Raw genomic sequence first — 115,343 nt, 5'->3', positions numbered from 1 at the left:
AAATTTGATAACACGAACACTTGTTTTTATGTTACTATAAATTTTCAAAATATGTTTGTAGGGTAGTGGATTATATTGGGACAGCTTCACACAAGATTATTAGTTATTTCTCTTCTTTTAGCACTTACTGAATTTCTTATCGGGCGTTATTTTTCACGTAATACATTAGTAGATACAGAGTCATTATTCATTGCTATAGCAGTTATTCAAGGTTTATTTCTTCTTTATTTTATCCTTTCCTTTCTATTACTGATCTACTTAAACTGGCATTCTAAAAAATAGGAAAATCTAGAAAAACGAACAGGACTGAAACGTAACTCTTCGAGTTATATCTCAGTCCTCTATAAATGCGAACATATACCAAAATTGCTGCAAAACAGAACTTGCTACACTTCATTTCACTCACAACAATCTTCAAGTATCAAAAACACTAAGATTTGAAGAGCTTGCTTCTCGGAGCTAAACAGTTTTATTCCAACCTTATTCTAAAAAACTATAAAATCATCGTTTCCAAATCAGAGCGAATCTCACATTGTAATTGTTGAATTTTTTCGATCTCCGCTTGATTTTCTTCTGTATAATACTTCTCAGCAATCACATGATTATACGAGAAGATATAGCTGACTGCCCACAATTTGGGGCTTTTAATTATTTGATCTGCTAAAGGATACAATAATGCAAAGTGAAGACGAACCTCTTCTGTAATATCTATCAACAAAATAGGAGCGACATTGATCAATTCTTTTTCTAAAAAAAGTAATATCCGCTGATAGGCCGCACAATCCAATGGTGTTCCAACCGTTGCAGGAACGACTGTATATGTCTTATGATCTCTCCAAAGAAACTTAACTTCTTCTTTGACATGCAAACTAACAAATTCTTCTAAAATCCACGAACGAACTAAAATATGTACCCGCTCATCAAGTAATAGATTTTTTCCAACCCTAATAAAATCATCTTGTGGCAAATTCAATGATTTCTTGACGACAGACAACTGTTCGTAATAATTACACAAGTTTAAACGATTCAGTTCATTCTTTACTTCTGATATTTTTACAGATTCAAACTGCTGATACAGCAACTCAAAATGCCGAATCTTCTTTTTTAAAGAAATCAGTTTCCTCATTTCACCGCTTTGCTCCATTAAAATCCGCTCGTTGATGATGCTGTGTGCTTGAAGAAACAAATGATTCTTGATCAAAATCAGAATATAAATCTCCAGATAATCTAAATATTCAAGATAGCATTCTTTCATCTCTGAAGCTACGCACAATGCTTGTTCGTAATTTTTTGTATCTAAATAGGTATTCACTAAAACCAGATTCAACGGAAAATCCTGCTTGATTGCATACGCTTTTTCAAAGTAATCTACTGCTGTCTTCAACTCTCCGAATCTAACCGCTTCTTGCCCTAATTCAATAAATCGTTCATAATTTTTGGGAAATGGAATTTTATTTGTCAAAAACAACACCACCTTCCTACTAATTACCTCTATCTCCCATGTATTGATTTCTTTATAGTTAAATAATATCAAAAAAGAAATAGTGTGTACACTTTAAACTAAATATCTTACCCTAAGATATTTATATTCGGAAAAATAGTGATTTAGTATAAATTTCTGATGATCACAGCTGTTTCTGCTTGACCTTGAGCATTTGTCCGTTCTGCTTTTTCAGTTAATGAAAAACCAACATAAAATTCTTTTGTCAGCTCATCTTGCACTTTGAATTCTACAACTTCTTCGACATGAAAGGCATTTGGATCGACTTCTTGAACACTATCCCAGCCAGTATCAATAAATACTTTTGTATCATCAGTGACAGCCTCGTTTGCTTCTAGTTCTTCCATTATTTTTTTCAATTGCGAAAAAGTCATTACGTCTACTTTATTATCCACCACTCTGCCTCACTTTCAATATTTGATTGATTATTATGCCAAACAACAACGAGTTTATCTCTCCTATTCATCATAACCTAAAATCAAATTTTATTATACTGAAAATTAAAAAGAAGGAAAATAAACTTTTTTGTTTATCTCCTTCTCTTTCTTTCTGGTCTAAATTCGTAGGTTCACCACTCGATAGCAATAAGAAATTAGTTTTTCATTTTATTCTTTTGATAATTCACCATCTTCAATTCGATAAACATGATCACTCCAGGCAATCATTCTAGGATCATGTGTAACCATAATTGTCGCTTTTTGCTTTTCATGTGCTTCTCTAGCTAATAATTTTACTACTTCGTAAGCATGCTCTGTGTCCAAACTAGCAGTAGGCTCATCCGCTAAAATCAAACTAGGTTCATTGAACAGTGCACGAGCAATGGCTACACGCTGGCGCTCACCACCAGATAGATCGCGAGGAAACTTATGGATCAAGTCACCGATATCCAAAGAGTTCAATAATGCGTCTATCCGATTTGCTTCTGTCTTTTTCTTTTCTATTTTATCAACTAAAGTAAATTGTTTTTCGACGGTCAAAAATGGAATCAAATTTGAGGCTTGTAAAATAAAGCCAATTTCTTCAAAGCGTAGACGTGAACGTTTTTTTTCACTTAAATGAGTAAAGTCTTTGCCATTGATTTGGATCATTCCTGAACTGGGTGTTTGTAGTCCACCTGCAATTGTCAAAAAAGTACTTTTACCAGAACCAGACGGACCGATAATACTGACAAATTCGCCCTCTTTTACTTTTAAATCAATTCCCTTCAAAGCTTCTACTTTGGCGTGACCTTTGCCAAAATTTTTCCGAATATCTGTCATCACTAGAATATCTGTCATTTTTTATCCTCCTATCGCTTTCATCGGATCTACATGAGTGACTGTCCGAATAGAGAAGACTCCTCCAAATACGGCTACGATGACTAACACGATGCTATAAAGGAATAAATTCATCGTATCAAGTTCAAAAGGCATTGCTGCCGGTAATACCAGATTGGTCAATACCGTCAAAACCATACCGATTGCTACGCCGATCACACCTAAAATAAAGGTTTGCGCAATAATAGATTTTATAATATAAGCATTTGAAATCCCCTGCGCTTTCATCACGCCGAACAGACTGGTCTTTTGAAGTGTCATAACATAAATAAAAATCCCGATGATTGCTGCTGTAATAACAAAAAGAAAATAGATCATCGCATTCAATGTCAAATTCTGTTCACTGTAGCCTGGCAGCTTTTGAATAAATTCTTCTATTTTGTATTTAGCTAAGTGATCCTCTTTTTCTTCTAGCTGAATGTTATCTATCGCCGTAGAGCGAACAACAATCCCATTGATCGGAGACTGATCGCCTTCAATGATCTTGCCAAACTTGATTTCCTGCCACTGATCGATAGATGTATAAATCAAAGGCACGATACTAAATGTATTTTGTTCAGTTACGCCTACCACCGTCAATGCCTTATCCAGTTTTCCAATTTTGACTTTATCACCTAGCTTGATGCCTTTATCCACTAGGTTTTTCGGAATGATGATTTCTCCCTGGTTCTCAAAATAACGACCTTCAATTAATTTAGGTCTGATTGCACTATCCTTTACAACGCCAAACAAAGAAATATTGATTTTATCCGCTTCTTTGTCTTTTCCTATTTTATTTAACGCACCTGCATATTGTCCTAAAGGCTCTTTTATTTTTGCTTTTACATCATCCAGATCATTCATCACTAAACTAGATGCAGTCAAACTTTTATTCGCATCTTCAGACAAAATAATACCCGTTGCCTTCCAATTATCCACCCCTTGTCTGACTCCTTGTGCTAAGCCATTAGCCAATCCCGAGAGCATGAATGCAACATATGCCACTAAAACAATCACACCTACAACCAATGTGTAGCGAAGTTTAAAGTACTTCATTTCTTCTAATCCTAAAAACATGATCTTCACCTCTTTTTTATCACTTGATAAAAAACGATCCAAAAAGAAAACCGTTTTTTTATCGGTTGATAAAAATAGTAACATAAAAAAAAGAATCGCACAACTTTTTTATCGATTGATAAAAAATAAGCTATTCTTTAAGAAATCACACCATGGAGCACCATATTCATCAATTCGGCAATTTGGTCTGAACGTTCTTTTCCCGTTGATAGTTGATGCACTGTCGAAAATAATAAAGACAAGCTCATAAGATAAAATTGAGCAGCTTTTTGAGAAGAAACCTTTTTATTCAGTACTTCTTCACTTGATTCAAAAACTTTTTGCAACGGCTCCAAATAGTATTCATTTAAAATAAAAAACAGCTGCTGTTTGTTTTCCGGCTCCATTTCTACCGCACTTTGATGAATAAACGAGAAAATATCCCGGTGATATACGTTTAATAATGCCTCTGTACATTGGATTAATTGCGTTTCAAGTGACTCTGGCTTTTTGACGATTTTTTCTATTTCTGATTTTAGTTGACTGCCGATTTGTTTATTGATTTCCAGAAATAATATTTCTTTATTGGAAAAATGATAATAAAGTGCCGGCTGTGTGATATTCGCAGCCTTGGCAATGTCACGAGTGGAGGTATTTTTATAGCCGTTTGTTAAAAACAGCTCTTTTGCCGTCTCTAAAATCGACTGATGTGTCACTTCAAAGACTGTCTCCTTTTTCATTCTTATCCCCTCCGTTTTAGATTGGTCGCTCTTTTACTTCATGGACTATTTTAAAACAAATTCAGAAAAAAAGATAGTAAGCAAAGATTTAAAGTGATCGTCAGCAATTCTTTTAATTAGCATTGACTTTTTTTTTAAGTGACAATTCGATATCAATCCATTCAAGTTGTTCTGTTTTTGTAATGTAACAACGGTTACATTACACATTTTAGAAAAAAAGACATAAATGATTGGCTTTTGTAAAAACGGAAACGAACATTTAACCTCCCTTTTACAGACAATTTTTCTCGGTTGTGTTTAAATACTAGTGGCTTGAATAGGTGATAACTACCTACATATAAAAACAAAACACATCAAAGGAGAATCTTTTTGAAAAAAACTACTATCTTGACTACATTACTGATTACAAGTGTGACACTTTCCTCCAGCTTATTGTTAAGTACCCCTGTATTTGCGGCTACTACCGAGGAAAACCAAGCTGCACAGGAAAAAATCATAAGTGATTCTTCAAGGAAATTGGCATCAATAAAAGAAGCCACACAAAAAGCGAGTGAATCGACCAACGAAACAACTGAGCAATTAACCTATATTGGCATCAAAATTCAAAAAACGCAAACAGCAATCCAACAGCTAGAAGATATTCACTCACTAGGTAACGTTCATACATCAGAAAACTCAGAGGAAAATGTTCCCTTAACAATCGAAATGTCGTCTGTCACGCTTGATGAGGACAATAATGATCCATTAAAAGAGAAAAAGGAACGGCTAGCTGAATTGTCCCAACAGCAACAGGAGCTACAAACCGACATAAAATCACTCAAAGAAGAACAAGCCAACTTACATAAACAAGAAAAACAGCTGTCTGAAAAAATCGACCAAGCAAAAAAACAAACAACTGAACAGGCGAAACAAGTCGATACACGTACAGCTGTTGTGGCAGCTGCTAAAACGCATTTGGGTAAACCATATGTTTATGGTGCTGCTGGTCCTGATGCATTTGATTGCTCTGGACTTGTTCAAGTTGCGTTTGCTTCGATCGGTCATTCATTGGGACGAACTACTGTTGATCAAGAAACCGCAGGAACCACCATTGCTGTTTCCGAAGCCCAAGCAGGCGATTTAGTCTTTTGGGGTAGTCATGGCGGCACTTATCATGTAGGCATTTCAACAGGAGATGGCTCTTATATCCACGCACCTGTTCCTGGGGATGTTGTTCAAATTGCAACGGTCGCTTCATATGCACCAGACTTTGCTGTGCGCGTACTATCATAAAAATAGATAGCAATGAATGAAGGTATCCGAAGCATAACTTTACAAGTTATGTCTCGGATACCTTTATGTTAGATTATTAGAGGGCAAAAGAATTGCCCTTCTTTGTTTATTTCTAGAAAATACCTCTTAGTAAACCTTTACTTTTTAATACTCACCTGGAGCAATTACATGAATTCCTGGATTACCTTCGGTAAAATAGTTTTCTTCTGTTAGGAAAACATTATCGCTCAAATCCAGTACACATAAGTTATTAGAGCGCACATCTAGAGAAATCAAGTCACGATTCGCGCTTACATCTAAATACCTTAATTGATTGTGATTTAAGCTTAATCGTTTAATCGCTGGATTTTTGCTTAATTTAATCAGACTTAATTGATTGTAGCCAGCATACAAATTTATTAGATTGACATTTTTGCTTACATTTAATGATGATAATTTATTTTTCGTTAGAAAAAGTAACTCTAATTGCCCATTACTTGATAAATCCAATTGTTCTAATTGATTATTCGTCAAACCTAACTCTTTTAGTTTTGTATTTTTGGAAACATCTACAGCGTTTAACCCCAATTGATCCAATTTTAAGCTCTGTAGTTCTGTATTTTGAGTCACATCTATCTCTGAAAAAGTAGAATTTTGGCTTAGATCCAATTCCCACAATTTAGTATTTTGTGAAACATTCGCTGATATCAAATGATTTTGCCCTAGAAGCAAATAAACCAACTCTGGATTGTTAGTTGTATCAATCTCTATTAGCTTGTTCCAGTAAATACTCAACCATTTCAATTTAGGATTCTTGCTAATATCTATCGTTTTTAACTGATTATTATTTAGGTGTAATGTCTCTAGCTCAAAGCAATTGGTCACATTGATCTTCGTCAGCTTATTACCAGCAGAGGTTACCTCAGTTAACTTGGTATTGTGTGTAAGATCAAGACTTGTCACATCTGTATCTGATACGTCAAGCTCTGTAAGCTCTGTATTCTGACTAAGATCGATTGTTGCTATGCTACCGCCTTGAATAATCAATCTCTTTAAGTTAACGAGCTGTTCAACACCTACAGCATTTTCAATCGCCTGATCGTCATAAACACTTAGTTGCAGATTAGTCACTTTTCCAGCATCTTGCTTAGTCAACATATCGTCAACAGACTTTTCAACTTGTTTTGCAACTTCTGCAGCAAAAACCGGGTCGGGAAATACTTCCTTGATTATGCCAATATTTGTTTCTTCTGCAAGTACAACACTATTCTCAACCTCTGAAACATTTTCCGCTAGTACTTGCTGAGCCTCAAACAACATTCCAACAGAACTTACTAATAAAGCTACAACCAATTGTTTCATTTTTCTTTTCTTATTCATTTTTCTACCTCCATCTTTTCCCTAATAATACACCTCTCTTTTCCTGATGTCAAATATAATTTCCTTAAGATAAAATTATAAACACTTTTTATCTTAATAAAACGATATTACATTTAATTAAAATGAAGCCTTGCCTTTAAAATATACTCTAATTGATACTAATCGTTATGCAGATAATTATTTTTCTTTTCTGATTGTTCATTAAAAAGTGCATATTCACAAAATTTAAAACGACCAAAACGACACAAATACATAATAAAATTCTCTATTTTTTAAATAAACAGCTAAATTGTTGAGAATTATGAGAAAATATGATATTTTATTCTTGTGTGTAATTTGATTTGTGTTCCCTCCATCGAAAACGGTGGAGGAATATTTTTTTTATTCTGCAGACCAACAAGGATGAGTCGTATTTTCACGATAATTGTTCATCATTCCATTGTTTCGATAAACTCTTTTCATCCCACGATTTTCCGAATGTTGTTTCCGTCGGCTCTCTCTCCAATTTTCATCCATTTTTTCTCGATTCCAGCCGTGCATTTCATTCATTTCAACAGAATCCATGTGGCGATTACCAAAACCTCCAACTGCTTCAGCCCTAGGCGCAAAGCTTACCAAGCCTAAAATCGCAATTCCAAATAATACTTTACTAGTGTGTTTCTTCATTGTTTAATTCCTCCTCTTTTTCCCTAGTTTATCGTCTAATTGTGACGAATATGTGTCAAAAAAAATTTCCCTAAACGCTGAATTATTGACTATAATAGGAGGTAGAAACAGGAGGATATATCATGAAAAAGATTTTGATCGTAGATGATCATCAACAAATTACTGAAGTCTTAAAAGATTATGTTTTAAAAGAAGGCTTCACGCCCATTGTCGTTTCTAACGGACAAGACGCATTGACAGCCTTTAATACTCATACGATCGAATTGGTTTTACTGGATGTGATGCTTCCTATACTTGACGGCTTTGAAGTCTGTAAAAAAATCAGAGAGACCTCAAATGTTCCAATCATTATGATCACAGCCAAAGGGGAAGATTATCATCGCATCATGGGGTTGGATATCGGTGCAGATGATTATATCGTCAAACCATTTTCTCCCAGTGAAGTTATGGCTAGAATTCGGGCAATTTTACGACGAATCGAACGAACAGAAGAAAATCAGCAATCAATGGTTTATTTAACTTACGATAACTTGGCAATTTACTTAGAAGAAAAGAATGTAACAATTGATCAACAGGAAATTCTTTTAACTAAAAGAGAATTAGAACTGCTTTGGCTGCTGTTATCTCATAGGGAAAAAGTTTTCTCACGAGATAACTTATTAGATAGTCTTTGGGGCATCGATTATTTTGGTGACGCTAGAACAGTTGATACTCATATCAAACGTTTACGGGCAAAACTAGATGAATTTCCTCATCCTAATTGGGAAATTGCCACCGTTTGGGGACAAGGATATAAATTCGAGGGTAAAAAATGAAGAGTAAATTGACCAAAAAACTAATTTTATATTTTTCACTGACTTTACTTCTATTCTCAGTGGTTATCGGTTTAGCCTTTCGATTCCTTTTTTCTAAGCAGACCGTTACGATCCATACAGAAGAAATGACTCGAAGAGCATCAGTGATCGCAGAGAATCTCGGGGAATATTTTTCTGAGCAAGACACAACTGAAGAGGACGATAGCTCTTCCATGCACGGCATGATGGGATCAAATTCTTCAATGAGGATGGGAATGCACTATTCCTCCTTCATTCAGTTTATGGATCAATTAGCGATGGATGATCTATGGATCGTGGATGAACATGCCCAAACGATCACAGTTGGACATGGCATGCATGAAAAACAATACAATGAACTTCCTGACGATGCCCAAGAAGTAATCAAACAAGTCTACACTGGCAAAACAACTACTAGTAATGCTTTTAGTCATTTTATTGGCGAACCAACTGTCACAGTCGGCGAACCGATCAAAAATGAACAGGGCGACGTTTTAGGCGTTGTTTTGATTCATTCAGCGGTTTCCAGTGTACATAAAGAGGAGAAGAACGGCTACGTTCTACTCTGGATCAGTATTTTGATTGCTTGGATCATCGGCTTACTGCTGTCCGTTATTCTATCAAGAAAGTTCATCGCTCCAATCAACAGGATGCGTTCATTCACAGACGAGCTTGTAGTAGAAAACTATGAAGATTCGTTAACACTTTTAGAAAATGATGAAATTGGTCAGCTTGGGGAAAAATTGAACGTCTTAAAGGAGCGACTTTCAGCAGCTAAAAACCAGCGCGAAAATAGAGAGCAAGCACAAAAAGACTTCTTGTCCACCGTTTCTCATGAACTACGCACACCTGTAACCGTAATTCGTGGTTCGCTAGAATCATTAGCTGATGGTTTAGTTTCACAGCCTGAAAAGGTCACTGAGTATCATCAGCAACTATTGAGTGAAGCAATCGTATTGGAACGTTTGATCAATGATTTATTAGAATTGTCACGTTTAGAAAATCCTGAATTTTCGATCACCATCGAATCTGTAACAATCAATGATGTTCTTTCCGATAGTTTACGCAGTTTGCGATTGAAGGCAGCGGAAAAAGAACAAGTTTTAACGATCGAAACACCTTTGAATGAGCCTGTAATCATTCAAGGAGACTATGGACGAATCCGTCAACTGTTTGTTATTTTGATCGAAAATGCACTTAAATTCGCACCTCATCAAACAGCTGTTGCTATCAATACTACAATAAAGAATGGCTCACTGATAGTCAGTGTCCATAATTCAGGTACAGCGATTCCACCAAAAGAACAAGCGCAAATTTTTGCTCGTTTTCATCGTTCTCCTTCAAAAGACCAACTGGATGGAACCGGCTTAGGTCTTGCGATTGCTAAAGAAATTGCAGATCGTCATCACTTTGATTTAAGGGTTGAAAGTACGAAAGAAGCAGGAACAACCTTTTTTGTGATTATCCCATTAGAATAAAAAAAGAGCCTAAAGCAAAAATGAAAAAATCGTTTTTACTTTGGGCTCTTTATCTAAATACACACAATTCTGCTCATATCAACTTCTAAGAGGCTCTGAAGTTACTTTTTGGACCTCTTTACTCTACTGTCACGCTTTTCGCTAAATTACGTGGTTTATCTACATCGTAGCCTCTTTGTAAGGTTGCAAAATAAGCGATCAATTGCGTTGGGACAATACTGACTAACGCTGTCAATAATGGATGGACATCCGGTAAAATGATTTGGTCTGTTTCTTTGGATAATGCGGCTATCGAGATGACAAAGTTATGCGCACCCCGGCTTTCTACTTCTTTCAAATTTCCTCTTGTGTGAGCCGCAGTTTTTTTATCAGTGATTACACCAAAAACAGGCGTTCCTTCTTCGATCAAGGCAATTGTTCCATGCTTTAATTCTCCTGCTGCAAAACCTTCTGCTTGAATATAAGAGATTTCTTTCAGTTTTAACGATGCTTCCATCGATACATAGTAATCAACACCGCGGCCAATGTAAAAAGCATTTCTTGTTACAGCCAAATACTCTTCTACCAGCTGACTGATTTCCATTTTTTCATCAATGATCGTTTCCATTACTGAAGCAATCACACTCAATTCATGAGCGATATCAAATGCAAGAGAAGCTGATCGGTTTTTCTTATCACCGATTGCTTTCGCTAATACAGCTAACACAGCGATTTGAGCTGTATAAGCCTTCGTTGAGGCTACTGCGATTTCAGGTCCCGCATGAAGCAATAGTGTGTACTTCGCTTCTCTAGATAACGTTGAGCCAGGAACATTGGTCAATGTTAATGAAGGCAAGCCAAGCTCGTTGATTTGCACTAACACTTGACGACTGTCTGCCGTTTCCCCACTTTGGCTTAAGAAAATAAAGAAAGGTTTTTCTGAAAGTAGCGGCATATTATAGCCAAATTCACTGGAAAGATGGACTTCTACTGGTATACCTGCAAGGCTTTCAATCATTGTTTTACCGATCCAGCCAGCATTGTAGCTGGTTCCGCAGGCAACGATGTAAATACGGTCACTTGCTGTAATTTCTTTAATGACGTTGGGATCGATCATCGTTTCACCAGTCTGATTGGTGTATTCTTGAATGATTCGACGCATCACGGTCGGTTGATCATCGATTTCTTTTAACATGTAATAAGGATAGGTTCCTTTTTCAATATCACTTAAATCCAGCTGTGCTTCATAAGATTCGCGGTAAACAACGTTTCCCTTCTCATCTTCAATATCGATCTTGTCTGCCTTTACTGTCACCATTTCTCCATCATTTATTTCTACAAAATGATTGGTTTGAGTAAGCATCGCCATTGCATCACTACAAATCACATTAAAATCCTCGCCTAAACCGATCAATAAAGGACTTTTGTTTTTCGCAACGTAAATCGTCTCTGGTTCATTCTTATCAATCAAAGCAAATGCGTACGAACCTTTGATCACACTCAAAGCTTTTTTAAAGGCTTCTTTTGTATTCGCAGTTTCTTTTGAAAAATAAGCAATCAAATGAACGGCAATTTCAGTATCTGTTTCACCTGTTAGCTGTTCTCCTCGAAGAAAGTCCTGTTTGATTTCTTCAAAGTTTTCAATCACACCATTATGCACCAAAATGAACTGGTCATTACCTGATGTATGAGGATGAGCATTACGTTCACTTGGTTTTCCATGTGTTGCCCAGCGTGTATGCCCAATTCCTACAGTCCCTTGCACTTCCGGGCTAAGTTGAGCTTGAAGATCAGCGATCCTACCTAGAGATTTAACCAAATAATCTTTTTTGTCTGTTCCTGTTACGAAAATCCCAGCTGAATCATATCCTCTATATTCTAATTTTTCCAATCCTTGGACTAAAATATCTGTTGCGTTTTCTTTTCCCACGATTCCTACAATTCCACACATAATGTCTCTTTCCTACTTTCTCATTTGTCTTAGGTTACAATCAAATAAGTGAGTTCACTGTCAATGATTTCCTGTTTGTTTCATTTTCAGTGCGTCCCGTACTTATTGTTGATCGATCATTATATGTTTCTATTCTGCGTAGCTGGATTTTTGTTATAATCTCGCAATTATTTTTTCTTTCCGGCTTGTAGAGTGCAGCCCCTAGAGCTATCCGCCGAATGTTTCGATAAGCTCTTTCCTCGTCACCTGAATCAACAGGCCTGGCGCTATCCTTTTATTGGTCTAACTATCCTCCTTTTCTGTTTTCTAAATAGAAACTGCATTAATAATATAACTAAACTCATTATTCTGTCAACTTTTTATCTAAAAATAAAAATTGGTATACATAAAAACCTTAATTAAAAAGGAATCTATGTATACCAATCCTAAGTGAAAAAAATGAACTAATTGTTAACACTCAATACATCTTTTATCGGCATCGGTTCTGTTATTTTTTCCTGATAGTAATGATAAGCATCAGTATGTGTCATCGTTAACCAATCTGAGGGCATTTTTCCATAATCTTCAGCTGTCCAATATTGTACACCTAAAAATTTATCTGCTGTATCATCTCGTGTGTTTCGAATATACGTACTTTCAGCAGGAAAGCCGTCTCCCATTACCTTCGTAAAACCGATACGACGGTTCGCAGGTATATTTTCAAAATTAATATACGCATTATCAATAAATACCAAATCATGCATCAGTGGATTTTCTACATTTTCACTATGGTATTCAACACCGTAAGAATAGTAGCCATCCCATTTTTTCCAGTCAAAAATATTATTCGCTACAAATAGATGAGAAAGCTCAGAGATTTTTCCATCGGCAAGCGTTGTCCCTAATCCATATTCAGCTGTCGCGTAAAAAATCATTCCTGTATTACGCAGGTAATTGTTGACGATCGTAATATTTCGTCCGGATTTGAATTTAATTCCTCCAGCTGGACCATTATGCCACCCACGAAGATGATTATTCGCAAAATAAATATCTTGTGATCCTCTTAAATAAATCGCATGGTCCTGTGCAATAACATCTAAACCATAATCATCATGACAAGAATAAAATAGATTATGTTCGATCCTTGCCTGTTTTAAGTTGTTATAAGAATTTATGCCCGTGACAATAAAATACTGTTCGTTTGCTAAAGAAACTTTTGCTTCACTTACAGCATTTTGTAAGCGTTGAATCGTATGATTCGTTGTCGCTGGACTAAATTCTTTGATGGCATCAAGCTCAGCCAATTTTACCCCAAATAGATTATTGTTGATTTCAATATTTTCCGTCCATTGATAACGGCTAGGGGTAGCGTAGCCGCCAATATAAATCGTACGTCCCCAATCTCTAGCTGCGCCGACGTGCGCTTGGTCTCTTAAAAAAATATTATTATTGATCTTAGCATCGTTGGTTTTATTAACATTGACTACAAACTTACTTGTAGGATGATAAAAAATATTATTTTCAATTCTTAAATGATCGACCAGTTGTGTATAAATAAAAATATCATCTAAAAATAGATTTGTGATGGCAATATTTTTTCGATCTGGATATTGGTTTTTCGGACATTCAAAGCCAACTTCTGTACCCGTTTCATTTTTTAAAATGGTTGTTCCATCAGGAGCTCCACTAATTTTGACATTCGTATACAGCGGAATCGTTTGATTAACAATATACTCTCCTTCTGGTATATACAGCCAGCGGTTCATCGCTGTCGCCTGTTCCAAACACTTGATCAAATTGTCCGACTGATCCTTTGTATTATTTGGGATCAAGGCGTATTCACCAAAAATTGCAGCATCTGCTGCATCTAAACTTTCTTCCTTAACAAAAGTCAATCCAGACTCTTCTGCCCAGCCATTCTGTTGCTCTCCAAAAATAAATCCAATCGCTAAAAATAAACTCCCAACTAAAATCCAACCCAACAGTTGACCTCTCATTTTCACTTTATTAAACACTAAAACTACTCCCTTCAAATTAATAATGACAAATAAAAAAGAGTGCGGACAAAACGAAAATTAGTTTTGTTTCACACTCTAAAACGCAATAAACGGTGGCTAAAAGTCAGATTTTTCGGCAATTGGAATAAAAATCGACTTTTATTTCAACCTATTTTTATTGAAACGGATTATAAAATCTACCTCCATTTACGTTAAACAGAGCAAAACTGATTATTGTCAAAACAACTGCCAACCCAATCACTGCAAAATCACCCAAATGAAACGGCTGCTGTGCGTACCATGTCCGTTTTTTCTTTTCACCAAAGCGACGCAGCTCCATTGCTGTACTGATCGTTTCGATTCGATCCAAACTAGAAAGAATCAGCGGAAAGACAATTTGAGCAGTCCCTTTTACTCGTTGTGTCAATTTCCCTTTTTTGGACATTTCAAATCCACGTGCTTGCTGCGCTAAGGAAATATTGATAAAATCCTCTTGAATATCTGGAATATAGCGAATCGCCAATGCTACAGCGTAACTGATTTTATAGCTAACACCGATTCGATTTAAACTAGAGGCAAACTCACTCGGATTTGTCGTCAATAGAAAAATCAGAACTAGTGGAATCGTACAAAAATATTTTAATACTAAATTAAATTCATAGAATAATTGCTCCTGCGTCAACGTGAAGCGTCCAATGCCTTGCCAAATCAGAGTTCTTGAACCATAAAGCTCTACACCGTATTCCGGAGAGAACAAATAAACAGCAATAATATTCATCAAAGAAAACACAAAAATAAATTTCACCACAAACGAAATTTGATGCCATTTGATATTAGAAATTTTGAATAAAATCAGAGAAAATACGGTCATACCGATCAAAAAACGCGTATCATACGTCGTCATACATGCAACAGACAATAGAATCAAAAAAATCAATTTCGCTGTACCATTCAGCTTATGGATAGCAGTATTATCGGGAATATAGCCTAACATTTGATGTTCATTCATAAGAAACGCACCTCCTGATCATACGCCATAAAGTTTTTGGTAAATAAAAATGGATCAGACAAGCCTATCTGCTTAGCAAAGGTAAACAGACTCGTCTCTTTCAGCGATGCTTGCTCAACTAGCTGAACATTTGTCAGCACATTGATCGGCGTTGTGTCTGCAAGAATTTTTCCTTCTGACAGTACCAACGTACGTTCTGTATATTCCAGCATCAAATGCATATCATGAGTAATCATGGCAATCGTAACGCCCAGATTGTTCAGCTCTTTCAAAAAGCCCATCATTTCTGTATAATGCTTAAAATCTTGTCCTGCAGTTGGCTCGTCTAAAATGATCATTTCAGGTTCTAGGACTAAAATCGAAGCAATCGTGACCCGTTTTTTCTGACCAAAGCTTAGTGCTGAAATCGGCCACTTTCGAAAAGAATGTAGACCACAAATCTTCAACACTTTTTCGACTTGCTGATTGATTTTATCTTCTGGCAATCCTTTCAAGGTTAAGCCCAGTGCCACTTCTTCAAAAACCATTTTCTTTGAAATCATCTGATTGGGATTTTGCATAACAAACCCAATTTTATCTGCTCGTTCTTTGATCGAAAGCTGTGTAAAATCTTTTCCTTGCCACGTCATTTTTCCTGCTTGTGGTGTGATAAACCCACAGACTGCTTTACTTAACGTAGATTTCCCAGCACCGTTTTTCCCAACGATACTAAGCATTTCTCCTTTATTTAGTGTGACTGAAACATCATTCAACACATAGCGACCATTTTTTTGATATTGATAAGTGACGTTTTCTAGTGCTAATAAAGGTTCTGTTTCCCTTTGTTTGGGTTCTTGAGATTGCTCCTGCATCCAATTTTCCATTTGTTCTTTCAACCGAGGAGCTTGGATTTTTTCGCTATCTGATAAGCATTCAACTTGGGCTAGATCCACACCTGCATATTTCATAGCAGTAACATAAAGAGGTTCTCGGATCCCTTTTTCTATCAGTATATTCGTTTTCAACAGTTCATCAGCTGGCAAATCTGCCACAATCCGTCCTTCATCAAAAACAATCACACGATCGACAGAACGATACAACACATCTTCCAAACGATGTTCAATAATAACAATTGTCGTCTGCACACGCTGATGGAGCTCATCGATCAACGCAATCGTTTCTTTTCCTGCCTTTGGATCAAGATTAGCTAGAGGTTCATCAAATAATAAAATCGGTGCTTCGTTGATCAACACACCCGCCATAGAAACTCGCTGTTTTTGTCCACCCGATAAGTCTTGTGGTCGATGATGTAAAAAGTCACTAATTTCAACGACTTCTGTCCATTTTTTTACTTCTTGCTTCATTGTTTCTTGTGCTACGGCATCATTTTCAAGGGCAAAAGCAACATCTTCTCCCACTGTCAATCCAATAAATTGACCATCCGTATCTTGGAGCACCGTTCCCACTTCAAATGATAAATCAAATAAGCTTGTTTTAGTTAAGTCCTTTTCACCGATTTTTACCTGGCCTGTTATTTCTCCTTCATAGCTGTATGGAATCAGACCATTGATACATTGAGCAAACGTTGATTTTCCGCTGCCGCTTGGTCCTAAAATCAGGATTTTTTCTCCTTCGTAAATGGTCAAATCAATGTTATGTAATGTAGGTTCAGCCTGACTATGGTACTGAAAGCTGAAATGATCAAAAGTTATCAGTGGTTTTTTCATTGATGCCGCTCCTTTTTTCTATGTAAAAAGGACAAGAAAAGACAGTTGCACTTGGAGAGCCAAGCTGTTTTTTTCTCGTCCTTCATGTCTATTTTACTACATAACTAATCTTTTGTTAAACTCCCTTTTTTCGTACGCGTCGCAGCGTAGGCCGCCATCAATAATGTTCCAATGACTCCAACCGCAATAATATTCAAGACAACAGCGATCACGCCTTGTGTATACACTTTACTAGCAGGTTCGCTGTAGATCAAAACATCTAGTGTTGGTGCAATCAATCCCCAAACAACAGCATTTCCGAGAACTTGATAAATATTAAAATGAATAATGTCTTTTTTAGTAAACTCACCATGCTGAAGATCGATTTTTCTACCGGCAAAGCCATAGATAACGCCAATGATCCCTGAACAAACGATCCAACTCCACCATGCACTGCCATAAGTTGTAAAGTCTTTTAACGTATGACCGATCAAGCCAATCAAACCACCTGCAACAGGACCAAAAATAGCTGAAATCAATGCTAAGAAAGGATACGCTGTTTCTAAGTTTGTGTTAGGAAACCCTGTTGGAATCACCACAAAACGGCCTAATATAACAAAAACAGCAGAGCCGATCCCGATTGCCACAATCGTTTTTACTGAAAAATCTTTTTTCATTTCGTTCACTCCTATTCAAAAATTATCTTTGGTGCTTTTCTTAATTGAATCGTCCAATCTGTTCCTGTCCCAATGTGATACAGTTTAGAAAAGGAATCTTGATTGACAGCTACACCGATATTTACTAGCGAATTAACATACACCAAAGGCTCCCCAATATTGACATCTGCAAAAGATTTCGCAAATTTCATGATATTTTGATACACTTTTTTCCCTTGATGATAAATCGTCACTTGCAGCTGATCGCCATGATTGATATCTAAATCTTTCATAAACGTCAGCGGAATGTTTGTCCATAGAGAACCAAAACGAATATCTAAAACATCGATGCTTCCTTCTAAAATGTGCTCGTTTTTTGTCGCTTCGATCAGCGGCAGCGTTGTCACAGATGATGTAGCAACAACACTTCCTAGTTCTTCGAATGAAACCTCTCCACTTGCTAAACGTGCGCCATTATAAGCATAAATGTCTCTGCCATGAAATGTATGACTTTCTTCTGAATGCGGCAAACGACTGGTCACTTCATCAATCGTACGTATTTCTTCGATTCCTTGATAATGTGCAATATGTGTCAATGAGCCATTATCTGGCGTAATGATATAATGTCCCGAAGTTGTTTTTGCAACAATACTTCTGCGTGCACTCCCTACCCCTGGATCGACGACTGAAACGAAAACTGTTTCCTTCGGCCAATATTTGACTGTTTGGTATAAACGATACGATGCCGCCCAAATATCATAAGGAGGAATCTCGTGGGTCAAATCTTCAATAGTGATGTCATCGCTGACCATATGAGCAACACCATACATCGCGCTAACAGCTCCATCACCAAGACCAAAATCTGTTTGTAAAACTAAATATTTCCCCATCTCATTACTCCTTTCTCAATCACTATTCTTAAGAAAAAACAGGGCAAAATAATCTCTACAAGCCCGATCAATTCTCAAATAATAGTACCTTTTTCTCTCGGTTCTGTCAACGACATTATCGAACGATTCGCTGATAAAATGAATGATCATTCGTTTTTGACCAAATAAAAAAGATTAAGTGATAACTTGATTCGTTATCACCTAATCTCTGTTTTAATCCTGTTTTTAAAACGTTATGCTACACCAATCTCTGCTTTCACTACATCAGCAATTTTATCCACATAATAATCAACTTTTTCCTGTGTCGGTGCTTCTGCCATTACACGTAGCAATGGTTCTGTTCCAGACGGACGAACGAGAATACGTCCATCACCATTCATTTCTTGTTCCATTTGTTCAACGATTGCTTTGATTGCTGGTACATCCATGGCACCATTTTTATCCGTCACACGAATATTTACTAATTTTTGCGGATAAACAGTCACTTCAGCAGCAAGCTCAGATAATTTTTTACCAGTTTGCTTCATAACGTTCAACAATTGAATCCCTGATAGCATACCGTCACCTGTTGTATTGTAATCCAAAAAGATCATATGACCAGATTGTTCCCCGCCAAAATTATAATCATTTTTACGCATTTCTTCTACAACATAACGGTCGCCAACTTGAGTGATCACATCTTTCATTCCAGCAGCTTCTACTGCTTTGCGGAAGCCTAGATTACTCATTACAGTGGTTACGATCGTATCTTTTTTCAGACGATTTTTTTCTGCTAAATATTTAGCACAGATGAACATGATTTTATCGCCATCTACAATGTTGCCAAGCTCATCAACCGCAATGATCCGATCGCCATCACCATCAAACGCTAAACCTGCATCTGCACCCTTTTCGACAACCATTTCAGCAAGTTTTTCAGGATGTGTAGAACCGACTCCATCATTGATATTTAAGCCATTCGGACTGGTTCCCATTGTAAAGAAATCCGTTTCTAAATCAGCAAACAAACGATTGACCGAGGTAGCAGTTGCACCATTGGCCGCATCGATACACACAGTTAAATCAGATAAATCACCTGGAATCGTTTGAACTAAAAACTGTGAATACTTCAATAATCCTTCTGGAAACTCATCTAATGTACCTAATCCTTCTGCTGAAGGGCGCGGTAACGTATCTTCTGGCGCATCCAGTAGTGCTTCGATTTCAAGTTCTTGCTCATCCACTAATTTAAACCCATCTGAACCGAAAAATTTAATTCCATTGTCTTCAGCTGGATTATGAGAGGCAGAAATCATGACACCTGCGGAAGCTTTTTGTAGTCTTGTTAAATAAGCTACTCCTGGTGTTGAAATGACACCTAGCTGAAATACTTCGATTCCCACTGATAACAAACCAGCAATCAATGCTTGTTCCAATAATTGTCCTGAAATACGTGTATCACGTCCAACCAAAACTCTTGGACGACGAGAAGAGTCTTCATGCTGACTCAATACATACCCGCCAAAGCGGCCCAATTTAAATGCTAATTCCGGTGTTAATTCCTTATTTGCAATCCCTCTAACACCGTCTGTTCCAAAATATTTACCCATCTTAATTCTCCTTCTACATGTAAGGCTCTGTTCACTTATTTTTACTCAAGCCAAACAAATCCCTTAATCACTCAATTTAATTTGCTGGTTTAGAAGCGCCGCTATCTTCCTCTTGGTTATCCGTCGTACTGTCAACTTTTGGCACACTAGATGAAGTCGACGTACTAGAAGAACTAGATGTAACTTCACTTGAAGAGGAAGGGTCAGGGGTTTCTTGGCTAAAAAAAGTTCCTGTTGTATTTTGTCCCCCGCTAACATCTGAATAGCTAGTACTCGTTTCTGCAAAAATTGGATTGATTGTCACTTCTACTTCCTCAGGTGTAATAATATAATCTGAACTCGTTGGTAACTTAACTTTTTTCTTTACAGATGACTTGACGTTATTGATGTCTATAGGTACTTCGATCGTATCAATACCATCTAAAATAGATTTAGAACCTTTGATTTCTGCTTTTTGCTTCGAAAGGCTAAATGTATAATTAGATACTCCTGACGGCGGCGAACCTGTCGCAGTTGCAGTTAAGCTAACCTCTTTTGACGGAAGAGACAATTCGACCACTACCTTGACTTGCGGTGCAGGATTTTCGATACTTAAAACCTGTCCTTTGTTGTCCAGTGCTTGAACATTCACTGTTTGTTTGATCGTGTCAACAGATTGTTTAACATTCGATAATGGGGCAATGACTCGTTCAATTGCTTTTGCCGTTTCTTCACCCGTTGTAATATCTACTTTTTTAGGGCTGAGCTCTGTTTTCTTAACAGTATATCCTTCTGCTTCTATAGTGTCTGGTAATTGTGCCTGCACCTCAAATGATTGAGTGACCTTGTTCTCTAAAGTAACAGTGATCGTTTTTGGTTCAATTTCAGCCGTCACAGCTGTACTTAATCCTTTAACTCTCAATTGGATTTCAGACGTACCAAGCGGTGTTTTGGTCAAATCAGCAACTACTTGAAAATTTCGAGTATCTTCATTTGATTCTCGATTCAACTGAATTCGATTGGCACTGCTTAGATGGACATTGACTGTTTCTTCATAGCCGGAAACGAAATACTTGTCTTGGTCATATTCCAGCTGGACTGGAATATTGTAAAGCATCTCGTCATATACTTGATTGGTATTGACTAGAACAGAAGAATTGCTCGATGAATTTGCATTAAAAAATAGTAATAGCGCAAATAACAACGCGAGTAATGCAGAAAACCAATTGCTTTGAGAGGGTCTATTCATCGCTTTTTCGCCCCCTTTGACACACCATCGATAAAGTGTTGCAAAAGATTCTTTTTATCTTTATTTTCTTCTTTTGGTACTAATTCTGCTCGAAGAATTTTAAGATATTCTTCTTGTGTTAAACGTGGAATCAAATCATTGTTTAGTGTTAAGCTGACATCGCCAGTTTCTTCTGATACGATAATCGTCACTGCATCACTAACTTCGCTGATTCCAACAGCAGCCCTGTGGCGCGTACCAAATTCTTTTGGTATTAAATTGCTCTCTGATAATGGTAAATAGGCACTTGCTACAGCAATTTTACCTTGTTTTACGATTACGGCACCATCATGTAATGGTGTATTTGGAATAAAAATATTGATCAGTAATTCACCAGATATATCTGCATCCAGATCGATCCCAGTTTCGATATACTCATCCAGACCGGTATTTCGCTCTACAGTAATCAAGGCACCGATTTTTCGTTTCGACATGTACTGGATCGCTTTATCGAAAGCCAAAATCATCTTCTCATCTTCCTGCTGCTCAGATCGAGATGTACGGAAAAACGAGCTTCGCCCTAAATGCTCTAAGCCGCGCCGGACTTCTGGTTGAAAAATAACAACTGCCGCAATCACACCATACATAATGACTTGATTCATCAGCCATGACAATGTGTGTAGTCCAATAATTTCACTCAAAATACGAATAATAATAAAAACTGCGACTCCCTTGAGCAGTTGAACAGCTTTTGTCCCTCTAACAAGCATGATCAACTTGTAGACAAGATACCATACGACCAGAATATCTATAATATTGATAATATAATCACGGGATAAGAAATCTGATGATATCAATTGCTGCCAATAATTTAAGTCGAGTAATCGACTAAGTTGAAAAGACATCATAAACCTCACTTCTCTCTGAAGATTTCTTTATTAGTATACCATACTCTTTTATTTGGTTACAGAAAGGAGAATAAAAGATAGAAAAAAATTATGAAATGAGTCGTAAAATAACAAGTTACGTTACGCTCTTAACCTAAAATATAAACGGATCAAAGGGCGAGTAACGCTTAATAAATTTACTCGGCAATCTGTTAAACACTAAGACTTCTATAGCGTATGCTTATAAGCACTAACTGATAAATTGAGTACAACTAAAAGTGTAAATAGAGCCGCTACTACAATCTTTCCCATGTTGACAAGACAACAGGCTACTAGAATAAAAATAAATGCCTTCAACAAAAATAATCGGAGCCCTTTTAACCGATAACGAGATTTAGGAGCACACCAGATTGCCCAAATCCCCATCATCAAAACCGGAGCGGTAATTCCTAGAAAGATCCTTATCCATGAATCAGTTTTAACTGTAAAGCCCCAATAGCCTAAAACTAAAACTGCCCCTATTTCAATAAAAAAAGCGAGTAAAAGATTAATTGTTTTGAGTCGCTCCATACTAGTATGCCTCCAATCACTCTTAATAAAAAACAATGACTGGATATCATTTATAACATCGCATCCAGCCATTGATTATTTACTATTCTTCTGTGTTAGCTCGTTTAGCTGCTCGTTCTGCTCGTCTGGCAGCACGTCTTGCTTCTGCTTCTGGATCAACGACTCGTTCTTTTTTCACGCGAGGTTCCTTTTCGCTAACAACTTCTGTTGTTTTTTCCAGTTTTGCACGGATTTTTTCTTCTTGACCAGCCATTCGTGCATAATTATAGAAACGATTTTTGGCATCCTCAACTGTTTTGTCGAACAGTTTACCAGCAAATGCCGTTTGTGTTGATTCTAATGAAGAGAAACGGACTTGCTTACGCATAAAGTCTTTCATTTCATCAAAGTTCGGCTTTTTGTAATCCAAGGTCATTGGATTTTTGCCTGCTTCTCTTAGCTCAGGGTTATAACGGTACAATGACCAATAGCCCGAATTGACTGCTTCTTTTGCTTCTTCCAGCGTTTTACTCATACCGCCTGCCAAGCCATGTGTGATACATGGTGTATAGGCGATAATGATTGAAGGTCCAGGGAACCGTTCGGCTTCTTCAAAAGCCTTGATCGTCTGCATTTGATTTGCGCCTGATGCGATTTGCGCGACATAGACATTACCATAAGTCATCGCCATCATGCCAAGATCTTTTTTAGAAACATATTTCCCACTGGCTGAGAATTTGGCAATCGCAGATGCTGGAGTTGCTTTAGATGTTTGTCCACCAGTATTAGAATACACTTCATTATCTAAAACCAGCATGTTTACATCTGCTCCGCTGGCCAGCACATGATCGATTCCGCCATAACCAATATCATAAGCCCAGCCATCTCCACCGATCATCCACTGACTATTTTTAACAAACAGATCATGATCTGCATACACTGCTTCTAAGGATGGGTGAACAGCTTTTTCTTCCAGCAGTGCTGCTTTTAATTTGGCTGCACGCTGCTGCGAGCCTTCACCTGTATGCATATGCTCAATCCAGTCTTCCATCAACAATTTTAAATCTGCTGAAGCAACTGGCATTGCTTCTGTCATTTTCAACGCTAAATGCTCACGACGTGTTTGATTCGCCAACAACATACCATAACCAAATTCTGCATTATCTTCCAGCAACGAATTAGACCAAGCAGGACCTTGCCCTTCATCATTGGTTGTATAAGGTGAGACAGGTGCCGCTCCGCCCCAGATTGAAGAACAGCCCGTCGCATTAGCGATCATCATACGGTCACCAAACATTTGCGTCAGTAATTTCACATAAGGTGTTTCACCACAGCCAGAGCAGGCGCCTGAAAATTCTAGTAATGGTTTGTTGAATTGTGTGCCTAATACCGTATTAGGCTTAGCAGGATTTTCTTTTTGTTTCAAGGTCATAGAAAATGCCCAGTTCATCGCTTGCTCTTTTTGTTCTTCGTAAGGTTTCATGACTAAGGCTTTGCCCTTTGCTGGACAAGCATCTACGCAAAGTCCACAACCTGTACAATCTTCAACTGATACTTGGATACGGTATTTCAAGCCATCTTTTCCACGCATTTCTCTTACGATATAGCCTTCTGGCGCTTCGTCCATTTCTTCATCATCCGCTAAAAATGGACGAATGGCTGCATGAGGACAAACAAACGCACACTCATTACACATTGTACAACGGTCACTGATCCATTCTGGTACTTCAACTGCGATTCCCCGCTTTTCAACAGCTGTCGTTCCAAGTGGCATCCGACCATCTGTCATGCCGTTTTTAATAAACGCTCCTACAGGTAGTTCATTTCCCTCTTGGCGATTGATCGGTTCTACGATTTCGTGCACATAATCTGTCACATTGGTTTTACGAACTTTCGGTTTTACTTCTACTGTTTTCCACGATTCGGGAACATCAACCTTGTGTAGTAACTCTACTGTCCGTTCGATCGCTTGGATATTCTTTTCAACAACAGCCATTGATTTTCTCGCATAGCTCTTATGTGCTTCTTCTTTTAGAATCGGCAGTACCTCATCAAACGGCATAATATCAGCAAGCTTGAAGAAAGCTGTTTCCATCGCTGTGTTGATTCGACCGCCTAAACCGACTTCACTAGCCAGTTTGACTGCATTGATCGTATAAAAATTGATCTCATTTTCAGCTAAATATTTTTTTAGTTTGTTTGGTAAGAAACGATCTAATTGTTCATCATTCCAGACGGTATTCAATAAAAATGTTCCGCCTTTTTTCAAACCTTTTACTAGATCATAGGTGTGTAAATACGCCGCCGTATGACAGGCTACAAAGTCCGCATGCTCAATCAAATAAGTTGAACGAATCGGCGTCTCTCCAAATCGTAAGTGAGAAACAGTCAGACCGCCGGATTTTTTTGAATCATAGTAAAAGAAGCCTTGCGCATATTTATCGGTATGATCTCCGATGATCTTAATTGCAGATTTATTGGCGCCAACTGTACCATCTGAGCCGAAGCCCCAGAATTTTGCTTGATAGGTGTTAGGATTAGTCAAGTCAAGTGCTTCTCCGCAATCAAGAGAAGTATATGTCACATCATCAACGATTCCGATCGTAAAGCGTGATTTGACTGCTTTTTTCTCTTTTTTAAGTTCGTCATAGATTGCAACGATTTGATTAGGCAACACATCTTTTGAACCTAATCCATAACGTCCGCCAATGATCATCGGACGAATTTCTGACTCATACATCGCACTTTGAACATCTAATAATAAAGGTTCGCCGCCAGCTCCTGGCTCTTTTGTCCGATCCATCACAGCAATCGCTTTGACCGTTTTCGGCATTTTTTCTAAAAAGTTTTCAACAGGAAACGGACGATATAAATGTATATTCAAGAAGCCGACTTTACGTCCTTGCTTGGTCAGATAATCGATCGTCTGTTCAATGGCCTGCGCTGCAGATCCCATTGAAACAATCACTTCTTCAGCATCTTCAGCACCATAATAAGTCACTAAATCATAAGCCGTTCCTCTTAATGTATTAATTTCATCCATATATTGTTTCACAATGGCGGGGATTTCTTCGTAGTAACGATTGATTGTTTCACGCTGTTGGAAATGAATATCCGGATTTTGGTTTGTTCCGCTGACAGAAGGATGATTTGGATTCATACTTCTGCTGCGGAATTCGTTCACTTTTTCTTGGTTTAGTAAAGGTGCTAGTTCTTCGTATTCAAGCATTTCGATTTTTTGGATTTCATGACTTGTCCGAAATCCGTCAAAAAAGTTGATAAACGGAACACTGGATTCGATCGATGCTAAATGAGCGACCGCTGATAAATCCATGACCTCCTGTACGCTGCTCTCACACAACATTGCAAAACCTGTTTGACGTGCAGCCATAACATCCCCATGATCACCAAAAATATTCAGTGCATTCGTTGTTACAGCACGACTGGCAACATGGAAAACCGACGGCAATAATTCACCGGCAATTTTGTACATGTTTGGAATCATCAGTAGCAGTCCTTGTGAAGCCGTATATGTAGTTGTCAACGCTCCAGTTTTCAGTGAACCATGAACAACACCGGCAGCTCCAGCTTCAGACTGCATTTCAACAATTTTAACCGGCTGACCAAAAATATTTTCTTTGCCTTCTGCTGACCACTGATCCACTAATTCAGCCATTGTTGAGCTAGGTGTTATTGGGTAAATAGCAGCTAATTCTGTAAAAGCATAAGATATGTAAGCTGCTGCAGTATTTCCATCCATCGTTTTCATTTTTCGCATTATGATCGTCATCATCCTTCTATATATAAGTAGAATAGTTGCACGCATATTCTTGTTTATTATAACGGATATAAAGTGATTTTGAAACGTTTTGTCGAACTTTTTCACAAACTTTTGCACATTTCTTACTTTTTTTAAGGAAATTTTGAAAATTTGCCCTTCAAAATACAAAAAAGACTTCACAAACTTTACCTTCTATAAGTAAAATATGTGAAAATCTTCGGATATACAATCGGTTAAATTCTTTTTTTAAAGCGGCAGCCACTTTCTGCCAAGCGGCGAACAAGTTGGTAAAACCAATTATCTTTTGGCGAAATCCAGTTTTTCTTGATCGACAGTCGTTGTACGGAATCAAAGTTATGAGGGGGCAAACCGTCTAATAGATTATGCGATCTTGTCTGATCGTATCTAGGACGTTCTCCATAATTAAATGATTCCCCATTAGCGACCGGAATTTGCAGATCAGCTATTTCTTTAGCTTCTGTTTGCCATTGACTGATCAGCTCACCAGCTTCATCTACTATAAATTCACTATGATAATCACCAGACAAGATTTTTCGATAAAAGCCGCGTTTTCTGATTTTCTTGATCAAGCCACGATTTGTTAAACTTCGTTCAGTTGTGCGAACCTCTTTTGCTGTTATCTCATCACCTAGAAGTGCTCGATTATGATAATGCGGATCAGCGTAAAACCAATTTCTTTTTAGAATTGCCTTGATTGCTGCTTCATCTGTTTTCATCTGGTGTCTGACTCGGTATCTTTTGACATAGGCTACATTATGTTTATCCAGTTGATGACGAAATTGGTGCAACATCGTTTCAGTAGGATAACTCTTTTTGATGACTGCTTTAGACTTTCTTTTATCTGAATCGACAATTTTCAATCCATCTGGATACGCATTTTGAACGGTCTTAGAAAAAATGTTTAAAAAGGAAGCACCTGGGGCCATGTCAGGATCAAAGCAGTATTTTGAAGGAGCCATCTCCAGATCATTGCTTTCATTTAGGAAACCACCTAATTGCTGGATAACTAAACAAATCTTTTCTTTATCAGATAAACGGCTCTCTATAAAAAGTTTTTCGTATAATGGTGAACCGACCAGAAATAATTGTTTTTCTGTTTGAATGAGGAACGCTTCGTTCTCTTCTTTTAGGCTACTTTTTAAATAGTCGTTATAAGCAGAACAAGCAAAATCATCCCAGCCGTTCGCTTTTAATGTTGCTAGCTGTTCTCTTAACAAATTATCGTAAGCCGCCTGCTCTTTTCTCTCCAAAACTTGTTCCTCTCCCAGTCTAAACTTCGACATTGCACTCACCCTCTTTTGGATAGTATACCATCTGATTCTGCTTCTTAAGAAAAAAAAAGCTTTATCAATGCTGCTTTTTTAGCAGTGATTGATAAAGCTTTCTTATTCTTTTTCAATGCATTATTGACTATTTGATGTCCAAACTATTCCAAGTCTCTCCATCTATTAGTACAATTCTAAATATTGTTCTCTTTCCCACTCTGAAACAGTTTGACGAAAGGCTGCCCACTCCATTCGCTTCGCTTCTACAAAATTAGCATAAATATGCTTACCCAAAGCCTCAATCATCACTTCGTCCTTGCGAAGCTCTTTGATTGCATTGTGAAGTGTTGAAGGAAGATCATGAATTTGTGCTTCGTTCCGTTCTTCTTCGTTCATCACATAGATATTACGATCAACTGCTTCTGGCGGATCGATTTCATTTTTGATCCCATCCAATCCAGCTTGAAGAAGTACAGCCATCGATAGATACGGATTTGCTGACGGATCTACTGAACGCAATTCTAAACGTGTAGACAAACCGCGTGATTCCGGCACACGTACTAACGGTGAACGATTTCTACCACTCCAGGCAACGTATACAGGGGCTTCATAACCTGGTACTAAACGTTTGTATGAATTAACAGTCGGGTTACAAACTGCCGTATATGCACGCGCATGCTTAAGCAAACCACCTAAGAAATGATACGCTGTTTGACTTAATTGCATCGCACCCTCTTCATCATAAAAGACATTTTCATCCCCTTTGAATAATGACATATTACAATGCATCCCAGAACCACTGATCCCATAAAGCGGCTTAGGCATAAATGTCGCATGCAGCCCATGCTTACGGGCGATCGTTTTTACAACTAGTTTGAATGTTTGAATGTTGTCGCAAGCTTCAATCACATCTGCGTATTTAAAGTCGATTTCGTGCTGTCCTGGGGCTACTTCATGATGAGAAGCTTCTACTTCAAAACCTAAGCTTTCCAGTTCAAGTACGATATCTCTACGACAGTTTTCCCCGAGATCCGTTGGTGCAAAATCAAAATAGCCACCGCGGTCATTTAAATCTGTCGTTATTTTTCCATCTTCATCCAACTTAAACAAGAAAAACTCTGGTTCTGGTCCCAAATTGAATGACGTAAATCCAAGATCCTTCATATCCTTCAATGCTCGCTTCAAGTTTCCCCGAGGATCTCCTGCAAAGGGCTCTCCATCTGGATTATAAATATCACAAATCAAACGCGCAACCTTCCCGTGGTCGCTTTCCCATGGAAAAATCATCCACGTAGACAAGTCTGGGTATAAATACATATCACTTTCTTCAATCCGCACAAAACCTTCAATAGAAGAACCATCAAACATCATTTTATTATTCAACACTTTGTCTAATTGGCTCACAGGAACTTCCACATTTTTGATTGTTCCCATAATGTCTGTGAACATTAATCGTAAAAATCGAACATTTTCTTCTTCGGTTATTCGTTTGATATCTTCTACTGTGTTTTGTTTCTTCGTCATTGTCTTCCTTCACGTCCTTCATTTTTTATAGGTGCAGCAGCTATAACTTAGGTCCTCTGGATTGGAATGGATTCTGTTGAGTAAGTCCCCCTTGAGAAATAAGTTCATCGTACAAAATCTTTCGAACATCCTCATCAGTCAGTGGTTTATTTGACTCTTGAGCATGGGTTTGCTCTTCCAATTTCATTTCATAGACACGCTTGATTCCCGCCATGTTCAATCCGTCAGACAAATAATCTTTGATCTCAAGCAAAACATCGATATCATTCAGTGAATACATGCGCCGATTTCCTTCGCTTCTTTCTGGATGAATCAAATCTTGCTCTTCATAGTAACGGATTTGACGTGCGGATAAATCAGTCAGTTTCATGACTGTACCAATTGGAAAAACTGACATCGATCTTCTCAGTTCCTTCTCTCTCATATCCACCCCCCTCTCTTAGATAGGTATAGAATAGCAAGACTTTTTTCACTTGTCAATGATTTATGTAAGGTTTTCTGACATAAAATAAAAAAAGGCTCCCTGAGGATACCTTTCTTTCATTAAGTGTTGGGTAAACACTCCTAACGATTAGGAAGCAAAAACTGCAAAAATCAGATTTACGAGTGGGAAAAAACAAGCATACATGAGTAGGTGTCGACGAGAGCTCTCTTGTTTTTTTGTCAATAATTGCTGGTACAATAAATACAAATTAATGATCAAGAAAACCGAAGCACACATTAAGACTCTACTTCCAGAAGCATACATCGTAGGTGAAAACCACATAAGCATCGATGAAAAAAGTGCAGCAGAATAACTTAATCCTAAAAAGACTTTTTTTTCAGCGACACTAAGAGAATAAGCAATGATCAAACCGAAAAATACTCCCCACAACATAAATGGCAATACTGCGTTCCATAAGGATAAATTAAAGACATGACCACTCTTAAGCTGTGAAAGCAAGTCAATTTTCGTGATCAATTGAAAATTCGTAAATCGATTCGGAAAAGTGTAGATCAACAATATTAAAAATACTATATAAGCTCCTGTAACTTTAGCTAACATCTTTGTTGAATCAATTAGAACAGATACAATAAAGATAATAATGAACAGTAACAGCAGCTTGGTTTGCCAACCTTCAAACAGCCAAGAACTGCCTCGTAGCACCTTTGAAAAAGAGCTCATTTTATAAAAATCTGGCATCCACATCTTAACTTCCTGCTGTAAACGCAGCTCATTTCCTGGAGCTAATAGCATGAACGCTGCTCCTCCAATAAAAAGCGAGGTCGGCAGCAAAAGATAATAGTTTTCTTTTCTCCGCTTAAAGAAGATAATCCCATGATAGACAAGCACTACACCAATGACACATGCGATCAACTGCTCATTCGACAAAGAAAAAAGAAAGGCCGGCAATAAATAAAGCCAAACAGCTGTCTGCTTCTCTCTAAAAAAATTGTCAGCATAGGGAATCAGTGCAAATAATCCTAGCGATAACGGCCATAAATAATTAGTCGCTCCTGTAATCCAGAAAAGTGAATCCTTCATTACAAACACATTCATAAAACCTAAAGAGAAAAAGGCCAACAAAAAATTCTGACGAGAAACTTTTTCATTAAATAGACGAACTAGGGAATAACTGTATAAAAACCACGCACAAGCACTGATAACATGGTGGACAACTAATGGAGCCAGAAAAATAAGATATAACATGGTCTCTGGAAACAGCCGTGCAGACCACTCATCGTAGCGCCAGTGAAGATAATCAGGCAAACTATACTCTCTAGGAACCGTCATAAACCAACCATCATCTGTAGTAACATCAATTTTGAAATTCATAAAATATACAAGTACTAAAAGAAACAAACAACAATAAAACATCAAATTCTTTTTATTTTTCCGAATAAAAGTCTCCAACATAACCTACCACCTTACAACAAACCTTTTTATTCAGTATATCACCCCTTCAATAAAATAACTACGTCAAATAAAAAAGTTAAGTATAAAAGAACAACAATGTTCTACTACTCAACTTTTTTAGTTTATTCTTTTGTCGGTCGTAACCACCTAGAATTCTTTTTGGCAAAGCCTTTGACATGATAGACATTTCTTTCTTCATCAAAGGTATCTGATAATAATAATGTATGACGTGTCAGCTCACTTAGTTGCTGACCTTGACTGCTATCCAAATCAAACTCATAGGGTGTTAACAGCTCCATCATTTTTTCTCTGACAACACGGGTTAGATGTTCTTTTCCCAACGTGCTTTTTGCCGACATCAACACGTTAGGAAATAGCGTTGGAATAAACTCATCCTCGTCGACTTGATCACTTTTATTGTAGACTGTTAAAACCGGTATTTGCTCTAAATCAAGATCATTCAGCAGTTCCACAACGGTCTGTTCATGTTGCAGACGATCTTCTGCACCTGCATCTACGACATGCAGTAACAGATCCATACTACGACTTTCTTCTAACGTGGATTGAAAGGCTTCGATCAACTGAGTCGGCAGATCTTGAATGAATCCTACAGTATCTGTGATCGTTACAATCATTCCTTGCGGGAGCTGCCATTTTTTAGTTAATGGATCAAGTGTTGCAAATAATTGATCCTCTGAATAGGTTCCTGCAGTTGTTAACAAATTCAATATTGTTGATTTCCCTGCATTAGTATAGCCAATCAAACCAATTTGAAAAAGATCCGATGACTGGCGTTTTTGTCTGCTTCGCTCACGATGTGCAGTCACTTCTTTTAATTCACGTTTAATCGCTGTGATTTTATTTCGAATATGACGTCGATCAGATTCCAGCTTCGTTTCTCCTGGTCCTCTTGTACCAATTCCACCGCCCAGACGAGATAACTGTTTTCCTTGTCCGATCAATCTAGGCAGTAAATAATTCAACTGCGCCAACTCAACCTGCAATTTTCCTTCTTTGGAGCGAGCTCGCATCGCAAAAATGTCGAGAATCAATTGTACTCGATCAATCACTTTTATTCCCAGGGCTTCAACGATCAGTTGATTTTGTCTAGGGGTCAATTCGTGGTTAAAAATCACCAAATCTGCCTCATAGGCATCAACCAGTTGCTGTAATTCTTCCACTTTGCCCTTACCTATAACAGTCTGACGATCAATTCGCGGACGTTTTTGTGTTAAAGAAAAGACCACTTCTCCTTCTGCTGTTTTAGTCAAATTCTTTAACTCTTTCATTGAACCTTCAAAGCGAGTATAGTTTTCTTCCGTTTCTACACCAACTAATATAACTTTTTCTGTGCTTTTTTCCATTATCTATCCTTCCGAAGATTCTAACCAATCGGCAATTTCTTGTTTGAGCTCCGTCTTTGTTTCTGGACATTGAACCAAATCCCACCAGTTAGCCTTCATGCGATTTTTAAACCAAGTCAGTTGTCTTTTCGCATATCTTCTTGAATTTTGTTTTACCTGAGCAATTGCTTCTTCCAGTGTTTCTTTCCCTTCAAAATAAGGGAAAAATTCTTTATAGCCAATTCCTTGAATCGATTGTTGCGGTTGTTTTTCATACAGCTGAAGCGCTTCTTTTAAAAGCCCTGCATCAACCATACTCTCTACCCGCTGATTGATTCGTTCATATAATAGTGTACGGTCCGTTTCCAAACCAACTAAAAAATAATCATACAGGGGTTGAGGAATTTCTTTTGGTGTCAAAATACTAACGCCAGTTTTATCAAAGACTTCAAGTGCTCGAATGATCTTTTTTTGATTATTGTAATGGATACTCTCCGCTGCTTTCGGATCTTTTTGTTGAAGTAAATTCCATAATTCTTGATTTCCATGCACATGAGCAAAACGCTCATAATGCTCTCTGATCTCTGTCGACTCATCTTTAGCGCCTAATTCAAAGTCATAAAGTAACGCCTGAATATAAAGTCCAGTGCCACCAACGATGATGGGTAACTTCCCTTTTTTTGAAATCTCTTCGATTGCCAGTCGTCCTTCTTTTTGAAAGTCCGCAACTGAATAGGTTTCATCTAAATCACGACAGTCAATTAAATAATGCGGCACACCTGAGCGTTCTGTTTCAGTCACTTTGGCAGTACCGATATCTAAGCCTCTATAGACCTGCATTGAATCTCCACTGATAATTTCTCCGTTAAGCTGTTTTGCCAGCTCAATACTTAATGCAGTTTTGCCAACAGCAGTTGGTCCTGCAATGACTAATACTTTTTTTAAATTTTTCATTCTATAGTTCGTGTCTCCTCACGTATCTGTAAAGCGATTTCTGGAAAATCTGTATGAAATCCAGCAAACTGATCCTTTATACATGTCTTCATTTTCTCTTTATCATTCACAGTCCACGGTCGAACTGCTTTAGGAAAATCTGCTAATTCGTCTAAATGAGTCAGTGTCCAATCGATATTAGGATGAATACCAGTAATAAATGGTATCTCTAAAGCTAGTAGTTTTTTTCGATCAGAGCTGTTAAATATCAGTGCAATCGCTTGATTTTTTTCAATCGACCAGATTTTTTCTAAGCTGGAAAAATGAAAGCTTGAGTACATATACTCAAACGACCATAATTGTTTTTGCATAAGCTGAACCAACAATGCTTCAATTCCTTCGTAGTGGATCTTGTCTGTTTTGATTTCGATATTCAATAAACCACAAAATTTTTCCTGTTCAAGAAGCTGCAACACTTCGTTTAAGGTAGGAACTTCCTGGCTTATAGGAAACTGTTTAAACCATGATCCAGCATCTAGCTGCTTTAATTCTGCTACTGTCAAATCAGCTACTCTACCAGAGCCATCGGTCGTGCGGTCAACGGTTTCATCATGGATCACGATCAATTGATTATCTTTTGATAAATGAACATCCAACTCTATACCATCTGCTCCCACTCGAACTGCCTCTTTAAATGCAGCCAATGTATTTTCTGGATGTGTTCCTTTACTCCCACGATGGGCGATTATCTTTGTCACAGTAATCCCTCCAGTCGCACTCATTGTATCATTCCTGTTAATGAGTATCAAACAATAAAAAAACAGTTCGGCAGAAATACCGATCTGTTTTTAAGTGTTCAATGCTTTTATAAAAATTACTTTTCTGTCTGAGCAAGCTCATAAGAAACATATTTTTCAAGGCCAGCCTTGATTGTATATTTAGGTTCATAACCGATTGCTTTTATTTTTGAAATGTCCGCAAGTGAATATTTAATATCTCCTGAACGTTCTTCTAAAAATTGAACAGGCAGCTGACTGTCTAATAATTCATCTAAAGACGACACTAGATCATTTAGATCGATCGACTCACCAGTTCCGATATTATAGACTTCACCTAATGACTCTTTTGAAGTAGCAACAAGATTCAATGCTTGGACAACATCATCAACAAAAACAAAATCTCGTGATTGTGTGCCGTCACCAAACATCGTAAATGATGTTTCTTCTTTTTTTAGCAACTTTTTATAGCGATCCATCATAATAGATATCACTCCTGAATAAGGTGATTCAGGATTTTGCTTTGGTCCGTAGACATTAAAGAAACGAACTGCACTTGTTGGGATTTGATATAAATGATAATAATCCACGACATATTTTTCTGCAGCAAACTTATCGATCGCATAAGGTGTTAATGGACGGATCACTGATTCTTCCTGTTTTGGCAAAGTAGGCTCATCGCCATATACTGCCGCTGAAGAAGTAAATACCAAACGTTTCAATTTAGGCTGATTGACTTTGATCAATTCTAACAAGTGAAAGACACTGTCAAAATTTACTTGGTGCGTTTCCACCGGTCGCTCAACAGAATCTGCGACACTAGCAACTGCTGCCAAATGAAAAATGTAATCAAATTGATTGTTTTTCAACAATTCACTCATTAGCTGAACATCTGTAACAGATCCTTCAATAAATCGAATATTATCAGAGAGATCCAAATTGCTTTTATTTCCCATCGATAGATCATCTACTATGGTCACCTTGTGGTCTTTACAATAGAAATTTGCTAAGGTAGAGCCGATAAAACCTGCACCACCTGTAATCAATATATTATTCATTTATACGTAACTCCTAGCTTAATATAGAATAATGACACGACTTCCATAACATTCTTAGTTTATCATGGTTTTTGAGCAAGGTCTACTTTAAATACGAAAGCAGCTCTTAACCAGTTGCCTTTTGGATAGAATAAGAGGCTGGGACAGAAACGTTTAACCCCGAGAAATAAGCTGGAATTCACGAAAATTGTTCTTCAAATTTTTGTGAATTCCAGCTTATTTCCGAAGGGGTTGTTTCTGCTTCCGCCGTTTATTCGGATGTCAAGTGACTAGATTGTCACCCATAGAGTTATGTCCCAGACTCTATCCTACTAAAATTTAGGGAAAACAGTCGATTATTTTTCCGTTGCTACCTCTACGACTGATTTCTTTTCTTTTTTGGCCTGCTTGATTAATTCAATGATTTCATTATTATGCATTTTATCTGGATCGATATCCGCAGCTTTTAACGCTTTGCGGGCATTTTCAATTTCTGCATCGTCAATTTTTTCAATGTCTTGCTTCTTTAAATAGTCAGAAAGGGACTGCCCGCTTTTTTCGATTTCAGCTGCCATCGCTTGGATATCTTGGTCTGTAAACAGTGTACTATCCACACCAGCCTGTTCGATCTTTTCTCTATAAGCTGCCAGTTCATCCATACTCATTGTAACAGCGTCATAACTGTATGAGGTCTCCGTCACATCAGTATGATCGATTACGCTGGATTTACTGAAGGCATCTGCACTTTGACTTTGTGAGGAACCTGTATTATAAACCTTCTTTGTTTCTTCGTTTTTATCATTCATGTTGATAAACATCACGATCCCTACTGCAAGAATGATCACGGAGAATAAAACGAACAGTTTTTTATTTTTCATAAGTTCCCCTCTATTCTACTTGTCGATTGCAACTGCCATTTTATTAGGGCTGTATGAAAGAGCAACCGTTCCTTCGCTGACCCACATCGTTCCGTAGATTGGATCAGTTACATGGAAACTATTTCCATCAAATCCTGTAATCAACCATACGTGTAAATTTGCAACTTTCAATGAGCCGTAGTACGTACCATCGATAATCGGTGCTGCTAGATATGGATAGGTTCCCCATACAACAAGAGGATTGCCTTTCATTAGTTCTTCTTTAAATTGAGCTGTACCAACACCACTGATATCTCTCGAATTTGGAGCATATCTTTTAGCATACGGCGTGAATGCTCTTGGATAGATTGTATGGAAACCATACTTATCTGTCGGATGTCCATTAAATCCTTCATGAGGATTTCCCCAAGATGGAACTTTAGGAACTGCCTCTGTCACTTGATGAATATTCTGACCATGAGTAGCACCAAGATACGCTAATGCCATATATAGAGAAAACTCCTCACAGCCATTAGGATATCCCATCGCCATTTGATTATAGTAAGGAACATTCATAAATGTTTTTTGTCCTTTGTTTGTAGCAGTGACAATGTTTTTATTCGCAGTCACATAGCCATAAGGGGTTTCTAGGATTGGGTATCCATTTTGATCGAGTACTCGTTTCTTAACATTAATAACTGTTCCAGCAGAAATGTCATTTCCTCTGCGTAATGAACGGTCAGTATAATAATGATTGGTTTTTAGTTCTACTCGTTTAGGTGCGTCCATATAATAATTGCCCATACCTGCTGGAGCTTTTTTATAGTTATTAGAAACTGCTGGTCCATTTAACATTTTTCTGACTAAAACGATATCAAAAGCTTCCATTCGGAAACGATAGCCGGAAGTTCCGCTGATTCCACCATTTTTATTCCAGCCTAGCCAACCAAAGTATTCAGCATGTGTCCGATAATATACATCAAAATGTTTTGCCAGCTCGCCTGTTAAACGAATATCATAAGCCTCTACACGCTTAGATTGACCGGTGGTTCCACTTAACTGATTGTTTGATACATAACTCTGCCAGCCTTTATCTTGGACATGCGTTCTATATTCTACGCCGCCGGAAACTGGTGCGTTTTCAATTTTTATCTTGATTGCTTCAACTCGTTTACTTTGTCCCATCGAACCATTTGTTTGACCATTTTTACTTGGTGCTTGCCAACCTTTATCTTGGACATGGCTTTGATAGACAATATCAGGTTTTTTGTATTGGACAAAGTAGCGCTTAACCGATCCTGGAGCTGCTGCTCCTTTTTTGACTAATCTAACTTCAACTGATTCTAATTGATAGCTAAATCCTGCTGTCCCAGCGTTTTGACCATTACTAGTCCAGTCCAGCCAACCAAAATTTTTCGCATGTACGCGATAATAAACGTCGAAATGCTGCGCAAGCTCGCCTGTCAAACGGATACTCAATGCTTCCATTCGTTTTGATTGCTTTACAGTTCCTGTAATGGTGTTGTTCGCTACATAATTTTGCCAGCCGATATCTTGAACATGACTTCGATATTCAATTCCTCCTGAAACGGGCAGATTGTCTACTGCGATTTTCATTGCTTCCATTCGTTTCGATTGACCCGTAGTTCCGCTTAATTGACCATTAGACTTTACACCCTGCCAGCCAATATCTTGAATGTGACTTTGGTATTTTATATTTGGCTTTTTAAATTGCACAAAAGGACGAGTTGTTTTTCCAGGAGCCGCCTGACCTTTGGCTACCAATTGAACTTGTATTCCTTTGACTTCATATGAAAAAGCCGACGTACCAGAAGATTGTCCATTTGCGGCCCAATCCAACCAGCCGAAATTTTGAACCTGTACCCTATAATAAACATCATATGTTTCTTTAAGTGCACCAGTTAATTGGATCTGAACAGCTTCTAGTCGTTTACCAGGTACACCACTCACAGCATTCACATCAACAAAATTTTGCCAGCCAACATCTGCTACATGAGCACGGTATTGAATACTGCCTTGTTCCCCTTCAACTCCGTCTAGTCCAATTTTTATTGATTCGATCCGCCCGTCAGATAAGACGGCTGCAGCACCATCTTCTTGATCAGGTTGCCATCCTTGCTTGTCATTATAAATGGAGTACTTAACTTTAAGAGCTGTACTTCTTTTTTCTTGGTTAGCACTATCTTCTGTCACCTCAGCCTTATTAGCGCTTTCACTTTCTGTTGAGCTAATTTGAGTTGACTCTGTGCTTGAACTTTCAATTGTTTGTTGTGATTCACTGGTTGATTCTGTTTGATATTCCTCTCTAGTACTAATGGTTGTGCTAGTAGATACTTCTTCTGAAAAAACTATAGTTGGCATAAAAATAACTGTCGTTATCATACCGATGAGAAAATACCCCAATTTCTTTTTCAACTTTTCCACCCCTTATCTTTCAATAGAATCATTGTAACAAAGTTGACTCTTTTTGTCCACGAATATATTTATTTCTTAAAGTGTTTTATAAACGTCTAAATAACTGTTTTAAAATTCTTTATTTATACAAAAAAAGATTGAAAACCAATAATATAAATCAGCTTTCAATCTTTGTTTCAACGGAAATAAATAACAATTATCTATGTTCCTTTTAATAATCCTCGAAATTCATTAAAACTTTGGATCATTTTTTTATAATTAACTAAAAGATAAATCAAATAGCATACCGCATAGACTCCTGTACTGATAAAGCTACCGCCAAAGAATAGATTGCTTAAAATAAACAGGACGGTCAGCAGTGTTTCTAAAACCATTGATTGGACCACACGAATGTTCATTGATTTACACAAAAATAATTCTGCAAAATTACATCTAAAGGCTAAACTGATCAAAATAAGTCCCACTGCCCAAGTTAAATTACCAAAAACAAAGATGATAATAATCGACAAAATCAACGACAGTGATAAGGTAGACACATTAACGAATAAGATCGTCTTTTCTTTTCGCAAGGCTTTTAGATACGTATTGATCAATAAAGACATTCTGCCTTCATAAATAATGATTGGGAACAAGATCCCCATAAACTTCAAGCTTTCTGCATAATCGGGCAACCAGATCGCTAAAACATATTTTGCAGGAACATAGAAAAGCAATATCGCATACGTAATCGGAACAAATAAATTTCTTAGTGTTACAAAGAGAGTCGGTAGCTTCTCCTGATTCGTTCTTCTAAGTAATGGAAACATCACTACACCGACTGCATTGACAAAGGTCAAAAACATATTGGAAATACTTAAAGTGAACGAAAGCTTCCCAAACGTTTCAATGGTCCATTTTTTTTCAACAAAGAAACGAATCGTTCCAATAATCAACATACTTGCGATACTGCTGATCATTAGCTTGCTGCCGATATTGATATTATCAATAATTTCCGGTAAAACATTTTTTAAACGTATCAACTTTACACTAAGCATATCTTTGATGCGATACATTCCCCAGATTGTCATGATCAATCTAGAGAGAATATCCATCGAAATCAGCCAGAAGAAGTTACGTCCGCCCATAAGAAGGTATACTCCGATAAACACGACATACAGGTAGCGGTCAGTTCTCGATAGTTGAGCATACTCTTTGATGCGGTTTGTCGATTGAAAAATGAAAAGAATAAACGTCTTTGCGATTGTAATCAGGGAAACGACTGCTGTCAGAATTAAAATCAATGTTTTGTTGCTTGGTGGTAAAAAGAAAAACGCCCATAGGATCACAACTGACGACACGATCGTCTCAAAAAATGCCAGATACCAAAACTGTGACCCTAAATTTCGTTTATCCAACTGATCATATTCTTCTCCACCGATTTTCAAATAAATACCATCGATCCAGCCTAGATGAAAAAAACCAACATAGGATGAATAGAAAACATATAACTGCCAGTAACTATATTCCCGAACTCCAAGTAATTTAGGGACAAATAGGTTTAACAATACAGAAATTCCTAAAGTAGCGAAATTGGCTGCAACTGTGTAATATAGATTTTTTATGACGGACTTGGCCTTTTCGTTCATGATAAATTCCTCTTATTTTCTCATTTAGTCTAAACAAACCCCACAACAAACTACTAGTGAACAAGCCACCGTGACACTCTAGAAGTACTGCTCACTTCTTAAAAAAAATTAGCGAACCAACCTTCGAATTGATACTTATGTGTGATAGCTTCTGGAAGTGATACCATAGGTGTATGTAGAAACGCTGCAATATCCTGATGATTTTCATCCGTTAAAACAAATATGTTCTCAGGACGATAAAAATCTAACTCCTGTACATTCAGATTATTCGTAATCAGTTTTTTATTAAGGAACAATGCTTCCAGCGGTCTAAGCGAAATCCCTTGTTGATCACTTTGAACTATATCCAAAATAGCCTTTGTGTTTCCTTCATAATTAATCAATTCACTGTAAGGCAGTGCAGGCTTATAGGCATAATCTGTGCGAGAATTTTTAGATGAATCCACAACATAGATAAGCGGATTCAATTGCTGGCTGATGAAATAGTCTTCCAGCTCCAATAAAAGTGTTAAGCGTTCTTTATCAACACCGATAAAACAAACATCAGAGTGGTAACTATCGTCATGTTTAGTAACATTCAGTTTCATTTGATCTATAAACTGGTTGTTCGGATGCATGCCGTAATTTTCACAATCACTTTTATCAAATGACCATAATTCACAGTTCAATCCAGAATAAAAAGAAACGGGTGTGTCCTTGGCAACAGGATTGCTATACCAAACAGCAATCCGAATATCAGGAAATTTTCGATTTAAATACTTGATAAGCGGACGAGAGAAAAAATGGGCATTTAACAAAACAAAGTCAATATCCTTTAATTTTTTCTTCCAGCTGCCATATTGATAAGAAGCCAATTGTAAATTTAGCTTCTTATCGATATAGTTAAACAATTTAACTATAAGCGTTCGTTTTTCAAAATATTTTTCAACGTGAATCCCTAATTTTTGTGCATCTGCTGAAAACAAAACAGATTTTTCGTCTAAAGTAATAATCATCATGCGATTATAGTCCATTGATCTCAGACTCCTTTATTTCCAATAAAAAGTATATGGATGATGTGTCACTCGCTCAGATTCCGGTGGTAATTCCATATAATTTCCATAGCGCAAAGTCAAAAACTTTTCACGGTCTTTGATTGCTCGAACTTTTTTTCCAGCAAATAGAATATCCTCATATTCCTTAAACCACTCTGTTGGGAAAATTCCCCATTCCTCGTCTATAAACTCGATATAGCCACAAATTGAGGCGTCTTCAAAAGGATAGCTAGTCATTTCGCTCATGAGCAAGTTTCTCCAATGACTGTAATTTCCTTGCTTCAACAGCTTACGGTATTTTGGGTAATATAAAACCCTTTTACCATACGCCTTCCATCTTGTTTTTGAAATTGCATATGAAGCATTCAGTGTTGCTAGCATATTATCTAGATATAACATACAACGTTCACCGAAATTTTTCCGTTCAGAATCTTCAGTTGGAAATCCATCAATCGGGAAAATATCCACAAAAACACCCAGCTCAGGATCTTCACTGTGATAAAACTGCTTGGTTTTCATGCAGGTTCTTTTGTCTACTAATTTTGCAAACGGATAACGATACTCTTTTCTAGTTTCCAAACTCAATAATAGATACGTTTCATCCTCAGCTAAAAGTTTGATCAAACGGTCGTAATTGGGACGAGTCAGGACGATATCTAAATCATCGTCCCAAGGAATATAGCCTTGGTGTCTCTGTGCCCCAATCAAGCTACCATAATAAACAGAATATTCAATTTCATTTTTCCGGCAAATCTGATCAATGTGTACAAGCATCTCGACCCCGACCGCTTGAATTTCATCAATAGTCAATTCTTTCATATCTATAGTTCACTCGTTTCCAGTTCATTTTTTGAATTCAATCTACCAATATATAGGAAGAACAACATTGCGCCTAGTCTTGTTACTAATACAACATCTGGAATCAAACATGCAGATATCAAGATCGTCAAGACGATTAAACATTGAAATAGATAATCTAAATAATTAGTTCTGTTCATTTTAAATAATGTGATGATTGCTTTGATCATATTATATAAAACGAAAAGAACAAATGGAACTGTCCCAATAAGTCCTGTTGTTGCCAACAAGAAGAAGAAAAAGTTATGTGGTGTCTGCTCTTTTTGAGATATCCACGAATGAGGTAAATTTTTCTGAGCGTACTGTAACAGTCCTTTTGGCGAAGGCCCAATCAGTGGCTTAGTCTTAAATATTTCAACCGCACTGTTCCATAGTTTAAAACGGCTATTAGAAATATCTGAATCTTCACCTGTATCCGGACGATCTAAAGAGATATCGTCTTTCCCATCAGTCGTTTTTATTACAATTACTTTACTAACCGCTTCTGCTGTGACAACCGATACTTTTTGAGTGATATCCATCGTAAAATAAAGCGTCATTACAGCTAATAACGCAAGGACAGCTGAAAGTACCAAACGTTTTAAAAGAGCCATCGCTTTCTTAGTATAGTAAAAATAGAAAAATACCCATAAAATAGTAATCGCCATAATTTCGATCATTGCTGTTCTTGAGCCAGAAAGAACAACAAAGAAGAACGCGAAAACTAAATTGACAATCAAGAAGCCTTTGAATAGTTTTGATTTAGCTTCTTTTAATAGATGAAAAGAGAAACAAATTGAAACTACAGAAATCGTTGCAGAATAATTTGGATCTACAAACACACCATACAAACGATTTTCAAAGAATCCCATTCGAATCCCATAATACAATTTATCCAATGGCATCGTATATTGGAACTGAACGAAAAACATTCCCAATGAGATCACTAGTAAGATAAACCAAGTAAACACCAACACTTTTTCTACCCATGAAAACAGCGCTTTGGGATTTTTTTTCCCAACTTCATAAACTACAAAGAAAAAAAGAACTTCCCATATTATTAACTTAACATTGGCCACTAACCCTGTTGGTGCATTTGCAACCGAGGTTACTATCAACGCCAAAGTAAATAGTAGTAATAAAATGCTTGGTTTCTCGCGTTTTTTTACCCAATCAAGCCCATTGCGAATAAATAATAATCCACCTACTAATGAAATAATAGCAAAAATAAAGCTGTCAACTTTTGATGGTATCAGGCTATAGGTACTGATCATACGTACAATTAACATAAACTCCCAAATGAGAATAAAAGGTATTTCTACCTTATCAAGTATTTCATTAGCTTTTTTCATCATTAACCCTATCTCCTTAGCTCACTAAAATCTATTTATTTATTTTCCTTATCATTCTATTTTCTAAGCGTGACAATAGCTTATAGAAATACGGATGTATTCTTAAAGCAATCATTGCTAGTTTTCTTGACTTGGTAAAATATTGATTTTTAAGTACAAAAGTAAAATTCTTACATAAAAATTTGATGATCTCTTTTTGTGTCTTTTGATCTTCTGTTGTTAGTGGACTGTTCATCATTTTATCTAAAACAGTAAAATATGCCCAGCAGACACGAGTATGTGCAATGCAGACAAGATCTGGGTATTTCTCAAGAACACGTGCTTCATTATCTTCCCAAGCTTTGATCATATCCAAGTCTTTTCTGGTAAAGTGATTACTGGAAATACTATTTTCTCGATGATAGTAACAATATTTTTGACTAGTATCAATGACAACTTTTTTCGTCTGTTCAAGAACATCTAAAATCACAGCAGCATCCTCTGTGATCATTCCAACAGGGTAACGAACGTAATCGAAGATTTCTTTTTTATATAATTTATTCGTTGCACTTATCGTGCTTAGCTTTCCTTCGAAAGTTATCTTTGCAGCACCAATCATATCCGTTACTATATATTTTTTTTCTTTTATGACAGGTTCTTTTCCTGCATAAATATCTAGGAATCCCACAGTTGCTAAGTCAGCATCTTCTCTTTTTAAGTTCGTATATAAAAGCTCATACATATCTTCAGCGATATAATCATCGCTATCCACAAAACCAAGATAACGACCCTTTGCTTTTTCTATGCCAGCATTTCTTGCAGCACTCAATCCGCCATTTTCTTGGTGGATAACACTCACTCTAGCATCTTGTTCAGCATATTGGTCACACATCACTCCGCTATTATCTGGTGAACCATCATCCACTAAAATCAATTCAAAATCCTTAAATGTTTGATTCAGAATCGACTGTACGCATTTATCTAAATACTTTTCGACGTTATATACCGGAACGATAATACTAATCTCAGGCATTGCTTTTTCACTCCTTATTTTTCATAATCTTAATGACTTGCTCTAAGCCTTCATTTAAGGAATAAATCGGTTTCCATCCTAAGCGCTCGATCTTATCCGTCGCTAAAATTGCTTGTGTTGCTTTAGAGTAACCAGCCGCTTCTTTTTGGTCCGGTAATTCATAAATAACTTTTTTTCCGACAGTGGCTGCCAGCTTTTCTGCAAGTTCTTTGAGTGTTAAATCAAATTGACTATTGGCAATATTATACGCCTCACCAGACTTTCCTTCAAGCAACAGAAACAATAACGCAAACGCTGCATCAGCAACATAACAGTAAGAATAATACTGTGTTCCTTCACTTTTTAAAACGATATCCTCGTCATTTACAGCATTTCGGATAAATTGAGAGGAGGCTTTAGAGTCCTCTTCCAGCATTGTTGGTCCAAAAATTCGGCACAGTCTAGGAATGACCACGTCAACCCCATATTGTTGAATATAGGCTTGGCATAACGCTTCACTTGCACGTTTTCCTTCAGGATAACCTGCTCTTAACGTGTTACTGTCGATATAACCACAGTATTGCTCGTCAAACTTCTCTACATCGCCTCTGTTTTCTCCATATATCTCAACCGTAGAAAGAAACAGTACACGTTCAACAGAATGCTTCGCAGCATACTCCAATACTTGTTCTGTCCCCTTGATGTTCGTCATGATTGTATTGATAGGATCACTTACATAGGCGTTAGGATGCGTGTTACTCGCACCATGAATAATAAAATCATAATCGATCTCTGAAGATAATGGTTTCAAAATATCGCCTGCTGTTATGTGAAAATTGCTGTCATTCAGATAGTTTACAAACCTTGATTCAAGCTTTCCCTGATTTCTTCCCATTGCATAAACAGAGATATCCAGGTTCTGTGTTTCATTCAAAGCCATCAGACAATCAATCAAAAAAGTTCCGATCATTCCAGAGGCACCGATGATCAAAAATGATTTATTTCTTAGTTTCTCCCAAGCCAGCTGCTCTTGAATGACTTTTTCAATATCTTTTTGATAATCAAGATTATTCGAAAACATAACTTTCTCCTATTCTTCCTTCATTCGAAGATAGCCTTTAAACAATTGAAGGTCATCTTGTGTTGTTAGTTTAATGTTTTTATCAGAGCCCACAGCAAAATAAAGCGTCTCTCCTAAATCGACCATCATTGTATTGGCATATGATGATTCTGAGATACCGATCCCTTCTTTGAAGGCTTTTTCATAAGCCCATGCTAATTTATCGAATTGGTATGCTTGAGGTGTGGACACTCTTCTTAGTGTTTCTCTATTGATATATTGTTTGGTTGTTTCTTCTGTTTCTTTCACAAAAATTTGCTCGTTGTATGGTAAAGAAGTAACCGCATTACCGAACTCTTTACATTTTACGATAACATCTGATAAGACGATTTCATCCACTAACGGACGAATACCATCATGAATCACAATTGTATCTTCTTTATCAGAATGCTCTTTTAGGAAATCAACACCATTTCTAATTGATTCTTGACCACTATTGCCACCTTCGATGATCCATTCTAATTTATCAATATGGTATTCTTTGGCATAAGCTAACAATGTATCTTCCCAGCCTTTTTTACAAACGACTAATATTCTATCGATCATTGGATGCTTTTGAAAGGATTCCAATGTGTAAATAATAATTGGTTTATCTTCCACCATGATGAACTGTTTAGGGATATCCTGTCCCATTCTTTTACCGACACCACCGGCAATAATCAAAGCTGTAATCATTAATTATTCCTCCTTCGAATGATCTACGCAATAGTAGATCCCTTTATATTTTTTATATGTGTTCTCTGTATCGATAAATACTGCATCATGATGAGAGACCCGATCTTTTTCATCAGGCAATTCCATATAATGACCAAATACTTGCGTTAAATAATGATCATACCCAATCGGCACAGGCATGGTCGTATCTTCAAAAGGGACAAATACCGCTTTTGCAAAATCTGATTTTTTATAAATATTTCCCATATAGCGAGGACCTACACAAAGCTCAGTCACAAATTCTGCCGTATCAAAATCATATTTCGACATTTGTTTACTTGCAAAGGACCAAATTCTATAACGACCTTTTTTAGTTGGAATCAATTTTAGCAGCACTTTGCTGCCTAAAGCCATGATTCCACCATGCTTTTCTGGAACCACTTGTGAGCAAAACAGTGCATAGATCAATGCCCAAACTTTTTGGATTTTTCTTTTAAATTGTCCGTTAGGCGCTCCGTCCAGTGGGAAAATATCGATCGGCAGTCCATGAGCAATATCCAGCTCTTTTTGATAAGGCTTGATGAAGGTTGTTGCAGCTGCTCGAATCGTGGTAAAAGAATTATGATCAATGAAGGTTTTAGACGGTTTTAAAATGGGATACTTTTCAACATCTGCATGCGTCGTCCATAATTCATAAAGCTTCTCATAATCTTTGCGCGGCATAAAAAAATCCAAATCATCATCCCAAGGTATAAAGCCTTGATTTCTAATGGCGCCGATGCACCCACCGCCACAAAAATAACACAGTAGCTGATGCTCATTACAAAAATCAACAAAATAGTTCGCCATCTCTAAATTGACGTTTTGAATTCTTTTAATTTGTTGTGTGTCTTCCATATTATTCATCGTTCACTAATAAACTCCTCAAAGTACCTGTTTTTCAGAATACATCTGGTCTATTTTCTCATATCTGCCAAAAACTTTCAACAAGTTACTCGTTATCTTAATGCAACTGTAAACTAGGAGTGCTCATACAAATAAAGAAATAAGCATCACACAAAGAAAGGTTGCGCGATGCTTATTGGTTATTATCATTATTCAATTTTATTTTCTAAGCATCCGTTTATAGAATTTCCCTCGGAGTTTAGTAGGCATTATACAAATAGCAGTGTGAACAAGTGAGACGGAAAAGAAATCCGTAAAACCACCTAAGCCCTCTTGATAAATTATTTTTCTTGCTTTAAGTCCTGGCATCAAATAATTCAAGCCACCTCGGCGATTATACATCTCTGCTCCAGTTCGTGCATAAACTAAGAAGTCTGGTAAATTACATCCTTGATAGCCAGCCTTCAGCAGTCGAACCCATAAGTAATAATCCTCAAATCCCTGCAGCGGCTGGTAATTGCCAACTGCTAATACTGCATCCTTTTTGTACATCACTGTCATATGATTGAAAGGATTTCGCTTTTTAGAAAACTGACGAATCTCAACATTCGTCAATGGCATTGTTTTTTTCGCCAATACATTATCGACCGTTCCTTCAAATTCAATGATATTTGAACCAACAATAGCTAGGTCGTCATTTTCTAAAAATGCAGCATATTGTATTTCTAAGCGGTTTTCAACCATGATGTCATCTGTGTCCATTCTAGCAATTAACTGATTTCGGCAATTTTCTACACCGATCGCTAAAGCAGTTCCCAGACCTTGATTTTCTTTTAAGGAAATGACTGTTAGTTGATCACCTAAGGTATCGCGATAATGCTGGATACGCTCGTATAATTCTTCTGTTAAAGGACCATCTTCTACTAAAAGGATCTCATCCGGCTGAACCGTTTGGGCTAGTGTACTTTCCAGTGTTTCAGTAAAATATTCTGGTTTCTCTTTTTTATAGACAGACAATAAGACACTAACAGGTATTGTTTCCATTTTTTTCACTCACTTTATTTAAATAGCTCGATTTTATTTTCACTTAAAAATGAAAGATCTTTTGTACTGCGTTCAACATCTTCCACACCCTGAGAGGATACTTTATCAAACAAGATCTTGATTGTTTGCAACAATATTTTCAGATCCAGCAACAGTGAATAGTTTTTGATATAGAGCAAATCAAAATTTAGTTTGCTATTATAGTCAGATGCATATTTTCCGTATACCTGTGCATACCCTGTAATGCCCGCTCTCACGTTATGTCTCAAATAATATTGAGGGTTTTCACTATTAAACTGATCGACGAAAAACGGTCGTTCAGGTCTAGGTCCAACAATCGCCATATCTCCACGAATCACATTGATTAATTGAGGTAACTCATCGATTCTCAATGCGCGTAAATATTTTCCGACACCCGTTACGCGACTATCATTACTTGTAGATAGTACCGGACCAGATTTTGCTTCTGCGGTTGCAGACATCGTTCTAAATTTCAAAATAGAAAATTCTCTCTGATCTAATGTGATTCTCGTTTGTTTATAAATCACAGGACCAGGCGATGTTGCTTTAACCAAGATTGCTGCAATTAGCATCAGTGGCGAAGCAATGACTAATAAAACAAATGAAAGCATAATATCAAACAGTCGTTTCATGAAATTGTCTTCCCCTTTGATCCTAAAATCTGACACTTCGATGATACTTTCATCTTCAAAGTTCATCATATTTGGTTTTAACATGATCAGATTTTCAAAGCTTGTATTTAAGAACAATTTTTTCTCTGCTTTTGTGACTAGTTTGTAGATTTTAAATTTTTCATTTTCATCGATGTGGCTGGAAATATAAACAATATCGATCTCATCCAACAACTTAACCAGGTTTTCATAATAATGATCAACGATTACTTTCGTTACCTGATGTTTTTTATTTTTATGACTGGTAAAGTTTTGGGCAGCAGAAATCACACTTTCTTCGGTTCCGATGATCACTACTTTTTTGATGGAGCTGACTTTTAAATATAGGAAATAAACAAGAATCCGCCAAAGGCTCAATAATAAAATCCCTACAATAAAAGTATAAATCAGTACTGATCGTGGAAATGTGAACCATCTACCAGCAAACGTTATGGTCATGATAAACAAAATCGTCAAAAATTGTCCGATAACCGTCACAAAGACAATATCACTGATCGTTCGATTATAAAAAACATATGCACCCAATAACAAATTTAAAAAGATAAAAAACAGCGAGATGTACACAGCAGATTTCTCATATGATACAAAATTATATGAAGGAATAGTAAACCCAAATTTAATCCAAAATCCAACCAATACCGAAAAATTAAAGACTAGTACGTCAATAATAATAATCGCAATTCGCTTTGCATTATTCCATTCACTTTTAGTTGTCATTTTTGCCTTCCTTCCTAACAAACTTTTTTCTATTTTTTTAATACTAAAAACTTCACGTTTCATGTTACCACATTGAGACTAAAAAAAACAATCACCTCCCCCCTCGTATAGAGGGAGAATACTTAAAATGGAGTCATTATTTTAAGTATGTTTCTTCTTTTTGCAAACCAAGTCCAACAAAAGAATAAACAATCGGCAACCAATAATTTGCCAACAGAGTGTCTTCCATCGTCGCTTGCACACAAATTGCTAAAAATCCCAAGAATAGACTAACCTGAAGCGGAGAAAGTTTTCTTTTAGTGAATAAATTAGTCGCTAGGAAGTATAACAATAGACCAAAAATCAATAGATAGCCCAGTAGACCGTAGTTTCCTAAGACATAAATAAAACTATTATGTGTTCCTAATGATTTCCATGAAGCTGTAAATGGCTCCATACCGATCATCATATTTTGAGAACTAGCAAACCATTTTTCGAAAAATTCAGCCCAGATATTTTCTCTGCCAGTAAATAAATTAATTGTGTCTGATTTAGCAAATCCGTAAAAAATGAACGGTCCAAGAACAAAGAATAAAGCGAAGCCGGCGAGCAAAAGATAATTACTTTTTAAATATTTTTTAGGAATGATATTATCCACTAGTATAAAGAAAATCAATGCCCCCAAAGAAGCTTTAGACTGACAGACCCATACGGCTAAAAGACCTGCTGCATAAATTGGAATGACAAGTAACTTGAAATAACCGATATCAAATGACTTGATAATGATCGTCAACATGACGACAGACAAGAAAATTGTCATACCGATCGTATTTGTATTGATCCAGATCGCTTCTAATTTGTTATCATTTTTCCAAATCAAATCAGGATCGATCAGTTTTGGCAGTTCTATATACATTCTATAAATTGTCACAAACAAAGCTGTGCCAGAAATTCCAGCTAATAAACCCCAATCTATTTTTGTAAACTTCGTATGTTTGAAACCTAGCAGCAATAATAGGATCAACGGAATCGACGCATTTATAAATCGATTACTGTGTCTAATAGAAGAAGTAAGTGTATAAAAGATAAAAATCACTACCGCCAATATAATCAATGCCCAGTCTGCTTTTGTTAGTTTTTTTATTCTCAATAACAGAACCAAGGCGATTGCTGCTGCTAAGAGATAGACACTATTTGCATAGATCCACCCAGTTATTGGTGTACCGATCCCAACGACCCACATTACATATGAAGCAGCAATTGTAACCAGTAAAATCAGGTTACTGATTCTATTTAAGACTTTATCCATCCTGACATCCTTTCAACAAGCGTACGAAATTAATAAATCACTTTATAGATATACGCGTTATTTGTATCTGGTCCATATAATTGTTTTAATTGCATTTTTTCAGTAGCAAATTGATCGATCGTTTCGTAAGTAACCAAGTACTTGATCTGATATTTTTTCAAGTCCTTCAAGCTTAGGCGAACCTTGAATGCATCTGCGTTTTGTAGTTCAAATTGTGGCTGTTCTTCACTGATTTCAACATAAATATGAGAATAACGATTGTAAATTTTTTCATATTTCCCTGTCGGATCAAGTGGTTTCCATGACTCTAAATTAGGTGTAAAGGCTGTGCCGTTAAATGTATGAACGCCTAACATTGGTAAGAAAGCATGCATCATTCGCTCTCCAGCCCATAATTGGCCTGGATCTTCTTTTTCGATTGCCATAACCGTCTGTGCAATTTGCTTGTCATAGACTGGGCTAACCCCTTTACTCACTGGATTGACCGTTGTTCCACCAAACAAAACTGCTGCTAACAACACAACTGAAAACAAATATTTGCGCTTATTCAGCAATAAAGCGATCAACAACCCAGCAACTAGTAAAATCAAAATAATCTCTGTCTTGCTTAAATACAAACGTAAATTTCCTGTATACAATGCAAAGAAATACAATCCTAAGTTGACTCCAATGATCGGCAACTGCCATTTAAATGAGAGCTTTTTCTGTTCCCATAGATAATGAATAAACCAAATGCTCAATAAAATTGCAGAAAAGCTAAACGCCAGATACGCTCTTTCCTCCGGCACATAAGAAAACATCGTCATTTTCGCAAAAATGGTTGGGAAACGAACACTCATCCACACTAAATTGAATAGACAAAATACAAACAGAAGGAAGCCATATAGATTCTCCTTGATTTTCTTATAAAAGAGCCACGGAGACACAAGAAAAATCACAAAGAAGAAGTGATAAAAACTACTCAATTCAGAATTATTTTCATAAACTACATCTTTAAATGACATTTTCCAATTCGTTAGAAAGAGAAAAATATCCTTTTTAGCAAAATCACCGCCAACACTTACCCTGTTTCCGGGATAGATCGTATGCATTACTCGAATCAGAGAATCCCAAGACGTTAGAAGAGAAACGCCAACGATCACTCCAGTCAAGCCAACGGCCAAGCCGATAAACAGGCTGTCAAATTTATCCAGTTTTACTTTTTTCCAAAACTCAAAGAAAAATCCAAGTAAGAATAATAAAATCAAATAGCCAAAGGGCACTTGAAGTGCAGGATATAGCACTAAAATGAAACCAGATGCGCACAATGCAGCCATTATGGAACAAGCAAAACGCCGCCATTTCTGCTCATGTGCATAAAAATAATTATAAATCCCGACTAAAAAGCCGAACGTAAAAAAGACAAGATCTCCCACTGGTGAAACAAACCACCATTGAATTGCGGCCGAAAAAGGAATCCAGACACTTGTTAACAACGCCAGATACTTATTTCGTTTAGTCAAAATCAAGCCGATTTCAAACGACAGCAGCATCAAGCCAATCAGTTTGATCCCCCAATACCAAGATAAGCCGCGCTCTTTTCCTAAAAGAACATAGCCCCAAGTAAACGGCTTCGCTAATGTCGCTAAATTCAAGGCAGGTGAATTATAGCCGATAACCATGTCCTGCCCGTCAACAGTAATCACTTCATTGTGATTTTTCAATCCTGTTTGCGTCTGTGACAGACTATACGGTGTTTGAACCATCCATTCATCGGATCGAATCGGTCTCGGTTCTCCTAAAATAACACTTTGGCTATTTCCATCTTTAGCATAATCGGACACATATTGATCCCACATCGCAAGTGAACTGCCATGAATTTTGAACACCAATATCAAAATAAATGCTAGCAATGCTAGTAAAAATCGTGCTCTGATGATTTGATCGATCACAGCCTGTATTCTATCACCAACTGTACGATCCTGCTTGTGTCTTGTTTGATGTATCTCCATCTTCTAACTCCATTTCCTAGTCATAAATCACTTCTTTTTAGCTAATCTCGATAAGAAAAATTAGGGATATCTCGGGTCAGATTTGGATTATAAAATGGATCATTATCAATCAATGCTGTCCACTTTTGCTCCATCATTACCTTTTCTTGTTCAAATCGTTTTTTCTTTTTCCCTTTATCATCGTAGCCTCTCGTTTGAGATTCAAAATGATACAGCTCTGCTTCATGCAGCCACACATTGTCACGCCCTAGTTCTTTGACTTTTAGGCATAGATCCACATCATTGAACGCAACCGTGAATTGCTCATCAAACCCAGCAACAGCATCAAAATCTGCTTTTTTCATTAATAAACAAGCCGCTGTTACTGCTAAATAATCAACATTCAGTGCCAATTTACCAAAGTAACCCAAATCTCCATGCGGATAACCATAATGTCCGTGTCCAGCAATTCCGCCAAGTCCTAGAATTACTCCAGCATGCTGAATCGTATTATTAGGATACAACAATTTCGCCCCTACACAACCAATACGCTCCAATTGTCCAAACGAAACCATCAACGTCAACCACTCTGGATTGATTACTTCTGTATCATTGTTCAAAAACAGTAAATAGCTTCCTTTGGCTTCTTTGGCAGCAATGTTATTGATCTTGGAAAAGTTAAACGGTATGTCGATCGTAGTGACCCGAAAACGTTCATGAAGGCGTTCAGCAAATGACTGATAAAGTTCTTTCATATTTTCATCTGTACTACCATTATCCGCAATAATGATCTCGTAGTTTTGATAAGTTGTTTTTTCAATGATCGAAGTCACACAGCGTTTGACGTCTTTATAGCCATTTTTTGTCGGAATAATGATTGAAACAAGTTTCTGCACCTCGATATCATAATACACATCATACAACCCATTCGCTCGCCCATGTTTAGCAGAACCTTTAATACCGCGGCGGACTAGGGCATCTTGAACGGCTCTTAAGCCCGCTTCAAATGCATAACCTTTGGTCGATTGATCGACTGCTGTGGAGGTTGGAAGCATGCGCCAGTGGTAAAGTACTTTAGGAATATGCTTGATACGTGCAGCTGTGGTCTTCTCCGTAAATCGAAGAACTAAATCATAGTCCTGAGAGCCTTCATAGCCTTTTCTAAATCCCCCGATTTCGGTTAAAATCGATCTACGATAGACACCTAAATGGGAAATATAATTCGTGCCCAGTAGCAGATCTGGTGACCAGTCTGGTTTAAAAGATGGATCTGAGCGATTGCCCTCCATATCGATTTTGTCTTCATCGCTGTAAATCAAATCCAATTCTGGATTTTCGTTCAAAGCTTTAACCACTTCATAAAAAGCGATTCTAGGCAATTCATCATCGTTATCCAAAAGAGCGACAAACTCACCGGTTGCTAAATCAAGTGCTGAATTAGTTGCTTCTGAGATATGTCCGTTCTTCTCTCTAAAAACAACTTTGATTCGTTCATCCGACTCTTCATAAGCACTCAACAGTTCTTTGACTTTCGGATCAGTAGATGCATCATCCGCCATACACAATTCCCAATTCGTGTAATCTTGGATCAAAATCGAATCGATACAACGACGCAGCCATTTTTCTTCCACATTATAAACCGGCATAGCAATTGAAATTTTTGGCTGATAACTAAAAGCTGCAATTTCTGCTTTGATTTGTTCAAAATCAAACTGTTCATTTCTTGCCAACCAGCTAGAGTAGGAAGATTGTCTGCGGAGCTTTTCGATCTTGACACGTTGAAGTGTGCCTTTGATCCCATTTCTTCTCAGATAGCTGATCCCTTTATGTACATTGATCATCAAACGTGCCAACTTGTCTTCCGTTCCCGGAATCAGCGGATGTTTTTTGCCTAAGTCGATCCATTCTGTGTGTTGAGTAGTCTGATCAGCTGAAATAAAACGGATCTCCAACTTATTCTTTTTTAAAATGCCGTCTAATTTAAGTTCAAATCCAGCTAAAACAGCTGCATCCGCTTCATAAATTTGATTGACATCTTCTCTTAACACACGTTGAGTAGTGTACGCAGTCACTTGTCCTTGATTGTTGATCGAAATTTCTGGACTAGTCTTTGTATCTGTATTTAATGCCCAGCCAGTAACAGTTAGATTATTGGTTTGCTTCTCTCGATAAATACTATCAATAATGACCTTGATCTCATCGCTCATTTTTTTTGTTCTCCTTATATTTAAAGGTTCAATAGCTATTATTTCTAGTCAACAGAAATAATAGCTATTTTATTTCTTAACGGTTTACTTTTATAATCGCTTAGGATTCCTATAGCTATCGACCAGTTCTGGTTCAGACCATTTAGTCATCAGCTCTTTTAGGTTACCTTTTTTATCTAGACTCTTATTTCTTTCATCTGCTTTGAAAATAGCATAAGAACAATAAATGATCGTCTTATCTAGTTTGTTGGCAAATTGCAGTGATAGATCTGTTCCCATCACATCTTTGCCTAGCTCTTCATCAATCCCGGTTACAGCAAGATAGTCCGCTTTTCTAAAAATCATACATCTTTCAGTAGCTGCTTGAATATTTCTAGGCAACGCAATACGATAGTAATAACCTAAGCTCTTACCTGGTGTGCCTTCTTCTGGGTATTGCAGTCGTTTTTTCTCTACATCGATAGACATGCCGACATTTTCGATACGATAGCGATGGTCAACGATTCTTCCCATGACGATTCCTGAAGACGGCTGCTGTGCCATGTTCATCATTTCAATCAGCCAGTTACTTTTAGTAGGGACTAAGCCAGCATCTAAAAGAACTACATATTCACCTGTACATGACTTGATCAAGGCATCTCTTGTTTGCCCGTCTAAATATACGATTTTATTACTTGTTGAATGAACCAGTTGCTTCATCGTTTCCGGCAGAACAATTTCATAATTTTCATAAATCGTCTTTTCAAGAATTTTCTTTAAATACTCATTGATGTCTGCTGTTTCATTAGTAATAATCAATGATACTTTCGGTACTGTTTCATAAATATAATTGATTTTATATGAGCCGTAAAATTCTGCGATTTCGACATTGGCTTTGATGTTGCGGCGGTCCATTGCAGCTTGTAACGCTTTTTGACCAGCGACATACGCATAGCCTTTACTTTCTGGATTCAACGCTGTTGATGATTCAATTGCGCGCCAGTGATACATCATTCCAGGAATGTGAGCGATGTTCTCAGCATTTTCTGTTGCTCGTAAGACAAAATCATAGTCTTGAGCTCCATTGAATTCAGTGTTCAAGCCACCCGTTTTTTCCAAGACTGAACGTTTGACTACCACAAAGTGAGTGATGTAATTATGATTCAAAATCAATTCTGGATTCCATTTTGACTTGTAAAAAGCATTAAATTTCTTGCCACTTTCCGTCACTTTATCTTCATCTGTATAAATAAAATCAATTGTTGGATCTTCATTCAGCGCTTTGACAACTTCGTACAACGCTTGTGGTGCAAGCTCATCATCATTATCCATAAAGCCGATATAGTCACCTGTTGCAATCGTTAACGCTGAATTGGTGGCTTCAGAAATATGGCCATTTTCTTCACGATAAATAACTTTGATTCGGTCATCTGCATCCGCATATTTTTTTAGTAATGGCTTGATTGACGCACTTGGTGACGCATCATCTGCCAAACACAGTTCCCAATTTTCGTAATATTGATTTTGAAGAGAAGACACACAAGCATCCAGCCATTTCTCTTCTACATTATAAACGGGCACAGCTACTGAAATTTTTGGTTGGAAGGCAATTGATTTGAGTTCTTCCAAAATAGCTGTTTCATCTACTGGTGTTTCTAATTGCTCTTGACGTTTAAAGTACCATTTCATCGAACCCACTAAGCCACGAGTTTGAAGCGAACGAAGGGCACGTTGTACTTTCCCGCCTGGCTGAACCATATTTGGTTTTTCTAGACGATATTGTAATTTTCTTCCGTTTTGAGATGCAACATTTAAGAAATAAGTTGGCTGATCATCTGGATCATTCACTTCGATCTCAAAGCCGTAATCTTGATCTCCTTTTAATTCAAACATATCGATCACATCACGACGATATTCAGTTGTTGTAGAATAGTCGATTGCTGATTCAGCTGTCACCTCAAAAGTTACAGGCAGCTTATCTTCTCTAGAGTAAGCCCAACCGCGAATCACAGTCTTCTTCTCTTCAACATGACGAACGATATCATCGATATTTAAAGAAATAAATGAATCGAATTTACTGATTGACACTTTTTTATATTTATTCATTTGTTTTCCACGCACCATTGATTTCTTATTTTTAAGAACCTGTTGTCCTTCTCGCATTTCGACCGCATAATCGATCAACTCGTGGATGGTAGTTGAAAAGCCGCCTTCGTACTGATAATCGAAATGAAGCGTCATTGTCTTACCTGCGATTCTTTTGTCATTGATCTCCATTACTGGTACTTGATCGTCGGAAAAGAAATAGCGGTTGTTTTTAACATACACAGCATTCGTTGCACTTGTCTTTATTTCAGTTCCATCCACTGACATCGTGACATCTACGACAGCTCCAGTCATACTTGGAAAAATCTTTAAGAGTTTGATCGTTTCAGGTATATTGAGCGTAAAGGTTTTATTGTCTCCAGTAACATTATTTAATTGACTATCGAATTCTTTTTGTTCTTCTTCTCCGCAGTCATACAAGAAATGGATATTCTTCATATAACTTGAGTTTTCTGGAATCACTCGGACTGGATGTTCTACTGCTTTTTTACTAAGGGCATAAAAATACTGATAGACTTCCCCAAATGGCCGTGCTTTAAATGCTGCGCGTACCTCTACAGGCAAGTCTTCGTATGTTGATTCAAGTTCGTTATAGCCGACTTGATTGATCGTAAAATCTTCTTTCACGATAAATAAGCCTGCCTCTTCAAAGACTTTTTCAAAGCCGCTTTGAACAAAGAAAGATTTATGTGTTGCGTCAAGTAAACCCGTTTCACGCCAGTCCAATTTATTATTGAATAAATCGATTAAGACAGAATTGTGAGCCAAATTAGGGAAGGTAATCAAAATTTGACCCTCTTCACTTAAAAATGGCTTCACTTTCTTCAAGGCACTTTTAGGATCCATTAGATGTTCAAGGACATCTGCAAAAATTATATAGTCAAATGTCTGTCCTTCAAAATATTTAGTCCACGCTTCTTCATCGATGTTGCCGTAAAAAGCATCTGTAGAAAATTGGCTAACATGATCGTAAAGCTCTTTATCCAGTTCAACAATCGACACAGAACAATTTTTTTCGTCCATGAGATAGCTCGTCATTCGGCCGTTTCCAGGTCCAAACTCTAATACTTTACTATTTTCTTTTATTTGAGCGACGATTTTACCAACGCTGGTACTCTCATCAACTTCCATTTCAAAATCATACTTCATCTTTAATAGTATCCTTCCATTCATGATCTAAAATGACAATGCCTTCGCCTGCATAGCGACCGCTAATAAACATGTTCAGGTATTTCGTTTTATAAACCAAAGGTACTGTAGCGTGTTCTTCAAAGAAAGCAATATCAAAATAATACTCTCCCGTTAGAAGCGACATTTTTCCATATTCTAAATAGAACACATTCTTGCCTTTTTCCCACGGAACCTTGACTTCATCTAATAAGGTATTCAAACCACAGACATAATTATTGTCCACCGTTCGAATAGCAACACCGCAAACAGGAGATTTGATTGTATCATTTTTGACGGTGTATTCGATCTTCAGAATGACCTTTTCATCTTGTGTAACGATGTCCAGTGGCTCTAAAGCATAATTCAATAAGGTTGCTTTTTCTATTTCGATGATATCAGGGACTGTTTCTTCATTTTTAATCGTTTTTTCGCGATCGACTGTCTTGATTGATTTTTTCTTTAAGAAATTTTCATAATTCGTTGTCACATCCATCGTTTCACCGGATTCAACAACTTCACCATTTTTCAGCCAAAATGTCCGATCACAAAAACGGCGAATTGAATTGACATCATGAGAAACAAATAAAATCGTTTTTCCAGAATTTTTGATTTCAGTGAATTTCTCCATACATTTTAATTGGAATTCTAAATCACCTACAGCCAAAGCTTCATCTACGATCAGAATATCTGGATCGACATTAATTGCCACAGCAAAAGCCAAACGAACAAACATCCCACTGGAATAAGTTTTTACTGGCTGGTACAAGTGATCACCAATATCCGCAAACTGAATCACATCATCTACCCGCTCTTCCATTTCTTCTCTAGAAAAGCCTAGAACCATTCCGTTCAAAAAGATATTTTCATATCCAGAATATTCAGGATTAAAGCCCGATCCCAGCTCTAACAACGCTGAAATTTTACCGTCGATCTTCATCGTCCCTGACGTTGGCGTCAAAACACCTGTGATTATTTTCAAGATCGTTGATTTACCCGAGCCATTTTCTCCCACAAAGCCGATCATCTCACCTTTTTCAATCTGCATTGTTACATCTTTCAACGCGTAAAAAAGATCATGATAGCTCTTTTTAAATGGATTAAGTGCTTCTTTAAACCGATCTGACGGCTTTTTGTACATGTTATATGTTTTAGTAATATTTTGTATATCGATTGCATACTCTGCCATGATTTACTCTCCTTGTACTTTACCGATCCTGTATCTTTAGATCTCTATGTTTTTTATAATACATCTGAAAAATGAGGTTTCAAACGTCCAAATACACCTGAGCCGATTAACAGTAGAATGATCGTAAAGCCCCAGAAGTATAGTCCATACTGCCAATTTTCCCAGAACCACGGTCCATTTGTAAAGGAATCACGATATCCTTGAATCACATAATACAATGGGTTGATTTTTAAGAATCTTGCAATGTTCTCACTAGGTATCCAAATAACTGGCAATGTCCACATGATCGTTTGCATAGCTACATTGATAAACTGCATAATGTCTGGTAAAAATGGTTGTGTCGATGCAGTCAGCCAAGTTACTGCAGTTAAAAAGATGATTAGACAAAATAGATAATACAGCAGCTGCAATGCTTTTACAGTTGGAAATACACCACTTAAAGAGGTGATCCCAAATCCAATAAAAATAAAGACGACATGTGCATATAAGCTAGATAAAATTTTTGATGTTGGTAAAATTTGTACATTGAATACCACTTTTTTTACGAGGTAACTGTACTCTCTAAAAACATTTGTTGCTGACAATAATGAATCTGAGAAAAAGAACCACGGAATCAACCCAGTCACTAGATAAACAATAAACGGATACGCTTCATCAGCACCGCGGGCCCGAATGTGTGAAAATACAAACCAGTAAGTCAAAACGGTCACAAGAGGTGTAATGAACGCCCATACAATTCCCAGTGCAGAACCTGCATATTTTGATTTAAAATCGTTAAATGAAAACTGTACTAAAAGCTTTCTATTTTCAAAGATATTTTTAAAAATCGATAGTGTTTCTCGTATCATTGACTTGTTCCTTTCTTATTTCCGTTGCATGATATTCTTAGTTAAAATAAACTGCATAACATTACTAGTTTAAAGAATATGTACTCTTTTTTCAAGTTATGTAAGTATTTTCTTAAGATTTGATGTAACTATTTTGCCAGTTGAATGATCACGATCCCTACGATGATCACAACCGTTCCAATCACTGTTCCCAATGACACTTGCTCTTGTAAGATCAATTTTGAACCTAACAATACAGCAATATTCGTACAGGCAACACCCAATGGGACAATATAAGAAACTTCTGATTTACTGATAATGACCATCCACAGCACAAAGCTGAACATATAACATAAAAAGCCAATGATCGTAGTCAGAGACATTGAGAAAGAAAAAACCGCATTTGTGAAATGAATCGCTGTCGCCTGTGACCCTAACTTCACTAAAATAAGTCCGGAAGTTGATAGAACAACGTATAACAGAAATAGTAACATTATTTTTTCTCCTTCTTATCTTTTAAAATTGATAATTCTTGAATCAATAACTTAATTTGATTTTGTTGTTTTGACAGCAATGCTGAGTTCTTTATTTCAATAAAGAGCAAAACAAAAATCGCCATGATCAATAAAAAATTCGAGGTGGTCTCAAACCCCAGTTTTCGACTCAACCATTCCGGCAAAGTCGGGAAAACGGCTATCACAACCAATCCAATAGAAATAATCAGCCAACGAATCGCATTTTTTAACAAAAATACGTTTTTATTGATCGAACGAATAATGTATATAAAGAAAACCAATGAGAAAATAACCATCTCGACGCGTAAAATGACACTCATTAATCTCCCTCCCTCATAAAACTCGACACAAGAATCGCTATACTGACTTCAAACATGTAACGGACAGATGTAAAGGCACGAATCGATGATTGACCACCGGAACGTTCCATCATATTAGCGGCAACTTCTTTGATCCTAAATTTCTTTTTCAATAAATGAACGGTTGACTCCGGTTCAGGATAACTTGTAGGGTATTTTTTAGAAAAATAAGCAATAATTTCTTGATTACAGGCACGATACCCAGATGTTACATCATAGATTTTCTTTCCTGAAGAAAGGTAGATCAAAAACGAAAGAATCTTGATGCCCACACGACGCATAAACGTTGTCTGAAAAGCCGCTTTTTCATTCGGTAAAAATCGTGAGCCAATAACAAAATCCGCTTGCTGCTTGATGATTGGCTGTACCACTGCATCCAAGCTATAAATATCATGCTGTCCATCGCCGTCAAATTGGACAGCGATATCATAGTTGTTTTCTTCAGCATAACGATACCCCGTCTGCACAGCTCCGCCGATTCCTAAATTCATGATCAAATGAATCGAATTGATTTGATGTTGATTTAAGATTACTTGCGTTTTATCTGTTGATCCATCATTTACCACAACGTAATCAATCGTATAAGAAAGCTTTTCTTTATTGGCTTCTTTGAATTGTTCGATCGATTGGATCGTATTCAAAATGGTTTCTTCTTCGTTATACGCAGGAATAATCAAAAGAATACGCAAGCTAACCCCTCCACTTAATGATATAGTATAACAATGCGGACAATCTGGTGTCCTACTATAGATTTCTAATAAAACGAAGCAATAGAAGCAGCAAATGCTGTCTCTATTGTCTAAACTGCTATTCGTTTATTTTGTAACTTGCGCCAACATAGCTTCCAATGCTTCTTGCCAAGTTGGAATCTTAAAGCCTAGTTCTTTTGTCTTGCTAAGATCCATTACAGAATATTTTGGACGAATCGCTTTTTGCGGAAACTTACTTGAATCTACCGGTAATACTTCAACTTCGGTATTTTTTAAAATTTCTTTTGCAAACTCATACCAGCTACAGCTGTTGTCATTGGATAAATGATACACGCCATATGGTGCTTTTTGTTTAATGACAAACGTCATAAATTCTGCCAGCGTTCTCGTCCAAGTCGGACGGCCAAATTGATCATCTACTACTGTTAATTGTTTGTTCGTTTCTGCTAAACGCTGCATTGTAAACACAAAGTTGTGTCCATATTGACCAAAGACCCACGATGTTCTGATAATATAATATTTTTCCATGATCTCTTGTACGATTTGTTCTCCTAATAATTTCGTACGACCATACTCATTTTGAGGATTTGTTTGATCATCTGTTTTATACGTATCCTCTTTCTTCGTTCCGTCAAATACATAGTCAGTACTAACATACACAAGAGTAGCATCGATTTTTTTCGCAGCTAGCGCCACATTACGTGTGCCGTCAACGTTGATTTTTTCATCTAATTCTTTGCCTTCGTCTTCTGCCTTATCTACTGCTGTATAGGCTGCACAATGGTAAATTACTTCGGGTTTTAACTCAGTAATAAACGTCATCGTTTGTTCAGCATCTGTGATATCCATTTCCTGTGAGTCCGTCGACACATAATCTATCCCTTGTTCGTCCAGTAAATGACGTAATTCAGTGCCTAATTGTCCATTTCCACCAGTTAAAAGTATCATTTGTAATTTCCTCCTTTGAAAACAAAGGTATCGGTGAGAAGTTCTCACTGCCTTTTTCTCATTATCGTTTCGTATTTAGAGCGTGGAGCAAAACCAATGTTTAGTTTTGTCCCACGCTCAACAGGTCACTATTTTAATCTTACTCGGTTAAAATCAGGTACACGATATCGCTAGAAAAAATATCGATTATTGACCACTTTTCGCATAGTTGGCTTCTACAGCTTCTTTATCTGCTGTCCACCAGTCTTTATTATCTGTATACCATTGAATCGTATCAGCTAACCCATCACGGAAATTCGTAAATTCAGGTGTCCAGCCTAATTCTTCACGTAGCTTCGTAGAATCGATCGCATAACGTAAATCATGTCCTGCACGATCATTGACATGTTCATAGGCATCTTTAGGCTGTCCCATCAATTCTAAAATCAGCTCGATCACTGTCTTATTATCTTCTTCACCATCGGCACCGATCAAATAAGTTTCTCCTAGGCGGCCTTTTGTTAAAATTGCCCAAACAGCAGATGAGTGATCATTTGTATGGATCCAGTCTCTCACATTTTTTCCAGCACCATATAATTTAGGTGTGATGCCACTCAAAATATTTGTGATCTGACGCGGAATAAATTTTTCGATGTGTTGATATGGACCATAGTTATTAGAACAATTAGAAATCGTTGCTTTCAAGCCAAATGAACGTCCCCATGCTTTCACAAGCAAGTCAGAACCAGCTTTGGTTGAAGAATACGGACTTGATGGATTATAAGGTGTTTCTGCAGTAAATTTCTCTCCTGCACCTTCACCATGTCCTGGTAAATCTTCACGCAATGGTAAATCTCCATACACTTCATCTGTTGATACATGATGATACCGAACATCATGCTTACGGCACGCTTCGATTAACGTATACGTACCGATAATATTCGTTTGAACAAATGGGAATGGATCGTTTAAAGAATTATCGTTATGAGATTCTGCTGCATAATGAACAACTGCATCTGTCTCTTTCACCAAACGATCGACTAATTCAGCATCTGCAATATCTCCGACAACCAGCTCGACACGGTCTTTCGGTAAGCCTTCAAGATTTTTTTCATTTCCCGCATACGTTAATTTATCTAATACAGTGACATGAACTTCTGGGTGATTGTTCACTACATAGTGAACAAAATTTGATCCGATGAAGCCTGCTCCACCAGTAACAATGATGTTTTTCATCTTCAAGATCTCTCCTAAATTTTTTTAGATTTCACCATAAACAAATGGATTTTCTGCTTCAAATTCTTTTAATGTTGGATGATTTTTGTCTTTTTCAGACGTAATTGCCTTTTGAATATCAATTGGCCAATCGATCGCTAGATCTGGATCGTCAAATGCGATTCCGCCATCAGCAGGTGCATTATAGTAATTGTCGCATTTATACATAAAATTAACATTTGGTGTCAAAGTCACAAAACCATGCGCATAGCCTTTAGGCACTAGCAACTGACGATGATTGTGCTCAGATAAAATATACCCTTCCCACTGACCATATGTCGGGCTGCCTTTACGGATATCAACGATAACATCTAAAACAGCTCCTGTTACAACACGAATCAATTTGGTTTGTGCTGCTTCACCTTTTTGAAAGTGTAGACCGCGTAATACTCCAGCTTCACTAGAAAGGGAATGATTATCCTGTACAAAGTCAAAATCCAATCCTTGTTCAGCAAATTTTTCCTTAGAGTAACTTTCAGTGAAAAAACCACGATGATCACCAAAAACATCCATCTCAATAATTTTCACGTCTTGTAATTTTGTATCGATAACTTTCATTTCATTTCGCCCCTACTCTGCTTCTGCTAATCGTAACAAGTATTGTCCATAACCGTTTTTCTTTAGCGGCTGTGCTAGTTCGATCAATTGGTCTTTAGTAATATAGCCCATTCTATACGCAATTTCTTCTAAACAAGCGACTTTTAAATTTTGACGCTTTTCGATGGTTTCAATAAATGTCGATGCTTCTAAAAGTGATTCATGGGTGCCGGTATCTAGCCAAGCATAGCCACGTCCCATCACTTCGACAGATAATTTGTTTTTCTCTAAATACACTTTATTCACATCCGTGATTTCTAATTCACCACGGTCAGAAGGTTTGATATTTTTCGCGATTTCAATGACCTCATTATCATAGAAATAAAGCCCTGTAACAGCATAGCTGGATTTAGGTTTTTCTGGTTTTTCTTCGATTGAAAGAGCCTGCATATCCCCGTCAAATTCAACAACACCAAAACGTTCCGGGTCATTCACATGGTATCCAAAAACTGTTGCGCCACTTTCTTTTGAAGCTGCACGCTGAAGCATGTTGGATAAACCGCCTCCGTAGTAGATGTTATCTCCCAACACAAGACAAACACTATCGTCACCGATAAATTCTTCTCCGATGATAAATGCTTGAGCCAGTCCATCTGGGCTTTCTTGAACAGCATATTCAATATGTATGCCCAAATCTTTTCCATCGCCAAAAAGGCTCTCAAACCTTGGTGTATCATCAGGTGTCGAAATAATCAAGATTTCTTTGATCCCTGCTAGCATCAATGTAGACATTGGATAATAAATCATTGGTTTGTCATAGATAGGCATTAGTTGTTTTGATGTGGCTTTTGTTAATGGATATAGTCTGGTCCCACTTCCTCCAGCTAGAATAATCCCTTTCATGAAAAAAACTCCTTATACTAATTTATTTTATTTCTTATTCATTCGCATCACTAGTTATTATTGCATTATTACCCTTAATTGTCATTCATTTTAACGATATTTTACAAAACTGTAAAATACCCGCTTACTATCCGTTAAAAAAAAGTCTCTTAAACAACACATAACTTAGCGCTAAACGCCATTTTAATTGTTGATAAAAACTGGCTTTTGTTTTGATTTCACTTGCGTTTGTATCATGTCTTCTATATAAAGTAAGCGGCTCAGTGATCAATGCGCTCTTTTTTTTATATGCCGCAATCAGGCCGATCCACATGTCATGCATAGGAACTTTATCCGGAATCGGTAATATTTTAGCTTTCAAACTGCTTTTGAAAGCCATACCTGCACCGATATATTTATTTTTAACGATATTTTGGAAAAAGCCCAGTTTGACATTGCGATATTCAAAGTACGACGGCTCTATCGTTTCTAATCTTTCATCAACAATTACTAAGTCACTAATCACCAAATCGATCGTAGGATGGCTATGAAAAAAGGCCAGCGTTGTTTGCACCTTTGCTGGAAGCCAGACATCGTCTTGATCTGCTAAGAAAATGAATTCTCCCTGACTTTGAGTGATAGCAAACTCAAAATTTGCAATGACACCTTTTCCTGGACCTTTAAACAATTTGATACGAGGATCCTTTTCCACGTATTCCTTTAATAGTTCAAGCGTTGTATCTTTTGAGCCATCATCAGACACGATCACTTCATCATCAACAGACAATTGCGACAAAATGCTATTCAGTTGTTCACGCAAATATTTTTCTCCATTATAGGTAGCAATACAAACTGAGATCATTTATTTTCCTTTCGATAATGTACGATATTCTAAAAATGTACGGCGCCAAATGTTTTTGTTTTTAACGCGTAAAAATTGTTTGATAGTCCTAAACAATAAGTGTTTTTTATGTTCCGCAAGTTTATCCTGATCATACTTCTGATAAAATAACGATTCGGCACGAATGATTGATTCATATCTTTCAAGGCTGACAGCCGAATAATCCAACACAGATAAGTCGTGCGTTAGATGTTCATCTAAAACACAAATGTTTTTATGCAGCTGATTGATCTTCCAAAATAACCAGTGATCCAAAAAATCTAATGGAAATTCTAGATTAAATTCTTCTAACAACACTAAGGTTTCTTTAGGAAGAACGGTACCAGAATTGATGCTCATAAGCTTTTCAGAGTAGATACCAGCCTTTGGATAAGCTGAGTTTCGACCAATATAACGATCAGAAGCCACCGGAGATATTTGTCTGCCATGTGAGCTTACAATCGGTACATACGCGCCAATTTCTTTGACTATATTTAGCTGTAACAACGTTTCTAGATAAGATTCTTCTATTCCAGTATCTTGATCCAGCAATAGCAGCAAATCTCCTTCAACTTCCGTACAATAGTTCTTCGCTTCATTATAAGCCTTTGCTAAACCAGGATTCGTTCCGTCATGGACATAGTGCACTGAACTGTGTTGAAATAACTCATCTTCTTGTTCCTGATCACTATTATCGTAAATAAATAAATGAACAGGTTTATCGGCTTTTATAAAATGACTTAAGCACGTGTAGCTAGGGCTTTGCGCAAGTTTTGTTTGGTATAAAACCATCGCAATGACAAGCTTATTCTTCATTAGAAAAACCTCCAGCCCCATTTGTTGAAAAATTTGACCATTGACTGTAAAAAGATTTTGAATAGCTTTTTATGTTTGTGCGCACCTTTTTCATACAAATGCACGACTGTTTCAAACGGTGTATATAAAATACGATATCCTGCTTTACCAAAACTCAGACATAAATCGTTATCTTCAAAATACATGAAAAAGCGTTCGTCAAAGCCGCCAATTTGTTTAAATTTATCCACATCGATCACCATTAAACAACCAGACCCCATTTTGATATACGTAGTTTTATCTTCTGGTAAATCGCGGCACTCATAGTAACTCAATCGCTTGTCAAAGATTTTTTTTACAAACTGAAACGGAACAAAACGAAGCATATAATCGAACACATCCAATTTTTGACGAACTAAATGTTGTGTCGTCCCATCCGTATTCAAAACCTTAGGACAGACAGCCGCCAGAAGTTCATCTGCCTTCAATCGTTGAACCATCTCATCTAAAACCGCTTTGGAAATCAAGACATCCGGATTAAAAATCACACCATAGTGCGTATCTACATGTTTCAGTACTTGATTATGACCATAACCAAATCCACTATTTTCATGTGATAGATGCAGTGAAATAAATGAGCCATAGCTTTTTAGCCGATCTATGTAGGTTTGTTCTGAGGCGTTATCAAAGATATGGATCTCATACTCTGAATTTAGCCCTAATTCTTTTTTTAAATTATCAAGCACGTCAAAAATATGACGGCTATTGTGAGTAACAATGGAAATCGTTATTCTATCATTCATATTTTTGCCCCTCGTTAAAAATCAAAGTGTGATGAGATAGTCGCTCTTAGCGCTCCTGCATGGCCTCATCAGCACCTACAATCATTCTTTTCAGTGTTTATTCTTTACAATACGTATTTTAAATTTTTGCTTAAATTTTATGAAAGCGGAGCAAAACTTGTCTGTTTTGTCCCGCTCTCTCATTTTACTTAATGACTAAATTATAACATAGCTGAAAATTTCAGCAATGATTCATGTGGCATATTTACTTTTTTTTAGAATGTTTACCCAACCGTTTTTCAAGCTGTTGATGACGAAACTCCCGATTCCCAAACATACGCAAAATATACATCAACGGTTGATGATTTTCACCCACCAGACCGATCATTTCAATAAACAATTCTAACCCAATCGCACTGAATACGATCAATAAAATCGAAGCCAATTGACTAGCGTAACTAAACAGCAGCGCCACGAAAGAAAAAACCAGCGCCAAACCGTAAATCGTCATGACCGCACCTTTATGCGTAAATCCTAAAGACAGTAAACGATGATGCAAATGCATTTTGTCCGCAGAGGAGATTGGCCGCTTATTCATTAAGCGCCGAATAATCGCATAAACGGTATCAGTAATTGGTACTCCTAAAATGATCATCGGTGTGATCACAGTGATAAAAGTAGCATTCTTTAAGCCTTGTAAAGACATAACGGCAATCATGAATCCTAAAAAGAGCGCACCTGTGTCACCTAAAAAGATTTTCGCCGGATAAAAATTATACGGAAAAAAGCCTGCAATACTCGCAACTAACACAAAAATAACGATAGGGATGTAAACAGTTTTGGCATGAAGGAAAAAATAACCAATAACACCTATCGTTGCTAAACTAATGATCGACACACCTGAAGCTAAACCGTCTAATCCATCGATCAAATTTATCGCATTTGTGATTGCTAATATCCAAAACAAGGTCAATGGTAAACTAAACCAGCTCAAGTCGATCTGCCCTAAAAACGGCAATGTAATCATTTCAATACGGATATCTTTACCAAAGAAATAGATCACCAGTGCTCCTAAAAGGATCCCTAATGTTTTTTTCTTCGGCGATAATTCATAAATATCGTCAATTAAACCAGTTGCTACAACAATCCCTGCCGCTAATATGATCGGCAATATGTAATCTGTTGGAATAATCGATTGAAACATAACTAAACAAGAAAACGAAAAGACAAAGTAAATGCCTAAGCCACCAGCAGTCGGCATATTTTTCGTGTTGACTCTTCTTTCCCCCGGCGCATCATATGCACCTATTCTAAAAGCCAATAGCTTAATGATTGGCGTAACAATCAATGATAAAATAAACGTCAAAAAAAGACGAATAACAATTTCGTAAATAAACATCGACATGAAGGAACCTACTTTCTTAATGTACATCGTATATTATACCGAATCATTTCACATTTACAAGTTGGAACAGGTGTTTCTATTCTTCCTTAGATAAACGGTCTCAACAAATTACCTTTCGTTCATCACGTTCAGCTATTTCTTGATTTTTTCTTTTATTTTATCCATTAATCGATTGATTGCGCCATAGCGATGCTGGATTCCCTCGTTAGAAGTGTACTCTTTGACCACCGCATTGATGATCCCGCCTAAAATAATAATCGTCGCCGCCAAATTCAACCACAGCATCAAAATAATGAAACTTCCGATAATTTGATAGCTGGCAATCTTAGAGCTAAAATACTTGATATACAGCCCAAACACTTGCGAAAGCAGCATCCAACCCACTGTTGAAAAAATAGCACCGGGAATGATCGAACGAAAATTTAAACGTGCATTTGGAACAACTCGATAAATCAAGCACATAATGACCATTAAAACAAGAGAGGTGATCGGCCATTTTAACGTTTGAAAGGTATCGATAAAATCAGTTGAAAAATGAAAAATAGGTTGTAGTAGATCCAAAATGGTTTTTCCCAACCCTAAGACGCCGACCACACCAACTACAGCGGTCAGCAGTAAAACGATCACAAACAAGGACATCAAACGAACAATAATAAAGTTTTTTCGCTGCTCAACACCAAACGCTTTATTCATCGCGATTTGCAAAGCATTGATACTTTGACTAGCACTCCACAAAGCCGTCAAAGCGGAAATAGACAGCAAGCTCCCGGAACGTTGGGTTAAAAGTGATTGGATCGCAGATTTTAAGTCGTTAAAAATCGTTTCGGGTATTGCTTCTGCAATATATGGCAATACATCATTTGGATCAATATGTAAGTACGGCAGGATATTGCCCACCGCTATCAATAAAGGAAAGAGGGACAAAAGCAAGTAATAAGCCACGACCACCGAAGTATTGCCGATTTCTGAATCAACCATACGGTGTTGTGTTGTTTCAATGAAACGCATTAATTTCTCATTCTTCTTTACTTTGTCCACCAGTTTCATAACGCTCTCCTCTATGGTTTTTCTTTAGTATGTTAGTTCTTCTCCTTGAGAAGTCAAAATTCTTGGTCCTTCTTTTGTTATTGCTAAGGTGTGTTCAAACTGACAGCTAAGACCACCGTCCAATGTATACGCAGTCCAGCCATTAGGATCCATTTTCATGCGCCATGTTCCCGTATTGACCATCGGCTCTATTGTGATGACCATGCCTTCTTTTAAACGTAAGCCTTTGCCCGCTTCTCCGTAGTGTGGAATAACAGGACTTTCGTGGATCGTTGGTCCTACACCATGACCAACAAAATCTCTGACAACAGATAAGTTTTCACTTTCAACGTAGGTTTGAATCGCGTGCCCGATATCTCCGATCCGGTTCCCAACCTGAGCTTGTTCAATCCCTAGATACAAAGCTTTTCTTGTCACTTCCAGCAAATGATCCAATTCCGGCGTAGAGTTACCGACCACATAAGCCCAGCAAGAATCAGAGACTGCTCCTTTTAAATCGATACACATATCTACTTTGATCAAATCTCCATCTTTTAATGGTTTCTTTCTTGGAAAACCGTGGCAGATTTCATCATTGATACTACAGCACGTAGCATATTTATAATCTTCAAAACCAATTTGAGCAGCAATCCCTCCATGGCTTTCGATAAAGTTTCTGACATAGACTTCAATATCCCAACTTGTAACTCCTGGTTTAATAAACGTACGTAAATGACGATGCACATCTGCTAGTAATTCTCCAGATTCGTCCATCATCTCAATTTCTCTTGGTGATTTTAATGTAATCATTGACTATTGTCCTCCTAAAATTTAAACGCAGAGTGAGCTTGATTTCGTAGAAAAATATCCTTTATCTTTTTCATAGCGACTGCCCACAGAGCTAGATAATCTTTATACTAAGAGTATTTTATCATAATTTTGGAAAATTTCACTGAAAAGTCATTTTTAAAGTTTCCTGCTTAGGTCCTTTAGTCCATAACAACAGAATTATTCTTTCGTCACAAGAGAATAAATAGTCTTCTTTTTTATCACTTATTTTGTAATTTACATGACCTTCCCTCTTCTGCTATAATCAAGATTGTATTACTTGAAGGAGGAAATTCTAATGACCTTAGCTAAAATCGTTTATGCAAGCATGACTGGAAATACAGAAGAAATCGCAGATATCGTTGCTGAAGCTTTTGAAAATTTAGATATTGAAGTTGAAATCAACGAATGTACCCAAGTTGATCCTGAAGATTTTGAAGATGCGGACATCTGTGTTGTCGCAACCTATACGTATGGTGATGGCGAATTACCAGACGAAATTGTTGATTTTTATGAAGAATTACAAGAAATCGACCTTTCTGGAAAAACGTATGGCGTGTGTGGTTCCGGTGATACATTCTATGATGACTTTTGTAAATCTGTGGATGACTTCGAAGCTGTTTTCACAAAAATCGGCGCAACTAAAGGTGCAGATAGTGTAAAAGTTGATTTAGCAGCTGAAGAAGAAGATATTCAAAACTTAGAAGCATTTGCTAAAAAGCTGGCAGAAGCTGTTCAATAATTAAAAATAGACTAGAAAAAACACGCATGATGTTTTTCCTAGTCTATTTTTAATTGTCGATATCAATTGGTGTTTCACGTTCTAAAATTTGATCGATCGCTTCCAGCATTAAACGTTCGATTTGCTCATCACTTGGATGAATGATCCCAGAGGTCATCAACGCTGCTATCCCAGTCGCAACAATCCATGTACCCATATGCAAAGAATTGATCTCCGTATCATTTAACTCAGCGTAAACTGAATCTTGTTTAACTGCATTTGAAAAGTAATTGTAAGAGAACTCCTGCATTCTTTTACCGCCGCCATATTCTTCTAAATACAACGCACGATACAGCTTACTTTCATTTTTAGCAAAGTGAATATAATTCAATGCTAGATCAACAATCGTATTCCCTGTGTGCTTAACTGGAAATACTTCATTGGCCAAATATTGATGGATTTTTTCAAATAATTCTTCTTTTAAATCTTCCATGTTTTTAAATTCTAAATAAATAGGTTGTGTTGAACATTTCATTTTGGTTGCAATGTTGCGTGCGGTGAATTTCGAAAAGCCTTCCGTGGCCACTACTTCGTATGCAGCATTTAAAATCTGATCTTTAGTAATCGTTTTTTTTCTTGCCATAATTCTTCAATCCCCTCTACCTATCCTTTACAACGCTTCCAAATAAATACTATAGTTATTGTAACATGATTTAAGTTTTCTGCAAAATACTAGTCCTTTATTTCAAATTATTTTATTTATTCACTTATAGGTGAGTTTCACGTGGTTTTTGCTATAAATAAATAAGCAAAAATGCTTGCTGGATTGTTTGAGTTCATCTAGACTCCGTGTTATGATATTCACAGTCAAACGAATGAAAAATTAGGAGGCTTCTTTATGACATTACCAAATTTTGATGAAACATTAGAAAAATATGCACGCTTAATTGCAGAAACTGGCGTTAACGTTCAAAAAGGACAGAGTGTGGTTTTACAAATCAGCGTAGATCAAGCTCCTCTAGCACGACTAATCACTAAAGAAGCCTACAAATTAGGTGCAGGTGAAGTCATCGTCCAATGGGCGGATGATCAGATCCAACGTCAATTTTTATTACACGCCGATCAAGATTATCTGGAAAATATTCCTCAATATAAAATAGATCAAACGAATGATTGGGTCAATAAAGGCGCTAGTCGGATCAGCGTCGTTTCAGCAGATCCTGATGCTTTATCAGGAGTAGATACTGAGCGTGTGGCTTCTTTCCAAGCAGCTTCTGGTAAAGCTTTGATGAGCTTAAGAAAAGCAACTCAGGCAAATAAAGTCAGCTGGACTGTTGTAGCAGCTGCAGGTAAAGAATGGGCAGCGAAGGTTTTCCCTGACCTAACAGACAGTGAACAACAAATCGATGCTCTTTGGGATGAAATTTTTAAAACAACTCGTGTGTACGAAGCAGATCCTGTCGCAGCATGGCAGGCGCATGATACAAAACTAGCAGCTAAAGCGGCTGAATTGAACAAAGAACAGTTCAGTGCTTTACACTATACAGCGCCAGGTACCGACTTAGTCATCGGCTTACCAAAAAATCACCTATGGGAAGGTGCTGGTAGTGATAATGTCCGTGGCGAAAAATTCATGGCAAACATGCCGACAGAAGAAGTCTTTACAGCACCTGATTCTCGCCGCGTTGACGGTGTCGTTTCAAGCACAAAACCGTTAAGTTATGCAGGCACTACGATCTCAGGTATGAGATTTACTTTTAAAGAAGGAAAAGTCATAGATTTTTCTGCTGAACAAGGTCAAGAGGTATTAGAAACACTACTTAACACGGATGAAGGTGCACGTCATTTAGGAGAAGTTGCATTGGTGCCAGATCCATCACCAATTTCTCAGTCAGGCATTACATTTTATAATACGTTGTTCGACGAAAATGCTTCAAATCATTTAGCATTCGGGTCTGCATATGCTTTTAATGTACAAGGCGGAACAGAAATGACAGAAGAAGAGTTAAAAGAAGCAGGATTGAACCGTAGTCAGACTCACGTTGATTTCATGATCGGCTCAAATCAAATGAATATTGATGGTATTCGAGAAGACGGTACAACGGTGCCAATCTTCCGTAACGGAGACTGGGCATAAATATCTATTAATAAAATCAAAGAACCTGTGAAGCATGATTATCTGCTTCACAGGTTCTGTTTTTTTAATATGGGAAGTAAAACTCTGCAGTATAACCGATCGTTTTAAGTCCTCTTGTGATAACATATGTTCTACATTGGACTGCTTTACGGTTCTTATCATTCAATACTGACCATGCAAATGCTTCAACAGATTTAGCATCTTTGAAAAGTTTTAAGCCATTATTTAAATAAGAAGTCGGTATACCTAATTTTTTAGCATCTAATTCACCAGCATATTTTTTATTTTCTCTATATGATGTTTTAGCTGAATAATTGATTGATGTGTAATTTTTCTTAGGTACAAGTTTGATTTCGATCGCTTCTAGACGATAAGAATATCTAGATGTTCCTGCAGGCAGACCGCCTTTTTCCCAGCCCATCCAGCCAAATTCTTGTGCATGCACACGATAAAATACATCATAAACTTGTGCTAATTGACCTGTCAATTTGATTTGGATCGCTTCTAAACGTTTCTTTTGTCCAGAGGTTCCTGAAGTTTGACCATTCTTTTTCCATGCTTGCCAACCGATATCTTGGACGTGTGTACGGTATTGGATATCGCCAGTATAACCTGAATTAACTTTTAGTTGAATTGCTTCTAAACGTTTTTTCTTTCCTGAAGTTCCTGATACCTGTGCATTTTTCTTCCAGCCTTGCCAACCGACATCTTGCACATGGGTACGATAGGTTACATCAGATACTCCGGCAGCACGACTTGCTGGTGCAATAGAGTCCAATGTCTCATCTTCTAAAACGCTCTCACTTTGGAAATCAGTATAAGGAGTAACAGTAATCTCTTCTTCTGCATGAGCACTTGATGTACCGAACACTGCAATCCCTATTAAACCTAAAAATAACAAACTAACCTTTTTCATCTTCTCACATTCCTTTCGTTGTATCTTCATAAGTATATAATACTTACTCATTATATTACAATAGTGATCCTAAAAAATTTTTTTCATTTTTCTATGTATCTATTAAAAATAATGAGAAAAACAGAACATTTCATCAAACAGAAAAGCCAAATCCTTTGTAATAAAGGATTTGGCTTTTCTGTTTGACGTCCCCGACAGGAATTGAACCTGCGACGTACCGCTTAGGAGGCGGTCCCTCTATCCTACTGAGGTACGAGGACATATATCTGGCAAACACTTCTTACCATTTTTATAAAAATAAAATGATAATTGTGCAGTTATTCGCCTAAAAAAATATCTGTTATTCATTTTAGAAGTCTTTTTAACCTATGTCAATACTAAGCAGCATAGATTAAAAAGACTTCAATCATACAAATCCAACTTCTCTAAAAATATTCTTCTAAAACAGGAACCGTTTTGACGACTCTTCGTTCTAGAGAATGCAAAAGATCAGCAGCACCCAGAATTTTTTCATAAAAGAGTAGATCTTCGCCTGTACGATAGCCCATAAAAAACTGTGTCCAAGTTTGAATTGTACCGCTAAGCACCTCAGTAGCAATGAATTCCTCTGAACATTTTTTCACTGTGCCTTTTCCACTCGCATCGATCATCAGCTTCCAGATTCCCTCATTCCATGAAGCATATGTGTCTTCAACCTTTAGATAATATGTCTCTTCTTTCCCTAAAGCAAAAGGATACATACTCAAAAAAGAATCCATAGCGACGATTCTTCCCATCATGAAAGGTGTAACCTTCATGTCAATTAGGGGTGCAGGCATCAAGTAGCTGAAATTTTGTCCTGTAAATCCTGTTTCAAGATAGAATTCTTTTGAAGAGCCGTTATGAGAACCAATAAAACCAATGATTGCTTGAAATGCCTGCTTCGTTAAAAAGCCCCATTCCTTGATTGTAAAACGTTCCACATTTGATTGATAGATTATATATCCTGCAGGCGTTCCAGATTCATCTTCATAAACGGCGAAACGATTTTTATCATCCGATCCGATACTATAGTCTAACCACCAAGCTTCTCGAATCATTCCACCGCGCTGATTTTTTTCTAAGCTGGCATAGATCCTTTGACAAATCGGTTTGATTTCCTCAAATGTCACTCGCTTCATTTTACCCGATCCAACGCTTACATTCGGCCAGTCTGATGCTTTGATTGTATAGCTGATTTGCTCAAATAGCTGTTCAAATCCATATTTGCGGTAAAAAGGGTACGAAAATGGCGCTAAATAAGCAAGTGCAACCTCCTGCGCCGCCAAATCAGACAGTAATTTTGACATGATTGCAGAAATAGCTCCTTGTCCACGATATTCTGGATAAGAAGAAACACAACCAATTCCCGCCATAGGATAAACAGCCCCATGAAAAGCGACTTTAAATGGCGTGGAAACCACTTGGCTCATCAATTTCCCCTCCGAAAAACAACCATAGTTTTGTGAATTTGTTATGATCTGCTCAAAATGCTCCTTACGCTTTTCTGTTTTCTCAGCATTAAATGCATAGGCAGCTAAATCGAACATTTCATCTATTTCTGTTTTTCCGATACGACGAATCTCTCTTTCCATACAGCTTCACCTCAACTAAAATAAACTTCTATTCCATTGTACGCTAGAATAAAAGCTTGCACCAGAAAAAAAGCAGAACAAAACCTGTTTCGGTTTGCCCTGCTACTTTTTTATTCCTCTGGTTCACCTAAACTAGGATCCATTTTATTTGCTGCTAAAACAAACGGTGCCCAGATCACAAATGCCACAGCTAAATTGACTAATGTCAAAACAATCGCACGCCAATCTCCAGCTGTTGCTAAGAAACCACTGATGATCGTTGGCATTACCCAAATCACGTTTACAACAACAGGATTTACTAAACCTGCCATTGTAGCAAAATAAGCAATCGTTGCTGTTACTAATGGCGCTACAATAAACGGTATCAACATAATTGGGTTCAATACAACCGGCATCCCAAACATTACTGGTTCATTAATATTAAACAAACCAGGCCCGATACCAAGTTTTCCAACTGTCTTATAATCCGCACGCTTAGACAGAAGTAAGATCGAAATGATCAGTACTAATGTCACACCCGCACCACCCGGCCAAACAAAAGCCTCGAATGATCCTGCTACCCATTTATACGGAATTTCTTGACCTTGTTGGTATGCATTAGTATTATCCACCATTGCAACACCATAAATGGATTGTAAAACAGGCGACATGATATTGGTTCCATGCAAACCGAAGAACCATAAAACGTGAACAAGCAATACAATCACAAAGACTGCTCCATACCCTTGAGATAAACCAATCAACGGCGTTTGAATCGATTCAGAAATCCAGTCGATCAATAATTTCCCTGTTACTTTTTCAAATACATGATAAATCATTGCTGAAACGTATAAGGCGACAATCCCTGGAATAATTGCAGCAAATGCTTTTGATACTGCTGGCGGAACTGAGTCAGGCATTTTGATAATAATATTTTTCTTCATTAATTTCGCAAAAATAATAACAGAAACAAATCCAAAAATCATTGCTGTAAATAAACCTGTACCACCCATATACTTACCGAATGGGAAATAGCCCCAAGCACCCGCTTCAATTGCTGATACACCATCAACTGTACTGACAGTTGCACCTGCATCTGTGAAAAGTTGAGTAATATTCTTTGGTAATTTTTCCGCTAAAGTAACGGTTGTTGTTGCACTCTGCGGTAAACCAATGAAAAATGCAGCTAACGATACTAACATCCCTGACAGAACATCTACGTCATACGCTCTGGCAATATTACATCCCAATGAAGCTGCAAACACTACAGCCATGATCGCTAATGTTCCTGTCCAAACAAGTCCATTGATCGCAATCACAGGCGTGAAAAAAGTTGTGATCGCATTTCCTTCCCCTAAGTATGTGTTTGGAAAGTCACGCATAAATGCATTGAGTAAAACTGCGATCGCCCCTGCCATCGTAACCGGCATCATCCCGATAAATGCATCTCTCAGCGCGACCAGATGCTTCTGTGAGCCGATTTTTGCAGCGACAGGCAAGATATACCTCTCCATCCAAGCTGTTAATCCATTCATTTTTTTTCCTCCTAAAAATTATTTATTTAAAAAGTAACTACTTTTTAAAACAAGTTTCATTGATAGAGCTCCCACCAAAAGATTACATCAATATAACTTTACATTCTTATAATAAGCAAATAGTATGCCAAAGTGATCTAGACCAAAATTCCCTATTTATCAAGCTTCTATATAAAGCGCTTACTTTACACACAGTGTAATTGCATTTGCACAGTGTAGGTTTTGTGTGTAAAAATTACGCAAAAAAAAAGAGCGTCTTTATGACACTCTTACTCAATATGATTCTTCCATCATTTTTAACATTTTATTGAACTGACGTTTTTTAAAGAACATCAAAACAGTGCCAACGACAGCATCATTCATCTTTTGTAAAAATCCGTATGATTCCATTTTCTCACTATAATGAATTTCGCAAGATTTTTCATCTAGCGGCTTGATATCATATTGAACTAAAAAGTCATTTTTTGTCGTAGATGTTCGAAAATGGTAAGACGTATTTTCAATCACTTTTTCAACTTTGATACGTGCACGGCTATTTTTAGAAAACTGTTTAACGTATTCAAAATTGTTCAGTTGTTTTCTGGTTAGGCTTTTACCAGTATGTTTGCGTACGTCAAACAAAACAGAATCCATGACTTGGTCATAAAAAACAGATGCTGGAATATTCAATGTTTTTACGATTTCCATTATCTTTTCACCTCGTTATTCTCTTTCTTATTTTGCTCTTCTTTCTTTTTCCCTTTAAAGAAAAAGTATCCTCCGACAGCGACTAGAAAAATTCCTGTAGTCATACTCAACAAATCATACTTCATTGATGCAGGATTCAGCGCATATAAAATTATTAATAAGCCGATACTACATACAAATAAGCCATTTCTTACCATTTTACATCCATCCAATCTTTTTTAAACTGCTGCTGCTTGGAAGTATAAGACACCGCCCCAAGGTTGTGCTTTGATCAATTCTTTTGCTTTTTTAGCGGCTTCTTCTTTATCTCCTGTTACTTCAAAAACTAATTTGATCCCTTGTTTTTGTGTAAACTTATACGTGAAATCTCCACCGTCATAGCTTTCCAATAATGCTTTAATTTCTTCTTGCTGCATAGCACTTGCAATTGTAATCATTTTATCCTCTCCCATTTAAATAATGAAGCAGTTGCTTTCACTCTTATCGAGTAAAAGCAATCTGCTATTTACTTTTCATTTCTTACAGATCTGTTGGTTCCATCTTATTCGCTGCAATAACGAATGGTGTCCAAATCAAGAACGTCACAACCATACACACAAGTGTAACAATCGGTGCACGCCAGTCTGCCCCTGTTGCCAAGAATGATAGTAAGATTGGCGGAACAACCCACGTTACTTGTTGTGATACTGGTGCTACTAAACCGAAGTATGTTGCTAACCAACCAATTGTAGTTGCAACTACTGGAGCAACTAAGAATGGTACAAACATGATCGCATTCAATACGATTGGTAAACCAAACATGATTGGTTCGTTGATGTTGAAGATACCAGGTCCTAATGATAATTTACCAACAGTTAGGTAGTCTGCACGTTTAGAGAATAACAGGATCGCAATGATCAAGACGATCGTACCACCTGAACCACCAAACCATGCAAAGGCATCAAATGAACCACGTACCCACATGTAAGCTTTGCCATCATCAATGGCTTTTAAGACCGCTGGTGTACCAGTCAAGCCTTTGTATCCTTTTTGGAAAATATCGATATTGATTAATTGTGCTTGTCCCCAAATACCTTCTAAAACTGGTGCCAATACGTTTGGACCATGGATACCGAAGAACCAGAAAATTTGAACAAAGATCGTAACGATCAATACTGCGCCGATTCCTTGTGATAAGCCTAAGAATGGTTCTGCAATATATTTTTGAACTAGATCGATGATCAGTTGTCCATCTGTTAATTTACCTACTACAAAGTTAATAATTGCGATAACATATAACGCGATCGTTGCTGGTAAAATCGCAGCAAACGCTTTTGATACTGCCGGCGGAACTGAATCAGGCATTTTGATCGTGATGTTCGCCAACATTAATTTACAGAAAATGATAACAGAAATTGCTCCCATGATCATGACTGTGAAATAAGCATTACCATTTAAATGATCCAGTTTCAACCAGCCCCAGCCGCCTGCTGTTAAGCCTTCTGCTGTTGCTGACCAACCTGTATCTGCTGAACCGGCATTGATTGTGTTCATTAACTCTTTTGGAACAGCTGTTTCTAAAGTATTAGAATAAGCAAAAGCAATCCCTTGAATCAATGTAGCCAAACCAACGATACCACCGGCTAAATCATTTACTTTGTACGCTCTAGCTAGATTGTAGCCCCAAGAAAAGGCAAAAATCAAACCTGCTATCGCCAAAGTACCATTCCAAACAAATCCATTGATCCCAATGATGACATTAATAACTGCGAAGAATCCTTTATCTGCAGCAAGATTTGCTGCATAATCTGAGAAGAATTGCTGCGGTAGATCACGAATAATCGCGTTGATCATAACGGCAATCGATCCGGCCATTGTTGCGGGCATTGTTCCGATAAACGCATCACGTAAAGCAACTAAGTGCTTTTGTGCTCCGATTTTACCAGCTACCGGCAGGATGTACTTCTCCATCCAGGCTGTTAATCCATCCATTTTTTTGTTCCTCCTATAAATAATATTTATTTAAAGAGCTTGCGCTCTTCAAACCAAATTTAGCTAGAGTCCCGTTCAAAAAACTCTAGCATTTATTTTCCTCCGTTCAAAAAAGAAAATAGACTAGTTTATTCGTTGTCCATACGACGATATAGATCGATGATTTCTTTTGCTAAATCTGTAAAAGCAATAGATGTCATCAAGTGATCTTGACTATGAACTGTTAGTAATGTGACTTGAATATGGTTACCTTGTGCTTCTTGCGTAAGCATTCCTGTTTGAGAATGATGTGCCTGAACTAAAGACTCTTCTGCATCGGCAATTTTTTGATCTGCTAATTCAAAATCTCCAGCTTTAGCGGCAGCAATCGCTTCCATTGCATCGCTTTTCGCATTTCCTCCATACATGATCAAGCCCATTACTGCTTCTAAATTTTGTTGATCTTCCACTTTTTATTAACTCCGTTCATTTTTTATTTTTTCGTGATTATTTATCCATCAATGCAATAGCTTGGTCTAAGACTTTTTCACCATTCATCATACCGTAGTCTGACATGTTGATGACATCTAATGGAATTCCTTTTGGTTCAAGTTTTTGCTCAAACTGAGATTTCATGAAACGAACTTGTGGGCCTAAAAGTAATACGTTTACATCTTTTGCTTCTAAGTTATTGTCTGCATCCGATGCTGATACGGCGAAGATATCGGCTTCCATTCCACGATCTTCTGCTGCTTTTTGCATTTTTGTTACCAATAAACTTGTACTCATTCCTGCTGAACATACTAACATGATTGTTTTTTTAGCCATTTTCTGACACTCCTTCTAAATTTGTTTGTTGTACTTACACTTTTATATAAAGCAAAAAGCGTGCCAAAAAAAGTATAGACCAAAAGCAGTACTATCGCGCTTTTGGTCTATACAATTTGTGTACACACTAATTATTTTTCGTTGCACAGTAAAAATTGTGTGCGTTTTCTTTATTGAAAAAACAACCTTTACAGCGTTTTCAAATCTAGCGTCATACATGAGTACTCTTATGGTAATAATCTAATCCGATCTCCGACCATGTATGATTACTTTTTTAGTTTTGGTTGACTCTATTTCTCTATCAATCTACCACAAGAAACAGCTTATTTTTATGATAGAAAAGCAAGCTTTTTGCTAGATTCATTTATTATTTGTGAAAAGGAGGAACAAACACTGAATATCAGCATTAAATAGTCTTTGTTTCTTATCACTGGAAAACAAAAAACAACCGAGACACCTCTCTTTCGCTCCTTGGATCTCGGAGTTAAAGAGAGGTGTCTCGGTCTCATTTAAAACGTATTATTTCGCTGCTTCTTCCTGTTCTTGTTTCAAAAATTGATCTGTTGCTACTTTAACAAACGGCATATAGATCAGAACTGAAATCAGTAAGTTGACTGCGGCTAAAACTCCGCCGGCAATACTCTTAGTTACCAAGAATCCACCGATGATTGGCGGAGTAACCCATGGCGGCATAAATGTCGCACCTGGAACGAGTCCACTGGCAGTCGCTACATAAGCTGTTGTTACCAGAACCATTGGTGTAATAATGAATGGAATAAACATGATCGGATTCAATACGATCGGAAGTCCAAACATCACTGGTTCATTAATATTGAACAAACCTGGCGCTAAGCTTAGGTTTGTGATAACTTTGTAAGGTTTGTTTTTACGACCTACGATAAAGATCGCGATCAATAATCCTAAAGTCGCACCTGTTCCACCTAAGTTTACAAATGAATCGAAGAAAGGTTTGTTAACGATATACGGGATTTTTTCGCCCGCTTCTAATGCTTTGATATTCGCATCGATCGCTGGTACATTGATCGTTTGCATCAACGGATCGACCATGTTGGCACCGTGCAAGCCGAAGAACCATAAGAATGGAGTGATAAATGCTAATAATAATGCTGAAGGATAGCTGTTTGCTAAGCCCATAAATGGTTTTTGAACTGCTTCGTAAAATGATACTACGATATTTTCAACACCGAAACCTAAGAAAATTGATGTAATCAAGCTGAACAAGCTGATTGTGATCATCGCAGGTAATAATGCTGCAAATGATTTAGCGACAGCTGGAGGTACACCATCTGGCATTTTAATAACTAATTTTTCGTTTCCAACTAATCTTTGGAAAATTTCTCCTGAAATAAGTGCAATAACCAACGCAATAAATAATCCTGTTGCATCCATACCGCTAAGTCCGCCAACTGCGAAGAACGAAGCAACAGACACTGTTCCAGCTGCGATACCGTCTTTACCGTAAGATTTTACTAAGTTGTACGCAACTAAAAAGGCTATTAAAACTGAAAAAATTGCAAAAGTACCGTTCCAAATATTTCCACCAAAGCTCTTCCAAATCGGTGCATCATTGGCGATCATCGGAAATAGCTTATCCATTAAGTCCGAAAAACCTGGAATCGGTAGATTGTTAATCAATACTGCAAGTGCCCCTAAAATCATCAAAGGCATTGTTACGACAAAGGCGTCACGAATCGCCACTAGATGACGTTGTGCCGCAATAACTGATGCTTTGGGCATAAAGTATTTTTCCATCCATTGAACAAATTTGTTCATTTTGTGTTTCCCCCTAAACAATATTTATCTAAAAAGCTACATGCTTTTCAAATCATTTTTCATCAACGTTTCATTTTAAACGTTGAGTGTTTTATTTGTTGTCCATACGACGATATAGATCGATGATTTCTTTTGCTAAATCTGTAAAAGCAATAGATGTCATCAAGTGATCTTGACTATGAACAGTTAATAATGTAACTTCCATATGGTTTCCTTGCGCTTCTTGTGTAAGCATACCTGTTTGCGCATGATGTGCTTGAACCAAAGATTCTTCTGCATCAGCAACTTTTTGATCTGCTAATTCGAAATCTCCAGCTTTAGCGGCAGCGATTGCTTCCATTGCATCGCTTTTCGCATTTCCACCATACATGATCAAACCCATAACTGCTTCTAAATTTTGTTGTTCCATGTTTAAAACTCCTATCCCTTTTTGTTTTTTTATTATTTATCCATCAAAGCAATTGCTTGATCTAAAACTTTTTCACCATTCATCATACCGTAGTCTGACATGTTAATCACATCTAATGGAATTCCTTTTGGTTCAAGTTTTTGTTCGAATTGAGATTTCATGAAACGAACTTGTGGACCTAAAAGTAATACGTTTACATCCTTGGCTTCTAAGTTATTGTCTGCATCTGATGCTGATACGGCGAAGATATCGGCTTCCATCCCACGATCTTCTGCTGCTTTTTGCATTTTTGTTACTAATAAACTTGTACTCATTCCTGCTGAACATACTAACATGATTGTTTTTTTAGCCATTTTCTGACACTCCTTCAATTTTTTTGGTTGTTCGTACTTTAATATAAAGCAAGAAGTGTGCCAAAAAAAATATATAGACAAAATCCAGTTATACTAAGGATTCTATCTATATATTTTCGTGTACACACTGTTATTTTTAGTCATACACACTGCTTAATTGTGTGTGTACTCCGTCGTTGTTTTTATTTTATTTTCTAAAAACATTCTAGTAACATGAGCAACATCTGCTTCGGTGAAAGAGATACGATATGCTTTTTCAATCACCATTAAATTGGTTCTTGCAACATCGGCTTCCAAACGGTTTTTCTTCAAGAACTCAGTTAGGTTTTCAAATTTTTTGGTCGGTTCACCTTTTAGAATCGCATCAATCAGGAAGGCCAAATGAATCACAATCCCCGCATCAACCCCCGGTTCTACAATAATATGCATGTCTGTTTGGATCTGATGCACTGTTTTTTGTAGCATCACAATCAGCTTTTGTAAGGAGTCAACTGCAGTGATCGTACCACTCAATGATTTTACGATTTTTTCCGTTGGAACTTCGTCACCTGCAATGCGTTTTAAGACATTTAGCTTTTCGTCATCAAAGATATCAAAAGCTGAAAAGAATGGGATATTTTGATACTCTACGTCGACTGTTCCAGCAATAGCTTTGATTTCATATTCTTCCATCAAGCTATCGATATGTTTTTTAAAGGCTTCTCGCTCTAAAAACTGCATTTGAATGATCTCAACTTTATTTTCGTCGATCACAGGTAAAATCCGCTGATACAATTTGGCTGCTACACCTTCGCCTGTAAAGCAAGTGACTACAACAGCCTTTTTGATTTCTTTTTGATTTTGCGGACTTGTTCTGAATTGTTCTCTAATAATACTTTCAAAAGACATCTGAATATTTTGGTAAATATCTTCTAAACTGCGGCCAACGCTTGCCATCCGAATAGCTTCCAGCACGATCATCGTACTAGTCATCGTAATCGCTTTTGTTCTGATGCCGGTTTCTTCAAATATCAGATTCCCAAAAGAATTTAATGAGCCCATATCTGTCAACAGCAGCATACCGTTTGCCAATTCTTCGCGATGAGACAGAACAAAATTTTTCAGTTGTTCGTACATCGTTTGAACTTCCATGGTCAACGGCATGTTCATGGCTACACCAGTTTCTGTGCCAAGCAGTTCCTGTGCCGTTTTCAGCATACTGGTGGCAGTGGAATCACCATGCATCAGCACAACAACTCCGACATTATTGACATGAACCTTTTCTTTGTTGCCTAAATTTATCGATAAAAACATGCTGATAAAGCCGATCTCATCAAAAGGAATTTCAATATTGTTTTCTTCTTCGATGATCGCAGAAAGATCCATCGCTACTTGGAATTCTTTTTTCATGTTTTTACGAACATTATTCAAGTTGGGATGAACGATAACATGTCCTTCCCGCACTCGTTCGATCGTGCTTTGTAGATGAAGAGCAAACGCAAAACGAGCTTTTTCATTATAGGTTCGTTCCAACCTTTTCTCTGCAATATCATAAAGACGGTCAGTCAATTTCCAAATATGTTCAGGTAATAATTCTTTATGGACAGGATTTTGGGTCAGCTCATCTACATAGGTTTGGAAATACGCATCCATGTCACTGGAAATCAACTGTTCTAAATCAACATTTTCCAGTTCATTCGCCGATAGTTTTTCTACTTTTTCTTCGATTTCATTATAAACCTGCATATCTCGAGCTGGGTCTCGAGACCAGACGACTTCGTTTGTACCAGGTTCAAAGGATAGATAATTACTTTTACTATCGACGAAGCGATCCAAACGATCAGAGACTTCTTTGATTTTGAGCAAGCCTTTTTGAACTTGTAAAGGCAGGTCACTTTTTCGTATAACCAAGCTTTCTTCATTATGCGTTCTATAATGAAGAAACGATTTTGCACAGACTAATTTTAGATCACGTTTTACTTGACCGATATTTCCTTCAGCATCATATAACATGAAAGCTAGAACCGCATCTCTTTTGATGTCAATTCTCTGATTCAATCGATTTGCTTCCTGTTTGATAAACAATGAAATAATCGCATATCGTTCATCTAATGAACGAGCATCTAAAGACGGCAATGTAATCGCCATCGGAATTCTACGATTAAAAGTAGTAAGAAAGCTTTCAGAAGACTCGGTCGTTGCCCCAATGATTTGAACAGAAGCTTCATAGGTTTGTGCGCTTTCACCTAACGGACGATAAATCCCTTTATCGATAAATGTGAACAACATTTCTTGTCCTTCAGGAGGTAGCCGATGAATCTCATCAAGGAACAAAATACCGCCGTCTGCTTCTGACATCAATCCAGGGCTGTCTTCATTCGCACCAGTATACGCTCCTTTTTTCACTCCAAAAATATGCCCAAAAAGCAACTGAGGATTTTGAGCATAATCCGCACAGTTAAATGAAACAAACGGTGCATCAGGTGCCAGTGTCTTAGAATCCACCGCAAAATGGTACATACATTCTGCAAACAATGATTTCCCTGTTCCTGTTTCGCCAAAAATAATAGTATGTAACCCGCGAGGCGGGTATAAAATTGCCGCTTTAGCTTGCTGGATACTCACTTTTAATGAATCGTTCGCACCAACTAAGTTGTCAAAGGTCACTTCACTGGAACTATCGACATGCACCTTGTCTTCTTCCACTACAATCGAGTAGATCACCGGACGTCCGTCACTTTTAACGATTTTACGTTCTTTATACAGTTCACTTAGATAACGGCTAGCATTGCTGCGGTCGATCATCAATTCTTCTGCAACATCTGCGGCAGTCATCCCTTGCTTTTTTGTTTCCAATACTGAAAGAATCTCATCTTTTCTAGATTTCATGGATATCCTCCTTAACTCAGGATCCTTTTATATGCTCAGTTCATTTTACTTTGAGACGTTTTACGTCTAGCCCCTTTATTTTTTGAATTTTTAGGCTTTTTCCCTTTGCTTTTTCGCTGTTCTGTCGATGGTCGTTGTTCAATCGATGGTTTTTTCTTCTGCTCATTTGATGTAGGTTTCCCTTGGACTGGATCCTTCTCTTTTCTGGTCAGATGCAGCGCACCTTCATAAAGGAAAATCTCTTTTGATGTCAGTTCGATCTTTTTCAACATACGCTGATAATCTCTTTTGGTAGCATCATTGACAAATGTGATCACTGTTCCAGCTGCACCCATTCTTCCTACACGACCAGCTCTATGAATATAACTTTCATCCGATAAAGGAACTTCTGTATTGATCACATAAGGAACAGCATCGAAGTCTAGGCCTCTAGCAGCAATATCCGTTGTCAAAAGCATCGCAGCCTTCTTATTTGTAAATTGATCGATCGCTAATTTACGAAGCGTTTTATTTTGATCAGAAGCTAAGCTGACTACAGGCAGTCCTTCGTAAATCAACTTTTCTTCTACAGCCCCTAGCTCAGCCACTTGATTGAAAAATACCATGCCGCGAAACGCAGTTGTATGCGACAAGCTTCTTAAATAGTCACTCTTCTTTCGAGGGGATAGATTCATAAAATAGTGGTTAACCGTTCCAGCTGACTGATCTTCCGCAGTAACATCGATGATCATTAACTGGTCAGTGAGCTTCTGAGCTTCTTCGGTCACACGATCCGCCGTTGCAGAATAAAAAACAAGTTGAAAATCTTTCGGCGCACTTGTTAGTATTTGCTTAGTCAAATTCATTTCTTTTTCATGAAATAATTGATCGACTTCGTCCATAACAATGGTCTCCAGCAAATGGCTTTTAAGCTTTTTAGCTTTGATCAGCTCTACGATTCGCCCGGGTGTGCCCACCAAAATTTCTGGTTTCTTTTTTAATTTTTCGACTTGTCGACTTACATTAGCACCACCGATCAACAATTGCGTGTTTAATTGAAGCAAAGATGCCCAATCACGTACTACTTGACTGATCTGCATTGCTAATTCTTGTGATGGCGCTAAAATCATTAATTGACTGCCTTTATCTTTTTGTACATTTAAAAGTAAAGGTAGTACATATGCTAATGTTTTTCCTGAACCTGTAGGAGAAATCCCTAGCACATTCTGTTTTTCCTTTAGTGGCTGGAAACTTCTTTCTTGAATGATTGACGGCTCGCTAAAACCAGAAGCTTGCCAATGTTCTTGCCAAGCTTCTGGAGTATTCATGATAAATGTCATAGTTATCCTTTCTTCATTAAAACAATTTATTCTTTATCCGCATCAAAAACGATGCCGGCACTTTTTCTCAATGCTGTTAACACGTGATTCACATTGCGGGATAATTCAACCCACTCTTCATAACGTACACCTTGTGTTGGGTCACTCGGATTTTCAAGTACATCGGCAAAATCATGTGCTTCTTCGATCATTGGATTTTCTTCTGTGGTGATCGAAAGGATGTCTCGTTCTTGATGGTTTCGATCGTGAAATTCCGCTTTAGAGATGGCGTTAACACTGTCTAAGATCAAGGTCCCACCTTCGAAATAGATTTCAGAATCTAAAAAGGCATCCGCATTTTTCCCTGTTTGTAAGGTAACATCAAATAAATCATAACGTAAGATCGCTGTACCGATACCATCAACGCCTGTTGGTAATTTTCGTGCAAAATAATGACTTTCATTTGGTAAGCCAAACCAGCCGATCGCTGCATAAACAAGATAAACACCTAAATCAGCAATCGCTCCACCTGAAAAATGAGGAGAAAAAATATTTGGCTCTTTTCCGTCAAGGACTTGATCATAACGAGAAGAATATTTCATGTACGTAAAGTTTGCACCGATAATTTGATTTTTAAGCGGTAGTAGATCTGCGATTTTCTTGAAGCTTTTCTCATGAACGTTGCGTGCTGCTTCAAAGAAAAATACGTTTTGCTGATTGGCAAGTTCAATGATTTCAGACATTTCTTCTGGTGTAGAAAAGGCTGGTTTTTCGACAATTACATTTTTCCCAGCTAAGATTCCTTGTTTCGCCTGTTCAAAATGCAGTGAATTGGGTGAAGCAATATAAACCGTATCCATATGAGCGATACCAAAAAATGTGTTTAAATCTGTAGCATACTCCACATCCCCGTATTCTTCCCCAAATTTTTGCGCAGTTTCTAGCTTTCGTGAATACACAGCAGTTAAATCATAACGTTTTGTTTCTAATGCTGCTTTGACAAATTGATGGCTTATCCAGTTTGTTCCAATAATACCTAAGTGAATCATATTTACCCTCACCTTTCTGAATTTGGATCTTCAAACATCTCGTTAACATCAAATGGTACTTGGTGCTCCACTGCTATTGTATCAGGTGTGACACTACAATTGTAAGCTAAGACCTTAAGTCCTTGCGTTTGCCCTAATAGAAGCATGTCGGCCAATGCCGGCTGCATATTAGTATGGATCGTTGCCGTTTGAATGTTCTCAAACTGAACAATGAATAGTACATAGCTTTGATAGCCTTCTTTGATGGCATCAATCAATTCAGTTACATGTTTCAGACCGCGAATCGTTGGCGCATCTGGAAAAGCGCCAATCTGATGATGTTCTAAGGTCATCCCTTTAACTTCCACAAATGCTCGTTCGCCGAGATCCGTTTCTATAAAAATATCAAATTGTGACTGAGCAAAGCGTTTCTCCCTCTTTAATGAAGTGATATTTCCTTTTAAATCAGGTAAAACAATCGTACCGTCTAAAATAGCTTGACTGGCTAATGCATTGGGCACTTGACTATCAATATTGATCCATGCTTGATTTTTCTTAACTGCGATCAAGTCGTAGTCTGTTTTTCTCTTTGGAGAAGGCTGATAAGATAAAGCAACCTCTACTTCTGGATGAAACAGTTCTTTGCAGCGGCCTGTATTTTTGACATGAACAGTCACTATCTCTTGTGTCTCACAGAGTCTACATGTTGCGATAAAACGGTTCGGTCTATCAATAAAATGTGCTAAATGCACGTTTGGATATGTAATCATTGTAACACCCTTTCTTCAAAACAATACCATATTTTGAATGAAAAAGCATCGTCAAACTTTTTGTTTAAACCTAAAAAGCAAGACTTCATTAAATTTTTTTATAGGAAAAGATTTTCCAATAGTTTGTTCTGGTTTTTCGTGCTATGATTGCATTAAGAGGAGATTGATATTATGAAAAAACACTGGTCATTATTTTTAGGCGCATCACTCATTACTGGACTTGCGGGCTCGTTGTTTTTAAAGAAGAAACAAGAACAACAACACTCAAAAGCAAGTATCCCTAATTTATATAAAAGTTACATCGGTAGTTGGTGGTTTGTCAATAAACAAAAAGCAACACAACATACATTATCCATCGAAGAGGATCTACAACTTATAATCGACGGAAAAAAAGTAAACTACGGCTTGATTGAATTAACAAGTAAGCGCTTAGTCGCTCAAGATGAATATGGCTATCACTTGATCGTACAATGCATCAATGAGACTCCATCTTCTTTATACGATGAAGCTGATGATGCTACGTATGTTTTAGAGGCGATTCCTTCATTAGATGAACCTAACGAAATAAACGAATAGAAGAGTCCTAGATAAACGCATCTAGCCTCGAGAATTAACAAGACATGCACAAAAGTGGTTCTTCAAACTTTTGTGCATGTCTTGTTTTTTTCGAAGAAATTGTTTCTTACTAGCCGTTTATTTGAGTTTAAAACCTAAAACGAAACGGAGACAATCTTCTATTTTCTATTCGTTTGAAAGCTGTACATGTTTAAATTCTATCTTAGGCTGTCAACAATCAACGTCTGCGCGTACCATTCATTTTTGGTTGTTGCTTTTTCTTGCGCTTTTTCCTTATTTTTAAACCAAGAAATGTTAGAAATAAAATTGCGAATAATTGAATTGATCGTAAAATAACAGTGCTAAAGAAATGATTGGTTGGTTCAACTTTTTTCTTACTGCTTTTTTTAGGCACCTTTTTTGGAGCACCAGCAAACGTCATTTTCCCTTGCTCTGAGATATCGCACGGATCAGCGTAATTTCCCAATCCGTCATTTGCCCTAAGATACATCTGCCCTACTTTACCTTCACGACTTAATTCCATATTAAACTGACCATTTTTATCAACGATCGCCTCTTGATAATGATACTCGTCATTATCTGTATAGTACAACTCAATGTGATAAGTATCTTCTAAACGAGGCACATCGATTTTCCCAACTATTTTTTGCGCTTCTTCATCATAATTTATTTCTCTAAAAAAAAGCGTGGGGGTATCACTAGTAACCAAATAAGGAACATTTTTATAATGATAGACCTCTCCATCTTCTGAAGTGAAATACAAATCCGTTGAATAGATCCCCAGCGCAGAGGTTTTTACAGGATTTTTTTCATAGTACATTTCCTTGATTTTTATATTATCTCGATAATAGATGGTTTCGATAAATCCATCATAAACTGTTGTGGGACTATTTACTACAAAGCTGGAAAAATACATATATGGACTTTCTTCATATGGAAACTCTAAGTATGTTTCATTATTTTTCTTTTTTCGTAGTGTTGTTTTACCATCTAATACTTGTCTTGATCGGTAACGGCTAGTCAAATCATTGACGGCTTCGAAACCGGAGAGCGATGGCGTTTCAGCATAAGAAACATCTGCCCACAGAATAGACAACAAACCTATGATGATGAAGATAAATTTTTTCATGAGAAACTCCTTTTGTAACCCTTACATAATATTTGTAATCAAATCGTAACACAAAAGGAGCATTTCAGAAATAAAAGTTTCGAAAAACACATATTCTTAATACTTATTTAATCAAATCATGTTTTATCTTCTAAATATATTTATTTTTTTCAATCAAATACTTCTCATCTACCATTCTTATAGATCATCAATCGCTTTACGTTCCTTCGTCTTACTTAATTGACCTTCCCGTTGTTTTAATTCCTGCGTGATTGCTTCTAACGGTATCTCTTTTTCTGCTAATAATACTAGCATATGATAGATAAGATCCGCGGTTTCTAACACCAGCTCCTGCTCATTATTTTTAGCCGCAATAATCACTTCTGTTGCTTCTTCTCCAACCTTTTTGAGAATTTTATCTATTCCTTGATCAAATAGATAGTTTGTATAGGAGCCGTCTTTGGGTTCTTTTTTACGTGCAAGAATTTCTTCATACAATTGTTCGATCATTGTGTTCTCCTTTCAAATAATCACATTATAAAAACAACTATGGGCACCGGTATGACACGCAGGTCCTGTCTGCTCGACAGTAATCAAAAGTGTATCTCTATCACAATCAGTGACTATCCCTTTTACTTTTTGCTGATTACCGCTAGTCTCACCTTTGTTCCATAATTTTTGGCGAGAGCGAGAATAGAACCATGTCATACCTGTTTCAAGTGTTTTCTGATAACTTTCTGCATTCATATAAGCCAGCATTAACACTTCTTTACTTGTTTCTTCTATAATAATTGCTGGTAACAATCCTTTAGAAAAATCTGGTTTCATCGTCGCACCTCCACTCCTTTAGCCGCTAGCATCGTCTTTAACATTGGTATTTTTACTTCGCCATAATGGAAAATACTTGCTGCTAAGGCGGCCGATACAGCTGTTTCATTAAACACTTCTACAATATCATCCGCACTTCCACAGCCGCCTGATGCAATAACTGGTACATTGACTGCTGCGCAAACTGCTTGATTCAATTCAAGATCATAACCATTTTTCGTACCGTCGGCATCCATACTCGTTAGTAAAATTTCACCAGCGCCTAAAGACACAGCCTTCTTTGCCCATTCAATGGCATCCAGACCTGTGTCTTCTCGGCCACCTTTTACAAAAACGTGCCAAGAATCCCCACTGCGCTTCGCATCAATTGCTACAACCATACATTGAGAACCAAATTTTTCTGCCCCTGCTTGAATCAGTTCCGGCTGTTTAATTGCGGCTGAATTAAGGGAAATTTTATCAGCTCCTGCTTGCAGTAGCTTCCTCATATCATCGATACAGCGGATACCGCCCCCAACCGTTAATGGGATGAATACTTCTGCTGCTGTCCGAGTCACAACATCTACCATAGTTTGACGTTCATCGCTTGTAGCAGTAATGTCCAGAAAAACTAACTCATCAGCCCCTTGTTCATTATATGCTCTGGCAATATCTACTGGATCGCCCACATCTTGTAGATTTACAAAGTTTACCCCTTTAACGACACGTCCATCCGTAACATCTAGGCAAGGAATAATTCGTTTAGTCAGCATTGTTTTCTACCTCCAGCATATCGATCAATGTGATTGCACCATTGTAAAACGCCTTCCCAACAATCGCCCCATAAAGATTTAGTTTCGCTAAATCAAACAAATCTTTTTTACTAGCGACTCCTCCTGAAGCAATAATGTTCATTTCTGGTACAGCTTTAGCTAATTGCTTATAGTGTTCATAGGTTGGTCCTGTTAAGGTCCCATCTTTGCTTATATCTGTATAGATGATCGTTTTCACTCCAATTGCCGCCATTTCCTTAGCTAATTGCAAATAGTCCGTCTCACTCACATCCAGCCATCCCCGCACTGCAACCTTTTCATTTTTAGCATCGATGCCAACAGCAATCTTATCGCCGTATTTGCTAACAGCTTCTTTGACTAGCGTGGGATCTGTCAATGCGGTTGAACCGATAATGATTCGATCGATCCCAATTGCAGCATAAGCATCAATTTGCTGCAGCGTCCGAATTCCTCCACCAACTTCAATTTTTACATTGGTTTTTTCTTTCATTTGTTTAATTAGCAAAGCATTTGTCGTTTCTCCAAGTAATGCTCCGTCCAGATCGACCACATGAACCATTTGAATTCCCGCTTGCTTGAATTCTTTGATTTGTGCTAACGGATCCTCATTAACAATCGTTTTCTGAGAAAAATCGCCCTGAACCAAACGAACGGCCTTCCCTTCCCGAATATCAATCGCCGGCAATACGTACATCTGCTACGACCTCCTTAAACCCTCTTAAAATTTTTAACCCTTCATCACTACTTTTTTCTGGATGAAATTGTGTACCGTAAATCCTTCCTTGAGAGATCATCGCAGGAATTTTGATTGAATACTGTGTCAAGGCATCGATCACATCAGGGGCACAATCGGCATAATAGGAATGAACAAAATAAACATATTTTCCATTGATTTCTTTTGTCAACGGCGTTTCTTTTGTAACGATCAGTTCGTTCCAGCCCATGTGAGGAACAGGCAGCTCTGGATCTTCTGGTAATTTTTCACAGATTCCTTCGATCAATCCTAATCCTTCAGTGAATCCATTTTCCATACTTCCTTCCAGTAATAGTTGCATGCCTAAACATACACCTAAAATCGGTGTTCCTTTGTGTGCTGCCTCACGGATCACCTCAACTAATCCACGTGCTTTCAATTCGTTCATCGCTAACGAAAAAGCGCCCACACCTGGTAATATCAGTCCATCCGCTGTCAAAATATCAGCTGATTCTGCCGAAATTTTATTGTCCAAACCAACAAAATCCAAAGCTTTTTGAACATTTTTGGTATTGCCGGTGTCATAATCAATAATAATGATCATCTATAACAATCCTTTCGTGGAATTGACTCCTTGAATAGCAGGATTCACTGTGATTGCTTCTCTCAGTGCCCGTCCTGTTGCTTTAAAGAGGGCTTCGATTTTATGATGGCTATTTTTTCCATGCAAAATTTTTAAATGAAGATTCATCTGTGTATTGAAAGCCAATGCCTGAAAAAATTCCTCTGTCAATTCTGTATCAAACATCCCTAGTTTAGGATTATCAAATACAGCATCAAACACGAGATAGGAACGACCGCTCAAATCCAAGGAAGCCATTCCCAGCGTTTCATCCATCGGCACAAAACTTGTACCATAACGGTTGATCCCAGCCTTATCACCTAATGCTTCTCTTAGACATTGACCTAAAACGATGCCGACATCTTCTACTGTGTGATGACTATCTACTTCTAAATCACCATCTACCTTCACCTTTAAGGAGATACGGCTGTGACGGGCAAATAATGTCAACATGTGATCAAAAAAGCCCACACCTGTTTGAATCTCTACGGGCTCCTGTTGGTCTAAATCAAGAATTAATTCAATCGTCGTTTCTGTGGTGGTTCTTTTTAGCGATGCTGCTCTCATTTGATTTCCTCCTGACTTTTAATTAAAACGGCAGTCGATGGCTCTTGCATGTGCCTCTAAGCCTTCTTTTCTAGCTAAAGTAGTAATCGCATCTTTCGCCTGCGCTAAGGCTTCTTTTGTATAATAAGTGACTTGACTATATTTCACAAAATCATACACCCCCAAAGGTGAGTAAAATTTTGCCGTTCCGCTTGTTGGTAAAACATGATTTGTTCCTGAAAAATAATCCCCTACTGGTTCACTAGCATATGCACCTAGAAAAATCGATCCAGCATGCTTGATTTCATGCAAATAACTCATTGGATCTGAAAGTTGTACTTCTAAGTGTTCCGGAGCAATCTCATTCATGACAGTAAACATTGCCTCCAATGTCGGTACAATGATGATCCTTCCATGATCACTGATTGCTTTTTCTGCGATGGTCTTTCTTGGCAGCGTCTTTAATTGTTGCTCGATTTCCTTTTCAACTTGATCAGCAAACCTCTTGGAATTTGTGACTAAAATCGCTCTGGCTAAAGTATCATGCTCTGCTTGAGACAGTAGATCCGCAGCAACATAGACCGGATTAGCAGTGTCGTCTGCAATAATTCCTATTTCAGAAGGACCTGCGATCATATCGATGCCGACCAATCCAAATACCTGTTTTTTTGCTGTTGCTACATAAACATTGCCTGGACCAACGATCTTGTCCACTTTAGGAATACTTTCTGTGCCATACGCAAGTGCTGCAACGGCTTGCGCTCCGCCAATTTGAAAAATGTTATCCACACCTGCAATTTTAGCTGCTGCTAAGATCACATCCGGTATACCCGAAGTTGTTGGCGGTGTGACCATAATGATCTCTTTGACTCCCGCAATTTTTGCCGGTAGAACATTCATTAAGACAGAGGAGGGATACGCTGCGGTTCCACCTGGCACATAGACACCTACTCGTTCTAATGGTAACACGAGCTGCCCTCTGATTACCCCTGCTTTTTCTGTATCAAAAAAATCATATTGTTTTTGTTTTTTATGATAGCTGATAATATTCTCTTTGGCTGCTATTAAGCTAGCGATCACTTCAGGTTCAACACGTTGATAGCCTTGTTCAATTTCTTCTTCTGAAACGGCTAAATCGGTTAATACGACCTGATCAAACTGTTTAGAATAGTTTTTTAAAGCTTGATCACCGTTTTGTTCAACGGTTTGAATGATCTGTTTCACCTGTTCTTCAATTTCTTTGGTCTCTTCTTGCGTTTGCTTTCGTTCAGCAAGCAATGCAGTTAAAACATCTGACGCATCTCCCGTTAATCGTTTTATCTTACTCATTCCTCCTCATCAATAACAGATTTCAGTTCAGTAAATAGTCGAAAAATAGCCTGACGTTTCCGTTTTAGTTTGGCTTTGTTTACGATGACCCGAGCAGAAACCGAACAAATATCTTCGAAAACTGCTAGTCCATTTTCTTTTAAGGTCGTTCCTGTTTCGACAATGTCTACAATAGCATCGGCTAAACCTAGTACAGGGGCGATTTCTACAGAACCTTCGATCTTTATGATTTCAACATCTTCTCCTTTGGCGCGAAAATGCTCTGACGCAACGGTTGGATATTTAGTTGCGATTCGTTTTCTTTTGTAGTCATCCGGCTGATAGTTAGGAGTAGACGCTACCGAAAATTTACATTTGCCTATTGCTAGATCCAGCATCTCATAATAACCATAAGGATTTTCCATCAAAACGTCTTTTCCCACGATTCCCACATCAGCGACTCCCCGCCGAACATAGGTTGTCACATCAGCAGCTTTCACTAAGAGAAAAGTAAAGCGTTGATCAGGACTGTCAAAAATCAATTTTCGCTGCTTATCTTCCATAAATGATGTATCGATCCCAGCTTGTTTAAATAATGTTAATGTTTGTTTTTCCAAACGGCCTTTGGTCAATGCAATCGTTAATTCAGTCATGATTCGCTCACCACCTTTATCGTATGATTTCCCGCCTCAGTTACTTCGATCACTTGCTCATACTGCCATTTCTTCCCATAAGACAGTGCTTCTTCTAATGTATCGAATAATGATAACTGATAGTCTTGATGTGCTTTAACTAGTGCCTCTGCTTGCGGTAACCAAGAAATTGTACTGTGGACCAACGTCTTTGGCTTAGGCAATACAGCTAGATCTCCAGTTTGATATTGAATGGCAACTAATGTATCGAGATTGATCCCAAAGCCAACTGCGGGAATCTTTGCATCACCAAACTGCTCGGCTAAATGATCATAGCGACCTCCTCGCAAGAAAATATCTGCTGCTAAATCTGCATAACCGCTGAACAGCACCCCTGTATAATAATCCATCAAAGCAACCAGACCCAAATCCACTGTCAGTGATAGATTGGGAAATTGGGTATTGATAATCCCTGCCAAGGTCTCCAGCTCTTCGATCACACTCATAATGTCCGATTCTTTCGGTAGTAATGTCCGTGCCCTCATTAACACCTCATTGGCCTCGCCGAATAACTCCGGGATCGCACAGATAAACTCATCAAACACACTAGGGTGCGTCACCGTAAATCGAGCAAGCTCCGTTAGATTTTTATTTTCAACATGTATTTGCAGCTCTCTTTTCTCTTTCGCATCCAACCTTAACGTAGAGACAATCAAACGAAAAATTTGAGCATGTCCTAATTCAATATGAAAATCGGGAATCTGCAACGTCTCTAAAATGGCAACTGCACAGGTGAGACATTCAATTTCCGCTTTCAAAGAAGAATACCCAATCAATTCAATTCCCGCTTGTGTCAATTCATTTTGTTCACCCAGCATTTCTGTATTTGCACGAAAGATTTTTCCACTATACGATAGCTTTAATGGCGGTTGAATCCCTGCTGTAGCGATCACTCGACCGATCGGCACCGTCATATCCGGACGTAAAACTAAAAGCCGTCCACTCTTGTCGAAAAATCGATAACAATCTTGCAAACGGTTCTCTTCATTAATAAAAACTTCTTCAAACTCAATCATCGGCGTATCCACACGTTGATAGCCTCTTTTTTTCACCACATCGTTGACTTTTTTCTCTAGTTGATAGGCACCATTCGCTTCACGAAATAGCTTATCTTTCGTGCCAGATGGTAAACTGCGGTTCCATTTCATTTTTTTCCCTCCCTAAAAATTCTGATGAATAAAAAAACGTCCCCTTGGCAAATAAGCCAAGAGGACGAGAAATTTTCACGTGGTCCCACCTCAGATTTGTTTTTACCTCACGATAAAAACCTCTGTTAGTTAGATAACTAAAGAGCGATAACGAGCTCACCGTTTTTTCCTACTGACTCATAGCCGTTAAGCAATTCATGAGTTATGTTCAGAAAGACAACTGACAGGCGTGTTCAATGAAGATTCGTTATTTCCTTGCAGCAACCGGAAACTCTCTTAAACAAATACAGTCATTTACTAATCTGATCATCGTTTTTTCATTTTATTCTCATTTATTTCTAAACAATTTATCACGAATATTACAGTTAGTCAATAGTTTTTTTATAAAATAACCTCGTTTCGCAGAATAGGAAAGCTATTTGGAAGAATTTTCCAGTATACTGTAGGCATCAGTAATAAAGGAGAACTTCTATGAAACCTCAAACGTGGAGCCAACTGCTGATCGAGATTGAAAATCAGTTGAGCACAACTATTACAGCAGAAGAAGTAGCAAGTAGAGTTGGTTATTCTGTCTATTATTTTTATCGACTTTTTTCAGCACATATGGGCCGTTCCTTTTCAGCTTATGTTTTAGAAAGGCGTTTAAAACAAGTACTGCATACGGTCAATAATGGAAAGACTTGGCTAGAAGCCGCCGCTCTATATGGTTTTGACACCTATGCTGGATTTTATAAAGCTTTCGTTAAAGAATATGGCTGCTCACCAAGGAAATACTTAGAAATTTATAAACATGAGAACAAAAAAATAGAGATACCGGAGGTACTATTTGTGCGATTAAGTAAACAAGAAATCAGAAGAATCCTAAAAAATTGGGCTATTGATCCTGCTTTGACAATAACAGATGTCTCGACGAGCAACAGCCTCAATCATCCAAAGGCTGTTTGGAAAATAGGTGATAGATACTTTTTGCATCAGACAAAAGATAGAAATGGAGAACTTAAAAATATAGCGATTGCAGAAGCTTTAGGAAAACAGCAGCTTGCTTCTTCTCTCCCGATTCTTACGAAAGCTGGTCAAACGTTTATTGAGGAAGATTCTTTGCTTATTTTAAAGAAAGGCGTAGAAGGAACTGCTTTGTCGATTGCAGAAATTTTGGGTGCCTCTTCTAAACAATATGCTTTTTCTTATGGACAAGCTATCGCAAAACTTCATAAAGCTTTTTTAGAGCTAGAGACACACATTCTATGTGACTCTTCAGATTTATTCGAGCAATTAAAATCATGGGCTATTCCAAAAGTAAAAAAACAAGTAGAACAATGGGCACTCGCTATACCAAGTGACTTTTTTGATAGCTACCTCACTGCTTTTTCACAATTGAAAGATGAATTGCCTACCCAAATCATCCATCGTGATCCTAATTTCAGCAATATTCTGTTTTTAGATCAGAAAATCAGCGGCTTTATCGATTTTGATCTATCAGAAAAAACTATTCGTTTGTTTGATCCTTGTTATTGTGCCACAAGTATTTTAAGCAGCTTGTCAGCTGATCAGTATGAACAGTGGTTACCGATCTTAAATGGAATTTTGCAAGGTTATGATCAGGAAAATCCTTTGACTCTTGAGGAAAAAAAGGCGCTATTTTATGTTATTTGTGCGATTCAACTGATTTGTGTTGCTTATTTTAGTGATCAGGATAACGCTGATGACACAACTAAACAATTGGCACAAACTAATCGAAACATGTTGGAATATATCGTTCAAAAAAAGGAAGAGATTCAAGCTATTTTTAACGAAAACTGACGCGTTAGTCCATCATAAAAAGCTAAGATGTGACGAGGAAATACTCAATCACATCTTAGCTTATTTTAAATTAGTCTAACAACTACTTTCTGGATCAGACTTCTACTGGAAAATAAACATCCACAACATTTTTTTCAGGTGGCGTTGAATTTGGATCCGTCTGATAAATTTCAAATGGGACACCGACCATTTTATAGCCTTGTTCTTCGATCCATTTTATTAAGTTACTGTATGCCGAATCCAGTCCAGTATAGGGACCGACATAAGTAGAAAAGGCACACAAGCATGAAGGCTTAATCTGTGTATCTTTTGTCTGCTCTATAACCGGAACAGCAATTTCCATATCTGTATTTTCTGGATCGAAATCTGGACTATGATAGACAGTCATTGGCGGACCGGAGGGGGTGAAATTTCCTGTATTCACTCGACTAAATAATTCAGCCAAAAGTGTTCCCGTCTCTTTTACATTCATTTGCTTTCTGATAGAAAGAACATTCATTTCTGGTACTTCTGTGAGTTTCACTTCGATTTCATTCAAATAAGACATTAGTTTTTTCCCCTTTTCTAGTGTGGTTAAATCGTTAGCTAAACGATTCAGCAATAAAGAGTAATGCTGCATTTTTGCGGTGATCTCTTTTTCCTTTTGCGTAATTGTTTGATGCAACAGTGCTTGATCTTGATCGCTTTTCAATACTTGGTTGATTTCTTCTAACGAAAAAGTATATTCTTTTAGTCGTTTGATCAGCAAAATCGTTTCCAGCTGGCTAACATCATAATAGCGGTACCCACTAGATACATCAGTATAGCTTGGTTTTAATAGATCGATCTCGTCGTAATAACGCAATGTTTTCGGCGAAACCTGTGAAACCTTTGAAAAATCACCAATCGATAGCATACATTACCTCCTGCTTTTTTATTCTGTGCCTCGAGACACTCTTAGCATATAGCTTCCAGTAAGGGGAAGGTCAACTGCAATCTAAAAATTTTTTCTATTTTCTTTTTCCATCGTTACCAACGCATAGTTTAATAATTCGAACACGCGTGAAAAAAACAGCGGTCGAGCAAAGACTTTAGTATCATTACACACACTAGCCGCTTCTTTAAAGCGTTTATCGATTGCTTTATATCTAGGTGATGCAACGTGAAAACTGCCCTTTCTTTCAAAAATTTTCTCATATTCGGCTTCAAAATCTAGTGCTTTAGCAAGTTTTTTTAGTTGTTTAGCGGAGACTTCTATTGTACTTTGGACAAGTTCATCTTCTGTATCAATAATTGAATAGCATTGATTTGCATCAATAAAGTAAAGATCACCATAAACAATTGGGTACTGCCTCTCTCCAATAGCGATTTGACCATTTTCTACAAATAACTGCATGATCTTGATATTTTCCTGATCACTTTGATTGCCTGTCGCCGGTCCAATAGTTTGATAGGTACAAGACAAATCCTTCATCATTTCAACACCTTCTTTCTTTTTTTGCCAAGCATAACTAACTAAATATAATTTTAATGAAAATACATGACAATTTCAATGCTTGTATAAGGTAATTATTTTTATGTTAGTCTTACCAATATACGTACATTTTTGTAAGGTATTTGTTCGGCAAATCCCACGCCAAAGTAGTTTTATTTTTCTATACTGATACATGTAACGAATAATCGATTTAGGAGAATAAAAATGAACGCAAACCAATTAAAACTATTCATGATGAGCTTGATGGTCCTGGATCATCTGGCCCCTTTATTACCACCACAATTTGTTGTACCATTTTCAATACTTACTCGTTGTGTAGGTGTATTTTTCGGATTTATGGCAGTGGAAGGATTTCACTATACACGTAATCGTAAAAATTATTTACTACGCTTATACGGATTTGCAGCTATCATGTTTGTCGGAAACACTTTGATAAATATGACCTTGTTAAAAGATTCTATTTGGCAAGTTCATAATAATATCTTTTTAACGCTCGCAATCGGTGTCAGTCTCTTGTGGGCATTGGACTTTGCTCTTCGTGTCAAGGAACCCTTGTTTAAGCTTTCAGCTGGTCTACTTGCCTTTTTATTATTCGCTGTAGCTATTATTGGAGTAGTAGAAGGTGGCTTTATTATCATTCCGTTTATGTTGATCAGCTACTTTTTCAGAGAAAAAACCAAAAAACGAGATGTTGCTTACCTGATATTTTCTGCCTTCTTACTGTTGACGACATTTATCGGATTACCTGAATATTCACTTAAACTAGTTTTAACAACACTAGAAATGAATCCTGACTTTTTATTTATCACTGTCATTCCTTTCCTTCATTTGTATAATGGCAAAAAAGGCAGCCATAGTCCCTTCTTCAAATATCTGTTCTATATTTTTTATCCAGCTCATTTATGGTTCATTGCATTGCTCGTTTCATTTTCAACTCATTGATAAAATTAATTGAATAAATGCAAAAAACAGAGGAGGTCAAGACATAACTCAAAAAGTTGTGTCTTGACCTCCTAAAATTCTCATTAACACTCTCTGCTTCCAACTGCTCTTCGTTGGAGCTGATCGCCCGATTTATCATACAAGACGTTGAATAATCTGTTTTTGACAAATACATGATACGTTGTTATTTATATTTAGCCTGAATTTTCTTTGGTAATTTGCTTAGGACCAACTCATAGGATTGTTTAAGGAACATAGCCAGCTGCTCATCTGTAAAAGAAGAACGTTCCAATAAAAATGAATTCCAATGCGTTTTATTCGCATAATATCCTGGAGTGACATCTGGATATTGCTCTCGTAAAAGCTCATTTTCCTCGGGTACTCCTTTAACGGTCATTACGAGTTCCCCTTTATTATTCTTTCCGAGCATACAAAATCCCTTTTTCTCGATTTCAAAATACTCACAATCCCAATCGCTGCGGTAAGCGACGGTTGCCCCCGGCCATTTTTTAGCTGCCCCTTTTAAATAGTCGATTTTCTTATCCAACTTGCTTCCTCCTATTCATTACAAAATAGACTTAACAAATTACCATCTGCATCTTTGATGATCGCATAGTGTTGCCCCCAAAAAGCATGCCAAGGTTCTTTAAAAATCTCATAGCCAAATTGTTTCATTTTTTCGCATATTTGGTTGATCTCTTCAGGCGATGCACACAGGAATGCAAGCTCGATTTTATCTCCTGCACTTTTTGGCGGATAGCCGTAAATTCCTTCGATCATTTTTTTCGTATTTAAGGAAATTCGTATGCCTTCATGAGCCAACTCTACATAGTCAGCCTCTTTTTCTCCTAGCGCTTGAAATCCTAATCGTTCATAAAACAGCACTGCTTCTTCCATAGACTCTACAATAATACCTACCATATCCAGTTTCATTTCGATTCTTCCTTCCTTCGATTTTTCTCCATTATAGTCAATGATTCAAAAACTGTCTTGTATTATTCCGACATGGGTACTAATTTCTTGAGGAGTCAATCCTGTCATTTTTTTCATCTTCTTACTATAATGAGACTGATCAAAAAAAGCATATTTTGTTACTAAATCTAAATGCTTGATTTGCGGATTCCTTGCAATCTCTTGATACACTTTCTGAAAACGTAATATATCGAACACTTCATAAGGAGTCAAACCAATCTCTTCTTTAAACAGGCGTTGCAGACTTCTTTCAGAAATAATTATTTCTGATAATAGCGCTCCATATTCTTTGGGACAGGAATACGCATTTATAAAGGTGGAGATCACCGTGGATAGTTCATTATCCAACTGATTCAATTTCTTCAAAAAATACTGATCCAAACACTGAATCACTGCTGTAACCGATGTAGCAGGCGATAATTGTTCCGACAATTCTTGCGACATATTCTTTTGGACCTCTTCCAATGCCCAAAGTTGATTTTTCATTTCTTTGAACGAATACTTTAAAAAAGGATACATGCCGCCTAAATGAAAACGAATACCAAAATAGATATCCTCTTGTGCTCCGTACGAGTAAAAAAAAGTTGTACTTGGGCCACAAAGCTTAATAGATAAAACAGCAAATTCCCTGTTTAACTGAATGATTAAGTCTGAACATAGATCTGGAATAATTCGAGAAGTGCTCTGACTTTCTTTTGACAAACTAAGCCAATAGGATTGAATATATGGCTGTAACCGTGGATCAGGTAGAATTTCCTGATAGTGATTCGTTCGTTCCTGCCAAACTTTTGGACGATAGTTCATCAGCGCTTCCTCCTTTTAACAACTGTTTCTCTTCTTGATGCAAATTATACCATGTATTGTTGTGTCTGCGTTTTTTCCTGAATTAGTTATAGCTGCTTTTCCTAACAATAATGCTCTATCAAATACTTTCTTTTACATTTGTTCACTTTTAAAAGGAAATGGTCGTACGTTCTCTCTTTATTAATCTAATCATATTTTAATACTTACTAAAAGTAAAAACTTCTATTACCATCAATATATTGGAAAAACAGCTGGAAAACGTTATCATTTCGATGTTGTTTTCTTAGTACAAATAAAATACGGATTTTTTTAAGATTAATATATTATTAAATGGTCAAAAAAAGCTTTTTCTGATAAACTTATGATGATGGCTTTTTTGAAAGGAAGAAATATATGACCCCGAATCGTGAAGATTACCTAAAATTGATTTTTGAATTAGGCGGAGATGAAACTAAAATCAACAATAAACAAATCGTTTCTGGTCTAGATGTTTCAGCAGCATCTGTCAGCGAGATGATCTCAAAGTTAGTAAAAGAAAAATTAGTTGAACACTCACCTTATCAAGGCGTTCAGCTAACAGAATTAGGGTTAAAAAAAGCAAGTACCCTCATTCGCAAACACCGGTTATGGGAAGTATTTCTCGTTGAACACCTAAACTACTCGTGGAACGAAGTTCATGATGATGCAGAAGTTCTGGAACATGTCACCTCTCAAACTTTAGCGAATCGGCTATCAGAATATTTAAACAAACCTAAATTTTGTCCTCATGGTGGCGTGATTCCTGAAGATGATCAGCCTGTCCATGAAGAAAAGCGTCAAACGCTGATTGATTATCCTATCGGTACAACCATTCGTATTGCACGTGTACTAGATGAAAAAGATTTATTAGATTATCTGGTCTCCATCGATCTCAATATTCATGAAGAGTATCAAATCGATGAGATTGCAGCCTATGAAGGTCCCATCAGCATCAGTAATAAACAAAAGCAACTGGCGATCAGCTACAAAGCTGCAAGTACGATTTTTGTTGATCGAATAGAAGAAAGCGAGGAATTGAGATGAATGAAAAAATAGCATTATTTACAATTTTCGGTGGTACTGGAGATTTAGCTAAACGAAAGCTTTATCCTTCTTTATTCAGACTGTACCGCAAAGGTAATTTAGCCGAGCATTTCGCTGTGATTGGTACTGCCCGAAGAGAATGGACTGATGAGCATTACCGCGAAATCGTCCGTGAAACAATCAAAGACCTAGCGCCTTCTGATGAAGAAGCCGAAGCCTTTTCAAGTCATTTTTATTACCAATCTCACAATGTGAATGATTCAGAGCATTATGATACCTTAAAAAAATTATCTGATACATTAAATGACAAGTATGACTTAGGCGGCAATCATATTTATTATCTAGCTATGGCACCTCAATTCTTTGGCACGATCGTACAACATTTAAAATCACAACAGATTCTGACTGAACAAGGTTTTGACCGCTTGATCATTGAAAAGCCTTTTGGATCTGATTACGCATCTGCTTACCAATTAAATGAAGAAATTCGGGCTGTTTTTCCTGAACAGGATATTTTTCGAATCGACCACTACTTAGGAAAAGAAATGATCCAGAATATTTCTGCCATTCGTTTTGCAAATAATATTTTTGAATCCCAGTGGAACAATCGTTATATTGACAACGTTCAAATCACCTTTGCTGAAAGTCTAGGTGTAGAAGATCGCGGTGGTTACTATGATCACAGCGGTGCATTAAAAGACATGGTTCAAAATCATATCCTGCAAGTAGTCGCATTATTAGCAATGGAGCCGCCTGTAGCCTTTTCAGAAGCAGATATTCGAGCTGAAAAAGTTAAAGCTTTACAAGCGATTCGTCTCTATTCTGAAAAAGAAGCCTTAGAAAATTTTGTTCGAGGACAATACGGACCTGGCAAATTAGACGACCAAACCTTCATCAGCTATCGTGAAGAACCAAATGTAGACGAAAATTCTCAAACAGAAACATTTGTAGCTGGTAAATTTTTGATTGATAACTTCCGTTGGTCTGGTGTACCCTTTTATATCCGCACAGGAAAACGTCTGACCGAAAAAGGAACACGGATCAATATTGTCTTTAAACAAGTTCCTATCAATGTATTTAAAGACGATGTCGACCATTGTGGAGAGAAAAATGATTTACCGCCGAATGTTTTAACGATTTATATTCAGCCGACAGAAGGCTTCTCACTTACATTAAATGGTAAAGAAATTGGTCAGGGCTTTACTACAGCACCTGTCAAACTAGACTATCGTCATAGTGCAGAAACAACAGGAAATAGTCCTGAAGCGTATGAAAAACTTCTATTAGATAGTTTAAATGGTGATGGAACGAACTTTTCACACTGGGATGAAGTTGCTCAGTCTTGGCGAATCGTCGATATTATTCGTCAGGCTTGGGATAAAACAACTGTAGACTTCCCTAATTACTCTGCTGGCTCAATGGGACCTGATGCTGCATTTGATTTATTAGACCGTGATCATTTTTCTTGGGATTGGCAACCAGATACTTGGTACCGTGAACGTGGAAAACTTTAATAATTTTGGAGGAATACATGAATAAACTAACGATCAAAATACCGCTTTTTTGTACGGCTGCTGCTCTTGTACTTGGAATGAACAGTGTTGCTTATGCTGAAGAGAGTACAATAACAAGCAGCTCTACAGCTGAAACGACAACGAGCAGTACGACAGCTCCTAGTCAAAGAACAACAGAATCCGATGCTTTACCAACAGAAGATAGTAAAACAACAAGCTCTACAGCTGTTGAATCAACAGAAAAAACAGAGCAAAGTACAGATTCAGAAGAAACAGACAGTCAGCTTTATTTCGATGACTATTATCTACCGTCAAATCGTTCTGACCTAAATCCTACTGTCCAAACGCGTAGTCTAGCTCCACGTTTATCAATGGATGTAGTTAATGCAGGTGAAGGCAATCGACCAGGTTCACATTTTATCGATATCTCTTCTCACAATGGTTCAATTTCCGTGGCAAACTTTCAAAAAATGAAAAATTACGGAATCAAAGGTGTGGTTGTCAAACTAACTGAAAGCACCAACTATGTGAATCCATATGCACAAGAGCAAATAAACAATGCCACAGCTGCTGGATTAAAAGTTTCTGCTTATCATTATGCTCACTATACCTCTAGTGCTATAGCATCTAGTGAAGCAAATTATTTTGCTTCATTGGCAAATACATTTAAACTACCTAAATCCACTGTGATGGTCATTGATATTGAAGAAGGAAAAATGCTGAACACTGCTTTAACACCTAACACAACTAGCTTTGTGAACGTCTTAAAAGCAAATGGATTTTCTAATATCATGTACTATATGAACCGTTCATATGCCACAAGCGGTTACTTTTCTACCAGTACATTCGGGGCAAAAAATATGTGGGTCGCTCAATATCCATATACGCCCACAGCTGATATGAATTGGAACAGCGAGTTTTCTTCATGGCAATGGTCTTCTCAATATTATATTCCAGGAATTGCTCATCCTTTTGACATTTCCATGGATTACACTGGCTTTTTAGAGAATGGTGCCCAAGGAAAATGGTTAAGTGCCAATCAGTATGTAACAGTCACGAAAAAGAATTACTCAATCTGGTCAAACTTTAACTTTACCTCTGCATTGACAAACACGACAGCTGTTTACAACAAAACTTATAAAGTAACTGGAAAATATCAACACATGAACGGCAGCACTTACTATTCTCTTTATGATAATAATGGGACTTGGAAAGGCTACGTAAATGCTGAAGCAACCACTAAGGCTTCCGGCGCACAAGGAAATTGGCTGAGTGAAAATAAATACGTAACACTGACTAAATCTGGACAAACAATCTGGAGCGACATCAATACTTTTTCCAGTAAAAAAGGAAGTACCACGGATTATTACCAACAAACCTTTAAAGTAACTGGTAAATATAATCATGTCAACGGTGCAGTTTACTATTCTCTTTACGATAATAACGGCAAATGGGTCGGCTATATAAATGCAAGTTTTGTAAGTTCTGCGACAGGCCCTCAAGGTGCTTGGTTAAGTGAAAACAAATACGTCACTTTTACTAAAAAAGGACAAACGATTTGGAGTAACATCGACGCTTTTTCTAGTAAAAAAGGAAACACTACTGATCTTTATCAAAAAACATACAAAGTAACCGGGAAATACCATCATATTGCAGGACCTGTCTATTATTCTCTTTATGACAATAATGGTAAATGGGCTGGTTATATAAATGCTAGCGGTCCAACGGTAGCAGCAGGTCCTCAAGGTGCTTGGTTAAGTAACAATGACTATGTCACAATTACCTCAAAAAATACCACTCTTTGGGGCAATATCGATAATTTCTCTAGTAAAAAAGGCAATACTACCGATATTTACCAACAAACGTTTCATGCCAAAGGAAAGTATAATCATATAGCGAATGTTACCTATTATTCTCTGTATGATAACAACGGCAAATGGGTCGGTTATTTAAATTCTGGTGCCGCGACCGTTGCTCCTGGTTCTCAAGGTATTTGGATCAAAAATGATGAACAAGTAAAAATTAATAAAAAAGATTACACTATTTGGTCGGATATCGATAATTTTTCAGCTAAAAAAGGAAATACCACTGATATTTATGGAAAAACCTATCATGCAAAAGGAATATACAAACACTTCTCTGGTGCTGCTTACTATTCACTTTATGACAATGCCAGTGGCAAATGGATCGGTTATCTAAATACTAATGCAACAATTGTTGTTGAATAGATTTATTAAGGGTAACAGAAAACGAAAAATTCGTTTTCTGTTACCCTTTTTTGATTCCAAAATAAAGCTATGACAACACACAAGAGCGGTTATGTTCAGCACGCTAAATTCGAATACAAAAAAACCTGTACAACACTCATGCTACGAGCATTGTACAGGTTTTTCTTTTATCCAATTTTCACCAAGACCTACCTACCGATTAACGATAATGAAGCTGGTGTTCGAGATTGCGCAACGTTGGCCACAATCTCATTGTATCTATTCTTTTAAGCTTCAAATCCTTCAGCAACTGCTTCTGGATAGTTTTCTTCAACGATTGCTGCACAGCGGCCGCATAATTGAGGAAGTTTTTCATCTTCTCCTACATCTGTGCGCACTGCACGACAGCGATCACACGTTTCTCCTGCAGCTTTTTCCACAAGAATCGACATATCTTCAAATTTCTCAACATTTTCTGGAGCTGTTGCAGTTTTATCTGCTACTTCAAAATCCGATACAATCAACAATTGAGCCACATCTGCATCAACAGCGTTTAGTAACTCACGGATTTGTTCATTTGGATAAACAGTGACTTTGGCTTCTAATGATTTACCGATCAATTTAGAATTACGTGCTTCCTCCAATGCTTTTAAGACATTATCTCTAAAGTCCATAAAGGCTGCCCATAAGTCCAGCAATTCTTGTTGATTCGCAAATTCTTCGTAGCCAGGGAATTCAGCTAATTGAACATATTCTTCTTCTTCTTTCAAGAAGCTCCAGATTTCTTCTGAAGTATGCGGGATGATCGGTGTTAATAATTTTGTTAACGCAACAGCTGTTTGATAGAACACTGTTTGCATACAACGACGTTGATAATTATCTTCTGCTTCAATATAAACAACATCTTTGGCAAAATCTAAATAAAAGGCAGATAGATCTACAGTTAAGAAATTCATCACCGTACGATAGATTTGCATAAAGTTGTATTTTTCGTAGCCCTTTTCACGGATTTCCTCGATGACTTGATTTAAACGAACAACCATATATTTATCCACAGAACGTAATTCTTCATAAGCAACTGTATGCTCTTTTGGTTCAAAATCGCTTGTATTAGCTAATAAGAAACGCATAGTATTACGGATTTTACGATAAACTTCGGAAACTTGATTTAAAATATCCATAGATACACGTACATCTGCTTCATAATCTACACTACTTACCCACAGACGCAAGATATCTGCACCCATTTGTTTGATTACTTTATCAGGTAAGATCGTATTTCCTAGTGATTTACTCATTTTACGTCCTTCACCGTCTAAGGTAAAGCCTTGTGATAATACAGCTTTGTATGGCGCTACACCATTGATTGCTACGCTTGTAGTAATACTTGAATTAAACCAGCCGCGGTATTGGTCTGAACCTTCTAAATACATATCTGCTGGGAAGGTTAACTCTGGACGTTGACGTAATACAGCTTCATGAGAAGAACCAGAATCAAACCAAACATCCATAATATCATTTTCTTTTGTAAATTCACCATTTGGCGAACCAGGATGAGTAAAGCCTTCTGGTAGTAAGTCTTTTGCTTCACGTTTGAACCATACGTTTGAGCCGTGTTCCGCAAATAAATTTGCAACATGATCGATTGTTTCTGGCGTAATGATCGCTTCCCCATTTTCAGCGTAGAAAATTGGTAACGGTACTCCCCACGCACGTTGACGGGAAATGACCCAATCTCCACGGTCACGAATCATATTATATAGACGTGTTTTTCCCCAAGGAAGAATCCAGTCAACTTTTTCAACCTCATCCAAGATATTTTGACGGAATTTGTCGATTGATGCAAACCATTGTGGTGTTGCACGATAAATAACTGGCTTTTTCGTACGCCAATCATGTGGATAACTATGAGTAAAGAAGTCCAATTTTAATAGTGCATCTTTTTCGTCTAAAAGAGCTGTGATCATTGGATTTGCTTTATCATAGAAAACACCTTCAAAACCAGGCGCTTCATCCGTAAATACACCACGATTATCCACAGGTGAAAGAACATCTAAATTGTATTTTTTACTTACGATGTAGTCATCTTCACCATGTCCAGGAGCTGTATGAACCAATCCAGTACCCGCATCTAAAGTAACATGATCACCTAACATTACTAATGATGTACGATCATAGAATGGATGCTGTGCTGTCATATATTCCATATCTTGACCGGAAATCGTTTCAAGTACTTCTACATCCTCCCAGCCGATTGCTTCTTTGACTGTTTCTAATAAATCTTTTGCTACCACATATTTTTTGCCAAATGCTTTTACAACGACATACTGATATGTTGGATTTACAGAGATGCCCAGATTAGCAGGAAGTGTCCATGGTGTTGTTGTCCAGATAACAAAGGATGTATCTGTATCTAAAATCCCCTTGCCATCAGCCACTTTAAAGGCCACATAAATCGAAGCTGATTTGACATCTTTATATTCGATTTCTGCTTCTGCTAATGAAGATTCACTTGAAGGTGACCAGTAAATTGGTTTTAAGCCTTTATAGATATAGCCTTTTTCAGCCATTTTACCGAACACACGGATTTCTGCTGCTTCATAAGATGGATCTAATGTGATATATGGATGATCCCAATCACCAGCTACTCCTAAACGTTTGAAATCTGCACGTTGTGTGTCAACTTGTGAGCGAGCGTATTCTTCACATTTCTCACGATATTCAGCTAACGACATTTCTTTTCTTTTAATTCCTTTATTGGTCAAAACTTGCTCAATAGGTAATCCATGTGTATCCCAGCCTGGAACATAAGGAGAACGGAAACCAGACATTGATTTTGAGCGGATAATGATATCTTTACTGATTTTATTTAAAGAATGTCCTAAATGGATATTCCCATTCGCATATGGTGGTCCATCATGTAAAACGAACGTCGGTTTACCTTCATTGAGTTTTTGACGCTTTTCATAAATTTTTTGTTCTTCCCATTCTTTTTGCCACTCTACTTCACGATTTGGTAAATTACCCCGCATTGGGAAAGCTGTTTTGCCCAATTGCAATGTTTCTTTCATTTTCATTTTTATTCCTCACTTTCTTTTGTTACAGGTTGATGTATCAATTAAAGAGGTTCCAGCTCTGGCTTTTGTCTCTTTTGGTTAGTTGTTTTCAATTTGAGATTTTCCTTAGCATTTTCTTGATTCAATATGATGATCACTTCTTTTACCAAGTACTTTTCAACATCTACTCTGGCAAAGCCAGTCGCAGTGTTTCAATACGAAAGACACTTCGCTCAACTGGTTCGCCAAGTACTTTTCAACATCTGCTCTGGCAATGCCAGTCGCAGTGTTGAAAAGCAAAAAAGTACCTTCATCCCTAGGGACGAAAGTACTCGTGTTACCACCCAAATTCAAAATAATCCACTCATGTGGTTTATTTCCTCTGTGATTGGTAACGAAATCACTCGTCAAGTTTTACTGTATTCAAACTTGAGTAAAATAGAGGATCTTTTCAATACCAGGGTCTGTCAAACTCTCACTGTCATTGACTCGCTAAAAGAATGGTTATTGACTTTTCTGTTCTATTTTTTTACTTGTCTATTTAGGTTCTTTGTTTAATAAATCCAACATTGCTTTTGGATCAAGCGCAGCTTGTTCTAACGTTGGTTGTTCATCTACAGCCGGTTCTGATGTAGTTGCTGTTGGTGCAGGTGTGTCATCTTCTTTATCAAGCTCTTTCGCTAATACTTCTTTGATTACTGTATGTGAATCGCTGACATAGCTTGAGAATGGTTTTAATAATTCGTTCCACTCTTCACTTTTCACTTGTTCTAATTGTGCTTCAAGCATCAAGCTTAAACGTTGATGGAATACACGTGTTTTTTTCTTCAAATCATCTGTTTCAGCAGCCAACTGACGCGCACGATCTGTAGCATCTGTCAAAATTTCTTTTGCTTTTTCTTCAGCTGATGTAATCAAGTTTGTTGAACGTTTTTCAGCTGATGAAATCATTTCATTCGCTGTATTTTCAGCAGATGTCACAATCACTTCAGATTCTTTGTTCGCGCTTGTTTTTACTTTATCCGCAGTATCTTGAGCAACAATGATTGATTGATTCAATGCATCTTTCAATTCATTGAAATATTGTAGTTTTTCTTCTGCATGTTTTAATGATTTTTCAAGTTCACGTGTTTTTTGAAGGGAATCTTCATAATCTTTCGTTACTTGATCTAAAAAATCATCGACATCGTCTTGATTGTATCCTCTCATTTTTGTAGAGAAGTTTTTGTTTTGAATATCTAATGGAGTTAATGCCATATTCCTTCACCTCTTTGGATTATTTTCGTAAAACTCCCAATAACAAACGAAACTTGTCCTTTTTCGTCTTACCTTCTAGTTCTTGAATTTGAATCCTGCCAAACCCTCTGATAGACACGATATCTAATAAGTCTACCAAGAAATCCGGTCTAGTATTTTCCGTCCAATTCACTTTAACTTTACCAGACTCGATCAATTGCTTCGATCGCTGCCTAGATATATTATATACGCTGGAGATCAAATTATCCAGACGTAACGAACTGATTGTCGTTCGCTCATGTGTCCAATCATCTTTTGGAAGAATTAATTCTGTATAGTTTCGTTTCTCCAAACGTACAGCAATTTTTCCGATTTTTTCTACTTGAACAAGAATAAAGTTAGCCGTTTCTTTGGCAAGAAAAACTTGCCAACGGTCACCATCAGAAATGATATCTCCGAAATATTCACGTTTAATCCCAGTATTAACAAGGGTACCCAACACCTTGCCATGAGATAATGTAGAAAATTTAACTGGATAGACGATCTCAACCAATTCAATTTCAAAATCTTCCTGCTTTGGTTGATAATAATCAGGATAAATTAAGCATCTTTTCCGTTCGGCCTGTTCATAACCGCCATAGAACTTAAATTCAAGTTCACTATTTTGTCTGATCAATGTTTCCAGAATATAGGCTTGTCGAGGATCTAAAAAATCCGTTAGATAAGGTGCATATTGACTTTCCACTTGTTCTAACCAATCACCTACAGAATCAATAAAAGGATGCTCATCTTTGCGAAAATGTTGGTATACATTTGCGTTCATAGATAAATCATCCTTTCTTATTATTAATACAACAGTGATTCTAAAATTTTTCCTAATCCACTTGCAGCTAAATTCAGCACAATAATTGCGATCATTACGTTAAACCCGATCATACCGATGTTTAAATTCAAACGATCAAACAGGCTTAAATATGGTTCACAAATTCGTGCAATCAGACGGCCGAATGTGGATTCGTATGCCCCGGGAAACCAAGACAATAAGGCATAAATAATCAGAAGTCCTGAATAAATTCGAACAGCCAAATACAATAAAGAAATTAATTCAACGATATTAACGACCTCCTGACTAAAAATCAAACATTTGTTTCTTAGCTAAAGACTGTGCTGTAGCACTATCGATTTCGATGTTTGATGGTGTACATAGAAAAATTTCATCGCCGACACGTTGAATGTCTCCGTCTAATGCATAGACAGTTCCAGTTAGAAAGTCAACAATTCTTCTTGCTTGTTGTTCTTCAACTAAATGAAAATTAATCAACACAGCGTCACTAGCAATAATATGTTTAGCAATGTTCATCGCTTCAGAATAGACACGTGGTTCAATAATTGTGATTTTGCCAGCTCTACTTGAGCTATGTGTATCTTGCGAACGTTTAGCATTTGAGTTATTCGAACTACGCATGGAGACAACCTTTTTTTCATTAAATGCTGTTTCCTGACGGCTTTCTTTTTTATCTTGATGTGTTTCTGTTGAACGATAACGAGCAGATGGTTTCTCGGTTAAAGGTTCTGCTGGTCCACTAGGTACAGTTGGTCTTTGCACCTGCGTTGATGCTTGTCGAACCGTCTGTCTTGGTCGTTCATTAACAGCCTTTTGCTCTTCGTATTCATCATAATTATCATATTCATCTTCACCAGATAATCCAAAAAAGCTCGATAATGCATTTTTACTAAAAATTGACATAGATTCCCCTCCTTTACGCACCTCTGAAAATTGCTGTTCCGATTCGTACAAAAGTTGCACCTTCTTCGATAGCAATCGGGAAATCATTACTCATTCCCATACTGAGCTCTGTACATGGTGCATATGACAGATGCTGATTATTTATTGTTGACTGCAAAATCTTTAGCTTAGAAAAAACGTCATGGAGCACTTGCTCAGATGCATCTAACGGAGCCATCGTCATTAGACCGATTATTCTTATCTTATCAAAGGAAGCTAATTCTTGAATAAATTCAAGTACATCCTCTGAACGAAA

The 115,343-nt window shown here is 37.4% G+C and carries 106 protein-coding genes, 1 tRNA gene and 1 other annotated feature (1 of these 108 only partly in view); of the genes, 11 read left to right on the top strand and 96 right to left on the bottom strand.

Going from position 1 to position 115,343, the window contains the following annotated elements:
• Positions 1-493 precede the first annotated feature (493 nt).
• From BCR25_RS00825 to BCR25_RS00805, 5 genes are all read right to left on the bottom strand, one after another.
• Positions 494-1,471 carry a tetratricopeptide repeat protein gene (locus BCR25_RS00825; RefSeq protein ID WP_245792088.1) on the bottom strand — a complete coding sequence of 326 codons (978 nt, stop codon included), beginning with the start codon at positions 1,469-1,471 and terminating at the stop codon, positions 494-496.
• A 134-nt stretch (positions 1,472-1,605) separates the two neighbouring features.
• Positions 1,606-1,896 carry a hypothetical protein gene (locus BCR25_RS00820; protein WP_069661707.1) on the bottom strand — a complete coding sequence of 97 codons (291 nt, stop codon included), beginning with the start codon at positions 1,894-1,896 and terminating at the stop codon, positions 1,606-1,608.
• 210 nt (positions 1,897-2,106) lie between these two features.
• Positions 2,107-2,778 (bottom strand): ABC transporter ATP-binding protein, encoded by a 672-nt coding sequence (locus BCR25_RS00815; RefSeq protein ID WP_069661706.1) that lies wholly within the window; start codon positions 2,776-2,778, stop codon positions 2,107-2,109.
• A 3-nt stretch (positions 2,779-2,781) separates the two neighbouring features.
• The gene (locus BCR25_RS00810) at positions 2,782-3,873 is read right to left on the bottom strand and encodes an ABC transporter permease (protein WP_069661705.1); all 1,092 of its coding nucleotides are present in this window, start codon (positions 3,871-3,873) and stop codon (positions 2,782-2,784) included.
• A gap of 137 nt (positions 3,874-4,010) precedes the next feature.
• A complete protein-coding gene (locus BCR25_RS00805) occupies positions 4,011-4,592 on the bottom strand; it encodes a TetR/AcrR family transcriptional regulator (RefSeq protein ID WP_069661704.1) in 582 nt (193 codons plus the stop codon).
• Between the two features lie 369 nt (positions 4,593-4,961).
• Here BCR25_RS00805 and BCR25_RS00800 point away from each other — a divergent pair, with 369 nt between their 5' ends.
• Positions 4,962-5,864, top strand: coding sequence for a C40 family peptidase (locus tag BCR25_RS00800; protein WP_069661703.1), 903 nt, complete (start codon positions 4,962-4,964; stop codon positions 5,862-5,864).
• A 144-nt stretch (positions 5,865-6,008) separates the two neighbouring features.
• Here BCR25_RS00800 and BCR25_RS00795 read toward each other — a convergent pair whose 3' ends face one another.
• The gene (locus BCR25_RS00795; RefSeq protein WP_069661702.1) at positions 6,009-7,223 is read right to left on the bottom strand and encodes a leucine-rich repeat domain-containing protein; all 1,215 of its coding nucleotides are present in this window, start codon (positions 7,221-7,223) and stop codon (positions 6,009-6,011) included.
• A gap of 381 nt (positions 7,224-7,604) precedes the next feature.
• A complete protein-coding gene (locus tag BCR25_RS00790) occupies positions 7,605-7,889 on the bottom strand; it encodes a hypothetical protein (RefSeq protein ID WP_069661701.1) in 285 nt (94 codons plus the stop codon).
• 122 nt (positions 7,890-8,011) lie between these two features.
• Here BCR25_RS00790 and BCR25_RS00785 point away from each other — a divergent pair, with 122 nt between their 5' ends.
• Together BCR25_RS00785 and BCR25_RS00780 are read left to right on the top strand one after the other, a co-directional pair.
• Entirely contained in the window at positions 8,012-8,704 is a 693-nt protein-coding gene (locus tag BCR25_RS00785; protein WP_069661700.1) for a response regulator transcription factor, read from the top strand.
• Positions 8,701-10,200, top strand: a complete 1,500-nt coding sequence (locus BCR25_RS00780) for a sensor histidine kinase (protein WP_069661699.1) — start codon at positions 8,701-8,703, stop codon at positions 10,198-10,200. The genes BCR25_RS00785 and BCR25_RS00780 overlap by 4 nt, the downstream gene beginning before the upstream one ends.
• A gap of 118 nt (positions 10,201-10,318) precedes the next feature.
• On the opposite strand, the gene glmS is transcribed toward BCR25_RS00780, so the two are convergent.
• The 50 genes from glmS to map form a co-directional block, all read right to left on the bottom strand.
• Positions 10,319-12,130 (bottom strand): glutamine--fructose-6-phosphate transaminase (isomerizing), encoded by a 1,812-nt coding sequence (glmS, locus tag BCR25_RS00775; RefSeq protein ID WP_069661698.1) that lies wholly within the window; start codon positions 12,128-12,130, stop codon positions 10,319-10,321.
• A gap of 443 nt (positions 12,131-12,573) precedes the next feature.
• On the bottom strand, positions 12,574-14,124 hold the full coding sequence (locus tag BCR25_RS00770) for a glycosyl hydrolase family 28-related protein (protein WP_069661697.1): 1,551 nt from the start codon (positions 14,122-14,124) through the stop codon (positions 12,574-12,576).
• 157 nt (positions 14,125-14,281) lie between these two features.
• On the bottom strand, positions 14,282-15,115 hold the full coding sequence (locus tag BCR25_RS00765) for an energy-coupling factor transporter transmembrane component T family protein (RefSeq protein ID WP_069661696.1): 834 nt from the start codon (positions 15,113-15,115) through the stop codon (positions 14,282-14,284).
• Complete coding sequence (locus tag BCR25_RS00760) at positions 15,112-16,821, bottom strand: ABC transporter ATP-binding protein (RefSeq protein ID WP_069661695.1); 1,710 nt, start codon at positions 16,819-16,821, stop codon at positions 15,112-15,114. The genes BCR25_RS00765 and BCR25_RS00760 overlap by 4 nt, the downstream gene beginning before the upstream one ends.
• Positions 16,822-16,925: 104 nt before the next feature.
• Positions 16,926-17,477: an ECF-type riboflavin transporter substrate-binding protein gene (locus BCR25_RS00755; RefSeq protein ID WP_069661694.1), complete on the bottom strand. Its 552-nt coding sequence runs from the start codon at positions 17,475-17,477 to the stop codon at positions 16,926-16,928.
• 11 nt (positions 17,478-17,488) lie between these two features.
• Complete coding sequence (locus tag BCR25_RS00750) at positions 17,489-18,346, bottom strand: SAM hydrolase/SAM-dependent halogenase family protein (RefSeq protein WP_069661693.1); 858 nt, start codon at positions 18,344-18,346, stop codon at positions 17,489-17,491.
• 233 nt (positions 18,347-18,579) lie between these two features.
• Entirely contained in the window at positions 18,580-19,935 is a 1,356-nt protein-coding gene (gene glmM, locus BCR25_RS00745) for a phosphoglucosamine mutase (RefSeq protein ID WP_069661692.1), read from the bottom strand.
• A gap of 76 nt (positions 19,936-20,011) precedes the next feature.
• Complete coding sequence (locus BCR25_RS00740; RefSeq protein ID WP_069661691.1) at positions 20,012-21,163, bottom strand: CdaR family protein; 1,152 nt, start codon at positions 21,161-21,163, stop codon at positions 20,012-20,014.
• Positions 21,160-22,047, bottom strand: a complete 888-nt coding sequence (gene cdaA / locus BCR25_RS00735; RefSeq protein WP_069662113.1) for a diadenylate cyclase CdaA — start codon at positions 22,045-22,047, stop codon at positions 21,160-21,162. Before cdaA ends, BCR25_RS00740 begins: the two co-directional genes overlap by 4 nt.
• 210 nt (positions 22,048-22,257) lie before the next feature.
• Complete coding sequence (locus BCR25_RS00730) at positions 22,258-22,599, bottom strand: YrdB family protein (RefSeq protein ID WP_069661690.1); 342 nt, start codon at positions 22,597-22,599, stop codon at positions 22,258-22,260.
• A gap of 82 nt (positions 22,600-22,681) precedes the next feature.
• A complete protein-coding gene (gene nifJ, locus BCR25_RS00725; RefSeq protein WP_069661689.1) occupies positions 22,682-26,356 on the bottom strand; it encodes a pyruvate:ferredoxin (flavodoxin) oxidoreductase in 3,675 nt (1,224 codons plus the stop codon).
• A gap of 236 nt (positions 26,357-26,592) precedes the next feature.
• Complete coding sequence (locus tag BCR25_RS00720) at positions 26,593-27,663, bottom strand: DUF3114 domain-containing protein (RefSeq protein ID WP_069661688.1); 1,071 nt, start codon at positions 27,661-27,663, stop codon at positions 26,593-26,595.
• Positions 27,664-27,828: 165 nt separating this feature from the next.
• Entirely contained in the window at positions 27,829-29,169 is a 1,341-nt protein-coding gene (gene glnA / locus BCR25_RS00715) for a type I glutamate--ammonia ligase (RefSeq protein ID WP_069661687.1), read from the bottom strand.
• Between the two features lie 40 nt (positions 29,170-29,209).
• Positions 29,210-29,593, bottom strand: a complete 384-nt coding sequence (locus BCR25_RS00710; protein WP_069661686.1) for a MerR family transcriptional regulator — start codon at positions 29,591-29,593, stop codon at positions 29,210-29,212.
• Positions 29,594-29,740: 147 nt separating this feature from the next.
• A complete protein-coding gene (locus BCR25_RS00705) occupies positions 29,741-31,066 on the bottom strand; it encodes a DUF6056 family protein (RefSeq protein WP_069661685.1) in 1,326 nt (441 codons plus the stop codon).
• A gap of 122 nt (positions 31,067-31,188) precedes the next feature.
• Positions 31,189-32,430 carry a GTPase HflX gene (hflX, locus tag BCR25_RS00700; protein ID WP_069661684.1) on the bottom strand — a complete coding sequence of 414 codons (1,242 nt, stop codon included), beginning with the start codon at positions 32,428-32,430 and terminating at the stop codon, positions 31,189-31,191.
• 3 nt (positions 32,431-32,433) lie between these two features.
• Positions 32,434-33,363 (bottom strand): tRNA (adenosine(37)-N6)-dimethylallyltransferase MiaA, encoded by a 930-nt coding sequence (gene miaA, locus BCR25_RS00695; protein WP_069661683.1) that lies wholly within the window; start codon positions 33,361-33,363, stop codon positions 32,434-32,436.
• Positions 33,360-34,100 (bottom strand): glycerophosphodiester phosphodiesterase, encoded by a 741-nt coding sequence (locus tag BCR25_RS00690; RefSeq protein ID WP_069662112.1) that lies wholly within the window; start codon positions 34,098-34,100, stop codon positions 33,360-33,362. The genes miaA and BCR25_RS00690 overlap by 4 nt, the downstream gene beginning before the upstream one ends.
• Before the next feature lie 116 nt (positions 34,101-34,216).
• Positions 34,217-35,176 (bottom strand): NAD-dependent epimerase/dehydratase family protein, encoded by a 960-nt coding sequence (locus BCR25_RS00685; RefSeq protein WP_069661682.1) that lies wholly within the window; start codon positions 35,174-35,176, stop codon positions 34,217-34,219.
• A 335-nt stretch (positions 35,177-35,511) separates the two neighbouring features.
• Entirely contained in the window at positions 35,512-36,033 is a 522-nt protein-coding gene (locus BCR25_RS00680; RefSeq protein ID WP_069661681.1) for a hypothetical protein, read from the bottom strand.
• A gap of 15 nt (positions 36,034-36,048) precedes the next feature.
• Positions 36,049-38,448, bottom strand: a complete 2,400-nt coding sequence (locus tag BCR25_RS00675; protein ID WP_069661680.1) for a C39 family peptidase — start codon at positions 38,446-38,448, stop codon at positions 36,049-36,051.
• A gap of 200 nt (positions 38,449-38,648) precedes the next feature.
• Positions 38,649-40,073 (bottom strand): lipopolysaccharide biosynthesis protein, encoded by a 1,425-nt coding sequence (locus BCR25_RS00670; protein WP_069661679.1) that lies wholly within the window; start codon positions 40,071-40,073, stop codon positions 38,649-38,651.
• A 98-nt stretch (positions 40,074-40,171) separates the two neighbouring features.
• Positions 40,172-41,086 (bottom strand): WaaS/CpsH family glycosyltransferase, encoded by a 915-nt coding sequence (locus BCR25_RS00665; protein ID WP_069661678.1) that lies wholly within the window; start codon positions 41,084-41,086, stop codon positions 40,172-40,174.
• Between the two features lie 15 nt (positions 41,087-41,101).
• On the bottom strand, positions 41,102-41,926 hold the full coding sequence (locus tag BCR25_RS00660; protein ID WP_069661677.1) for a LicD family protein: 825 nt from the start codon (positions 41,924-41,926) through the stop codon (positions 41,102-41,104).
• A 2-nt stretch (positions 41,927-41,928) separates the two neighbouring features.
• Complete coding sequence (locus tag BCR25_RS00655; protein WP_083242550.1) at positions 41,929-43,299, bottom strand: O-antigen ligase family protein; 1,371 nt, start codon at positions 43,297-43,299, stop codon at positions 41,929-41,931.
• A 28-nt stretch (positions 43,300-43,327) separates the two neighbouring features.
• Positions 43,328-44,308, bottom strand: coding sequence for a glycosyltransferase family 2 protein (locus BCR25_RS00650; protein ID WP_069661676.1), 981 nt, complete (start codon positions 44,306-44,308; stop codon positions 43,328-43,330).
• Between the two features lie 7 nt (positions 44,309-44,315).
• The gene (locus tag BCR25_RS00645) at positions 44,316-45,368 is read right to left on the bottom strand and encodes an NAD-dependent epimerase/dehydratase family protein (protein ID WP_069661675.1); all 1,053 of its coding nucleotides are present in this window, start codon (positions 45,366-45,368) and stop codon (positions 44,316-44,318) included.
• 9 nt (positions 45,369-45,377) lie between these two features.
• Positions 45,378-46,082: an IspD/TarI family cytidylyltransferase gene (locus BCR25_RS00640; protein ID WP_069661674.1), complete on the bottom strand. Its 705-nt coding sequence runs from the start codon at positions 46,080-46,082 to the stop codon at positions 45,378-45,380.
• Between the two features lie 3 nt (positions 46,083-46,085).
• Positions 46,086-46,958, bottom strand: a complete 873-nt coding sequence (locus BCR25_RS00635) for a LicD family protein (protein ID WP_069662110.1) — start codon at positions 46,956-46,958, stop codon at positions 46,086-46,088.
• Positions 46,959-47,165: 207 nt separating this feature from the next.
• A complete protein-coding gene (locus tag BCR25_RS00630; RefSeq protein WP_069661673.1) occupies positions 47,166-47,990 on the bottom strand; it encodes a glycosyltransferase in 825 nt (274 codons plus the stop codon).
• A 14-nt stretch (positions 47,991-48,004) separates the two neighbouring features.
• Positions 48,005-49,399, bottom strand: a complete 1,395-nt coding sequence (locus BCR25_RS00625; RefSeq protein WP_069662109.1) for a sugar transferase — start codon at positions 49,397-49,399, stop codon at positions 48,005-48,007.
• 136 nt (positions 49,400-49,535) lie between these two features.
• A complete protein-coding gene (locus BCR25_RS00620) occupies positions 49,536-50,687 on the bottom strand; it encodes an EpaQ family protein (RefSeq protein WP_069661672.1) in 1,152 nt (383 codons plus the stop codon).
• Between the two features lie 29 nt (positions 50,688-50,716).
• Complete coding sequence (locus tag BCR25_RS00615) at positions 50,717-52,678, bottom strand: DUF7657 domain-containing protein (protein WP_083242549.1); 1,962 nt, start codon at positions 52,676-52,678, stop codon at positions 50,717-50,719.
• Positions 52,679-52,719: 41 nt separating this feature from the next.
• Entirely contained in the window at positions 52,720-54,864 is a 2,145-nt protein-coding gene (locus BCR25_RS00610) for a glycosyltransferase family 2 protein (protein WP_069661671.1), read from the bottom strand.
• A gap of 90 nt (positions 54,865-54,954) precedes the next feature.
• Positions 54,955-58,098, bottom strand: a complete 3,144-nt coding sequence (locus BCR25_RS00605) for a glycosyltransferase (RefSeq protein WP_069661670.1) — start codon at positions 58,096-58,098, stop codon at positions 54,955-54,957.
• Positions 58,088-59,305, bottom strand: coding sequence for an ABC transporter ATP-binding protein (locus BCR25_RS00600; protein WP_069661669.1), 1,218 nt, complete (start codon positions 59,303-59,305; stop codon positions 58,088-58,090). Before BCR25_RS00600 ends, BCR25_RS00605 begins: the two co-directional genes overlap by 11 nt.
• A gap of 53 nt (positions 59,306-59,358) precedes the next feature.
• Positions 59,359-60,153, bottom strand: a complete 795-nt coding sequence (locus BCR25_RS00595) for an ABC transporter permease (RefSeq protein WP_069661668.1) — start codon at positions 60,151-60,153, stop codon at positions 59,359-59,361.
• Between the two features lie 128 nt (positions 60,154-60,281).
• Positions 60,282-60,626 (bottom strand): hypothetical protein, encoded by a 345-nt coding sequence (locus BCR25_RS00590; RefSeq protein WP_069661667.1) that lies wholly within the window; start codon positions 60,624-60,626, stop codon positions 60,282-60,284.
• On the bottom strand, positions 60,626-60,967 hold the full coding sequence (locus tag BCR25_RS00585) for a DUF2304 domain-containing protein (protein ID WP_069661666.1): 342 nt from the start codon (positions 60,965-60,967) through the stop codon (positions 60,626-60,628). Before BCR25_RS00585 ends, BCR25_RS00590 begins: the two co-directional genes overlap by 1 nt.
• Positions 60,967-61,695, bottom strand: a complete 729-nt coding sequence (locus BCR25_RS00580; RefSeq protein ID WP_069661665.1) for a glycosyltransferase family 2 protein — start codon at positions 61,693-61,695, stop codon at positions 60,967-60,969. The genes BCR25_RS00585 and BCR25_RS00580 overlap by 1 nt, the downstream gene beginning before the upstream one ends.
• A gap of 126 nt (positions 61,696-61,821) precedes the next feature.
• Positions 61,822-62,664: a dTDP-4-dehydrorhamnose reductase gene (rfbD, locus tag BCR25_RS00575; protein ID WP_069661664.1), complete on the bottom strand. Its 843-nt coding sequence runs from the start codon at positions 62,662-62,664 to the stop codon at positions 61,822-61,824.
• Positions 62,665-62,850: 186 nt separating this feature from the next.
• Positions 62,851-63,879, bottom strand: a complete 1,029-nt coding sequence (gene rfbB, locus BCR25_RS00570) for a dTDP-glucose 4,6-dehydratase (protein WP_069661663.1) — start codon at positions 63,877-63,879, stop codon at positions 62,851-62,853.
• A gap of 24 nt (positions 63,880-63,903) precedes the next feature.
• Positions 63,904-64,476, bottom strand: a complete 573-nt coding sequence (gene rfbC / locus BCR25_RS00565) for a dTDP-4-dehydrorhamnose 3,5-epimerase (RefSeq protein WP_069661662.1) — start codon at positions 64,474-64,476, stop codon at positions 63,904-63,906.
• 12 nt (positions 64,477-64,488) lie between these two features.
• A complete protein-coding gene (gene rfbA, locus BCR25_RS00560) occupies positions 64,489-65,358 on the bottom strand; it encodes a glucose-1-phosphate thymidylyltransferase RfbA (protein ID WP_069661661.1) in 870 nt (289 codons plus the stop codon).
• Between the two features lie 127 nt (positions 65,359-65,485).
• Positions 65,486-66,199, bottom strand: coding sequence for a glycosyltransferase family 2 protein (locus BCR25_RS00555; RefSeq protein WP_069661660.1), 714 nt, complete (start codon positions 66,197-66,199; stop codon positions 65,486-65,488).
• On the bottom strand, positions 66,200-67,033 hold the full coding sequence (locus BCR25_RS00550) for a glycosyltransferase family protein (protein ID WP_069661659.1): 834 nt from the start codon (positions 67,031-67,033) through the stop codon (positions 66,200-66,202). It abuts the gene before it with no gap.
• Complete coding sequence (locus tag BCR25_RS00545; RefSeq protein ID WP_069661658.1) at positions 67,033-67,815, bottom strand: glycosyltransferase family 2 protein; 783 nt, start codon at positions 67,813-67,815, stop codon at positions 67,033-67,035. Before BCR25_RS00545 ends, BCR25_RS00550 begins: the two co-directional genes overlap by 1 nt.
• Before the next feature lie 244 nt (positions 67,816-68,059).
• Complete coding sequence (locus BCR25_RS00540) at positions 68,060-69,199, bottom strand: glycosyltransferase family 4 protein (protein WP_069661657.1); 1,140 nt, start codon at positions 69,197-69,199, stop codon at positions 68,060-68,062.
• A 132-nt stretch (positions 69,200-69,331) separates the two neighbouring features.
• On the bottom strand, positions 69,332-70,246 hold the full coding sequence (locus tag BCR25_RS00535; RefSeq protein ID WP_069661656.1) for a YihY/virulence factor BrkB family protein: 915 nt from the start codon (positions 70,244-70,246) through the stop codon (positions 69,332-69,334).
• Between the two features lie 24 nt (positions 70,247-70,270).
• Positions 70,271-71,035 (bottom strand): type I methionyl aminopeptidase, encoded by a 765-nt coding sequence (gene map / locus BCR25_RS00530; protein ID WP_069661655.1) that lies wholly within the window; start codon positions 71,033-71,035, stop codon positions 70,271-70,273.
• 316 nt (positions 71,036-71,351) lie between these two features.
• Here map and BCR25_RS00525 point away from each other — a divergent pair, with 316 nt between their 5' ends.
• Positions 71,352-71,795 (top strand): flavodoxin, encoded by a 444-nt coding sequence (locus BCR25_RS00525; RefSeq protein WP_069661654.1) that lies wholly within the window; start codon positions 71,352-71,354, stop codon positions 71,793-71,795.
• 49 nt (positions 71,796-71,844) lie between these two features.
• On the opposite strand, the gene BCR25_RS00520 is transcribed toward BCR25_RS00525, so the two are convergent.
• Positions 71,845-72,417 carry a TetR/AcrR family transcriptional regulator gene (locus tag BCR25_RS00520; RefSeq protein WP_069661653.1) on the bottom strand — a complete coding sequence of 191 codons (573 nt, stop codon included), beginning with the start codon at positions 72,415-72,417 and terminating at the stop codon, positions 71,845-71,847.
• Between the two features lie 255 nt (positions 72,418-72,672).
• Here BCR25_RS00520 and BCR25_RS00515 point away from each other — a divergent pair, with 255 nt between their 5' ends.
• Positions 72,673-73,911 (top strand): aminopeptidase, encoded by a 1,239-nt coding sequence (locus BCR25_RS00515; protein WP_069661652.1) that lies wholly within the window; start codon positions 72,673-72,675, stop codon positions 73,909-73,911.
• A gap of 64 nt (positions 73,912-73,975) precedes the next feature.
• Here the strand turns inward: BCR25_RS00515 and BCR25_RS00510 are convergent, their stop codons facing one another.
• The 17 genes from BCR25_RS00510 to sfsA all read right to left on the bottom strand — a co-directional run bounded on the left by BCR25_RS00510 (position 73,976) and on the right by sfsA (position 89,936).
• The gene (locus tag BCR25_RS00510) at positions 73,976-74,827 is read right to left on the bottom strand and encodes a hypothetical protein (protein ID WP_069661651.1); all 852 of its coding nucleotides are present in this window, start codon (positions 74,825-74,827) and stop codon (positions 73,976-73,978) included.
• Between the two features lie 186 nt (positions 74,828-75,013).
• A tRNA-Arg gene (locus tag BCR25_RS00505) sits at positions 75,014-75,087 on the bottom strand.
• A 165-nt stretch (positions 75,088-75,252) separates the two neighbouring features.
• Positions 75,253-76,440: a GNAT family N-acetyltransferase gene (locus tag BCR25_RS00500; protein WP_069661650.1), complete on the bottom strand. Its 1,188-nt coding sequence runs from the start codon at positions 76,438-76,440 to the stop codon at positions 75,253-75,255.
• Positions 76,441-76,550: 110 nt separating this feature from the next.
• Positions 76,551-77,954 (bottom strand): PTS sugar transporter subunit IIC, encoded by a 1,404-nt coding sequence (locus tag BCR25_RS00495; RefSeq protein WP_069661649.1) that lies wholly within the window; start codon positions 77,952-77,954, stop codon positions 76,551-76,553.
• Positions 77,955-78,227: 273 nt separating this feature from the next.
• Positions 78,228-78,641, bottom strand: a complete 414-nt coding sequence (locus BCR25_RS00490) for a DUF3284 domain-containing protein (protein WP_069661648.1) — start codon at positions 78,639-78,641, stop codon at positions 78,228-78,230.
• The gene (locus BCR25_RS00485) at positions 78,641-78,838 is read right to left on the bottom strand and encodes a DUF3188 domain-containing protein (protein WP_069661647.1); all 198 of its coding nucleotides are present in this window, start codon (positions 78,836-78,838) and stop codon (positions 78,641-78,643) included. Before BCR25_RS00485 ends, BCR25_RS00490 begins: the two co-directional genes overlap by 1 nt.
• 21 nt (positions 78,839-78,859) lie before the next feature.
• Entirely contained in the window at positions 78,860-79,078 is a 219-nt protein-coding gene (locus BCR25_RS00480) for a hypothetical protein (protein WP_069661646.1), read from the bottom strand.
• Positions 79,079-79,160: 82 nt separating this feature from the next.
• Positions 79,161-80,591, bottom strand: a complete 1,431-nt coding sequence (locus BCR25_RS00475; RefSeq protein ID WP_428839342.1) for a PTS sugar transporter subunit IIC — start codon at positions 80,589-80,591, stop codon at positions 79,161-79,163.
• Positions 80,592-80,740: 149 nt separating this feature from the next.
• Positions 80,741-81,061, bottom strand: coding sequence for a PTS lactose/cellobiose transporter subunit IIA (locus tag BCR25_RS00470; RefSeq protein ID WP_010764086.1), 321 nt, complete (start codon positions 81,059-81,061; stop codon positions 80,741-80,743).
• Between the two features lie 37 nt (positions 81,062-81,098).
• A complete protein-coding gene (locus BCR25_RS00465) occupies positions 81,099-81,419 on the bottom strand; it encodes a PTS sugar transporter subunit IIB (RefSeq protein ID WP_069661642.1) in 321 nt (106 codons plus the stop codon).
• 519 nt (positions 81,420-81,938) lie between these two features.
• A complete protein-coding gene (locus BCR25_RS00460; RefSeq protein WP_069661644.1) occupies positions 81,939-83,213 on the bottom strand; it encodes a PTS sugar transporter subunit IIC in 1,275 nt (424 codons plus the stop codon).
• Positions 83,214-83,304: 91 nt separating this feature from the next.
• Positions 83,305-83,622 (bottom strand): PTS lactose/cellobiose transporter subunit IIA, encoded by a 318-nt coding sequence (locus BCR25_RS00455; RefSeq protein WP_069661643.1) that lies wholly within the window; start codon positions 83,620-83,622, stop codon positions 83,305-83,307.
• A gap of 32 nt (positions 83,623-83,654) precedes the next feature.
• Entirely contained in the window at positions 83,655-83,975 is a 321-nt protein-coding gene (locus BCR25_RS00450) for a PTS sugar transporter subunit IIB (RefSeq protein WP_069661642.1), read from the bottom strand.
• A 153-nt stretch (positions 83,976-84,128) separates the two neighbouring features.
• On the bottom strand, positions 84,129-86,843 hold the full coding sequence (locus BCR25_RS00445; protein ID WP_069661641.1) for a sigma-54-dependent transcriptional regulator: 2,715 nt from the start codon (positions 86,841-86,843) through the stop codon (positions 84,129-84,131).
• Positions 86,844-86,878: 35 nt separating this feature from the next.
• On the bottom strand, positions 86,879-88,162 hold the full coding sequence (locus tag BCR25_RS00440; protein ID WP_069661640.1) for a DEAD/DEAH box helicase: 1,284 nt from the start codon (positions 88,160-88,162) through the stop codon (positions 86,879-86,881).
• 26 nt (positions 88,163-88,188) lie between these two features.
• Positions 88,189-89,190 carry a Gfo/Idh/MocA family protein gene (locus BCR25_RS00435; RefSeq protein ID WP_069661639.1) on the bottom strand — a complete coding sequence of 334 codons (1,002 nt, stop codon included), beginning with the start codon at positions 89,188-89,190 and terminating at the stop codon, positions 88,189-88,191.
• Between the two features lie 8 nt (positions 89,191-89,198).
• Entirely contained in the window at positions 89,199-89,936 is a 738-nt protein-coding gene (sfsA, locus tag BCR25_RS00430; RefSeq protein ID WP_069662107.1) for a DNA/RNA nuclease SfsA, read from the bottom strand.
• A 174-nt stretch (positions 89,937-90,110) separates the two neighbouring features.
• On the opposite strand from sfsA, the gene BCR25_RS00425 reads away from it, so the two are divergent.
• Positions 90,111-90,515, top strand: a complete 405-nt coding sequence (locus BCR25_RS00425; RefSeq protein WP_069661638.1) for a DUF4828 domain-containing protein — start codon at positions 90,111-90,113, stop codon at positions 90,513-90,515.
• Between the two features lie 217 nt (positions 90,516-90,732).
• Here BCR25_RS00425 and BCR25_RS00420 read toward each other — a convergent pair whose 3' ends face one another.
• The 10 genes from BCR25_RS00420 to hisZ all read right to left on the bottom strand — a co-directional run bounded on the left by BCR25_RS00420 (position 90,733) and on the right by hisZ (position 98,234).
• Positions 90,733-91,644, bottom strand: a complete 912-nt coding sequence (locus BCR25_RS00420) for a hypothetical protein (protein ID WP_069661637.1) — start codon at positions 91,642-91,644, stop codon at positions 90,733-90,735.
• Positions 91,645-91,821: 177 nt separating this feature from the next.
• A complete protein-coding gene (hisE, locus tag BCR25_RS00415; protein ID WP_069661636.1) occupies positions 91,822-92,133 on the bottom strand; it encodes a phosphoribosyl-ATP diphosphatase in 312 nt (103 codons plus the stop codon).
• Positions 92,134-92,145: 12 nt separating this feature from the next.
• Positions 92,146-92,451 (bottom strand): phosphoribosyl-AMP cyclohydrolase, encoded by a 306-nt coding sequence (gene hisI, locus BCR25_RS00410; RefSeq protein ID WP_069661635.1) that lies wholly within the window; start codon positions 92,449-92,451, stop codon positions 92,146-92,148.
• The gene (gene hisF / locus BCR25_RS00405; RefSeq protein ID WP_069661634.1) at positions 92,448-93,203 is read right to left on the bottom strand and encodes an imidazole glycerol phosphate synthase subunit HisF; all 756 of its coding nucleotides are present in this window, start codon (positions 93,201-93,203) and stop codon (positions 92,448-92,450) included. Before hisF ends, hisI begins: the two co-directional genes overlap by 4 nt.
• Positions 93,193-93,918: a 1-(5-phosphoribosyl)-5-[(5-phosphoribosylamino)methylideneamino]imidazole-4-carboxamide isomerase gene (gene hisA / locus BCR25_RS00400; RefSeq protein WP_069661633.1), complete on the bottom strand. Its 726-nt coding sequence runs from the start codon at positions 93,916-93,918 to the stop codon at positions 93,193-93,195. The genes hisF and hisA overlap by 11 nt, the downstream gene beginning before the upstream one ends.
• Positions 93,896-94,522 carry an imidazole glycerol phosphate synthase subunit HisH gene (gene hisH, locus BCR25_RS00395; protein WP_069661632.1) on the bottom strand — a complete coding sequence of 209 codons (627 nt, stop codon included), beginning with the start codon at positions 94,520-94,522 and terminating at the stop codon, positions 93,896-93,898. The genes hisA and hisH overlap by 23 nt, the downstream gene beginning before the upstream one ends.
• A complete protein-coding gene (gene hisB, locus BCR25_RS00390) occupies positions 94,523-95,107 on the bottom strand; it encodes an imidazoleglycerol-phosphate dehydratase HisB (protein WP_069661631.1) in 585 nt (194 codons plus the stop codon).
• Positions 95,108-95,125: 18 nt separating this feature from the next.
• Positions 95,126-96,415: a histidinol dehydrogenase gene (gene hisD, locus BCR25_RS00385; protein WP_211272472.1), complete on the bottom strand. Its 1,290-nt coding sequence runs from the start codon at positions 96,413-96,415 to the stop codon at positions 95,126-95,128.
• Positions 96,412-97,050 (bottom strand): ATP phosphoribosyltransferase, encoded by a 639-nt coding sequence (gene hisG / locus BCR25_RS00380; protein ID WP_281247206.1) that lies wholly within the window; start codon positions 97,048-97,050, stop codon positions 96,412-96,414. Before hisG ends, hisD begins: the two co-directional genes overlap by 4 nt.
• Positions 97,044-98,234 (bottom strand): ATP phosphoribosyltransferase regulatory subunit, encoded by a 1,191-nt coding sequence (gene hisZ / locus BCR25_RS00375; protein WP_069661629.1) that lies wholly within the window; start codon positions 98,232-98,234, stop codon positions 97,044-97,046. Before hisZ ends, hisG begins: the two co-directional genes overlap by 7 nt.
• Before the next feature lie 57 nt (positions 98,235-98,291).
• Positions 98,292-98,553, bottom strand: a binding site (T-box leader).
• Between the two features lie 152 nt (positions 98,554-98,705).
• On the opposite strand from hisZ, the gene BCR25_RS19740 reads away from it, so the two are divergent.
• A complete protein-coding gene (locus BCR25_RS19740; protein ID WP_083242546.1) occupies positions 98,706-100,034 on the top strand; it encodes a helix-turn-helix domain-containing protein in 1,329 nt (442 codons plus the stop codon).
• A gap of 94 nt (positions 100,035-100,128) precedes the next feature.
• Here BCR25_RS19740 and BCR25_RS00365 read toward each other — a convergent pair whose 3' ends face one another.
• On the bottom strand, positions 100,129-100,929 hold the full coding sequence (locus BCR25_RS00365; protein WP_069661628.1) for a MerR family transcriptional regulator: 801 nt from the start codon (positions 100,927-100,929) through the stop codon (positions 100,129-100,131).
• Between the two features lie 81 nt (positions 100,930-101,010).
• Positions 101,011-101,490, bottom strand: coding sequence for a hypothetical protein (locus tag BCR25_RS00360; protein ID WP_069661627.1), 480 nt, complete (start codon positions 101,488-101,490; stop codon positions 101,011-101,013).
• Between the two features lie 222 nt (positions 101,491-101,712).
• Here BCR25_RS00360 and BCR25_RS00355 point away from each other — a divergent pair, with 222 nt between their 5' ends.
• Complete coding sequence (locus BCR25_RS00355; protein WP_069661626.1) at positions 101,713-102,450, top strand: TraX family protein; 738 nt, start codon at positions 101,713-101,715, stop codon at positions 102,448-102,450.
• A 184-nt stretch (positions 102,451-102,634) separates the two neighbouring features.
• On the opposite strand, the gene BCR25_RS00350 is transcribed toward BCR25_RS00355, so the two are convergent.
• The 3 genes from BCR25_RS00350 to BCR25_RS00340 are packed head-to-tail and all read right to left on the bottom strand — an operon-like array spanning position 102,635 to position 104,226.
• Complete coding sequence (locus tag BCR25_RS00350; RefSeq protein ID WP_083242545.1) at positions 102,635-102,997, bottom strand: MmcQ/YjbR family DNA-binding protein; 363 nt, start codon at positions 102,995-102,997, stop codon at positions 102,635-102,637.
• 11 nt (positions 102,998-103,008) lie between these two features.
• Complete coding sequence (locus BCR25_RS00345) at positions 103,009-103,383, bottom strand: VOC family protein (RefSeq protein ID WP_069661624.1); 375 nt, start codon at positions 103,381-103,383, stop codon at positions 103,009-103,011.
• 45 nt (positions 103,384-103,428) lie between these two features.
• Positions 103,429-104,226 carry an AraC family transcriptional regulator gene (locus BCR25_RS00340; RefSeq protein ID WP_069661623.1) on the bottom strand — a complete coding sequence of 266 codons (798 nt, stop codon included), beginning with the start codon at positions 104,224-104,226 and terminating at the stop codon, positions 103,429-103,431.
• 393 nt (positions 104,227-104,619) lie between these two features.
• Here BCR25_RS00340 and efaR point away from each other — a divergent pair, with 393 nt between their 5' ends.
• Genes efaR through BCR25_RS00325 form a run of 3 tightly spaced genes read left to right on the top strand, consistent with a single transcriptional unit; the run spans position 104,620 to position 109,030 of the window.
• A complete protein-coding gene (efaR, locus tag BCR25_RS00335; protein WP_069661622.1) occupies positions 104,620-105,288 on the top strand; it encodes a transcriptional regulator EfaR in 669 nt (222 codons plus the stop codon).
• The gene (gene zwf / locus BCR25_RS00330) at positions 105,285-106,802 is read left to right on the top strand and encodes a glucose-6-phosphate dehydrogenase (protein WP_069661621.1); all 1,518 of its coding nucleotides are present in this window, start codon (positions 105,285-105,287) and stop codon (positions 106,800-106,802) included. The genes efaR and zwf overlap by 4 nt, the downstream gene beginning before the upstream one ends.
• A 17-nt stretch (positions 106,803-106,819) precedes the next feature.
• The gene (locus tag BCR25_RS00325; protein WP_083242544.1) at positions 106,820-109,030 is read left to right on the top strand and encodes a GH25 family lysozyme; all 2,211 of its coding nucleotides are present in this window, start codon (positions 106,820-106,822) and stop codon (positions 109,028-109,030) included.
• A gap of 266 nt (positions 109,031-109,296) precedes the next feature.
• Here the strand turns inward: BCR25_RS00325 and ileS are convergent, their stop codons facing one another.
• The 6 genes from ileS to BCR25_RS00295 form a co-directional block, all read right to left on the bottom strand.
• Entirely contained in the window at positions 109,297-112,086 is a 2,790-nt protein-coding gene (gene ileS / locus BCR25_RS00320) for an isoleucine--tRNA ligase (RefSeq protein WP_069661620.1), read from the bottom strand.
• 516 nt (positions 112,087-112,602) lie between these two features.
• Positions 112,603-113,322, bottom strand: a complete 720-nt coding sequence (locus BCR25_RS00315; RefSeq protein WP_069661619.1) for a DivIVA domain-containing protein — start codon at positions 113,320-113,322, stop codon at positions 112,603-112,605.
• A 19-nt stretch (positions 113,323-113,341) separates the two neighbouring features.
• Positions 113,342-114,124, bottom strand: coding sequence for a YlmH family RNA-binding protein (locus BCR25_RS00310; protein WP_069661618.1), 783 nt, complete (start codon positions 114,122-114,124; stop codon positions 113,342-113,344).
• Positions 114,125-114,147: 23 nt separating this feature from the next.
• Positions 114,148-114,441 carry a YggT family protein gene (locus BCR25_RS00305; protein WP_245792240.1) on the bottom strand — a complete coding sequence of 98 codons (294 nt, stop codon included), beginning with the start codon at positions 114,439-114,441 and terminating at the stop codon, positions 114,148-114,150.
• Positions 114,431-115,048, bottom strand: coding sequence for a cell division protein SepF (locus BCR25_RS00300; protein WP_069661617.1), 618 nt, complete (start codon positions 115,046-115,048; stop codon positions 114,431-114,433). The genes BCR25_RS00305 and BCR25_RS00300 overlap by 11 nt, the downstream gene beginning before the upstream one ends.
• A 13-nt stretch (positions 115,049-115,061) precedes the next feature.
• Positions 115,062-115,343, bottom strand: the final stretch of a protein-coding gene (locus BCR25_RS00295) for a YggS family pyridoxal phosphate-dependent enzyme (RefSeq protein ID WP_069661616.1). It continues 396 nt past the right edge of the window; only the last 282 of its 678 coding nucleotides appear in the window; the start codon falls outside the window, past its right edge; its stop codon occupies positions 115,062-115,064.

Origin of the sequence: Enterococcus termitis, from assembly GCF_001730305.1 — a bacterium.
Classification (GTDB): Bacteria; Bacillota; Bacilli; order Lactobacillales; family Enterococcaceae; genus Enterococcus_L; species Enterococcus_L termitis.
Note: the sequence above shows the minus strand (reverse complement) of the source record. Positions and strands in the feature narration are given on the sequence as shown.

Excerpts from the sequence above, each read along its gene's own strand:
- BCR25_RS00815 (WP_069661706.1), bottom strand. The coding sequence starts at position 2,778 with ATGACAGATATTCTAGTGATGACAGATATTCGGAAAAATTTTGGCAAA.
- BCR25_RS00810 (WP_069661705.1), bottom strand. The coding sequence starts at position 3,873 with ATGTTTTTAGGATTAGAAGAAATGAAGTACTTTAAACTTCGCTACACA.
- BCR25_RS00805 (WP_069661704.1), bottom strand. The coding sequence starts at position 4,592 with ATGAAAAAGGAGACAGTCTTTGAAGTGACACATCAGTCGATTTTAGAG.
- BCR25_RS00795 (WP_069661702.1), bottom strand. The coding sequence starts at position 7,223 with ATGAATAAGAAAAGAAAAATGAAACAATTGGTTGTAGCTTTATTAGTA.
- BCR25_RS00790 (WP_069661701.1), bottom strand. The coding sequence starts at position 7,889 with ATGAAGAAACACACTAGTAAAGTATTATTTGGAATTGCGATTTTAGGC.
- BCR25_RS00785 (WP_069661700.1), top strand. The coding sequence starts at position 8,012 with ATGAAAAAGATTTTGATCGTAGATGATCATCAACAAATTACTGAAGTC.
- BCR25_RS00780 (WP_069661699.1), top strand. The coding sequence starts at position 8,701 with ATGAAGAGTAAATTGACCAAAAAACTAATTTTATATTTTTCACTGACT.
- glmS (WP_069661698.1), bottom strand. The coding sequence starts at position 12,130 with ATGTGTGGAATTGTAGGAATCGTGGGAAAAGAAAACGCAACAGATATT.
- BCR25_RS00765 (WP_069661696.1), bottom strand. The coding sequence starts at position 15,115 with ATGAATGAACATCAAATGTTAGGCTATATTCCCGATAATACTGCTATC.
- BCR25_RS00760 (WP_069661695.1), bottom strand. The coding sequence starts at position 16,821 with ATGAAAAAACCACTGATAACTTTTGATCATTTCAGCTTTCAGTACCAT.
- BCR25_RS00755 (WP_069661694.1), bottom strand. The coding sequence starts at position 17,477 with ATGAAAAAAGATTTTTCAGTAAAAACGATTGTGGCAATCGGGATCGGC.
- BCR25_RS00750 (WP_069661693.1), bottom strand. The coding sequence starts at position 18,346 with ATGGGGAAATATTTAGTTTTACAAACAGATTTTGGTCTTGGTGATGGA.
- glmM (WP_069661692.1), bottom strand. The coding sequence starts at position 19,935 with ATGGGTAAATATTTTGGAACAGACGGTGTTAGAGGGATTGCAAATAAG.
- BCR25_RS00740 (WP_069661691.1), bottom strand. The coding sequence starts at position 21,163 with ATGAATAGACCCTCTCAAAGCAATTGGTTTTCTGCATTACTCGCGTTG.
- cdaA (WP_069662113.1), bottom strand. The coding sequence starts at position 22,047 with ATGTCTTTTCAACTTAGTCGATTACTCGACTTAAATTATTGGCAGCAA.
- BCR25_RS00730 (WP_069661690.1), bottom strand. The coding sequence starts at position 22,599 with ATGGAGCGACTCAAAACAATTAATCTTTTACTCGCTTTTTTTATTGAA.
- nifJ (WP_069661689.1), bottom strand. The coding sequence starts at position 26,356 with ATGCGAAAAATGAAAACGATGGATGGAAATACTGCAGCAGCTTACATA.
- BCR25_RS00720 (WP_069661688.1), bottom strand. The coding sequence starts at position 27,663 with ATGTCGAAGTTTAGACTGGGAGAGGAACAAGTTTTGGAGAGAAAAGAG.
- glnA (WP_069661687.1), bottom strand. The coding sequence starts at position 29,169 with ATGACGAAGAAACAAAACACAGTAGAAGATATCAAACGAATAACCGAA.
- BCR25_RS00710 (WP_069661686.1), bottom strand. The coding sequence starts at position 29,593 with ATGAGAGAGAAGGAACTGAGAAGATCGATGTCAGTTTTTCCAATTGGT.
- BCR25_RS00705 (WP_069661685.1), bottom strand. The coding sequence starts at position 31,066 with ATGTTGGAGACTTTTATTCGGAAAAATAAAAAGAATTTGATGTTTTAT.
- hflX (WP_069661684.1), bottom strand. The coding sequence starts at position 32,430 with ATGGAAAAAAGCACAGAAAAAGTTATATTAGTTGGTGTAGAAACGGAA.
- miaA (WP_069661683.1), bottom strand. The coding sequence starts at position 33,363 with ATGAAAAATTTAAAAAAAGTATTAGTCATTGCAGGACCAACTGCTGTT.
- BCR25_RS00685 (WP_069661682.1), bottom strand. The coding sequence starts at position 35,176 with ATGAATAATATATTGATTACAGGTGGTGCAGGTTTTATCGGCTCTACC.
- BCR25_RS00680 (WP_069661681.1), bottom strand. The coding sequence starts at position 36,033 with ATGAAAAATAAAAAACTGTTCGTTTTATTCTCCGTGATCATTCTTGCA.
- BCR25_RS00670 (WP_069661679.1), bottom strand. The coding sequence starts at position 40,073 with ATGAACGAAAAGGCCAAGTCCGTCATAAAAAATCTATATTACACAGTT.
- BCR25_RS00665 (WP_069661678.1), bottom strand. The coding sequence starts at position 41,086 with ATGGACTATAATCGCATGATGATTATTACTTTAGACGAAAAATCTGTT.
- BCR25_RS00660 (WP_069661677.1), bottom strand. The coding sequence starts at position 41,926 with ATGAAAGAATTGACTATTGATGAAATTCAAGCGGTCGGGGTCGAGATG.
- BCR25_RS00655 (WP_083242550.1), bottom strand. The coding sequence starts at position 43,299 with ATGATGAAAAAAGCTAATGAAATACTTGATAAGGTAGAAATACCTTTT.
- BCR25_RS00650 (WP_069661676.1), bottom strand. The coding sequence starts at position 44,308 with ATGCCTGAGATTAGTATTATCGTTCCGGTATATAACGTCGAAAAGTAT.
- BCR25_RS00645 (WP_069661675.1), bottom strand. The coding sequence starts at position 45,368 with ATGTTTTCGAATAATCTTGATTATCAAAAAGATATTGAAAAAGTCATT.
- BCR25_RS00640 (WP_069661674.1), bottom strand. The coding sequence starts at position 46,082 with ATGATTACAGCTTTGATTATTGCCGGTGGTGTCGGTAAAAGAATGGGA.
- BCR25_RS00635 (WP_069662110.1), bottom strand. The coding sequence starts at position 46,958 with ATGGAAGACACACAACAAATTAAAAGAATTCAAAACGTCAATTTAGAG.
- BCR25_RS00630 (WP_069661673.1), bottom strand. The coding sequence starts at position 47,990 with ATGGAAACAATACCTGTTAGTGTCTTATTGTCTGTCTATAAAAAAGAG.
- BCR25_RS00625 (WP_069662109.1), bottom strand. The coding sequence starts at position 49,399 with ATGACAACTAAAAGTGAATGGAATAATGCAAAGCGAATTGCGATTATT.
- BCR25_RS00620 (WP_069661672.1), bottom strand. The coding sequence starts at position 50,687 with ATGGATAAAGTCTTAAATAGAATCAGTAACCTGATTTTACTGGTTACA.
- BCR25_RS00615 (WP_083242549.1), bottom strand. The coding sequence starts at position 52,678 with ATGGAGATACATCAAACAAGACACAAGCAGGATCGTACAGTTGGTGAT.
- BCR25_RS00610 (WP_069661671.1), bottom strand. The coding sequence starts at position 54,864 with ATGAGCGATGAGATCAAGGTCATTATTGATAGTATTTATCGAGAGAAG.
- BCR25_RS00605 (WP_069661670.1), bottom strand. The coding sequence starts at position 58,098 with ATGAAGTATGATTTTGAAATGGAAGTTGATGAGAGTACCAGCGTTGGT.
- BCR25_RS00600 (WP_069661669.1), bottom strand. The coding sequence starts at position 59,305 with ATGGCAGAGTATGCAATCGATATACAAAATATTACTAAAACATATAAC.
- BCR25_RS00595 (WP_069661668.1), bottom strand. The coding sequence starts at position 60,153 with ATGATACGAGAAACACTATCGATTTTTAAAAATATCTTTGAAAATAGA.
- BCR25_RS00590 (WP_069661667.1), bottom strand. The coding sequence starts at position 60,626 with ATGTTACTATTTCTGTTATACGTTGTTCTATCAACTTCCGGACTTATT.
- BCR25_RS00585 (WP_069661666.1), bottom strand. The coding sequence starts at position 60,967 with ATGAGTGTCATTTTACGCGTCGAGATGGTTATTTTCTCATTGGTTTTC.
- rfbD (WP_069661664.1), bottom strand. The coding sequence starts at position 62,664 with ATGATACTTTTAACTGGTGGAAATGGACAATTAGGCACTGAATTACGT.
- rfbB (WP_069661663.1), bottom strand. The coding sequence starts at position 63,879 with ATGAAAAACATCATTGTTACTGGTGGAGCAGGCTTCATCGGATCAAAT.
- rfbC (WP_069661662.1), bottom strand. The coding sequence starts at position 64,476 with ATGAAAGTTATCGATACAAAATTACAAGACGTGAAAATTATTGAGATG.
- rfbA (WP_069661661.1), bottom strand. The coding sequence starts at position 65,358 with ATGAAAGGGATTATTCTAGCTGGAGGAAGTGGGACCAGACTATATCCA.
- BCR25_RS00555 (WP_069661660.1), bottom strand. The coding sequence starts at position 66,199 with ATGATCTCAGTTTGTATTGCTACCTATAATGGAGAAAAATATTTGCGT.
- BCR25_RS00550 (WP_069661659.1), bottom strand. The coding sequence starts at position 67,033 with ATGAAGAATAAGCTTGTCATTGCGATGGTTTTATACCAAACAAAACTT.
- BCR25_RS00545 (WP_069661658.1), bottom strand. The coding sequence starts at position 67,815 with ATGAATGATAGAATAACGATTTCCATTGTTACTCACAATAGCCGTCAT.
- BCR25_RS00540 (WP_069661657.1), bottom strand. The coding sequence starts at position 69,199 with ATGTCGATGTTTATTTACGAAATTGTTATTCGTCTTTTTTTGACGTTT.
- BCR25_RS00535 (WP_069661656.1), bottom strand. The coding sequence starts at position 70,246 with ATGAAACTGGTGGACAAAGTAAAGAAGAATGAGAAATTAATGCGTTTC.
- map (WP_069661655.1), bottom strand. The coding sequence starts at position 71,035 with ATGATTACATTAAAATCACCAAGAGAAATTGAGATGATGGACGAATCT.
- BCR25_RS00525 (WP_069661654.1), top strand. The coding sequence starts at position 71,352 with ATGACCTTAGCTAAAATCGTTTATGCAAGCATGACTGGAAATACAGAA.
- BCR25_RS00520 (WP_069661653.1), bottom strand. The coding sequence starts at position 72,417 with ATGGCAAGAAAAAAAACGATTACTAAAGATCAGATTTTAAATGCTGCA.
- BCR25_RS00515 (WP_069661652.1), top strand. The coding sequence starts at position 72,673 with ATGACATTACCAAATTTTGATGAAACATTAGAAAAATATGCACGCTTA.
- BCR25_RS00510 (WP_069661651.1), bottom strand. The coding sequence starts at position 74,827 with ATGAAAAAGGTTAGTTTGTTATTTTTAGGTTTAATAGGGATTGCAGTG.
- BCR25_RS00500 (WP_069661650.1), bottom strand. The coding sequence starts at position 76,440 with ATGGAAAGAGAGATTCGTCGTATCGGAAAAACAGAAATAGATGAAATG.
- BCR25_RS00495 (WP_069661649.1), bottom strand. The coding sequence starts at position 77,954 with ATGAATGGATTAACAGCTTGGATGGAGAGGTATATCTTGCCTGTCGCT.
- BCR25_RS00490 (WP_069661648.1), bottom strand. The coding sequence starts at position 78,641 with ATGGAAATCGTAAAAACATTGAATATTCCAGCATCTGTTTTTTATGAC.
- BCR25_RS00485 (WP_069661647.1), bottom strand. The coding sequence starts at position 78,838 with ATGGTAAGAAATGGCTTATTTGTATGTAGTATCGGCTTATTAATAATT.
- BCR25_RS00480 (WP_069661646.1), bottom strand. The coding sequence starts at position 79,078 with ATGATTACAATTGCAAGTGCTATGCAGCAAGAAGAAATTAAAGCATTA.
- BCR25_RS00475 (WP_428839342.1), bottom strand. The coding sequence starts at position 80,591 with ATGGAGAAGTACATCCTGCCGGTAGCTGGTAAAATCGGAGCACAAAAG.
- BCR25_RS00465 (WP_069661642.1), bottom strand. The coding sequence starts at position 81,419 with ATGGCTAAAAAAACAATCATGTTAGTATGTTCAGCAGGAATGAGTACA.
- BCR25_RS00460 (WP_069661644.1), bottom strand. The coding sequence starts at position 83,213 with ATGAACAAATTTGTTCAATGGATGGAAAAATACTTTATGCCCAAAGCA.
- BCR25_RS00455 (WP_069661643.1), bottom strand. The coding sequence starts at position 83,622 with ATGGAACAACAAAATTTAGAAGCAGTTATGGGTTTGATCATGTATGGT.
- BCR25_RS00450 (WP_069661642.1), bottom strand. The coding sequence starts at position 83,975 with ATGGCTAAAAAAACAATCATGTTAGTATGTTCAGCAGGAATGAGTACA.
- BCR25_RS00445 (WP_069661641.1), bottom strand. The coding sequence starts at position 86,843 with ATGAAATCTAGAAAAGATGAGATTCTTTCAGTATTGGAAACAAAAAAG.
- BCR25_RS00440 (WP_069661640.1), bottom strand. The coding sequence starts at position 88,162 with ATGACATTTATCATGAATACTCCAGAAGCTTGGCAAGAACATTGGCAA.
- BCR25_RS00435 (WP_069661639.1), bottom strand. The coding sequence starts at position 89,190 with ATGATTCACTTAGGTATTATTGGAACAAACTGGATAAGCCATCAATTT.
- BCR25_RS00425 (WP_069661638.1), top strand. The coding sequence starts at position 90,111 with ATGAAAAAACACTGGTCATTATTTTTAGGCGCATCACTCATTACTGGA.
- BCR25_RS00420 (WP_069661637.1), bottom strand. The coding sequence starts at position 91,644 with ATGAAAAAATTTATCTTCATCATCATAGGTTTGTTGTCTATTCTGTGG.
- hisE (WP_069661636.1), bottom strand. The coding sequence starts at position 92,133 with ATGATCGAACAATTGTATGAAGAAATTCTTGCACGTAAAAAAGAACCC.
- hisI (WP_069661635.1), bottom strand. The coding sequence starts at position 92,451 with ATGAAACCAGATTTTTCTAAAGGATTGTTACCAGCAATTATTATAGAA.
- hisF (WP_069661634.1), bottom strand. The coding sequence starts at position 93,203 with ATGCTGACTAAACGAATTATTCCTTGCCTAGATGTTACGGATGGACGT.
- hisA (WP_069661633.1), bottom strand. The coding sequence starts at position 93,918 with ATGTACGTATTGCCGGCGATTGATATTCGGGAAGGGAAGGCCGTTCGT.
- hisH (WP_069661632.1), bottom strand. The coding sequence starts at position 94,522 with ATGATCATTATTATTGATTATGACACCGGCAATACCAAAAATGTTCAA.
- hisB (WP_069661631.1), bottom strand. The coding sequence starts at position 95,107 with ATGAGAGCAGCATCGCTAAAAAGAACCACCACAGAAACGACGATTGAA.
- hisD (WP_211272472.1), bottom strand. The coding sequence starts at position 96,415 with ATGAGTAAGATAAAACGATTAACGGGAGATGCGTCAGATGTTTTAACT.
- hisZ (WP_069661629.1), bottom strand. The coding sequence starts at position 98,234 with ATGAAATGGAACCGCAGTTTACCATCTGGCACGAAAGATAAGCTATTT.
- BCR25_RS19740 (WP_083242546.1), top strand. The coding sequence starts at position 98,706 with ATGAAACCTCAAACGTGGAGCCAACTGCTGATCGAGATTGAAAATCAG.
- BCR25_RS00365 (WP_069661628.1), bottom strand. The coding sequence starts at position 100,929 with ATGCTATCGATTGGTGATTTTTCAAAGGTTTCACAGGTTTCGCCGAAA.
- BCR25_RS00360 (WP_069661627.1), bottom strand. The coding sequence starts at position 101,490 with ATGATGAAGGATTTGTCTTGTACCTATCAAACTATTGGACCGGCGACA.
- BCR25_RS00355 (WP_069661626.1), top strand. The coding sequence starts at position 101,713 with ATGAACGCAAACCAATTAAAACTATTCATGATGAGCTTGATGGTCCTG.
- BCR25_RS00345 (WP_069661624.1), bottom strand. The coding sequence starts at position 103,383 with ATGAAACTGGATATGGTAGGTATTATTGTAGAGTCTATGGAAGAAGCA.
- BCR25_RS00340 (WP_069661623.1), bottom strand. The coding sequence starts at position 104,226 with ATGAACTATCGTCCAAAAGTTTGGCAGGAACGAACGAATCACTATCAG.
- efaR (WP_069661622.1), top strand. The coding sequence starts at position 104,620 with ATGACCCCGAATCGTGAAGATTACCTAAAATTGATTTTTGAATTAGGC.
- zwf (WP_069661621.1), top strand. The coding sequence starts at position 105,285 with ATGAATGAAAAAATAGCATTATTTACAATTTTCGGTGGTACTGGAGAT.
- BCR25_RS00325 (WP_083242544.1), top strand. The coding sequence starts at position 106,820 with ATGAATAAACTAACGATCAAAATACCGCTTTTTTGTACGGCTGCTGCT.
- ileS (WP_069661620.1), bottom strand. The coding sequence starts at position 112,086 with ATGAAAATGAAAGAAACATTGCAATTGGGCAAAACAGCTTTCCCAATG.
- BCR25_RS00315 (WP_069661619.1), bottom strand. The coding sequence starts at position 113,322 with ATGGCATTAACTCCATTAGATATTCAAAACAAAAACTTCTCTACAAAA.
- BCR25_RS00310 (WP_069661618.1), bottom strand. The coding sequence starts at position 114,124 with ATGAACGCAAATGTATACCAACATTTTCGCAAAGATGAGCATCCTTTT.
- BCR25_RS00300 (WP_069661617.1), bottom strand. The coding sequence starts at position 115,048 with ATGTCAATTTTTAGTAAAAATGCATTATCGAGCTTTTTTGGATTATCT.